Origin of the sequence: Cellulomonas sp. C5510 (assembly GCF_019797765.1) — a bacterium.
In the GTDB taxonomy this organism is placed as follows: domain Bacteria; phylum Actinomycetota; class Actinomycetes; order Actinomycetales; family Cellulomonadaceae; genus Cellulomonas.
This window is the reverse complement of sequence record NZ_CP081862.1, coordinates 1829531-1944635: the sequence shown is the minus strand read 5'-3', so window position 1 is coordinate 1944635 and position 115105 is coordinate 1829531. Positions and strand designations below refer to the sequence as shown.

The window sequence follows — 115105 nt, the reverse complement described above, 5'->3', positions numbered from 1 at the left end:
GCCCCCGTCACAGACCCGCCAGCAGGTCCGCCGCCAGGGCGCGCGCCCGGCCCAGCCGGTAGTCGTCGCCCTCGAGGCCCGCGCGGGCCATCGACCCCTCGAGCAGGAACGCGAGGTGCTCCGCGACGTCCGCGACGCGCGCCGGGTCGTCCGGGAGCAGCGCGGTCAGGTGCCCGGCGACGATGCCCTCGACCTCCTCCTTGTGCGCCCGCACGGCCGCGCGGCCCGGGTCGCCGACGGGCAGCTCGGCCGCAGCGTTGAGCAGGCCGCAGCCGCGGAACCCGTGGACGTAGCCCGCGTGCGCGTGGTCGGCGTAGGCGTCGAAGACCGCGAGCACGCCGGCGCGCGGGTCGTCACCGGCCTGCGCGAGCCGGGCGCGGTAGAGGTCGAGCCACTCCGCGTGCCGGGCGACGAGGTACGCCTCGACGAGCTCGGCCTTGGAGGCGAAGTTGTTGTAGAGGCTCATCTTGGCGACGCCCGCGTCGGCGGTGATCGCGTCGATGCCGGTGGCGGCGATGCCGTCGGCGTAGAACCGGCGCGCTGCTGCCGCCAGCAGCCGGTCGCGCGCGGGGCGTCGCCGGGCGGTCGCTGTCGGGCCGGCAGCGTCGACCGCCGCGTCCCTGGTCCCCGCCATCGCCCGCCTCCGCCCGCCGCGCCACAGGTGGGTAGACCGGTCTACCCACCTCCGCATCGTCACACGGCGTCCGCGTACGTGTCCACCACCGAAACGTCCAGGGCGAACTCGACCGGCGTCGGCCCGAACAGCAGCCGGCCCGCCTCCACCGCGGCCTCCCGGACGATCACGGCGACCTGCTCCGCCACGTCCACCGGTGCGTGCACCATCACCTCGTCGTGCAGGAAGAACACCAGGTGCGGCCGGCCGGGCAGCTCGCGCAGCCGGCGCCGCAGCTCCGCCATCCAGCACAGCGCCCACTCCGCCGCCGTGCCCTGCACGACGAAGTTCCGCGTGAAGCGGCCCCAGTCACGCGCGCGCCGGCGGACCTCACGCACGTCCTCCGGCGCCGCACCCTCCGCGGAGGCCGCCTGCCGCGCCGCCAGCCACGCGGCGGACGGCCGCGGGGAGGACCGCCCGAGCCACGTCGTCACCTGCTCGCCGCGCTCCCCCGCCCGCGCGGCCTCCTCGACCAGCGCGACGGCGCGCGGATAGGCACGCGCCAGCTGCGGCATGAGCACCGCGCTCGCCCCGGTCGTCGCACCGTAGATCGCCCCGAGCATCGCGTACTTGGCCTGCTGCCGGTCCGCGACGGTGCCCGCCTCCACCACCCCCGCGTACAGGTCCGCGTGCCGGCCGGCCGCCGCCATCGCCTCGTCGCCCGACATCGCGGCCAGCACCCGCGGCTCGAGCTGCGCGGCGTCGGCCACGACCAGTCGCCACCCCGGGTCGGCGCGCACGGCCGCCCGGATGCCCGCGGGCAGCTGCAGCGCGCCGCCGCCGCTGCTCGCCCACCGGCCGGTCACCACGCCGGCGGGCACGTAGTCGGGGCGGAACCGGCCGTCGCGCGCCCAGCGGTCCATCCACGCCCAGCCGTTCGCGGACAGCAGCCGGGCGAGCTTCTTGTACTCGAGCAGCGGCTCGCGCACCGGGTGGTCCTGCGCACGGATCTCGGAGGTCCGGGTCGACTCGACGTCCAGCCCGGCCGCGCGCAGCGCCCGCAGCAGCTCGGGCTGGGAGTCCGGGTTGAGCCCGGGCCGGTCCAGCGCCCTCGCGACCTCGCCGGCGAGCGCCGCCAGCCGTGCCGGGCGCTCGCCGTCGCGCGGCCGGGGTCCGAGCAGCCGCGTCAGCAGGGCGTCGTGCACGTCCGCGCGGAACGGGAGCCCGTCGTGCCGCATCTCCGCCGCGATCAGCGCACCGGCCGACTCGGCAGCGAGCAGCAGCCGGAGCCGGCCGTCGTCCCCGCACGCCTCCAGCACGCGCAGCTGCCGGCTCAGCTCGCCCGGCACGTCCGGCGCGTCCGCCGGCTCCGGGGCCGTCAGGTCGTCGAACAGGCTGGGCTCGGCGGCGTCGGGCTGCTCGACCGCCGGCGAGGCGCGGTCCCACGGTCCGTCCGGCTCGTCGGCGAACGCCGTCCCCGCGCACCGGGTGCTGCGCCGCAGCACGACGTGGCAGAGCCGCAGGTCGTGCGCCCGCTCCACACGCACACCCGCGGCGAGCAGGGCCGGGTACCAGTGCTCGGTGTCGTCCCAGACCCAGCGCGGGCGGCTCCGCTCCCGGTCCGCCACCGCGGCGGGCAGGTCCGGCCCCGCCACCCGTTCCGGGGGACCGGCCACGCCGGCGACGGCCTCGGCGGTCCCGGCGACGTCGCGCAGCACGGCACCGCCGGGCCGCTCGGGATCGGCAGCGACGAGGACGAACGGCACACCGTCCATTCTCCCTGCACGGTCCGACACCCGGGCCGTGCACGTCCTACGCTGGCACGATGACCGAGCAGGCGAGCGGCCCCGCGGGGCTCCCCGAGCAGGAGACGATCCTCCTGGCGGCCTTCGAGGGCTGGAACGACGCGGGTTCCGCCGCGAGCCAGGCCCTCGAGCACCTGCACGAGGTGTGGGGCGCGGAGCAGGTCGACGAGCTCGACCCGGAGGAGTACCACGACTTCCAGGTCAACCGACCCGTGATCGCCGCGGGCCCCGACGGTCGCCGGGAGATCACCTGGCCGAGCACCGCGGTCGCCGTCGCCACGGCCCCGCAGTCACGCCGGCGAATCGTGCTCGTCCACGGCATCGAGCCCTCGATGCGGTGGCGGCGCTACTGCGGCGAGCTGCTGGACATCGCGCAGGGCCTGCGCGCGACCACCGTCGTGACGCTCGGCGCGCTGCTGGCGGACGTGCCGCACACCCGGCCCATCCCGGTCACCGCCACGAGCGAGGACCCGGACGTCCGGGAGGCGCTCGGCCTCGACGCGAACTCGTACGAGGGCCCGACCGGCATCGTCGGCGTCCTGCAGCACGAAGCCGCCGCGCGCGGGCTGCGCACCGTGTCGCTGTGGGCGGCGGTGCCGCACTACGTCGCGCACCCGCCGTCGCCCAAGGCCACGCTCGCTCTGCTGCACCGCATCGAGGCCCTCACCGGCGAGACCGTGGCGCTCCGCGACCTGCCCGAGGACGCCGCCGCGTGGCAGGCCGGCGTCGACGAGCTCGCGGACGAGGACTCCGAGATCGCGGAGTACGTCCGCCAGCTGGAGGAGGCCAAGGACACCGCGGAGCTCCCCGAGGCGAGCGGCGAGGCGATCGCCCAGGAGTTCGAGCGCTACCTGCGCCGCCGCGACAAGGGCATCGGCGGCTGACGCCGGTCCCCGTCCGGACGGCGTCGGCGGCTACAGCCGCACGCCCAGCAGCGCGTTGACGGCGCGGGCGACGACGCCCGGCGCCCCCTGCTCGTCCTCGGCACCCGCGAGCGAGGCGTCCGCCCACGCGTCGACGGCCCGCAGCGCCCGCGGAGCGTCCAGGTCGTCCGCCACGGCCGCCCGCACGGCGGCGAGGGTGGCGTCCGCCGAGGGCCCGCCGTTCCCGGAGACCGCGGCGCGCCACCGCTCCAGGCGCGCCTGCGCGGAGACCAGCGCGTCCTCGGTCCACTCCCAGTCCGCGGCGTAGTGGTGGTCGAGGATCGCCAGCCGCACCGCCATGGCGTCCACGCCCCGGGCGCGCAGCTCCGACACCAGCACGAGGTTGCCGAGCGACTTGCTCATCTTCTCGCCGTCCAGGCCCACCATCCCGGTGTGCACGTGCGTCCGCGCCCCGTGGCCGGCGTCGATCAGCCGGGCGTGGGACGTGCTCATCTCGTGGTGCGGGAACCGCAGGTCCGACCCGCCGCCCTGCACGTCGAACGGCAGGCCCAGGCCGTCGCGCGCGATGACCGCGCACTCGATGTGCCAGCCGGGCCGCCCGCGACCCAGGTCGCCGCCGTCCCAGCACGGCTCGCCCGGGCGCGCCGCCCGCCACAGCAGCGGGTCGAGCGGGTCCCGCTTGCCGGGCCGGTCGGGGTCGCCGCCCCGCTCGCCGAACAGCGCGAGCATCGCGGCCCGGTCCAGCCGCGCGACCCGCCCGAACGCCGGGTCGACCGAGAGGTCCGCGTACACGTCGCCCGTGCCCTCGCCGTGGGCGTCCGGGACCCCGACGACGTAGGCGGCCCCGGCCGCCACGAGCGCGTCGACCGCGGCCACCACGTCGGGCACCGCCTCGACGGCTCCCGTGTACACGTCGGGCGGCACGACGCCCAGGGCGGTCATGTCCTCCAGGTACAGCGCGGTCTGGTCCGCCGCGAGCTCCCGCCAGTCGACCCCCGTGGCCTCGGCACGCTCCAGCAGCGGGTCGTCGACGTCCGTCACGTTCGACGCGTAGCGGACACGCTTGCCCTCGTCGAGCCACGCGCGGACCAGCAGGTCGAAGGCCACGTACGTCGCCGCGTGCCCGAGGTGCGTCGCGTCGTACGGCGTGATGCCGCACACGTACAGCGTCGCGTCCGTGCCCGGTGCGGCGACCACGAGCTCGCCGCTCGAGGTGTCGCGCACGCGCACGGGCCCTCCCTGGCCGGGGAGCTGCGGGATCTGCGGGGCGGGCCAGGTGAGCACGGCGTCGAGCGTAGTCGGCGGTCCGGGGTGCTGCCGCCCGCGTCCGTGCGGGCCCGGCCGGGTGACCGTGGCCCCGGGGCGGCGCGTCGCCGGGCGGACACGGGCGGCCCCCGGGACAATCCGCCGCATGGAGCATGCGTGGGTCCACGGCGACGACGGGTGGGCGGCGACACCGCCGGAGGGGCTGCTGGGGCTGCTGGCGGCCGCCGAGCCACCCAGCGCCTGGGTGCACGTCGACGCGGTGGCCGGTCTCGCGGACGCCGCGCGGCAGGCCGGCATCCCGGACTCGGTGGTCCGCCGGTCGGTCGACGGCGGCCAGGGCGACCCGCGCCACCCGCAGCTGCGGCGGCTGCCCGGCGGCGGCCGCTACCTCGTGAGCCCGACGCTCGCCTACGACGCCCGGACCCGTGACGTGCGGACCGGCACCTGGGCGGCCCTCGTCGTCGACGACGTGACCATCACCGCGGAGGAGGGACCGGGGGGCCTGCTCGCCGACGTGCTCGAGCACCTCGGCGATCCGGAGCGGCTCCCGCAGGACGTCCCCAGCCACGTGTTCGCGGCCGCGCTGATGTCGCTCGTGCGCCGCGCCGGGGACGTCGAGGTCGGCGTCGGGGAGGCCGTCGCCGACGTCGAGCAGATCGTCTTCACACCCGCCTCCGACGACCCGGCCGCGGTGGTGTACGACCTCAAGCGCGAGATCGCCGAGGCGCGTCGCGCCCTCGTCCCGCTGCTCGCCGCGTTCCCCGAGCTGGTCGCCGAGCAGGAGGACAGCCGGCGCGAGACGCGCACCATGCGGTGGATGCGCCGGCTCGACACCGCGCTCGGGAAGGTGGACCGCCACCTCGACAGCCACGACCGGCTGCTCGGCGACATGCTGAATGTGCACCTGTCCCAGGTCTCGGTCCGGCAGAACGAGGACATGCGCAAGATCTCCGCCTGGGCCGCGATCATCGCGGTCCCGACGCTGATCGCGGGCGTGTACGGCATGAACTTCGACCACATGCCGGAGCTGCACTGGCTCGCCGGCTACCCGCTCTCGGTGCTGCTCATGGCCGGCGCGGCGTTCGTGCTCTACCGGCTGTTCAAGCGGTCCGGCTGGCTGTGAACCGGGCCGCGGCTACGCTGGCACACCCTCACGCCCCCGCCGGAAGCGAGCCGACCGTGCCCCGACCCGTCCCCTGGCTGCTCGTCGTCGCCGCGGCGCTCGTGGTGCTGGCGCTGACCCCGCCCGGACGCGAGGTCGCGGCACCGCTGTGGGCCGGCGCGCTGGTGGCCCTGCTGGTCGCGCTGGTGCTCGAGGTGCGGGGCTGGCGCGCCGCGCGAGGGCGCCCACGACGGGGTGCGGGGCCGGACCGGCGCTGACCCGCAGGCGTCAGGCGCCCGCGAGCGGGTCGAGCACGCCCGTGACGAGCAGCAGCGCCACGACCACCGCGAGGCCGATCCGGTAGACCACGAACGGCCGGTAGGAGTACGTCGACACGATCTTCAGGAACCCGATGATCACCACGTACCCGACCACGAACGCCACCAGCGTCGCGACGAGCGTCACCCCCAGCCCGGGCGTCCCGGGCGTGCCGAAGTCCCCGACGCTGGACCCGAGCTGGTAGAGACCGGACCCGAGCACCGCGGGGATCGCGAGCAGGAACGAGTATCGGGCGGCGGCCTCGCGCGTGTAGCCGAGCAGCAGGCCGGCGGTGATGGTGCCGCCGGACCGGGACACGCCCGGCACCAGGGCCATCGCCTGCGCGAGCCCGAACCACACGGCGTGCCGCGGCGTCAGCCCGGTGAGCGGCCGGCTCCGGCGCCCGCGCCGGTCCGCCCAGTCCAGCACCAGGGCGAACCCGGCCAGCGTCAGGACGATGAGCCACAGGTTGCGGAACGGCTTCTCGATCGCGTCCTGGAACAGCAGGCCGAGCACGACGATCGGCACAGACCCCAGGGCGATGAACCAGGCCATGCGCGCGTCGGGGTCCGCCTCGCCGTCCGCCGGCGCCCCGAGCCGCGACCGCCAGTCCGACCCGAGGTCGCCGCGCACCGCCCGCCACCAGTGCGTGCAGATCCGGGCGATGTCGCGGCGGAAGTACAGCAGCACGGCCGTCTCGGTCCCGATCTGCGTGATCGCGGTGAACGCCGCACCCGGGTCGCCGGAGCCGATCAGCTCCCCCACGATGCGCAGGTGCGCGGACGACGACACGGGTAGGAACTCCGTGAGGCCCTGCACGAGGCCGAGGACCACCGCCTCGAACACGTTCATGCGACGGTCCCGTTCTCGATGCGCGCAGCCACGAGGCGCCACGATAGCGGCTGGCCCTGGGCACCCGGATACGCTCGGGCGCATGGAACAGCGCCAGCTCGGACGGACCGGCCTGCGGGTCTCCCACCTCGGCCTCGGGACGCTGACCTGGAGCCGGGACACCGACGCGCACGACGCGGCCGAGCAGCTCCGCGACTTCGCGGAGGCCGGCGGCACGCTCGTCGACACGTCCGCGTCCTACGCCGACGGCGGCGCGGAGGAGCTGCTGGGGTCGCTGCTCGGGGACGTCGTCGCGCGCGAGGACGTCGTCCTGTGCACCAAGGCGGGCGTGCGTCGCACCCCCGACGGCGGCGTCGTGGACGCGTCGCGGGGCGCCCTGCTCGACACGCTGGACGCGTCGCTCCGCCGCCTCGGGACGGACCACGTCGACCTGTGGCTGGTGCAGACGCCCGACCCCCGCACGCCCCTCGCGGAGACCGTGAGCGCCCTGCGCCGCGCGGTGGACTCGGGGCGCGCCCGCTACGTCGGGCTGTCGAACCACGCCGGCTGGCAGGTCGCCCGCGCGGCCACCCTGCTCGGCGACGACCCCGGGCTCGCCGCCGTGGAGGCCGAGTACTCGCTGCTCCAGCGCGGCATCGAGCGGGAGGTGCTGCCCGCCTGCGCCGACCTCGGCATCGGCGTCCTCGCGTGGTCGCCGCTCGGCCGCGGGGTGCTGACGGGCAAGTACCGGCGCACCGTCCCCGCCGACTCCCGCGCGGCGTCCCCGCACCTGGCGGGGTTCGTGGAGCCCTACCTGGGGTCGGTGGCCGCCGCGGTCGTCGAGGCGGTCGTCACGGCCGCCGACGGGCTCGGGCGCGCGCCGCTGGAGGTCGCGCTCGCCTGGCTGCGGGTGCGCGCGCAGGTCGCGTCCGCGGTGGTCGGCGCGCGGACGCCCGCGCAGCTGCGCGCCTCGCTCGCCGCCGAGGACGTCGAGCTGCCCCCGGAGATCCTGCGGGCGCTCGACGAGGTCAGCGCACCGGGCCTGGGGTACCCCGAGCGCCGTTGACGTCCGCGGGCCGGACCCGCCGCGTCAGGAGCCGGGACGGACCGCGTCGTCCTCGTCGTCGTACGCGTACTCGGGCAGGTCGTCGAGGTCGTCGTCGTCCGTGGCGTCGTCGTCCTCGTCGTCCTCGTCGTCCTCCTCCGCGAGGTAGAACGGCGTGGCCTCGCCGTGCACGGTGCCGAGCGCGTCGTCGTACACCTCGAAGGCGTCCGCCAGCACGTCGTACGCGTCGTCCACGGCGGGGTCGTCCTCGCCCCGACGGGTCGCCACGGCCGTGTAGTGCGCCTCCAGGGCAGCGATGAGCCGGTCCAGCGCCGCGCGCGGGTCGATAGCCATGCGATGACCGTAGCGCCGCACCAGGCACAATGGCACCCACGACGTCAGCGGAAGGCGGTGCGCATGGCACGCACGGACCAGGGCGCGAAGCGGCCCGACTCCCCCGAGGCGGCACGGCAGTACGAGTACCGCGTCCTCACGATCCCCCGGAGCACGAGCCGCAACGACGCCCGGCGGCTGCTCACCGACGAGGCGGAGTACGGCCGCTGGGAGCTCGCGCGGACGCTGCTCTACTCCGGCGGGGAGCGCAAGGTGTGGCTGCGGCGCCGGATCATCCGGGTCCGGTCGACGCTCGGGGCGTTCGGGGACTGACCCCTGCGGCCGGGCGCCGCGCGGGGCTCAGGCCTCCCGCAGCAGGCCGTCCAGCACCCGGACGCCGAACCGCAGCGAGTCGGAGGGCACCCGCTCGTCGACGCCGTGGAACAGCGCCGTGAAGTCGAGGTCCGCCGGCAGCCGCAGCGGCGCGAAGCCGTAGCCGGTGATGCCGAGCCGGGCCAGCGACTTGTTGTCGGTGCCCGCGGACAGCATGTAGGGCAGCACGACGGCCCCGGGGTCCTGGGCGCGCAGCACGTCGGTCATGGTGTCGACGAGTCCGCCCGTCGCGGGCACCTCCAGGCCGATGTCGATGTGCTCCGGCTCCACCCGCACGTGCGGGCCCGCGAGCTCGCGCACCGTGGCCAGCACGTCCTCGTGGTCGCCGGGCAGCGGGCGGACGTCGATCGTCGCCGTCGCGCGACCGGGGATGACGTTCGACTTGTAGCCGGCCTGCAGCTGCGTCGGGTTGGCGAGGGTGCGGATCGACGAGCCGACGAACCGACGGGCCGGACCGAGCGCCCCGATGAGCCGGTCGATCGCCAGCGGGTCGTCCACGTCGAGCGGCAGACCGGTCAGGTCGGCGACACCCTCGAGCAGTGCGAGCACCGTCGGCGTCAGGCGGGTGTCCCACTGGTAGGCGCCGATGCGGGCGACGGCGGCCGCGAGCTCCGTGACCGCGTTGTCGGGGTTGACCGCCGAGCCGTGGCCCGCGGTGCCGTCCGCGACCAGGCGCAGCCACGCGATGCCCTTCTCGGCGGTCTGCAGCAGGTACGCCCGCCGGCCCTGCACGTCCACGGAGAACCCGCCGACCTCCGACACGGCCTCCGTCGCGCCCTCGAACAGCTCGGGGCGGTGGTCGACGGCGTAGCGGGCGCCGAACCGGCCGCCGGCCTCCTCGTCGGCGAACATCGCGACGACCACGTCCCGCGCGGGGCGGCGGCCCTCGCGGGCCATCTGGCGGACGACCGCCAGGATCATCGCGTCCATGCCCTTCATGTCGACGGCGCCGCGGCCCCACACCATGCCGTCGAACTCCTCGCCGGCGAACGGGTCGACCTTCCAGTCCTTCGCCTCGGCCGGGACGACGTCGGTGTGGCCGTGCAGCACCAGTGCCGGCCGGGACCGGTCCTCGCCCTCCAGCCGCACCACGACGTTCGCCCGGCCGGGCGCCGACTCGAACAGCTCGGGTTCCAGGCCGACCTCGTGCAGCAGCGCCATGACGTGCTCGGCCGCCGCCCGCTCCCCCGGCCCGGAGCCGTCGCCGTAGTTCGACGAGTCGATCCGGATGAGGTCCTGGCACAGGCGCACGACCTCCCCCTCGGCCACCGAGGTGTCGTGCGGGTCCTGCGGCTGGGAGGCGGGTGCGGAGGCCATACCGCCCACCGTACCGGCGCCCCCACCCCCACCCGCACCCCTCACCCCAGCGCGCACCCCTTCCCGCGAGCTCGGCAGTCCGAGGCGAGTTCGGCACCTGGAGCTGCCGACGTCGTCGCGGAACTGCCGAGCTCGCGAGAAGGTCCGGCCGGGCGGGGGCGGGCGGGGGGTGGGGGTGGGTGGGTGGGTCAGGACGGGGTGAGGCCGCGGCGGGTGAGGAGGGGGGTGATGTCGGGGGTGCGGCCGCGGAGGTCGGCGAACGCCTGCATCGGGTCGACGGAGCCGCCGCGCGAGAGGAGCCGCGCCCGGAAGGTGTCGCCGTTCTCCCGGCGCAGGCCGCCGTTCTCCTCGAACCACGTCACCGTGTCGGCGTCCAGCACCTCGGACCAGATGTACGAGTAGTACCCGGCCGAGTACCCGCCGCCGAACACGTGGTTGAAGTACGTGGTCCGGTACCGCGGCGGAACCGGCGCGAACGCCACGCCCGCGGCCTCCAGCGCCGCCGCCTCGAACGCCTCGACCTGCTCGACGTCCGTCGGCACGTCCTGCGGCGCCAGGCGGTACCACGCCTGGTCCAGCAGGGCTGCGGCCAGGTACTCCGTCGTCGCGAAGCCCTCGCCGTCCTGCCGCGCCGCGATGAGCGTGTCGACCCACTCCTGCGGCATCGGCTCACCGGTCTCGTGGTGCACCGCGTACGCCCGCAGCACCGACGGCTCCCACGCCCACATCTCGTTGACCTGCGACGGGTACTCCACGAAGTCGCGCGGCACCTCCGTGCCCGACTGCGACGGGTACCGCACCGCCGAGAACAGCCCGTGCAGCGCGTGCCCGAACTCGTGGAACAGCGTGATGACCTCGTCCCAGGTGAGCAGCGTCGGCTGGCCGGCGGGCGGCTTCGGGATGTTGAGGTTGTTCACCACCACCGGCGCCTCGCCCAGCAGCGTCGACTGGTCGACGAGGTTGTTCATCCACGCCCCGCCGCGCTTGGAGTCGCGCGTCCAGTAGTCGCCGAGGAACAGGCCGAGGCCGGAGCCGTCGGCGTCCGTGACCTCGAACACCCGCACGTCCGGGTGGTAGCCGGTCAAGTCGGGGCGCTCGGTGAACGACAGGCCGTAGAGCTCGTGCGCCGCCCGGAACACGCCCTCGTGCAGCACGCGGTCGAGCTCCAGGTACGGGCGCAGCCGGGACTCGTCGAGCGAGCGGCGCTCCTGCCGGACCTGCTCGGCGTAGTACGCCCAGTCCCACGCCTCGAGGGTCGCGCCGGGCACGTCGCGCCGGAGGGCCTCGGTGAGGTCGGCCGCCTCGGCGCGGGCGTTGGCCACGGCGGCCGGCGCCAGGCGCGCGAGCATCTCCGCGACGGCCTCGGGGGTCTTCGCCGTGGCGTCCTCCGCCACGTACGCGGCGTGGTGCGGGTAGCCCAGGAGCAGCGCCCGCTCGGCGCGCAGCCGCGCGAGCGCCAGCAGGGTGGCGCGGGTGTCGTGCTCGCCGCCGCGACCGCCGCGGGACACCGACGCCGCGTGCAGCCGCTCGCGCAGGCCGCGGTCGCGGAGCTGGGCGAGCGCGGGCTGCTGCGTCGGCAGCACCAGGTCGATCAGCCAGGCGCCCTCGTGGCCCCGGCGGGCGGCGGCCTCGGCGGCGGCCGCGCGGGCGTCCTCCGGCAGGCCGTCCAGCTCCGCCTCGTCGGTGACGAGGACGGCCGAGGCGTTCGTGTCGGCGAGCAGCAGCCGCCCGAACACCGTCTCCAGGCGGGTGATCTCGGCGTTCAGCTCCCGCAGGCGCGCCTGCGCGGCGTCGTCGAGCCGCACGCCGGCGCGCACGAACGCGGTGTGCTGGCGGTGCAGCAGCCAGGCGGTGTCGGGCTCGAGGTCCAGCTCGCCGGACTCGTGCGCGGCGTGCAGCGCCTCCACCCGGGCGAAGAGGCGGCGGTCCAGGTGGATCGCGTCGCTGTGCGCGGCGAGCAGCGGGGCGACCTCCTCCTCCAGCTCCTCCAGCGCGGGCGTGGAGTCCGACGACGACTGGTTGAAGAACACCGTGGCGGCGCGGTGCAGCAGCCGCCCGGACCTCTCGAGGGCGTCGAGGGTGTTCTCCACCGTCGGAGGCTCCGACGAGGACGCGATCGCCTCGACCTCGGCCCGCTGCTCCGCCATGCCGGCGAGCAGTGCGGGGCGGTAGTGCTCCGCGCGGATGCGGGTGAAGTCGGGCAGGCCGTAGGGCAGGGAGGACGGGGCGGCGAACGGGTTGTCCGCGTCGAGCAGGGAGGTCATCCCCTCATCTTGGTGCGGATGACTGCCGGGCGGCGTGTCGGGGGCACCCGGACCGGCGTGTCGGACCGGGCCGGGTGCTGCCGGCGGACGGGCTCAGGCGGGGCGCGGGTCGTCCCGCAGCAGGGTGCCGAGCCACTCGTCGCGGCGCACGCCGCGCTGCACGCCGCCGCCGCGCAGCTCGCCCTCGACGCGGAACCCCGCGCGCTCGGCCACCCGCCGCGACGGCCCGTTGCCGACGAACGCCCGCCACGACAGGCGCACGAGGCCGAGCCGGCCGAACGCCGCCCCGACCACGAGGGCGACGGCGCGGGACATGACGCCCTGCCCCCGGCGGTCGGGCGCGAGCCAGTACCCGATCTCGGCGGAGCCCGCGCCCTCCATGACGAGCCCGACCATGCCGACCAGCGTGCCGTCGACGGCGTCGCGCACCGCCCAGGTGCACGCCGTGCCCTTCGCCCACCCGTCGCCCACGTACCCGCCGACGAAGCCCTCGGCGTCCTCGCGCCGGTACGGGCTCGGGACGGTCGTCCACTCCTGGACGTCGGGGTCCTGGCAGACCTCGGTGATGCGGTCGACGTCCTCGGGGCCGGGGGTGCGCAGCAGCACCACGCCGTCGGTCAGCTCGAACGGGTCCATCCGGCCACTCTGCCAGCGACGACGCGGTGCCCGCACCGGGTTTCGGCGTCGTCCCGGGCGGGCGGTCGGCCCGCGCGCCGGCCACGCCGGGGCCCGCGCGACCCCCTGGGCGTCGCGCGGGCCGCGGGTGTCAGCCGACGAGCGCCTGCCTCCGCACCGGCAGCCCGTGGGCCGCGCCGACGCCCGCGTGGTACAGCTCGCCGGCGTGCGTCGACAGGCCCCCGGCCAGCGCCGGGTCGGCCGCGAGGGCGTCGCGCCACCCGAGGTCGGCCAGTGCCGTCAGGTACGGCAGCGTGGCGTTGGTGAGGGCCCGCGTCGACGTCACGGGCACCGCGCCGGGCATGTTCGCGACGCAGTAGAACACCGCGTCGTGCACCGGGAACGTCGGGTCGTCGTGCGTGGTGGGCCGCGTCGAGGCGAAGCACCCGCCCTGGTCCACGGCGACGTCGACGAGCACGGACCCCGGCCGCATGCCGGCGACCATGTCGTCCGTGACGAGCTTCGGCGCCCGCGCCCCGGGGACGAGCACGGCGCCGACCACGAGGTCCGCGTCGGCGACGGCCTCCTGGACCGCGAGGGCCGAGGACGCGAGCGTGCGCACGCGCCCCCCGAACGCCACGTCGAGCTCGCGCAGCCGCGGCACGGACAGGTCCAGCACCGTGACGTCGGCGCGCATGCCGAGCGCGACCTCCGCGGCGTGCTGCCCGGCCACGCCACCGCCGATCACCACGACCTTCGCGGGGGCCACGCCCGGCACCCCGCCGAGCAGCCGGCCGGAGCCACCGCCGCTCCGCATGAGGTGGTACGCGCCGACCTGCGGGGCGAGCCGCCCGGCGACCTCGCTCATGGGGGCCAGCAGCGGCAGCGACCCGTCGGGCAGCTGGACCGTCTCGTAGGCGATGGACGTGACACCCGAGGCGAGCAGGGCGTCGGTCTGGGGGCGGTCCGCGGCCAGGTGCAGGTACGTGAACAGCACCAGGTCCGGGCGCAGGTAGCCGTACTCCGGGGCGATCGGCTCCTTGACCTTGCAGACCAGCTCCGACGACGCCCACAGCTCGGCCGCCGTGGGCACGATCCGGGCACCGACGGCGGCGTAGTCCGCGTCGGCGATCGCCGATCCGGTCCCGGCGCCGGCCTGCACCAGCACCTCGTGCCCGCGGGCGACGAGCTGGTGCACCCCGGCGGGGGTGATGGCGACGCGGTACTCGTGGTTCTTGATCTCGGCGGGGATACCGACCCTCATGACGACGCCTCCGGGGGCTCGTGCGGCTGCCGCAGGGCCGGGGAGGACCTGCGCGGGCACCAGACTGAACTTCGTGGTGTATCGGCTGGGTAACAGCGTGTGTCGGTTCGTTACGCTGCCCCCATGGCCGAACATCCTGCAACCCCGGGTGCGACGTCGGTCACACGGCCGAACGATCTTCGCCTCGACGCCGTGGACCGGCGGCTGATCCGCCTGCTGCAGCAGGACGGGCGGATGCCGAACAACGCGCTCGCCGCGGCGGCCGGGATCGCGCCCTCCACGTGCCTGGCCCGGGTGCGGGCCCTGCGGCAGGCCGGGGTGATCCGCGGCTTCCACGCCGACGTGGCCCCCGAGGCGCTGGGGCGCGGGCTGCGCGCCATGGTGGCGGTGCGGATGGCGGCCGGGTCGCGAGCGGCGCTCGAGCCGTTCGCCCGGTCGGTCGCGGCGCGTCCGGAGGTGCTCGACGTGTACTTCCTCGCCGGCGCCGACGACTTCCTCCTCCACGTCGCGGTGCGGGACACCGACGAGCTGCGGCGGTTCGTGGTCGAGCGGCTCAGCGACCGGCCGGACGTCGCGTCCACCGAGACGTCGCTGGTGTTCGAGCACCTGCGCGGCGCCGTCGGCGCCTGACACCGCCGGCCCGTCCCGTGCTCACCCGGTGAGCCGGTCCCGCACGGCGGCACGGACCCGCACCTGGTCCTGCATCCCGCGCACGCGGCGGACAGGGACACCGTGCGCCCAGTCCCACCACAGGCGGTCGGTGGCGCGGGCGAGCGCCCACCCGGCGACGGCGGCCGCGTCGAGCCCGGCACGGTCGGCGACCAGCCGCGTCCGCTCGGCGAGCTCGGCCCGCGGGTCCGCCGCACGCCACGGGTCCCCCACCTGCTCCAGGAGGGGTGCTGCGTCGTAGGCGGGGTCGCCGCGCAGCGCCTTCGGGTCGAGCGCCACCCAGCCGTGCGGGCCGCGCAGCAGGTTGCCGGGGTTGAGGTCGCCGTGCAGCTGGACCACCCGCCGCGGCTCCGGGCGGCGCATCTCCTCCACCCCGGCCCGCAGCAGGCCGACGTCGACACCGACGCCGCCCCGGGCGGCGTCGGCCGCCCGCTGCTCCGAGAGGCCGGCCGACCTGGCGGCGACGTCGCGTAGCGCGGGCAGCCCGTCGGGCACGGGTGCCGCGTGCAGCACCCGCAGGACGTCCGCTCCCGCGGCGAGCCGTGCGACCACGGGCGTGCGCACCGTGCGCATCGGCGTCCCGGGTCGGACGCGCTCCAGCAGCAGCGCCCAGTCGGCCTCGTGGTGCGCGACGAGTCGGACCGCCGCACCACCGGCCGCCGCGCCCGCCCGGCCGGTCGTCGCCTGCCACGCGCGCAGCACGGCCGCCTCGTGACGCGCCTCGTCGTGCGGGAACGCCACCTTGAGGACCAGGTCGGCCCCGTCCGGTCCCGTCACCGGCGCGCACCACGAGACCGAGCCGGACGGGAACGGGTCCCCGAGCGTCAGACCCCACCGGCGGACCGCGCGGTCCACCAGCTGCGGCAGCCGGGCGATCCACTCGGCGCCACCGGGACTCCGGCCCGCCCCGCCGCCCAGCGCCGCCGGCAACGCCAGCACGGCCGGACCGTCGCCGACCGGGCGCGTCACACCCGCAGCGGATGCGGCGACGGCGCCGGACGGGTCAGACTCGCGGGACACGGGCGACACGCTAGAGGTGGACGAGGGCCGGTCGCATGGAGACGTACCGCAAGCAGCGCGCCGGGGCGCCGGCGGGGTTCTTCGCGTGCGAGGCCGCGGGGCTGCGCTGGCTGGCCGTGCGCGGCGGGGCGCCCGTCGTCACCGTGCGCGGTGTGGGGGCCGACCACCTCGACCTGGAGCGCCTGCCCGAGGTCGCGCCCAGCCGCCGCGCGGCCCGGGAGCTCGGCGCGCGCCTCGCCGTCACGCACGACGCGGGCGCGCCCCGGTTCGGCGCTCCGCCACCGACGTGGGACGGCGACGGGTTCTTCGGTCCCCTCGACCAGCCGCTGCCGATGCCGGCGGGCGACCACGAGAGGTGGGGGGCGTTCCTGGCGGACTGCCGGATCGAACCCCTGGCGGGTCTCGCCCGGCAGCGGCGCGCGCTCGCGCCCGCGGACCTCGACGCGCTCGCGCGGCTGGCGGAGGTGCTGCGGCGCGGGGACCTCGACGACGACGAGCCTCCCGCGCGGCTGCACGGGGACCTGTGGTCGGGCAACGTCCTGTGGACGCCTGCGGGCGCCACCCTCATCGACCCGGCGGCCCACGGCGGCCACCGGGAGACCGACCTCGCGATGCTGGCGCTGTTCGGCTGCCCGTACCTCGACGAGGTGCTGGAGGCGTACCAGGAGGTGCACCCGCTGCGCCGCGGCTGGCAGCACCGGGTCGCGCTGCACCAGGTGTACCCGGTGGGCATGCACGCGGTGCTCTTCGGCGGCGGCTACGCCGCGCAGCTCCGGCGGCTCGTCGCGCCGTACGTCTGACGCGCGCCGCCCGCCCCCGGCCGGCGCCGTGGGCCCGGCACCACGGCGGCCCCGGGCGGCGACACCCCTGGGGGTGCACCGCTCCGGGGCCGCCGGCGCCAGGTGGCAGCATCCGTACGCCACCGTCCGTCGCGCCCGCTTGTCCTTCTCCCGCGCGACCTGAACCGTCCCGGCCTCGTTGAGGACCGTCGGTGACGAGCCACCCGTCCCGCGTCCGTCCGACCCTCGTGAGGGAAGCGTGCTCCGCGTCCGGGCCGGTCCCTCCCGCGGTGGGATGCTGCCACCACCGCGCGGACCGGGAGCCCGAGTCTCGCAGGGTAGAGCGCAGAGGCGCCACGGATTATTCCGGCCGCGGTCCGGCGGACCGGAAGCCCAGGTCAGCGGCCCAGCAGCCGCACGCCGTAGTGGTCGAACGTCGCCGGCAGCGGGTCGTGCGCCAGGTAGCGCGCCCGCGGGAACGCCAGGTCCAGCTCCGCGAGGCCGGCGAGCAGCCGTCCTGCCACCAGCAGCACGACGTTCCTCCCGGGGCAGGACACCGGGCCGCCGCTGAACGGCAGCAGGCCCCAGTCCGCGTCCGCGCGGCCGTCCAGCCACGCCTCCGGCTCGAACCCGTGCGCGAAGCCCAGCCGCTCGGGGTCGCGGTGCACGAACGCGCTCACCACCGCGAACCCCGTCCCGGCGGACAGCTCCCGGGAGCCCCACACGGTGGGCGCCGTGGCGTCGCGCAGCACGACGAACGTCGTCGGCCACAGCCGCACCGACTCCAGGACGCTTCCCCGGGCGTACGGCTGCATCGCGGCGCCCGAGGCCGCCTCCGAGCGGAGCCGCTCCCGCACGACGGGGCGCGAGGCCGCGACGGCCAGCGCGCGCAGCACGGCCGCGCCGGCGGCGTCGAAGGCGAAGAGCCACTGCGGCACCTGGCCCGCCGGGTCGGGAGCCGCGGACGACTGCGCCGCGCGCGCGATGAGGCTCCCGGGCTCGGCGCGGTCCGCGTAGGCGCGCAACCGCTCGGCCAGCTCGTGCCGCAGGCGGGACCGGCGGGGCTTGAGGAACGCCCAGTTCGCGTCCTGGCGCAGCGCCCAGATGACGTCGGTCACCCGTTCGTCGTCCCGTGCACCCGCGCCCAGCACGACGCTCCGCACGATCAGCCAGAACGCGGGGGCGAACGCCGGCCAGTCCAGGACCCCCGTCGTCCCGACCCGCGCCGTGAGCGCCTGCGTCTCCCGGTCGACCGCGGCGAGCAGCGCCTCGGCGTCACGGTGCACGGGCTCGGACGTGTCCAGGGCCTGCTCGTTCAGCAGGCGGCGCTCCGGGCGCCGGTCCGACGGCTGGATGAGGACGGCGTCGGGCTCGAAGTGCCGCAGCGCCGCGCGCTTCTCCCGCGACGCGGGGCTGAACGGCTCCGGGGACCCCGCGAGCAGGGCGCCGACGTCGTCGGCATGCAGCGGGAGGACCATCCGCCTCGGGCCGAGATCCAGCACGACGGGCGCACCGCCGTGCTCGTCGCGCAGCCCACGCAGCACCGCGGTCGCGGTGCGGTCCGTCTGCCGGCGCTCCGCCCAGGCCGTCACGCGGGGCCGGCGCACGATGGCACCCTGCGCGACCAGGGGCCCGAGCACCCGCCCGGCGACCGCGATGCTGCGGGCGACGCCCAGGTCGACGGGTGTGCGCGGGCTGACCGTCCCGGGTGCGGTCGGCGGGGCGGTGGCGCGGGCATCGGGCACGGGGAGCTCCTCGCGGTCGTGGTGGCGAGCACCCACCGGGGAGGGCGCCCGTCCAGGCGTAGCACGGCCCACCGGGCCCCGCACCGGGAGTGACGCGACGAGGGACCGCCGCGACGGCCCGGACCTGCGCGTCTAGGCTCAAGCCGATGTCAGAACCGAGCATCCCCGCCCCCGGGCCCGCCGACCGGTCCCCGGGCCCGCTGCCACCGGCACCCGCCACGCCCCGTGCGGCCGGCCCGGACCGCCGCGGCCCGTCGAGCCGACGCGCCCGCCGGTGGCTGCCCCGTGCCCTGCTCGCGCTGGTCGCGGTGCTGGTCGCACTGGGGTTCGGCGTGACGACAGCCACCGCCGACCTCAGCCTCGGCCCGCACGAGGCCCGGTACGAGGTCACCACGGACTCGACCATCACGTTCGACCTCGGGCCGCTCGGCACCCTGCGGATCGACTCGCCGCTGCCGCTCGGGCTCGGCACCCGGGTGGTCGTCGAGGAGATCCCGGCCGACGTGGACGCGCTGCAGGGCGTCGACACGCTGCAGGCGCTCACAGGCGACCTCAACGCGTACCTGCAGTTCTTCACCGGTCCGCAGGCCACCGTCGAGGACGCGGCTCGTGCCCTGGCGGCGGACGCCGGCCGGCGGGCCCTCGCCGCGCTCGCGGTCCTGCTCGCGGTGTGGTTCGGGGGCCGGGCGCTGCTGGGCGCCGCCCGGCGGCACGAGCTCGGCGCACGGATCGCGCCGCACCGGCGGCAGCTCGTCGGCGGCGCCACGGCCGTGGTGCTGGTCGGCGCCCTGCTGACGTCCAGCGACGAGGACCGCGCGCGGACCGAGGAGGACACCCAGGCCGCGTCCGCGGTGTTCGACGGCACCCCGCTCGAGGGCGCGCGCATCACCGGCCGGCTCGGCGGCATCGTCGACACCTACGGCGGGCTGGTCGTGCGGGCGCTGCGCGAGAACGACGAGTTCTACCAGGAGGCCGACGACTCCCTCGTCGCCGCGTGGGCCGACTGGGAGGACCGTGAGGCAGCCGCCGCGGCCCGGCCGTCACCGAGCGCCGGCCCGAGCGCGCGCCCGTCCGGGTCCCCCGGCCCGTCCGGGTCGCCCGTTGCGTCCGCGTCGCCCGCATCCCCCGCGCCGTCGCCGTCGGAGGACCCGGACGCCGAGCCGATCACGCTGCTCGTCGTGTCGGACCTGCACTGCAACGTCGGCATGGCCCCGCTCATCACGTCGATGGCGGAGATGTCCGGGGCGCAGATCGTGCTCGACGCCGGCGACACCACGATGAACGGCACCTCCGTCGAGCAGTACTGCGTCAGCACCTTCGCGCGGGCCATCCCCGACGGCGTCGACCTCATCACCGCTCCCGGCAACCACGACTCGGCCGAGACCACCGCGCAGTACGCCCGCGCCGGCGCCACCGTGCTCGACGGCGGCGTGATCGAGGCCCGCGGCCTGCGGATCCTCGGCGACCACGACCCGAAGGCGACCCGGCTGATCGTCGAGCAGACCCAGGACGAGTCGTACGCCGACGTCGGCGCCCGCCTGTCGCAGGTCGCGTGCGACGACGACGCCGGGGTCGACCTCGTGCTGTTCCACAACCCGCGCTCGGCGCCCGCGATGCTCGCCGACGGCTGCGTGCCCGCCCTGGTGTCCGGCCACATGCACACCCGCACGGACCCGGAGCAGGTCGGCGAGGGCATCCGCTACATCTCGTCGTCGACCGCCGGCGCGCAGGAGAACGAGCCCCGCATCGGCCCCCTCAAGGGCACGGCCGAGATGACGCTGCTGCGCTGGGACCCCGACTCGCGCCGGATCCTCGACTGGCAGCTCGTGGAGATCGGGACCGACGCGAGCGCGACCGTCCACGACCGGGAACGCTGGCCGGTCGTCGTGCCGGACCCGGACCCGGAGGCCGACGAGGACGAGGCACCCGCCGGTACGCCCACACAGGACCTCACGGAGCCTCCGGCCGGCTGACCGCACCAGCCCCGGCCCCGCCAGGAGACCTGCCGTCCCGCCCGCCGCGCGTCGCGCAGCGGGCGACCGCACCAGTGGCGGGAGCCGTGGGCCGGGGCGACGCTGGCGTCGGGCGCGGGACGAGTGCCCACACGACCGAGGCCCGGCGCGCGGCACCCGTCGCGCGCCGCACGCACCCGCAGGAGGACCTGTGTCGCAGGACGACGCCAGCAGCGAACGGACCGGCACGCCCGACCCGGACGACCCGCGCAAGCCCGACTCCCCCGACGACCTCACGCCGCGGTCGTGGCGCTACGTGCTGCGGACCACCGTCCGGGAGTTCCAGCACGACCAGTGCACCGACCTCGCCGCCGCGCTCACCTACTACGCCGTGCTGGCGCTGGCACCCGCCCTACTGGCCCTCGTCTCCGTGCTGGGCCTGGTCGGCGACGGCGAGCAGCTGGTGGACGACGTGCTGCGCACTGTCCGCGAGTCCGGGCCCGAGGGCGCCGCTGATGCACTCGACCCGATCCTCTCGGGGATCGCCGCGAGCCCCGGGGCCGGACTCGCGTTCGTGCTGTCGCTGGTGCTCGCCCTCTGGTCGGCGTCCGGGTACGTGACGGCCTTCAGCCGCGGCATGAACCGGGTGTACGAGATCGACGAGGGCCGGCCGATCTGGAAGCTGCGCCCGGTGCTGCTGCTCGTGACCGTGGTGCTGGTGCTGCTCGCTGTCGCCGTCGTCCTGGCTCTGGTGGTGTCGGGTGACGTCGCGCGGGCCGTCGGCGACGCGCTGGGAGTCAGCGACGTCACCGTCGCCGTCTGGAGCATCGCGAAGTGGCCGGTCGCCCTCGTCCTCGTGGTGCTCGCGGTCGCGATCCTCTACTACGCGACTCCCAACGTGCAGCAGCCGACGTTCCGGTGGATCAGCCCCGGTGCGGGGGTCGCTGTCGTCGTCTGGGTCCTCGCCTCGGCGGGGTTCGGGCTGTACGTGTCCACGTTCGCCTCGTACGACAGCACCTACGGCTCGCTGGCGGGGGTGATCATCCTGCTGCTCTGGCTGTGGCTGACGAACCTCGCGCTGCTGTTCGGCGCCGAGCTCGACGCCGAGGTGGAGCGGGGCCGCGAGCTGCAGGGCGGCATCGCGGCGGAGCGCACGATCCAGCTCCCGCCGCGCGACACCCGGGCGAGCGACAAGCGTCGCGCCAAGGCCGAGGAGGACGTCCGGCGGGGACGCGAGCTGCGGGAGTCGCGCGCGGGTCGCCGGCCCCGCTGAGGCCGCCGGCGGGGCCCGGCCCCGCGCCGCCGACCCCGCGCCCCCCTGCGCGGCGGGCCCCTCAGCCCTGCGGCTGCCGACGTACTCCCAGTGCCACGGCTCCTGCGGCCCGGCGCCGTCCGGGCCCATCTCCCGAGGGTGCACCCACCCGTGGTCCGGACCGTGCTCGGCCATCCACCGGTACAGCGGGGAGTCGAAGCGGCCGACGCCGCCGAACCCGCGGAAGTCGACCGCCACCCCCCAGCCGTGGTGCGACCGGCCCGGGGTGGCGGCGAGCGCACCCTTGGCCTGCCGGACGTCCACCTGCGCCGCGTAGGAGCGGTAGGTGTCCCCCACCGGCAGGTCGCCGCCGTGGTCCGCGCGGAACTCCGCGTTCAGCGCGACGAGCGCGTCGGCGGCGTCGCAGCGCAGGCGCGCGCCCTCGGCGAAGGGCACCGGGCACAGCAGCGCGGGGTCGAGGGTGCCGTCGGCGCGCAGCGGGCCGGACGCAGCCGCTGGGGTCCCGCCGTCGCCCGTCCTCCCCGCCGGGAGGTCCGCCCGCGCGAGCTGCTCCGCCAGCCGCCCGGCGTCCGCGACCGCGGACTCGAGGGCGGCGAGCCGCTGCGCGGGCGCGTCATCCCCCGGCACCGGCGCGGCACGCTCGACCGCCAGCGACAGCCGGAACACGTCGGCGGCGGCGGCGCGCACGTCCGCCGCGGCGGCGACCCGCTCGCCCGTGGTGGCGGCCGCGGCGACGCGCACGGCTGCATCCGGTGCGGCGGGCCCCGGGTCCGCGACGGAGGCGTCCGACGCCGTGCCCGCGGACGCCTGCACGGGGACCGGGCGGGCCACGGGGACGGCCCCGCCCAGGGCGGCGGAGGCGTCCCGGAGAGCGGCGACCGCCGCGTCGAGCTCCGCGAGACCGGCACGGGGCTGCGGTGCGGTCCGCAGCGGGTCGACACCGTCGGCGGCGTCCAGCGCGGCGCGGGCCAGCAGCAGCGACTCCGTCGTCACGCCGCGCTCCAGCGCCCGCGCCTGCGCGCCGAGCCGCCGACCGGACGCGTCGGCGCCGCCCTGGACCGCCCGGCCCGGGGTCGCGGTCGGCGGGCCGTCCGGTACGGCGGTCGCACGAGCGGGAGCCCGCGTGACCGCAGCGACGTGCGGCGGGTCCGCCGCCGCCTGCCGGGGTTCGGCCACCACCTGCGCCGGGCCCGCCCCGGCCCCGACGGCTGCCGCCACGCCGAGGACCACAGCACCGCGGGTCGCCCGGCGCAGTGCCACCGCGGTCCCGCCGAGGCTCGCCCGCCCGACCCGCCGGTGGCGGGCCGTCCGACCGGACCTCGCGACCATCGCGGCTCCCGGAGGTACGCGGGGCGGTGCGTCCCGCACGGACGCGGAGACCGGGAGCCCGGCCCCGTGACGGGCCTGCCCGGCGGCCCGCCCTGCCCACGCTAGGAAGGGCCCGCAGGGGTGTCAACGGGCAGGGCCCCCCGGCGCCGGCGCGCACCCGGTGCTCCCCCCGACCACCGGGTGGCTCTCCGACCACCGGGTGGCTCCCCGACCACCGGGGGCGCCGCCGGACAGCGCCTGCGGACAGCCGGCACACCCGGGGGGTCACGTCTCGTCGCGTGCCCGTTCCGCAGCCCGGAGCCGCGCCTCCGACCGCTCGAGCGCCCGCTGCGCCGCGGTGCGCGCCGACCGGGCGCGCCGCAGCTCGAGCCCGACGTCCCGCGCCTCACGCTCGGCTGCGGCGAGCACCTCGCGGAGGCGGGCGATCTCGGTACGAGTCGACTCCACCACGCCCGCGAGCTCGTGATCGCGGCGGTCTGCCGCGTCGACCCGCGCGTCCGCCGCATCGCGCGCCTCCCGGTCGGCGGTGACGGCCGCGCGCGCCAGCGTCGCGTCCTCCTCGGCGGCCCGGCGGGCGACCTCACGGCGCCGGCCGGCCTCACGCTCACGCTGCGCGCGCCCCGGGCCCGGGGGACGCTCCGCCTGACGCTCCCGCTCCCGCCGGGCCCGGCGCCCGCCCCCCGACACCCGTGCCACGTCGCGCCCGACCGTCCGCTCCGCGCGTCCGTCCACCGGCGCGCGGCCCGCCCGGGACTCGCGTCCGCTCTCCACCGGCCCGGCGCCGCCCCGCCCGGCCCCGGCGTGACCGGCCCCGGCGTGACCGCGGGCCGGCTGCACCTCGCCGGCGACCGACCGCTCGGGCTCCTCCGCGGCGATCAGCCGACCGCGGCGCCGCCGCGGCGGGTCCCCGGCGGGCTCCGCGGTCGGCGCCTCGGGTGCGACGACCTCGCGCAGCGGCGTGCGTCGCACCGGTGCCCCCGCCAGCGGGGGTGCTCCCGGCACCGCCGTCGCGCCGGCCACGTCGACCGGCTCGAACCCGGAGGAGAACAGGTCGCGCACGAGCAGCCCGGTCGCGACCGCGCCCGCGGCGTCCGGGTCGCCCATCGCGGCGCGCAGCGTCGCCTCGACCTGTGCGCGGGCGGCCGCCGCGGGGCGCCCGGACCCGCCGTCCGCCGCGAGGGCGAGCGCCGTGGGCACGACCGTGGCGAGGACGCCCTGCTGGTCCGCGTGCAGCGCCCGCAGGTCGGCGCCCGCGAGGGCGGACTGCGCCTCCCGCAGGCGCACGCCGAGCTCGAGCAGCCGCGCGACGTCCTCGGGGTGGTGGCGCAGCAGCAGGTTCACCGCCGAGGCCGCCGCGGACGGCTTGCGGAGCGCCCCGACGGCGCGGGCCAGGTCGCGGTCGCCCGCCGCTCGGGCTGCCCGCACGGCTGCGGTCCGCTGCGCGGTGAACCGCGCCGGCGGCACGCCGTACAGGTCGACGGCCACGCGCACCAGCTCGGGGTCCGCCTGCGACGCGTCTGCCACGGGTCCTCCTCCGTCCCGGCGTCCACGATGCCGGACCGCGGCCGACCCGGCCACACCCGCGGGCCCGGACCGGTCCGTCCCGCGGCGCGGACGGCGACCCTGCCGGCGCGCACCGACGATAGCCTCGGCCCGCACACACGGGAGGGCGGTGGCACGGTGCCGGACGGCTTCGAGATCGGCCGCGACGGACCCACGGCCGTCGTGGTCGGCGTGGACGGCTCGGACCCGTCCCTGCGCGCCGTGGCCTACGCGGCGGGGGTGTCCCGCCGCCAGCGCAGCCGGCTCGTCCTGGTGTACGCACGCGAGCCCGCCGGCGGCCTGGCGTCGCTGATGGACAGCACGGGGGCGGGGACCGCGGCGGCGGTGCTGCACCAGGACGACGTGCAGCGACAGCTCGAGGGCCTGGTCGCGCTGGGCGCGGCGGAGGGCGTCCCCGCGGAGCTCGTCGTCCGGTCCGGTGACCCCTACCAGGTGCTGTCGGCCGTGGCGCACGAGGTCCGGGCGGACAGCGTGGTCGTGGGCTCGTCCTCGAGCATCGGCCACCGGATCGCCGGGTCCCTGGCAGTGCGGCTCGTCCGCAGGGCGCGCTGGCCCGTCACGGTCGTGCCGTGACCGCGGGGCCCGCCGTCCCGGTGACCGGCGACGCCCGTCGCGGACGCACGTCAGCCCCGAGCGCGCAGCAGTCCCGACTCCCACGCCACCGCGGTGTCGAGCGTCACGTAGCCGCGGCCGGCGAAGAACACCGTGACGCGGTCCTCCTCGACCACCGACACCTGCCCGGGCCCGAACTCCGTGTGCTCGACCGCCTGACCCGGGTGCACCGGCGCGTCCTCGACCACCACGGACGTGCCCGCGTCGCAGGAGTCGCACGCGCCGCACGGCCGGGGGTGCGGCTCGCCGAGCAGCTCCAGCAGCAGCCGGCGGCGGCAGTCGGTGGTGTCCGCGTACGCGCGCACCACCTCGACCCGGGAGCGTTCGACGGCGCGCCGCTCCTGGTGCCGCGCCGCGGCCTCCTCGGCGACCCGGGCGGCCGGGACGCCGGTCGACCGGAGCCTGCCGCGCGCGTCCCGGTCGAGCGCGCCGGCGTCGAGCAGGACCCCGATCGCCCGTGAGGCGGTGCGGGCCGACAACCCGGACCCCGCGACGACCGTCCGCTGGTCGACGGCACCGTCCGCGACGGCGTCGAGCACGGCCGCGAGCGTGGCACGGCGCGGGACGCCACCCGAGCGCAGGTACTGGTTGAGGCCGAAGTCCTCGGGCCGGACGACGAGCACCGCGCACGCCGGTTCCCCGTCGCGGCCTGCTCGACCCACCTCCTGGTAGTAGGCGTCGAGCGACGTCGGCGGACCCGCGTGCACGACGAACCGCACGTCGGCCCGGTCGACGCCCATGCCGAACGCGCTCGTCGCGACGACCAGGTCGTGCTCACCACGGAGGAACGCGCGCTCGACGGCCGCGCGCCCGGCCGCCGGGAGCCCGGCGTGGTAGCCGAGCGCGGGCCGGCCCGCGGCCCCGAGGCGCGACACCAGGTCCTCGACGTGCGCGCGTGTGCGCCCGTAGACCAGGCCGGCTCCCTCCAGCCCGAGGACGGCCTCCACGACGCGGTCGTCGCGCTCCCCCGGTGCGGCGGCGTGACGAGCGCCGAGCCAGATGTTGGGCCGGTCCGCGTCGTGCGCCAGCACCCGCGGCTCCGTCATCCCCAGCCGGTCGACGATCTCCTGGCGCACCTGGGGTGACGCCGTGGCGGTGAGCGCGAGCACGCGGGGGCCGCCGAGCCGCCGGACGGTGGCGGCGACGTGCACGTAGTCGGGCCGGAAGTCGTGCCCCCACTCGCTCACGCAGTGCGCCTCGTCCACCACGACCAACCCGACCGGTGCGCGGTCGAGCGCCTCCGCAACCGGCGCGCGCACCAGCTGCTCCGGCCCGAGCACCAGCACGTCGAGCTCCCCGGCGGCTGCGCGGCCGAGCGCGTCCCGGACGGCTGCCGCTCCCCGGGCCGAGCTCACCGCCTCCGCCCGCAGCCCGGTCTCCCGCAACGCGTCGACCTGGTCCCGCTGGAGCGCGAGCAGCGGCGAGACGACGACCGTCAGGCGACCGCCGCTGAGCATCGTCGCGATGGCGTAGACGGCCGTCTTCCCGGCCCCCGACCGCGCGACCAGGAGGGTGTCCCGGTCACGCAACCCGTCCAGGGCATCACGCTGCGCCTCCCGGAGGCGGTTGCCCTCGCCGAGGACCCGCCGGACCGCGTCCTCGAGCGCCGGCGGTCGCACGCCGGTCGCGCCCGGAGCCACGCGCTCAGCGCCGGGGGCGGTGCAGGGCCAGGAAGAACCCGAGCCCGCTCGTGGCGATGCCCCCCGTGAACACCGTGATCGACGCGTGGTCGACGGCGAATCCCATGAGCCAGAAGCCGCCCAGCATGAGGGCGAAGCAGAACAGGAACAGCAGCACACGGGCAGCCGCCGGCGGCGGGGGCTGCTCTTCGGTGACGCGAGCGCGCTCGAGCTCGTCGGCCTGCGAGGCGGACATGCGGTGACCTCCGGGGTGGGCGCTCAGCCGCGGGGCTGGGCGGGGTTGGTGGGCACGCCGTGCGACGGCGGGTTCTGGGCCGGTCCCGCGGTCTGCGGCGAGACCGCGCTCCCGGCGGCCGGCGGCGGCGCCTGCTCGGCGGCCGGCGCTGTGGGGTCCCCGCCGGACGGGCGCTGGCCCTCGGCCAGGTCGAGCAGGCGGTGGTCGAGGATCTGCAGCACCGCGGGCCGGTTCGCGTGCGCCTCCTCGTAGCGACGCAGCACGTCGAGGTCCTCGGCTTCGAGGCTGCGGATCCGGTGCCCGAGCGACCCGACCGGCAGGTGGTCGTAGTCGGGCACGGGCAGGTCGGTGCGGGTGGGCTCGTCAGGCATGGCATGTCCTCCCGGTCGGTCGCGCGTCGGGCTCGGTCGGGCCGGGACCGCCCCGGCCCTCCGCGGCGGTCCCGCCGCTCGTCCTCCCGACGCTAGGCGCGGGCGATGCGGCCTGCCACCGGACGGGCTCAGGCGTCGTCGTCGCGACCGCCCCCGGCGTGCCGGGTGAACGCGGCGTGCACAGCGGCCTTCGCCCGGTCCGGGAGCACAGCCGCCGCGGCGGTCTGCATCCGGGCCGTGAGCGAGCGCACGGTGACCTCCGCCTTGCCGGCCACGAGGCCCTCGAACGCCTGGTCGGCGACGTCGGCAGGGTCGTCCTGCGGCCCACGGCCCACGGGGGTGTCCTCCATGCCCGCGCGCTCGAAGAACCGGGTGTCGGTGGGACCCGGCAGCAGCGAGGTGACGGTGACGCCCGTGCCGGCCAGCTCGTGCCGCAGCGCCTGGGCGAACGAGTGCACGAACGCCTTCGAGGCCGCGTACGTGGCATACCCCGGTCCGGGCATGAGCGAGGCGGTCGACGCGGTCACCAGCACACGGCCGGACCCGCGCTCGACCATGGCGGGAACCAGCGCCTTCGCCAGCCGCACGGTGCCCACCACGTCGAGCGCGATGACGGCGAGGTCGTCCTCGAGCGGCGTCTCGACGAACGCGCCGCCGCGACCGGTGCCGGCGTTCAGGGCCAGTGCGTCGACCGGGCGGCCCGTCGCGCGCACCTCCCCCGCGAGGGCGCCCACCCCCTCGGCCGTGGTGAGGTCCACCCGGACGGGGCGCACAGCCGCGCCCAAGGCGGCGAGGGCGTCGGCGGCGACGGCCAGCTCGGCCTCGTCCGCCGCGACGACGAGGTCGAAGCCCTCCTCGGCGAACCGGCGCGCGAGCTCGAGACCGATCCCGCTGGAGGCGCCCGTGACAACGGCGAGCGGCCGGACCGCGGTCGGGTCGGCGGTGGCCCGAGCCGACCCGACGGGGACGGAGGAGCCCCCCGGACCGGCGGGCGTGCTGGGCGTGCTGCTCTCGGACATCGCTGCTCCCGCGTGCTGTCGTCCGGGGGCCACGACCCGACCCGCCCCCGCGACGCTAGGCGCGTCCGCGGCGGACTGCCACCGGGCCCGGGCCCGGCAGGGGCTAGCATCACGCCCTTGTGAGCCGCCTCGTCGACACCGTCGCGCCCCCGCGGCTCGGCGTGCCGTTCCGGTGGCTGCTCGCGTCGTCGTGGGTCAGCAACGTGGGCGACGGCATCGCGCTCGCCGCCGGGCCGCTGCTCGTGGCCTCCCTGACCTCGGACGCGCGGCTCGTGGCGCTGGGGGCGACCCTGCAGTGGCTGCCTCCGCTGCTGTTCGGTCTGCTCGCCGGTGCGCTCGCCGACCGGTGGGACCGCCGCCGGATCGTGCTGGTCGTCAACGTGGCCCGCGCGGTCGTGCTCGCCACGCTCGCCGTCGCGGTCGCCGGCGGCCACGCCACGGTCGGGCTCGTCCTGGGGCTGCTGCTCCTGCTGGGGACCGCCGAGGTGTTCGCCGACAACGCCGCGCAGACGTTCCTGCCGATGCTCGTGGCGCGGGACGACCTGGCCGTGGCGAACGCCCGCCTGCAGACCGGCTTCATCACGCTCAACCAGCTCGCGGGCCCGCCCGTCGGCGCTGCGCTGTTCGCCGCCGGGGCCGCGTGGCCGGCCGCGGGCCAGGCGCTCATCGTGTCCGCGGCGGCCGTGCTGGTCGCGCGGATCGTCCTGCCGCCGCACCGGCCCGACCCGGCGGTCCGGCAGCACCTCGGCCGGGACATCGTCGAGGGCGTGCGCTGGGTGCGGCACCACGCGGCCGTGCGCACGCTCGTGCTGACGATCTTCACGTTCAACATCACCTTCGGGGCCGCCTGGTCCGTGCTGGTGCTGTACGCCACGCAGCGCCTGGGGCTCGGGGCCGTGGGTTTCGGCCTGCTCACCACGGTCAGCGCCGTCGGCGGGCTCGCCGGCACCGCGGCGTACGGCTGGATCACGCGCCGGGTGTCCCTGGGGAACCTGATGCGCATCGGGCTGGTGGTGGAGACGCTCACCCACCTCGGGCTGGCGCTGACCCGGCAGCCGGCCGTCGCGCTCGGCATCTTCTTCGTCTTCGGCGCCCACGCCTTCGTCTGGGGCACGACCTCGGTCACCGTGCGGCAGCGGGCCGTCCCGCGGGCGCTCCAGGGTCGGGTGGGTGCGGTCAACACGGTGGGTGTGTTCGGCGGCCTCGTCCTCGGGTCCGGCCTGGGCGGGGTGCTCGCGGAGCAGCACGGCGTGACGGCGCCGTTCTGGTTCGCGTTCGCGGGTTCGGCACTGTTCGTCGTGCTGATCTGGCGCCAGCTCCGCCACGTCGCGCACGCCGACGAGCGCGAGGCGCCCCTGCCGGAGGGCTGACCCGCCCGCCGGGAGGGCCCGCGCGCATCAGCACGGTGGCGAGCGGCCGGCACCCGGGCCGTCACGTCCGCGCCGCACCCCGGGAGGTGGCCTCTCGCGGGCAGCCGGGCGGCCGGGCGGCCGGGCGAGAGGCCAGGCGGGCGGGGGCCGCCCGTCAGGCGGGCGTCGGCGCGTCCGGGAGCCCCGCGATCGGCTTGGTGCGCGAGCGTCCCGCGGCGTCCTTCAGCACCACGTACTTCAGGTCGACGTGGGGCTCCAGGGCGCTGAACTTGTCGTTCGGCGCGCCGATCACCAGCTGGAACCCGAGGCCCCGCCAGGCACCGACCGCCCGCCCGGTGAACCGCGCGTCGGCCTTGATGAGGGCCTCGTCCAGGAAGACCGGCGCGTAGCGCGGGCGCTCGGCCCCGGCGTCACCGAGCTGGTACCGCAGGGCGGCACCCACGATGAACGCCACGAGCTCCTGCGACTCGCCGCCGGACTTCTCCCCGATGTGGTCGTAGAGCGCGACGTGGTTCCCGTCCAGGTCGGTCTTCTCGGCGCTAAGGCGCACGTGGCGGCGCACGTCCACGAGGTCCGCGAAGTCCGGGGCGGTGCGGCGGATCCGGTCGATGACCTTGGCCATGCGCAGGTAGCGGCGCTCGCGCTCCGCGTCCGTCGCCTCGGTCGACAGCTCCTCGCGCAGGTCGCGCAGCTCCTTGCGGAACCGGGCGACGACGGTGGACTGCGTGTCGCGGGCGTCGATGCGCAGGCGGTGGTCGTCGTCGGAGAACGGCAGGTCCGCGAGGATGTCGTTCACCGGGCGGATGCGCTCCTTGATCTCCCGCACGGACCGGGCGAGCGCGTTGTGCAGATCGGTCAGGTCGTTGCCGGACAACCGCAGCAGGCTGCGGCGCCACTCCGCCTCGAGCTCGTGCAGGGCGCTGGTCTCCAGCTCGGTGAGGATGCGCTCGAAGTCCCGGTACGACTCCTCCGGGTCGGTGCCGAGGTTCGGGTCGGGCCAGCGCTCGACGAACGTCTCGAACGTGCGGCGCAGGGCGTCACGGGACGCCGTCACGACGCCCTGCGCCGCCTGGCGGTCCGCCCGGAGCAGCTCGGCGGCGTGCGTGACGGTGCCGTCGAAGGCCGCGAGCGCCTGGAGGGGCGCGGCGTCGGCGGGGACGTCGGCCCCGGCGCCGCCGAGCAGCTGCTCGAGGTACGCGCGTTGCTCGGGCTCGGCCGTCGTGCCCGCGTCCTGCGCGTCGTCGAGGGCCTGCTGGGCCCGGTCGACCTCGTCCGTGGTGTCCGACCAGGACGCCGTGAGCCGTTCGGCGTCGCCCTTGGCGCGGCCGAGCTTCTCGGTGAGCGTGGCCACGGTCACGTCGAGCTCGTCGGCGCGGCGCTGCAGGCGCACGACCTCGGGGTTGCCGGAGGTGACGTCCTCGATGACCTGGGTCCAGCGGGCGCGCTCGGCGTCGACCGCGGCGACGTCCACCTGCTCCCAGGTGACAGCGACGACCGCCTCGTGGGCACGGCGGCGGGCGTCCTGCTCGTCCAGCCGGGCGGACGCGGCCTCGACGTCGCGCTCCGCGAGCTCCACGCGCCGCTCGGCCAGCTCGATCTCGCGGTCGAGCTGGGCGAGGCGCCGGGCGTTCGTGAACCCCAGGACGTTCGCGCGGCCCTGGCCGCCGTGGGCGCCGCGCAGGCCCTCGGAGACCTGGCCGGCGCGGGTGAGCGCCTTCGTGTGCTGCGCGAGCTCGCCGGGCGTGTCGACGCAGACGTAGGCGTGCCGGTCGGCGAGCTCGTTGCGCAGCCAGCCCGCGAACGGCCCGGACCGCAGCTCCAGGCGTCCCGGGAGCGTCCGGGGGTCCAGCGCCACGTCGGAGCGCTGCCCCGTCGGGACGCCCTGGTAGCGCAGTCGCCGGCCGAGCCGCACGCCGTCGATGGCCCGGCGGAAGGCCCCGAGACGCGCGGCGTCCACCAGCAGCGTCGTGGCGAACCCGCCGAGCGCGAGGTTGAACGCCTCCCGCCACGGCTCGTGCTCGGTGCGCACCTCGACCAGCTCCCCGACGAACGGCAGCTCGTCGACCGTCAGCCCGGCGGCCTCCGCCAGCGCGGCGCGCGCCCGCAGCAGCTCCCCCGGGATGCTGCCCTGCTGCCGCTCGGCCTCGGCCCGGTCGGCGCGCAGGCCGGCCAGCTCGCCGCGGGCGTCCTTGCGCTCGGCCATGGCCGCGCCGAGGCGCTCACGAGCGTCCTGCTTCGCGCCGTCGTCGGCCAGGGCGGTGCGGGCCTGCTCGGCGAGCTCCTCGAAGTCGGCCGCCGTGGGCACGCCGACGCCGAGCACGTCGGCGAGCACCTCCTCGAGGCGGGCGCGGGCGACGGAGACGCGGGCGTGCCGGTCGTCGGTGGCGCGCAGCTCGCGCTGGGCGCGGGCCAACCGGTCGCCGCCGGACACCCACAGCGTCTCCTTGACGCCCTCCAGCTCTGCCCGGGCGGCGGCGATGCGCGCGGCGAGCTCGTCGGCCTCCCGGCGCGCGCCGTCGTGCCGGTGCTGCAGGTCGGACTCGACGGCGCGCAGCAGGCCGAGGCGGCGGTCGTGGCGCCACAGCGCGGCCGGGGACGCGTCGTCGTCGAACGACCCGACGGACGCGATGACGCGCAGCCGCTCCGCGGCCTCCTCGGCGGCCGCACGGTGGGCGCGGATCGGCTCGAGCGCCTTGACCTGCTGCCGCGCGGTGATCATCTGCTCGCGGGTGCCGGAGAGCTTGTCGAACTGCTCGACGACGGCGTCCGCGGTCGCGAACGTGCTGGGCTCCTCGAGCACCATCGCCTTGTAGAGCGCGTCGACGGTGGTGATCTGCTGACCGGCCTGGATGCGTCCGAGCAGCCCGACGGCCTTGCCGCCGTCACCGGTCGCGCCGATGCCGAGCGTCGAGTGCAGCCGGGCGGTGAACTCGCGGTCGGTGTCGAACGCCGCGAGACCCGCCGCCGTGACGGCGCCCCGGCCGAACCGGTCGGCCGCCGCCGGCTCGAGGTCGCGCAGGTCGAACCCGCCCTCGCGGGTGGCCCGCACGGCGGTCACGTCCTCCAGCGTCCGGGCGGCCGCGGGGACGTACCACGCGCGGACGGCGGTGAACTCGCGCCCCGACTGGTCCGCCCACGTCATCGCGATCGCCGACCACGTGTCCTGGCCGTCGCCGCGCAGCACGCGCTGCCGGGTGCCGTCCTCGGTGCGGGACTCGTCGAGCTTGCCGCGGGCGTAGGACAGGATGTTGCGCTGGTCCTTGCCGCGCGGCCGCCCGACGACGCCGCCGTTCGACGCCCCGTTGAACGGCGTGGTGTGGGGCATGAGCAGCGCGATGTACGCGTCCATCAGCGTGGACTTGCCGGAGCCCGACCCACCGGACAGCAGCGTCGCGGTCGGCGCCAGGCGCACCCGGTGGTGTCCGTCGTAGCCGCCCCAGTTCACCAGCTGCAGGTCCCGGGCGAGCCACTGCTGGCCCGTCGAGGCGGCCGGGATCAGGCCGAAGAGCGTGTCGACCATGGTCATCGGGCTGGCTCCTCGTCCTGCGGCGCGGCGTCGTGCACCGCGTCGTCCTGCTCTGCGTCCTCGTCGTCCGGCGCCTCCGGCGTCCCGTCCTCCGGGGCCGACGAGGCGGGGCTGCGGAGCCACGCCCGCAGCTCCGTCAGCCGCTCGTTGCTCAGCACGATCTCCACCAGCGCGGTCACGCGGTAGCGCCCCTCGGACTCCTCCTCGATGACGCCCTCCTTGGCGAGCCGCGCGATCGCCCCGCGGATCTCGCGCTGGCGGGAGGCGACGTTGGTGTCGTCGGGGTCGTAGTACGTCAGGGCGGTCTGCTCGAGCTCCTCCACGTCGACGCGCGCCGAGCTCTCCCCGGCGCCGCGCTCGCGCTGGAAGACCGTGCGCAGGTGCACCAGCACGAGCGTCTCGGCGCGGCTGTACGGCTCGTCGCGCAGCAGCACGGGCACGTCGAGCTCCGCGGAGCGCACCTGCCGCTTGTACGCGATGCCGCGGTCGTGGTCGACGACCAGGTGCACGAACAGGTCGTGCAGGCGCGACTCGATCACCTGCTGGTGGGCGAGCAGGGTCCGCCACTGCGCGGGGTTCCGCTCGGCGAGGAGGAACCGGCGCTGCAGCAGCCGCACGAGGACGCGGCGGACCTCGGCGTCCAGGGTGCCGGAGTCGCCCGCGAACAGCTCGGCCGGGTCGTCCTCCATCGCGACCGGCGGGATGAAGCCGCCGGGCCCGCCGTGCTCGTCGTCGGCGTCCGCGACGCGGGCCTCCGGGGACGCGCTCGTGTCAGTGCCGGTCATCGCTGCCGTCCTCCATCCGTGTGGTCACGCCCTCGAACGCGAAGCGCCGGCGGCTGCCGTCGGGCCGCAGCGCCTCGACGTACGCGAGCGCGCCCGTCTCCGTCATGCCGACCGCGTCGGCGATCTCGAGCAGGCCGAGCAGGTCGACGGGCCGGCGCAGGTCCGGCGGTGCGCCGCCGAAGGCCTCGGCCAGGTCCACGTCGGCCCCGGTCCCCGCCGCGCCGTCCCGCGCGGACCACGCCGCGAGGTGGGCGCGCAGCTCGGCGTAGTGCGGGCCGCCCCACGCGCGGGCCAGCGTCGCGGAGGCGTCGTCCTCGTCGTCGTCCTCCCAGGCGTGCAGCGGCGCGGGCGGCTCCGGGGGGCGCAGGTCGCCGGCGGACTGCCGCAGGTGCTCGACCTCGGCGACGGGCAGCCGGCGCAGCGGCTCGACGCTCTGGCCGCGGCGGGACCCCGGGACCCAGTGCTGCAGCCCGGTCATGACGTCCCGGAGCAGCTCGTCGACCTGCCGGTCCCGCAGCGGGTCGTGGTGCCGCACCTGCGTGGTGATGACGGCCGACGCCTCGCGCTGCGCCGCGAACACCTGCTCGAGCCCCCGCTCGATGCGCCGCCCGAGGTCGCGCAGCTCGGCTCGCTGCGGCGCGGGCAGCATCCGGGTGAACGGGTGCCGCAGCACCACGTCCAGCTGCGCGGACAGCGCGTCGAGCCGCTCCGGGTCGCCGATGAGCCGCAGCGCGCCCGAGAACGCGCGCCCCTCGACGGTGGACTCCATGACGTGCTCGCCGCGCTCGAGGTACTCCCGCAGGACGGCACCCGTCGGCCGCTCGTCCTGGCGCAGCGCCGTGACGACGTCGCGCTGCATCGCCTTGATCGACTCGGCGACGCGTGCGAAGTCCGCCGGCAGCTCCCGCACCAGGTGCAGGACGTTCTCGGCCTCCTCGAGCAGCTGCTCGTCGTCGGCCCGCTCGACCTCGCCGGTGCGCTCGATGCGCTCGGCCTCGGCGCGCAGCCGCGCGATCTCCGCCTCGAGGCGCGACAGCCGCACGAGGACGTCGGGGTCGGCCTCCTGGGCGAGGTGCTCGACGGCGTCCAGCAGCGTCCGGACGCGGGACTGGGACACCCGGGCCCGCGCGCCGCCCGCCCGGCCGGCGACCTCGAGCGCGCCGACGGCGTGCGCGGACAGCCGGTAGGTCTCCACGTCGTCGTCCAGCACCTGGCGCACCAGCCAGCCCGCGTCGGCCCACTGCCGGCACAGGTCGCGCGCGGTGCCGGCGGGCAGGTCGTCCCCGTACCCCGCGGCGCGGAGCTGGTCGAGCGCGTCGGCGACCTCGGTGTGGGCGTCCGCGACGGGCACCTGCGGGCGCTCCGGCGTGAACACGAGCGACAGCAGCGAGACCACGAGCGGGGCGTGACGCTTGTGCAGCAGGTCGAGCATCGGGTTCTGGAAGGCCCGGACGGCGCCCTGGTACGCCCCTTCGGCTCGCGTGATCATCGCCGGACAGCGTAGGTGAGGCGGAGGGCGCGCCGTGACACCCGCCTGCCGTCCGGCTCCCGGACTCCCGGTGCGGCACGGCGAGCCGCCGTCTAGGCTGAACTCTCGGTGTGCCGGGAAGTCTGGTCGGCTCCCCGCGCGGCGACCCTCCACGCGGGGACGCGACGCGCCCCGAGGAGCACCATGCCCCACCCGACGCACCCGCCCGTCCCCACCGGTCTGCGCCGCTGGGCGTCCGCCGAGACGACCGGCGGTGCCCTGCTCATCGCCGCCGCCGTCCTCGCCCTGGTCTGGGCGAACTCACCGTGGCGCGACGCCTACCACGAGGTGTCCTCCCTGGTCGTCGGCGTCGAGGCGTGGCACCTCGACCTGGACCTCGCCCACTGGGCGTCGGACGGCCTGCTCGCGGTGTTCTTCTTCGTGGTGGGACTGGAGCTGAAGCACGAGATCGTCACCGGGAGCCTGCGCGACCCGCGGCGGGCCGCGGTGCCGGTCGTCGCGGCGGTCGGCGGCATGCTCGTGCCGGCCGCGGTGTACCTCGCGGTGGTCGGCGTCGCCGGGGACGCCCCGTCGCGCGCGGGCTGGGCGGTGCCGACCGCGACCGACATCGCCTTCGCGCTCGCCGTCCTCGCGATCTTCGGCCGCGGCCTGCCCGTGGCGATCCGGACGTTCCTGCTGACCCTCGCGGTGGTGGACGACCTGCTCGCGATCGTCGTGATCGCGGTGTTCTACTCCGACGGCGTGGCAGCAGGCCCGCTGGCGGCCTCCGTCGGCGCCGTGGTGCTGTTCGCGCTCGTCGCCCGGTCCCCGTACGTGCACCCGTGGCTGCTCTGGGCCCTCGGCCTGGTGGCGTGGGCCTGCATGCACGCCTCCGGGGTGCACGCGACGATCGCCGGCGTGCTGCTGGGCCTGACCGTCCCGGCGCGCCCGGTGAACGCCGAGCACGTCAGCCGGGTGCACCGGTACGAGCACGCGATGCGGCCCTGGTCGGCCGTCGTGGCGCTCCCGCTGTTCGCGTTCTTCGCCGCCGGCGTCACCCTCGTGGACGGCGCGGGTCTCGCGGGCGTCCTGGGCGACCCGGTGGTGCCCGCAGTCGTGCTGGGCCTGGTGCTGGGCAAGGTGGTGGGCATCGTGGGCGCCGTCGCGGTGGTCACCCGGACCACGCCGTTGCGGCTGCCGGACGGCGTGGGCCTGCGCGACCTGCTGCCCGTCGGGCTGCTCGCCGGCATCGGGTTCACCGTCTCGCTCCTGATCGCCGAGCTCGCGTTCGCGGGTGACGACGGGCGGGCCGGGGCTGCGAAGATCGCGGTGCTCGCGGGCACGGCGCTGTCGGCCACGGTCGCCGCGGTGCTGCTGCGCCGGGACGCGCGGCGGGCACGGGCCCGGGACGAGAACGCCGACGGCGTGGTCGACGCGGTGCAGCCCGCGGTGGGTGGCGGGACGACCGGCCCGGGTGTGCGGCCGGCCGGGTCGCACGGGGGCTCGGGCACGGCCCGTCCACCGCACGGGTGAACTGCCGGGCATATACACACAACTCGGACATCCTGGGCATAACGTGACGCAGCGTGAGGGATCCCGGGGGCACGGACGGCATCACGGGTGCGCGGCGGCCGCTGCTCGACGCGCTGCGCGGCGTGGCGATCGCGCTCGTCATGCTCACCCACGCCGACTCGGCGACCTTCGGGTCCGCCGGCATGGTGGGCGTGACGCTGTTCTTCACGCTCTCGGGTTACCTCATCACCGGCCTGCTGGTGCGCGACCTGGAGCGGTACGGACGGATCCGGTACGGCCGGTTCTTCGGCGCACGGGCGCTGCGGCTGCTGCCGCCGCTGCTGCTGGTGCTCGCGGGCTACCTCGTCATCGAGGGCGCGGTCGGGCTGCTCGGGCGCCGGGAGCTGCTCGGGCAGACGGTCCTGGCGGCCCTCACCTACACGAGCAACCTGCCCCTGCTGCCCCACGGCAGCGGCTCGTTCTTCCACCTGTGGACGCTCGCCACGGAGGAGCAGTTCTACCTGCTGTGGCCCCTCGTGCTCGCCCTCGCGTGGCGGCACCGGGCCGCTCGCGCGGTCGTGCTGGTCGGGGTGCTCGGCTCGCTCGCCGCGTGCGCGGCCACGATCGGGTACGAGTGGCCGGACGTGGCGCGCGTGTACGCGCTGCCCACGTCCTGGTCCGTGGCGCTGCTCGCCGGCTGCGGGCTGCGCCTGGGCCGCGAGCGCGCCGCCCGGCTGCTGCCCGGCACCGGCGGGTCGCGCCGGGCGCTGGGCGTCGCGCTGCTCGCCGTGCTGGCCGCGCTGGCGCTGCTGCCCGGGCTGAGCGCCACCGCGGCGATGTACCTGCTCGTCATCCCGCTGACGGCCGCCGTGTCGGCCGCGCTGGTGCTGCTCGCGTCCGGTCCCACCGCCCTGCCGTCCGGCCCGGCGCGTGCGCCGCTGCGGCTGCTGGTGGCGCTCGGCACCGTGTCGTACGCGGCGTACCTGTGGAACCTGCCGATCCAGCAGTGGCTCGGCGACCCGGGCACGCCCGGCGCCGGCCTGCTCGGCGCCGCGCTCACCCTGCTGGCCGCGACGGTCAGCTGGTGGGCGGTCGAGCGCCCCGCCGCCGCGCTCCGGCGCCGGTGGGAGACGCCGGAGCCGGCCCGGGCGCACGCGGTCGTCCCCGCGGCGCCCGAACCTGCCGCGTGAGCCGGCCGGGCCGGCCCCGTCACGCCGCCTCGCGCGCCCCCGGGTGCACCGTCCACTCGCCGGTCGTGTGGTCGTAGCACCGCGAGTTGTCGATCCGGCTGCGGTCGAACCCGAGCTCGGACGCCACGACCTTGCCGACGCGCTCCGGGTCGGGCGCCGCCTGGGCGAGCAGCCGGGTGTAGTCGTGGTGCGGGTCGAGGATCACGGCGTCGGACGGCCCCCGCTCCACGACACGGCCCCGGTACAGCACGAGGATCTCGTCGGAGAAGTGCCGTGCGGTCGCCAGGTCGTGCGTGATGTACAGGACCGCGAGGTTGTCCTCCCGCTGGAGCCGGGCCAGCAGGTTGAGCACGCCCAGCCGGATCGACACGTCGAGCATCGACACGGGCTCGTCGGCGATCAGCACCTGCGCCCCCGGGGCCAGCGCCCGGGCGATCGCGACGCGCTGCCGCTGGCCGCCGGACAGCTCGTGGGGACGGCGCTGCGCGAACGCGTGGGCGGGCGTGAGGTTCACGCGCTCGAGCATCTGCGCCACGCGCTCCCGGGTCTGCTCGGCGCCCCGCGTCCGGTGGTGCAGCAGCAGCGGGCGGGCGACGTGGTGCTCGATGGTGTGGAACGGGTTGAGCGACGCGAACGGGTCCTGGAACACCATCTGCACGTGCCGGCGGTACACGGAGCCGACGACCGGCGTCCGGTCGTCCAGCGTCACCCGGATCTGGCCCGACGTCGGCTTCTCGAGCCGGGTGAGCAGCTTCGCGATCGTGGACTTGCCCGACCCCGACTCCCCCACCAGCGCGACCGTGCGGCGCGGCACGAGGTCGAAGCTCACCCCGTCGACCGCCCGCAGCGTGGAGCGCCGCAGCCCCTCGCGGATCGTGTAGTCCTTGGTCAGGTCGACCACCTCGACGCTGGTCATGCGCTGGCTCCGTCCTGCTCGTCGTCGAGCACGCCTGTGCGGATGAAGTCGCCGCGCTCCCCCGACAGGCTCGGGAACGAGCCGAGGAGCCGGCGGGTGTACGGGTGCTGCGCGTGGGTGTAGAGCCGGTCGGCGCTGTCGAGCTCGACGATCTCCCCGCGCAGCATCACGGCGATGCGGTCGCTGATCTCCAGCAGCAGCGGCAGGTCGTGCGTGATGAACACGACCGCGAAGTCGAGCTCGTCGCGCAGGCGGACGATCTCCCGCAGGATGTCGCGCTGCACCACGACGTCCAGCGCGGTCGTCGGCTCGTCCATGATCATGATCTGCGGTTCGAGCAGCATCGCCATGGCGATCATGACGCGCTGCCGCATGCCACCGGACAGCTCGTGCGGGTAGGACGACAGCCGGCGCGGGTCGACGCCGACGCGCTCGAGCACCTCCACCGAGCGCGCCTCGACCTCCGTGCGGCCGATGCCGGGCCGGTGCGCCCGCATGGTGTCCGCGAGCTGCGCCCGGACGGACGTCACCGGGTTGAGCGCGTTCATCGCCCCCTGGAAGACCATCGACAGCGTCTCCCAGCGGAACCGGCGCAGCGCCTCGTCGGACAGCCCCAGGACGTCGACGTCGGTGCCGTCCCGGTCGTGGAACGTCACCTCGCCCGCCGCGATCCGGGCCGGCGGCTGGTGCAGCCGGTTGATCGCGTAGGCCAGCGTCGTCTTGCCGCAGCCGGACTCCCCGGCGAGCCCGAGGATCTCCCCCGCGTGCAGCTCCAGGTCGGCGTGCTTCACGGCGTGCACGGGCGGCGTGACCTCGTAGACCACGTCGAGGTCGCGCACGGTCAGCACGGTGCGGCGGCCCGTGGCCCCGTCGGTGTGGCGGCCGGTGGTCGGCGTCGGCAGGCTCATGCCCGGCCCTCCTTCTCCGTGCGGGCGATGCGGCGCATCTGCTTGCGGTGCAGCCGGACGGTCCTGAGCTTGGGGTTGATGACCTCGTCGATCGAGAAGTTGATGAGCGACAGGCCCATGCCGAACAGCGCGATCATCAGGCCCGGCGGCACGAACCACCACCACGCGCCGAGCGACAGCGCGAAGCCGTTCTGGGCGTAGAACAGCATCGTCCCGAGGGTCTGCGACCCGGACGACCCGAGCCCGATGAACGACAGACCGGCCTCGGCGAGGATGCCGGCGATCACCGCGAACACGAACTGCGACGCGATGACCGGCAGCAGGTTCGGCAGGATCTCGACGGTGATGACCCGCCAGGACCGCTCGCCGGACACCCGGGAGGCTGCGACGTAGTCGCGGCTGCGCACCGACAGCGTCTGCGCCCGCAGCACCCGGGCCGAGCCGGCCCAGCTCGTGAGCGCCAGGACGATGCCGATCGTCCACCAGCCGCGGGCCTCGCGCGGGACGAACGCCGCGATGACGATCACCAGCGGCAGGCCGGGGATCACGAGGAACACGTTCGACAGCAGGGAGAACGCCTCGTCCGCGACGCCGCCGAGGTAGGCGCCGTAGATGCCGACCAGGGTGGACAGCAGCGTCGCGAGCACGCCCACCAGCAGGCCGATCTGCAGCGACCCGCGGGTGGACCACGCGAGCTGGGACAGCACGTCCTGGCCGGTCTGCGTGGTGCCCAGGGGGTGCTCGCCGGACGGGCCCGTCAGGCCGATGTCGCGGATGGTGCTCGGGTCGCCGACGAGTGACGGCCCGATGATGCCGAAGACGGCGATGCCGAGGACCAGCACGATGCCGACGGCGAGCCACGGCGTCATCGTCGGGAGCATCAGCCGCCACGACGACTGGCGGCGGTGACCTCCGGCGGCTTCCGCCTCGGCGCGCTGCTCGGTGGCCTCCAGGATGTCCGGCTCGGTGGCCGGGGTCAGGTTCGTCACGCGCGTCTCCTAGCCCTTGGCCCGCGTGCGGGGGTCGATGAGTCCGTACAGGAGGTCCACCAGCAGGTTCGCGCCGAGCACGGCCAGCGTGATGAACAGGAACACGCCCTGCATCAGCGCGTAGTCGTTGTTGGTGACGGCGTTGAGCAGCCGGGACCCGATGCCGGGGTACGAGAAGATCTGCTCGGTGATCACCGAGCCCGACACCACGAAGCCCAGGGAGATCGCGAAGCCGGCGATGGACGGCAGCACCGCGTTGCGCGCGGCGTAGTGCCGCTGGATGCGGCCGTCGGTCAGGCCCTTGGCCCGCGCGGTGAGGATGTAGTCCTCCGACAGGGTCGAGACCATCATGTTGCGCATCCCGAGCAGCCAGCCCCCGAGCGACGCGATGACGATCGTCAGCGCCGGCAGCGTGCCGTGGTAGATCGCCGAGCCGATGAACTCGGCGTTCCACCCGGGGTCCAGCACCACGTCGTAGCCACCCTGCCCCGGGAGCAGGCCCCAGGTCCGGGACAGCAGGTACACGAGGATCAGGGCGAGCCAGAAGTACGGCACGGCGGCCAGCAGGGTGGTGCCCGGCACGAGCGAGTCCAGCCACGTGCCGGGCCGCCAGCCCGCGAACATCCCGAGCAGCACGCCGATGACCGCGGCGATCACGGTCGCGATCCCGACCAGCGTGATCGTCCACGGCATGGAGGTCGAGATCACGTCGGTGACGGACGCCGGGTAGTACGACACGGAGACTCCGAGGTCGCCGCGCAGGAGGTTGCGCAGGTACAGCCCGTACTGCTGGACGAGCGGGATGGAGTCGTCGCCCCCGAGCAGGAGCGCGTACGCCTCGCGGGTCTCCGGGGTGACCGTGCCGCCACGCTGCTGGAGCTTGGCCAGCAGGATGTCGACCGGGTTGCCCGGCAGCAACCGCGGGATGAGGAAGTTCAGGGTCAGGGCGGCCCACAGGGCCACGGCGTAGAAGCCCAGCTTGCGCAGGACGTACCTCACGACACTGCCTCCCTCGGGGTGGTCCGGCTCGGGGACGACGACGGCATCGCTGCTACTCCCCCGTGGGTGTGAGGGCCTTGAAGATCTGCGCGGCGTCGAGGGCCGACCAGACCGCCGGGAAGGCGTACATGTCGTCCTCGGTGGGCCAGCCGCTGAACTTCCGGACGTTCCACTCGCTGGTCGTGCCGCCCGTCATGATCGGGATGTACGGCATGTCCTCGACCACCGCGTCCTGGATCGTCGCGAACTCGTCCATGCGGGCGGGGTCGTCGAAGTCGAGCGTCTGGAGCTTCTCGATCGCGGCGTCCACCGCCGGGTCGCTGAACCGCGCGTAGGCGTTGCCGGCGGACTCCCCGACGGGCGTCGGGTTCGTGAAGAAGTACTGGTAGACGTAGTACGGGTCGGGCGCGGGTCCCTGCCACAGCGAGTCGATCGCGAGCTGGAAGCTGCCCTTGAGCCGCTTGTCCGTCCACTCGTTCCAGGACGACTGCGTGGACACGACCTCGATGCCGGCCTCCTTGGCCTGGGCGGAGATGGCGTCCACCGCGGTGATGTAGTCGGTCCAGCCGGTGACGACCTCGACGTTCAGGCTGACGCGCTGGCCGTCCTTGGCGTAGACGCCGTCGTCGCCGCGCACGTAGCCGGCGTCCTCGAGCACGGCGGCGGCCGCGGCGGCGTCGGCACCGCCGGCGGAGACGGGCTCCTCGACGGAGTCGGCGATCCACTGCTCCTGGCTGGGCACCAGGGCGAACGTCGGCGAGATCTCGGCCGCCGTGCCCTGGAACGCGAGGTTGTTGAGCTGGTCCCGGTTCATGGCCAGGTACAGCGCGTGGCGCACGGCCGGGTCGGTCTGCGGGCCGGTGCAGCCCAGCTCGGCGTTCGAGCAGGTCGCCAGCACCATCTGGTTCTGGTGGGCCGTCAGCGCGTCGTAGCCCGGGTAGTTCTCGGCGACGTTCTGGATGTCGGGCACGGGGCCGGTCTGCCAGTCGATCTCGCCCGCGGCGAGCGCGTCGGCACCGGCCTGGTTGCCGGACAGCGAGAGCCAGCGGATCTGCTTGAGCGCGGGCGCGCCGTCCCAGTAGTCCTCGTTGGCGACCAGCGTGAACGCCTGCGGCTTGAAGTCGCCCAGCAGGTAGGCGCCGGTGCCGACCGGGTTCTCGATGACGTCCTCGGTGGGGTTGACGTCGGCCCACAGGTGCTCCGGGACGATGTACTGCCCGAGGATGTCCGGGGCCTTGACGAACGCGGGCTCGTCGAACGTGAACGTGACGTGGGTGTCGTCGACGGCCTCGGTGACGCCGTCGTAGCCGACGTTGTTGATGGCCGGCGTGTCGACGAGCATGTCGAAGGTGAACACGACGTCGTCGGCGGTGAACGGCTCGCCGTCCGACCAGCTCACGCCGTCGCGCAGCGTCACGGACAGCACGGTGCCGTCGTCGTTCCAGGAGTACTCGGTGCCGAGCAGCGGCACCGGGTCCTGCACCTGCGCCTTGTTGATGAAGTAGAGCGGCTCGTAGATCGTGCCGCGCCCGCCGATGTTGGACGGCGAGTACGGGTTGAAGTTGATCTGGTAGTCGCCCGCCTGGCCGGTGTAGGCCACCAGGGTGTCGGAGGCTCCGACGCCCGCGGTGGAGCCCTGGGAGTCCGGGCCGTCGCCGCCGCTGCAGGCGGAGACGAGGAGGGCCAGCGCAGCCGCTCCGGCGAGGCCGACGCCGAGCCGGCGCCGGGGTCGTGCGGTGGTGCGGATCATCGGGTGTTCCTTCCGTCGACGGTGACGGTCGCGGACCGCGACTGTGGGCATTCTTACCCTGCCTTAATTACGCGAGTCAACCAACTCGTGCCAGGATGCGTGTCATCAGCGAGGACGCGCAGATCCCTGCGGGACCATGTCGTCACGTCCTCGCCGGTCCCGCGCACCGGCGGGACCCGCAACGGCCGTGACGAGAGGACGGGCACCATGGCGCAGGCGACGACCGAGGCGGTCTCCCCCCGCACGCCGGACGGGTGGCCGGTGCTCAACCAGGCCGAGCGCGCCGCCCTGCGCGAGGTGCTGATCCGCGGCCCCCAGTCGCGCACGGAGATCGCCCAGCGCCTCGGGCTGTCCCGTGCCAGCCTCACCCGCGTCACCCGCACCCTGGTCGCGCACGGGCTGGTGGGTGAGGTCGGCGTCGAGCTCCGCGGCCGCACCGGACGCCCCAGCGAGCTGCTCCAGGCCCGCACCGACACCTACCGGCTGCTCGGCGTGAAGCTCACCGCCGACGTGCTGTACGCGGCCGTCACCGACCTCACCGCCCGCGTGGTCGCCACGTCCGAGGAGCCGATCGCGTCGCGGGCGTTCGAGGACGTCGTCGACCAGCTCGCGGCCCTCGTCGCGCGGGAGCGGGCGACGCACCCCGGCCTGCGGGCGGTCGGCGTGTGCCTCGCCGGCGACCTGCTCGGGTCCGGGCGGGACCAGGTCGTCGTGTCCTCGCCGTACCTCGGGTGGACCGACGTGCGCATGAGCGCCGCCCTCGCGGACCGCACCGGGCTGCCGGTGACCACCGAGAACGACGTGCGCGCCCTCACGGCGGCCGAGCACTGGTTCGGCGCCGGCGCCGGGTGCCGCTCGCTGGCACTGCTCACCGTCGGTACCGGCCTCGGGTTCGGGCTCGTGGTCGACGACCGCATGATCCAGGGCGCCACGGGCCGGGCGGGGCGGCTGGACCACCTGCGCATCGACCCCTCGGGGCCCATCTGCGGGCTCGGCCACCGCGGCTGCGCGAGCGTCTACCTGGTGAGCAGCGCGATCGCCGCGGCACTCGGCAGCCCCGGGACGACGTACGAGGAGGCCGTCGCCCTCGCCGAGCGCGGCAACCCCGCCGCGGTGCTCGCGTTCCGGGAGGCCGGGCGCGCGCTCGGCGTCCTCATCGCCACGGTCGCGAACACCCTGGACCCCGAGAAGATCGTGCTCACCGGCGACGGCCTCGCCGTGATGCGCCTGGCACCGGACGCGGTGTGGGCGGCCGTCGCCCAGCACCGGGACCCGCAGGACGCGGTGACCCCCCTGGACGTGCAGCCGTTCGACTTCACGGAGTGGGCGCGCGCCGGCGCCGTCACGGCCGTGCGGGCGTACCTCGAGTCCGCGTCCTGACGCCGACAGGGCCCCCGCACCGCTCTCCGCCCGCGCCGGTGGCGTGCACGCGCGCCCGGCTTAGTTTCGTTGCTTGACAAACCAAGCCTGCGCCTTGGAGTCTGGCCGTCCACCGACATCGAGGGAGATGCTGTGACCGCGTCCTCGCCCGCCGCGCCCGCTGCGCCCACCACGGGCGGCCACGCCCGGCCAGTCCGCCCCGTCCTGAGCGCGGGACTCGCGTTCGGGGGCGACTACAACCCCGAGCAGTGGACGCCCGACGTCTGGCGCGAGGACGTCCGCCTCATGCAGGAGGCCGGCGTCACGATCGTCACCGTCGGCGTCTTCTCGTGGGGGCTGCTGGAGCCGCGCGAGGGCGAGTACGACTGGGCCTGGCTCGACGAGGTGCTCGGCCTGCTGCACGACGCCGGGATCGCGGTCGACCTGGCGACGCCCACCGCCGCTCCCCCGAGCTGGCTCCTGCGCCGGCACCCCGAGCTCCTGCCGGTCGACGCGCACCTCGTCCCGCTGCACCCCGGCGGCCGCCTCGGCTGGTGCCCGAGCAACCGGGTGTTCCGGGAGTACGCGCTGCGGATGACCACCGCGCTGGCGGACCGCTACGGCTCGCACCCCGCGGTGCGGCTCTGGCACGTCAGCAACGAGCTGGGCGGCGGCAACGCGCGCTGCTGGTGCGACGTCTCCGCGGCGGCGTTCCGCCGCTGGCTGCAGCGGCGCCACGGCAGCCTCGACGCGCTGAACGCCGCCTGGGGCACGGCGTTCTGGGGCCACCGGTTCGGCGACTGGGAGGAGATCGAGCCGCCGCGCGGCCACCGCGACGTGCCGAACCCCGGGCTGTTCCTCGACTACGAGCGGTTCTCCTCCGACGAGCTGCTCGACCACTACCGGGCCGAGGCCGCGGTGCTGCGGGAGCGCAGCGAGGCGCCCGTCACCACCAACTTCATGGTCGGCGTCGGGCCGCACGTCGTCGACTACGCCGCGTGGGCCCGGGAGGTCGACGTCGTCGCCACCGACCACTACACGCTCGTGGCCGACCCCCGGCGCGCGCAGGAGCTGGCGTTCGCGGGCGACCGCGTCCGCGGCATGTCGCGCGACCGCGCCCCGTGGCTGCTCATGGAGCACTCCACCGGCGCGCCCAGCTGGCAGGAGCGCAACCGGGCCAAGGCCCCCGGGGAGATCCTGCGCAACGCGCTCGCGCACGTCGCCCGCGGCTCCGACGGTGCCCTGTTCTTCCAGTGGCGCGCGTCGACCGCCGGGACCGAGCAGTTCCACTCGGCGATGCTGCCGCACGCCGGCACGGGCACCCGCGTCTGGCGGGAGGTCGTCGAGCTCGGTCAGGTGCTGCGGCGCATCGGCCACGTCGCCGGCTCCCCGGTCGAGCCCGCGCGCGTCGCCCTGCTGGTCGACGACGAGTCGGGCTGGGCGCTGCAGCAGGGTCTCAAGCCGCACCGCGCCCTGCGCTACTCCCGCGAGCCCCGCCTGTGGCACGGCCTGCTGTGGGACCGCCAGGTGCTCGTGGACGTGCTGCCCGCCGACGCGGAGCTCGACGGGTACGCCCTGGTGATCGTGCCGAACCTCTTCGTCACCGACGCGGAGCGCGCCGCCCGCCTGGAGCGGTACGTCGCCGACGGCGGCACGGCGCTGATCACGTACCTCTCGGGGATCGTCGACCGGGACTCCCGCGTCATCCCCGGCGGGTACCCGGGCGCGTACCGCGACTGGCTCGGCGTCTGGACCGAGGAGCTCCGGCCGCTGCAGCGCGACGAGGTCGTGCACCTGGACGACGGCAGCGCCGTGCACGAGTGGACCGAGGACACCGTGCTGGACGGCGCCGAGGCGGTCCTGCGGTACGCCGACGGCGACGGCGCCGGTCGCGCCGCCGTCACCCGGCACCGGCACGGCGCGGGCACCGTCTGGTACGTCGGCGCCCGGCTCCCCGAGGCCACCGCCGGCGCGGTGCTCGACCAGGTCGTCGCCGGGCTCGACCTGCGGCCGGCCGCCGAGGCGCCGCCCGGGGTCGAGGCGGTCCGCCGCGTCACGCCGGAGGGCGGAGTCCTGTTCCTCGTCAACCACACCGACGCGGACGCCGAGGTCGTCACCACCGGGACGGACCTGGTCACAGGACGCGCGGTCGGCCCGGTGCTGACACTCGCCGCAGGCGCCTGTGCCGTGGTCGAGGAGTCCGGCGCGACGCCCGGCACCGCGGCGGCCGCGACCGTCGCGACGCACGACGACACGAGAGGCAACCGGTGACCACGCTGACCCGCCCCGACGCGGCGCAGGACGACGGGCACGACGCGCAGCCCCCCGCGCCACGCCTGCACCGGCTGCGGCGCGCAGGCGTCGACGTCGTCCTGTCGGTGCCCGCCACGGGGCTGCCGGAGGTGCTGCACTGGGGCCCCGACCTCGGCGACCTCGGGGACGGCGCGGAGCTCCGGTCGGCTCTCGGTCGCACCGTCTCCTCGAGCGCGCTCGACGCCCCGTGGCCCCTGACCCTCCTGCCCGGCGAGCACGACGGGTGGGCCGGACGGCCGGGGTTCGCCGGGTCGCGCGAGGGGCAGCTCCTCCTCCCGGCGTGGGGCGCGACGCAGGTCGAGACCGGCGACGGGGTGCTCGACCTGACCGCCACCGCCGACGGCCTGCTGCTGCGCACCCGGCTGCACCTGGACCACGCGGGCGTCCTGCGGGTCCGCCACGAGCTGGAGAACACGGGTGCCACGCCCGTCGACGTCGCGGCGCTCGAGGCGTCCGTGCCCGTGGGTGACGCGGCCGCCGAGCTGCTGGACCTCACGGGCCGCTGGACCCGCGAGCGCAGCCCGCAGCGCCGCCCGCTCACGCAGGGCAGCCACGCGCGCGAGACCCGGCGCGGCCGCACGGGGCACGACGCCCCCACCCTGCTGGTGGCCGGCACCCCGGGCTTCGGCTCGGGCCGCGGGGAGGTGTGGGCGGTGCACCTGGCGTGGAGCGCCGACGCCGTGTACCGGGTGGACGCGCTGCCCGAGGCGCCGACGGTCCTGGGCGCCGGCGTGCTGCTGCGCCCGGGCGAGGTGCAGCTCGCCGCCGGCGAGCGGCTGCGCACGCCGGACGCCGTGTTCGTCTGGTCGGACGCCGGGCTGGACGGGCTCGGTGACCGGCTGCACGCGTCGCTGCGCGCCCGGCCCGGCCACCCCCGCGGCGCGCGGCCGGTCACGCTGAACACCTGGGAGGCCGTCTACTTCCGGCACGACCTGCCGGCGCTGACGCGGCTCGCGGAGGTGGCCGCGGACGTGGGCGTCGAGCGGTTCGTGCTGGACGACGGCTGGTTCCACGGTCGGCGCGACGACCGCCGGGGGCTGGGTGACTGGTGGACGGACGCCGGGGTGTGGCCCGACGGTCTCGCCCCGCTCGCGGGCGTGGTGCACGGGCTCGGCATGGAGCTGGGGCTGTGGGTCGAGCCGGAGATGGTCAACCCGGACTCCGAGCTGGCGCGCGCGCACCCCGAGTGGCTGCTGCACCCGGCAGGCGCCCCCGGCCGGACCTGGCGGCACCAGCACGTCCTGGACGTGGCGCGGCCCGAGGTCGCCGCGTACCTGCTGAAGGCGATCTCCGCGGTGGTCACGGCCTCCGGGGTCGGCTACCTGAAGTGGGACCAGAACCGCGACCTGCTGGAGGCGGTCCACGACGGGCAGGCGGGCGTCGTCCGGCACACCGAGGCGGTGTACGCGCTGATCGACGCCGTGCGGGAGCGCCACCCCGGCCTGGAGGTGGAGTCGTGCGCGTCGGGCGGTGCGCGCGTCGACCTGGGGATCCTCGAGCGCACCGACCGGGTGTGGGCGTCCGACACCAACGACCCCCTGGAGCGCCTGGAGATCCAGCGCTGGACCGAGCTGCTGGTCCCCCCGGAGCTCATCGGGTCGCACGTCGGGCCGGAGCGCGCGCACACCACGCGCCGCGTGTCCGACCTGGGGCTGCGGATCGCCGTCGCGCTCGTCGGGTCCGCCGGCGTCGAGTGGGACATCACCGGGTGCACGCCTGCGGAGCTGGACCAGCTCCGGTCCGGCATCGCGGCGTACCGGCGGCTGCGCGGGCTGCTCCACACCGGGTCCGTCCGGCACCCCGAGCAGCCCGACCCGGGCCTGCAGGTCACGCAGGTGGTCGCGCCGGACCGCTCGGCGGCGGTGGTGCGGGTGGCGCGCACCACCACGGGACCGCGCGCGCTGCCCACGGTGCTGCGGGTGCCCGGCCTCGACGCCGCCGGCCGCTACCGGGTGCGCCCCGTGCCCGAGCTGGTGCTCCCGGCGACGCTGGACGTGCAGCCGCCGCCGTGGCTCGCCCGCGGCGAGGTGCAGCTCGGTGGTGCCGCGCTGGCCGGTGCCGGGGTGCGCCTGCCGCTGCTCGCGCCCGGTCAGGCGCTCGTGCTGGAGGTGACGCGCGAGGGCTGACCGGGCCGGCCCGGCTGACCGGGCTGCCCGGTCGGGGCGGGCGGGGCCGTCGACCCGCGGGGCACGACGACCACCCCCCGGGCCTGGACGACCCGCACCGGCTCCGGCGCCAGGAGCACCTCGGCGGACCGGAGCCCGAGCCCGCGGATGTCACGCGCCACGACGGACAGCGGCGGGTGCGCCAGCCGGCACTCGGGCGAGTCGTCCCAGGCGAGCAGGGACAGATCCTGCGGCACGCGCCGGCCGAGCGCCGCAGCGGCGTCGAGCGCGGCCACCGCCATGACGTCGTTGTCGAACATCACGGCGGTGACGCCGGGGTCGGCGGCCAGCAGCTCCCGCAACGCGGCCGCACCGGAGTCGGCGCTGTAGTCGCCCTCGACGGCCGTCCCGTGCACGCCCGCGGCGGCGACGTGCCGCGTGAAGGCCCGGGTGCGGATCTGGGTGTGGAACAGCTCCGGCGGCCCGGAGACCCGGCCGATGCGGGTGTGCCCGAGGCGGACCAGGAAGTCCACGGCCGCGCCCATCGCGGCGTCGTTGTCGACGTCGATGCGGGTCACGTCCGTGCGGTCGTGCTCACCCAGCAGCACCACGGCCAGGCCGAGGTCCCGGCACAGCCCGATGCGGGGGTCGTCCGTCACCAGGTCGCTGACCAGCACCGCCGAGACCGTCCCGGCCGCCGCCCACCGCTCGTAGGTGGCGGTCTCCTCCTCGGCCGTCGCGACCAGGTGGACCAGCAGGTGGCCGCCGTGCTCGCCGAGCACGTGCTCCATGCCGTCGAACAGCGCCGTGTGGAACGGGGCGAGGCCGCGGTGCCCGCGGGTCCGCCGGACCACGGCGCCGACGACGACGCCGGCGGGCGGCGTCCGGGTGGGCTGCATGACGGCAGTATGGCCGGTCGCCCGTCCGGGCGGCGGCGCTGTGCGATCATCGCCTGCGTCAGCGGCGCCGCGCGTCGCGTCCGCCGCGAGGGAGCCGAGGAGCCCATGAGCCAGGTCCGGGGGCACCCCGCGAGCAGGGGGGCCGTCCTCGACGCGCTGCGGCTGCGCGGGTCGGCCAGCCGGGCGGAGCTCGCCGGGCTCACCGGGCTGACGCAGGCGACGATCTCGCACGTCGTGCGCTCGCTGCTGGACGACGGGCTGCTGCGGGAGACCGGCGAGCGCGAGTTCACGGGCGGCAAGCCGCGCGTGCTGCTCACCCTGGAGGTCCGGGCGATCTGCGCCCTGGGCGTCCAGCTCGCGGCCGACTGGGTCGTCGTGACCGTCGTCGACGCGGTGGGCGCCATGATCGGCCGCGCGCGGGTGCGCGGCGCCCGGGACCGCGAGCCGGTCGAGGTGCTGGAGCAGGTCGCCCGCGTGGTCGGGGAGCTGCTCGTGACCACCGGCGTCGACGCCGCCCGCATCGTCGGGGTCGGCCTGGCGACGCCCGGGCTGCTCGACGTCGACCGCGGCCTCATCCTGCGGTCCCGCTCGCTGCCGGGTTGGGGCGGCTACCCGCTGCGCGTCGAGCTGGAGCGGCTCACCGGCCTGCCGGTCGTGGTCGACAACGACGCCAGCGCCGCCGCGCTCGGGCAGTTCTGGGGCGGGACGAGCGCCGACTCGCGCGCGCACTGCACCATCCACATGGGCGCCAGCGTCGGCGCCGGCATCGTGCTCGACGGCGCCGTGCTGCGGGGCGCGAGCTCCAACACCGGGGCGATCGGGCACCTGAGCGTGCGGCGCGGCAGCGTGTGGCGGGGGCGTGCCGTCGAGGACGTCGTCGTGCCACGGTCGGTCGCGGAGCGGGCGCGGGCGCTGGTCGCGACCGGCACCGCGACGCGCATCCGGCTGGACCCGGGCGGCGACTGGGACAACGACTTCGACGCCGTGGCGACGGCCGCCGTGCAGGGCGACGAGGTCGCGCTCGAGCTCATCGAGGAGTCCGCCGAGCACCTCGGCGACGCCGTGCTCGCGCTCACCGACCTGCTGGACCTCGACTCGGTGGTCCTCGCCGGGCCGGCGTTCGCGGTCGCCGGGACGGTGTACCTGCGCCACCTGGAGCAGCGGCTCTCCCGGGAGGCGTTCGCGGCCGACCGGCACCCCGTGCGGGTGGCGCTCTCGCAGCAGGTCGCGGACGCCGCGGCCGTCGGGGCGGCGTCCCTCGTGCTGCAGCAGGCGCTCTCGCCGCGCTGAGCCCCGCACCGACCGGCCCTGGCCCCGCCGACCGACCCCCACCCGCTCCGGGGCGCGCCGACGCGTCGACCGGCCTTACTTGACTCGCCTAACAAAGTCCGGCGATAGTGGGTGGCGGCCGCAGCGACGCGGCTCCCCGCTCAGCGAAAGAGGACCCCGCATGCCCTCCCTCAGCCTCGACGGCCCCTGGACGGTCACGGCCCTGTCGGGAGAGGTCCCGCCGCACCTGCTCGGGCGGGACGTCCCCGCCGCGGTCCCCGGGTGCGTCCACCTCGACCTGCTCGCGGCCGGCCTGATCGACGAGCCGTTCGACGCCGACAACGAGGCCGCCCAGCAGTGGATCGGCTCCACCGTCTGGCGCTACGCCCGCACGTTCACCTGGGCGCCCGACGGCGAGGACCGGCACGACCTCGTCGCCCTCGGCCTCGACACCCTGGCCACCGTGGTCCTCAACGGCACCGTCGTCGGGCAGACCGCGAACCAGAACCGCTCCTACCGCTGGAGCGTCGACCACCTGCTCGTCGAGGGCGGGAACCGCCTCGAGATCACCTTCGACGCCCCCGTCCCCGCCGCCGAGCGCCGCGAGCGCGAGAACGGCGGCCCGCTGTTCCACGTCAACCACCACCCGTACAACGCGCTGCGCAAGACGGCGTCGAACTTCGGCTGGGACTGGGGCATCGACGTCGCGACGTCGGGCATCTGGCAGTCGATCGCCGTCGAGGGCTGGAGCGACGTCCGCATCGACGCGGTGCGCCCGCTCGTGGACGTGGCCGGCGACGCCGGGCTGCTCACCGCGCACGTCGACCTCGTGGACGACGGCGTCCCCCGCACGCGCCCCGTGCGGGTCACCGTCTCCCGCGACGGCCGGGTCCGCGCGACCGCCACGGCCGGCGTCCGGGGGTCCGGTGCCGTGACCGTGGCCGTGCCCGACGTCGAGCTGTGGTGGCCCCGCGGGCACGGCGCCCAGCCGCTGTACGACGTCGAGGTCGCCGTCCTGGACGGGGCCGCCGGCGAGCCCGGGCCGCGGTGGACCCACGCGCTCGGGTTCCGCACCGTCCGGCTGCGCACCGAGGCCGACGCCCACGGCCACCCCTTCGAGATCCTCGTCAACGACCGGCCCGTGCACGTGCGCGGCGCCAACTGGATCCCGGACGACGCGTTCGTCACCCGCGTGGACCGCGACCGCCTGGAGCGCCGCGTCGCCGACGCCGTCGAGGCGAACATGAACCTGCTGCGCATCTGGGGCGGCGGCATGTACGAGGCGGACGACCTGTACGAGATCTGCACCCGCGAGGGCGTGCTCGTCTGGCAGGACTTCCTGCTGGCCTGCGCCGCCTACGGCGAGGAGCCCTGGCTCGCCGAGGAGATCGAGGCCGAGGCCCGCGAGGCCGTCACGCGCCTGAGCCGGCACACCAGCCTCGTGCTGTGGAACGGCAACAACGAGAACCTCGTCGGGTACGCCGAGTGGGGCTGGCGCGGGACGCTCCAGGGCCGCACCTGGGGCGACGACTACTACCGTCGGATGTTCCCCGAGATCCTGGCCGAGCTCGACCCGACCCGGCCGTACATCCCCGGCAGCCCCTACTCCTCCGACGCGCACCTGTCCCCCAACCTGCCGACCGACGGCACCGTGCACGTCTGGGACGTCTGGAACGAGAAGGACTACCGCGCGTACACCGAGTGGCTGCCGCGCTTCGTCGCCGAGTTCGGGTTCCAGGGGCCGGCCGCGTGGACGACGCTGTTCGACGTCGTCCACGACACGCCGCTCGACCCCGACGGCGCCGAGCTGCTGGTCCACCAGAAGGCGAACAACGGCAACCTCAAGCTCGCCCGCGGGCTGCGCGGGCACCTGCCCGAGCCGCGCACCATCGACGACTGGCACTTCGCGACGCAGCTCAACCAGGCGCACGCCCTGCGGTTCGGCATCGCGCACTTCCGGTCCCTCGCGCCGTACTGCACCGGGACGGTGGTGTGGCAGCTCAACGACGACTGGCCCGTGGTGTCCTGGGCGGCGGTCGACCACGGCGAGCGCCGCAAGCCGCTCTGGTACGCCCTGCGCGACGTGTACGCCCCGCGGTTCGCGACCCTCCAGCCGGCGGACCCGCTCGCCGCGCCGCTCGTGGGGTCGCTCGCCGCGGGCCCGGCCGACCGGTACGAGGCCTCGGGCGGCGGCGAGGTCACGCACGCGCTGGTGCTCCACAACGACACGGACGAGCCTGTCGACGGTGAGGCCGTCCTGCGGCGGGTGCGGCTGGACGGCGACGTCGTCGCGCAGGCCACGGTGCCGGTGGCGGTGCCCGCGCGCGGCGTGACGCGGGTCCCCGTGCCGGCCGACGTCCTGGCGTCCGACGACCCGGCGCGGGAGATCGTGACCGTGGACGTCCCCGGCGTCCCGCGGGTCGTGCACGACCTGGCGGAGGTCGTCGACCAGGCGCTCGACCCGGACGCGCTCGAGGCCGAGGTCCGCACCACGCCGGACGGGGCCGTCGTCACCGTCCGCGCCCGCTCCTACGTGCGCGACGTGACCGTGCTCGCCGACCGGGCGCACCCCGACGCCCGCGTCGACGACTCGCTGGTCAGCCTGCTGCCCGGGGAGTCGGCCGTGTTCACGCTCACGGCCGGGGTACCGCTGGAGGCTGCCGCGGTGCTCGACCCGCGCGTGCTGCGGCACGCGGGGCAGCTGCTGGGCGCGCCGGTGGGTGAGCCGCTGGCCGGCGCGGCGGCGGTCGCGACGGGAGCGGGCGCGTGACCGGGGCCGCCGCGGCCGGCGCCGGCGCCGCTACCGCCCTGCCGCCGTCGCCGTGGCCCGCGCCGGACCCGCTCGGCCCGCGCCGGTTCCCCGACGGCTTCGCGTGGGGCGTCGCCACCGCGGCGTACCAGATCGAGGGCGCCGCCCACTCCGACGGGCGCACCGACTCCATCTGGGACGCGTTCGCCCGGGTTCCCGGTGCCGTCGAGAACGGCGACGACGGCGAGGTCGCGTGCGACCACTACCACCGCAGCGCGGAGGACGTGCGGCTCATGCAGGACCTCGGCGTGCGGACCTACCGGTTCTCGACGTCCTGGGCGCGCGTCCGCCCCGACGGCGGCCCGGTCAACCCGCAGGGCGTCGCGTTCTACGACCGCCTCGTCGACCAGCTGCTCGCCGCCGGCATCGAGCCGTGGCCGACCCTGTACCACTGGGACCTGCCGCAGGCGCTCCAGGAGCGCGGCGGGTGGGCGGCGCGGTCCACCGCCGAGCTGTTCGCGGAGTACGCGCTGGACCTGCACGCCGCGCTCGGCGACCGGGTCCGCACCTGGACCACCCTCAACGAGCCGTGGTGCTCCGCGTTCCTCGGGTACGCCGGGGGTCAGCACGCGCCCGGGCTCCAGGACGACGTGGCCGCGCTGCGGGCCGTGCACCACCTCAACCTCGCGCACGGCCTCGCCACCCGGGCCCTGCGGGACGCCGACCCCGGCGCCCGCCTCGGCCTCACGCTCAACTTCTCCCGGTACCAGCCGCTCGACCCGTCCGACCCCGCCGACGTCGACACCGCCCGCCGCGTCGCCGACGCCCAGCACGGGGTCTTCACCGGCCCGGTCTTCCGCGGCGCCTACCCGGAGGGGTTCCTGTCCGACGTCGAGGGCCTGTGGCCGGACGACCTGGTGCACGACGGCGACCTCGCGACCATCTCCGCGCCCGTCGACGTGCTCGGCGTCAACTACTACAACTCCTGGGTCGTCGGCGCGCCCGACGGCTCCGGCGCCGTCTCCCCCTCCGGGGCGTCCGCCCGCACCGTGGTGTCCCCGTGGCTCACCGCGCGCGGCGCCCGCTGGGTCCGCACCCGGGCCGACCGCACCGCCATGGACTGGGAGAACCACCCCGGCGCGTTCCGGGACCTCCTGGTCGCCCTGCACCGCGACGTCACCGGACCCGCCGGGGCGCACCTCGTCATCACCGAGAACGGCGCCGCGTACGACGACACCGACGTGGTCGACGGCGTCGTCCAGGACCCCGACCGGATCGCGTACCTGCGCTCCCACCTCGCCGCCGTGCACCAGGCCGTCGAGCAGGGCGCCGACGTGCGCGGGTACCTGCTGTGGACGCTGCTCGACAACTACGAGTGGGCGTACGGGTACAGCAAGAAGTTCGGCATCGTGCACGTCGACCGCTCGACCCTCGCGCGGACGCCCAAGGCGAGCGCGGGCTGGTACGCGGAGGTGATGCGCAGCGGCGTGCTGCGGTGAGGAGGTGACCCCACGGCCCCGGTCGCGCCAGCCGGGCGGACCGGGGCCGTGGGGTCACGAGCCGACGGCCGCGCGCACCCTCGCGGCGTCCCGCCGGTACATCGCCGCGTGCCCGGCCGGCGTCGCGTCGCCGGTCACCTCGGCGCGGGCCCCGGTCCACTCCGCCAGCGCGTCCAGCCGGGCGGCGACCGCGGCGAGCACGTCCGCCCGCGGGAAGGGCACGCCGTACGCCGCGACCAGCCGGTCGAGCCGGGTCATCCGCGCCGTCGCGCCGACCGGCGCACCCGGGCCGGAGTCCTCCGCCAGCGGCGCGACCCGGTACGCGAGGTAGGCGAGGTCCCAGAGGCGGGGCCCCGGCGCCGCCGTGTCGAAGTCGAACAACCCGCGCAGCTCGCCGTCGACGAACGCCATGTTGTGCGGGGCGACGTCGTTGTGGCAGATCACCTCGGCCGGTTCCCTGGCGTCCCCGCCCCACGGCAGGCCCGCTCCGACGAGCGGCACGCTCGCGTCGTGCACACGCCGCAGCAGCGCCCCGGCCTGGTCGAGCACCGCCGGTTCCCACAGCCAGCCCGGCAGCGGGTGGTGCGCGACCACGCCCTCGACGTAGCCCAGCACCTCGCGCCCCTGCTCGTCGAACCCGTGCGGCTCCGGCACCTCCGTGATCCCGGCCGCGCGCAGCTCGCGCAGCAGCGCGTGCACGGCCGGCGCCCACGGCCCCGCCGGGCGGCGCACCGTCGCACCCACCCGGGACACCGCGTTCACGCCGCCGCCGGTCAGCACCGTCTCGTCCACGACGTCATCCTCGCCGACCCGCACGACGAAGGCCCCGATCTGGCGGGATCGGGGCCTTCGTCGTCGCTGTCTCAACGAGTGTCCGGAGGGGGACTTGAACCCCCACGCCCTATACGGGCACTAGCACCTCAAGCTAGCGCGTCTGCCATTCCGCCACCCGGACAGGGTGTCTCCCGAGGGTCGGACCGGTGCGCACGTCGGCGCCCCGACGACCCGTCAGGTGCGGCAGAAAACATAGCACGGAGTGGCGGCCGGGCACGCATCCGCAGGTGGGGGCACACTGGCGGTGGCGCCCGGGCCGGTCGGACGGCGGACGCGGGGCCACGACGGCCGGAAGAGGTGCGCGCACGATGGCGGAGCAGAGCAACGCCCGGACCGGCACCTCCGCGAGCGCCGGCGCCCGGCGCGTGGCCGGGCAGCGCCGCATCAGCGTCGGGCAGCAGGCCGGGGACGGCGTGCCGCGGTGGCTGCGGACGTCCGCCGGGGTGACGTGGCGGCTGCTGGTCCTCCTCGCGGGGATCGGCATCGTGTTCTACGCCACGGCGCAGGTGCAGCTGCTGTTCGTGGCGGTCTTCATCGCGTTCGTCCTCACCGCTGTACTCCGGCCGCTCGTGGACTTCTACGGCCGCGTCATGCCGAGGCCGCTGGCGACGGCGCTCGGGCTGCTCTCGGGGTTCCTCGTGCTCGCGGGGATGGTGTTCTACGTCGGCTACTCCGTGGCGAACCAGTGGCAGGACCTGTCCCGGCAGTTCGGCGACGGCATCGACCAGATCGTCGACTTCCTGGAGAACGGGCCGCTGCCGGTCTCGATCACCAACGAGCAGATCGCCGAGTGGATCGACACCGGCCGCGAGTGGATCCAGCAGCACGCCGGCGACCTCGCCGGCCAGGCGGCGGCGTCCGCCGGGTCGGTCGTCGAGGTGTTCACCGCGATGGCGCTGGCCGTGTTCTGCGCGATCTTCTTCCTGGCGCGCGGCCAGGACATGTGGACGTGGTTCGTCAACCAGCTGCCCGCGACGGTGCGGGAGTCGTGGAAGACCGCGGGCGGCGCCGGCTGGTACACGTTCTCCGGCTACACGCGCGGGACCGTGATCATCGCGGTCACCGACGGCGTGCTGGCGTTCGTGCTGCTGTCGATCATCGGGGTGCCGCTCGCCGCGCCGCTCGCCGTGCTGGTGCTCATCGGCGCGTTCATCCCGCTCGTCGGGGCGCCCGCGGCGATGGTCGTGGCGATGATCGTCGCGCTCGCGGCGAACGGCGCCCTCCAGGCGGCGGTCGTCGGCATCGGCATCGCGCTGATCGGGCAGTTCGAGGGGCACGTCCTGCAGCCGCTCGTCATGGGCAAGCAGGTGTCGCTGCACCCGGTGGTCGTGGCGCTGGCGGTCACCGGCGGGACGCTCACCGCGGGGATCCTCGGTGCGGTGATCGCCGTGCCGCTGGTGTCGGTGGTGTGGGCGATCTACTCGAAGTTCCACCAGCTCGACCCGCCGATGGACGCGGAGGACGCCACCGAGGACGTGCAGCCCGTCGGCGACGACGCCCAGGACGGGCCGGCGACGGACTGAAGCGCGCGCAGGTCCCGAGCGCCGGTCCCGAGCGCCGGTCGCGGCGCGTCGCGGGCTGGTCGACCCCGGCTCCTGCGGCGGGGTCGTCCTACGCGTCCTGCGACGACGTGCGAGGCGGCTCCCCGAGGGACTCGAGCGCCCGGTCGAGGGCGGCGACCCCGGCGCGGTCGACGGGGCGCAGCGGCGCCGGCAGCTCGCCGGTGTCGACGCCCCGCAGGGTCGCCAGGGCGTGCACGGCGCGCGCCCCGCCGAGGCCGAGCACCAGCTCCACCACCGGTGCGAGCCGGGACATCAGCGCCCGGGCCTCGTCCTCCCGGCCGTCCGCCGCGGCACCGGCGACCGCGACGTACCACTCGGGCAGCACGCCCGCGAGGCCCGAGTGCCAGGTGCGGGCACCGGCCAGCAGCCCCTCGAACCCGAGCAGGTCGCCGCTGCACCCGAGCTCGACGTGCGCCGGCACGGCGGAGCGGAGCGCCCGCACGCGGTCGCGCAGCTCGGCGGCGTCGCTCCCCCGGTCCTTGACGCCGCCGACGCCCGGCACCTGCGCGGCGCGGGCCAGCAGCTCGACGGAGTACCGGAAGCTCGTGCTCACGGGGTTGTGGTACAGCCAGACGGGCACGCGCGCGGCCTCGGCGACGTCCTCGACGAGCCCGAGCACCTCGGCCTCGGTCAGCGGCAGGTACGCCAGCGTGGGCAGCAGCACGGCGTCGACGCCGGCGCGCTCGGCGACGATCGTGTGCATGACGACCTCGTCGGTGGTGAACGCCCCGACACCCGCGACGACCGGCACCTGGCCGTCCGCAGCCGCGACTCCCGCCTCGACGACCATCCGCCGCTCGCCGGCGGTGAGGTACGGCCAGCCGCCGGTGCTGCCGAGCACCACGACGCCCGAAACGCCGGCGCGGACCGCGCGGTCGACGAGGTCCTCCAGCGGGTCGGTGCGCACCTCGCCCTCGGGTCCGCGCGGGGTGGGCAGGTACGCGACGAGCGGGCCGAGGAGGGGCATCGCCGCAGTGTAGGCACGTCGGCACGCCGGGCCGGGGGCCACCGGGTCGCGGGGTCACTGGAAGTCCCGGGAGGTCGTGGCGACCTGCAGCGACAGCGGCGACAGGTGCTCGGCGACGAGGTTCGTGGCGCCGTCGGCGCGCTCCAGCCTGCCCCGGACCACCAGCGCCCGCGAGGTGCGGGCCACCTTCCGGAACCGCTGCCACAGCCCGGTGCTGCAGACGACGTTCAGCAGGCCGGTCTCGTCCTCCAGGGACAGAAACGTGACACCGCCCGCCGTCCCGGGGCGCTGCCGGTGGGTGACGACGCCGGCGACGGCGACCCGCCGGCCCGGGTCGTGGTGGTAGGTCTGCTCGACGCGCAGCACACCCGCCGCGTCGAGGCCGTCGCGGACGTACTGCGTGGGGTAGGAGTCCACGGTGACCCCGGTGGCCCACACGTCCGCGACCGCGAGCTCGACGGGGCTCATGCCCGGCAGGGTCGGCGCCTGCACGCCGACGGAGACGCCCGGCAGCGTGTCGGGCCCCTCCTGCGCGAGGGCGCCCGCCGCCCACAGGGCCTCCCGCCGGGTGACGCCCAGCGGCTCGAGCGCGCCGCCGGTGGCGAGGGCCTCGAGCTGCGCGGTGCTGAGCTCGACCCGGCGCACGAGGTCCCGCAGGTCGGCGAACGGCCCGTGGGCGTCGCGCTCGGCCACGATCCGCTCGGCGACCTTCTCCCCCACGGAGCGGACCGAGGCGAGCCCGACCCGCACCGCGAGCGACCGGACGGACTCCCCCGCCGCCGCACCCGGCGCACCCGGCGCACGCGGCACGGGCGCGGTCCCGGACTGCCGGGGGGTCAGCAGGGGCTCACCGCCGGGCGGCTCGGGCCGGACCCGCTCGACGACGGCCTGCACCCCGGAGCGCTGGACGTCCGGGCGCAGCACCTCGATGCCGTGCCGCCGGGCGTCCGCGACGAGCGTCTGCGGGGAGTAGAACCCCATGGGCTGCGCGGCGAGCAGCCCCGCGTAGAACGCGGCCGGGTGGTGCACCTTGAGCCACGCGCTGGCGTAGACGAGGAACGCGAAGGAGTACGCGTGCGACTCGGGGAACCCGAAGTCGGCGAACGCCTTGAGCTTCTCGTAGACCTCCTCGCGGACGTCCTCGGGCAGGCCGTTGCGCTCCATGCCGGACATCAGCCGGGCGCGCAGGGCCTCCATCTTCTCGATGCTGCGCTTGGAGCCCATCGCGCGCCGGAGCTGGTCGGCCTCGGCGGGCGTGAAGTCGGCGACGTCGATCGCCATCTGCATGAGCTGCTCCTGGAACAGCGGGACGCCGAGGGTGCGCTCCAGGGACTTCACGAGCTTCGGGTGCGCGTACGTGATGGGCTGGCGCCCCTGGTAGCGCTCGATGTACGGGTGCACGGAACCGCCCTGGATCGGCCCGGGGCGGATGAGCGCGACCTCGACGACGATCCCGTAGAAGCTCCGCGGCTGGAGACGCGGCAGCGTCCCCATCTGGGCGCGGGACTCGACCTGGAACACCCCGACCGTGTCCGCCGCGCAGAGCAGGTCGTAGACCAGCGGGTCCTCGTCCGGCAGGGCGTGCAGGTCGAGGGTCGGGCCGCCCTGCCTGCGCACCTCGTCGAACGCGAGCCGCAGCGCGGTGAGCATCCCCAGGCCCAGCAGGTCGAACTTCACCAGCCCGGCGTCCGCGCAGTCGTCCTTGTCCCACTGCAGGACCGTGCGCCCCTCCATCCGCGCCCACTCGACGGGGCACACCTCGATGACCGGGCGGTCGCACATCACCATGCCGCCGGAGTGGATGCCGAGGTGCCGCGGCAGGCGCAGGAAACGGTCGGCCAGGTCGACGACCTGGTCGGGGATCTCGTCCAGGTCCGCGGCGGGCGGTGGCCGGTGCGCCGGGACGACGTCGTGGCCGTCGGCGGTGGGCTGCCCCGGGCGGCCGTCGGTGTCGTCGCGCCCCGCCGGACGCCGGGGCGCGGGCGCGGGGCCGGGCTCGTGGTTCCAGCCCCACACCACGCCGTCGGGGTCGCGCTGCTGCGCGGCGTAGTCGGCGTCCTGCGCGGCGGCCGCCGACGTCCGGGGAGGGGTGCCGGGGGGCACGGTGCCGGGCGTCGCGCCGGCGGGCACGGCGTCGGCGGGCACGGTGTCGGCAGGCACCCGGTTCTCCCCGGACCACCACGGGTGCACCGGCTGGGGCCCGCGCAGCGTGCCCCAGCGCTCGATCGACTTGCTCCACGCGTCCTGCTGCCCGACGTCGTAGCCGAGCGCCCGGGCGGCGTCCCGGACCGCGGACCGGGCACGGTACGAGATGACGTTCGCGACCTGGGCGGCGTGCGTGCGGCCGTGCTTCGCGTAGACGTACTGGATGACCTCCTCGCGGCGGCCCGACTCGATGTCCACGTCGATGTCGGGCGGCCCGTCGCGCTCGGGCGCGAGGAACCGCTCGAAGAGCAGACCGTGCTGCACGGCATCGACGGCGGTGACCTTCAGGGCGTAGCAGACGGCGGAGTTCGCGGCGGACCCACGGCCCTGGGCGAGGATGCCGTTGCGGTGGCAGAAGTCGACCAGGTCGTAGACCACCAGGAAGTAGCCGGGGAAGCCGAGGTCCTCGATGACGCGCAGCTCGTGCTCGAGCTGTGCGTAGGCGCCGGGGACCCGCTCGGCCTCGGGCGGGCCGTACCGCTCCAGGGCGCCGCGGCGGACGAGCTCGCGCAGCCAGGTGGCCTCGGTGTGGCCGGGCGGTACCGGGTACGGCGGGAGCTGCGGGGCGACGAGGTGCAGGTCGAACGCGCACTCGTCGCCCAGGGCGGCGGCGGTCGCGACGGCCTGCGGGTGCCGCCGGTGCCGGTGCCGCATCTCCGTCGCGGAGGCGAGGTGCGCGGTGGGCGCCCCGGGCAGCCAGCCGTCGAGGTCCTCCATCGAGGAGCGGGCCCGCACGGCCGCGAGCGCCATCGCCAGGTCGGCGTCCCGCGGGGTGGCGTAGTGCACGTTGCCGGTGGCGACGAGCGGCAGCCCGGCGTCCCGGGCGAGCGAGGCGAGGGCGTCGGCCGTCTCGGAGTCGAACGGCCCGCCGGACTGCGTGACCTCGACCGCGACGTTGTCCCGCCCGAAGAGGGCGGCGAGCCGGTCGAGCTCCGAGCGGGCCCGCTCGACGCCACCGGGCGCGACACCAGGGGTACGGCCGCCGTCGGTGAGGGCGTGCCGCACAGGTCCCTTGCGGCACCCGGTGAGCACGAGCCAGCGGCCGTCCGCCTGCTCGGCGAGGGACTCCAGCCGGTACTCCGCGGCGCCCTTGGTCCCGGTGGCGAGGTGCCCCTCGGCGATGGCGCGGGACAGCGCCCGGTAGCCGTCGGGGCCCCGGGCGAGGACCGGGAGGTGCAGGGCGCGGGGGTCGGGCACGCCCGTGGGAGGGTCGAGCACGTCCGGGCCGGTGAGCCCGGGGACCGGCAGGTGCAGCTCGGCGCCGAAGACGGTGGGCAGCCCGACGCGCCGGGCGGCCTCGGAGAACCGCACGACGCCGTACAGCCCGTCGTGGTCGGTGAGCGCGAGGGCGCTGAGCCCGAGCCGGTGCGCCTCGGCGGCGAGCTCCTCCGGCTGGCTCGCGCCGTCGAGGAAGCTGAACGCCGAGTGCGCGTGCAGCTCCGCGTAGCGGGGGGCGTCAGTCATAGACGGCCTCGCAGGTCCAGCCGTCGGGGCGCCAGGCGAGCAGCAGGGCGCGCCCGTCGGTGAGGGTGGCCTGCACGTGCACGCGCAGCTCCGCCCGGTCGGGTGCCCACCAGCGTTCGGCCAGCGGCCACGGACCCGCCCAGCCGGCGACCTCGTGCTCCGCGGCGGGACGGCGGTCGGTGCCGGGGGTCCGCACCCGGGCGGGCGGCGCGGTCATCACGAGCCGCCCGTCGAACGACACCGGCCGCCCCCGCGCGTCGAGCACCTCCACGGGCGCGGGTCGGACGGGCACGGTGGCCGGCGCCGGCTCGGGGAGGCGGCCCGGCCACGGCCGGTCGGCGGGCCGGGGTGCCGCGGCCTGCGCCCCCCAGGGCTGCAGGTACACCCGGTCGCGGACGTCCCGGCCACCCTGCAGGGCCGCGGTGAGCACGCCGTCCCCGCCGAGCAGGCCCTGCACGCGGTCGAGCGCGCGGTGCGCCCGCAGGTCACCGCCGGACGGCCCGCCCCACAGCCGGCCCTGCTCGGCGCCGGCGGCGGCGACGTCCTCGGCGGTGATGGCGAGGGCGACGAGCCCGACCGGCTCGGCCCCCTCGTCGTGCTCGGACTCCGCCCGGCCGCCCCGCCCGCCGCCGCGCTCGACCGCCGCCGCGGTGAGCCAGCCCTCGAGCTGCCAGCGCACCCGGTCGGTGATCCGCGCCGCGGACAGCCCGCCGAGCCCCCCGAGGTCCGTCCGCCAGGTGCGGGTGAGCTCCTCGCCGGCGTCCGTCCGGGCCGCGATGCGCAGCCGCCCGCAGGTCAGCGACTGCTCCGTGAGCAGGGCGTGCAGCTCCTCCGCCAGGCGCCGGCCGGCGAACGTCGCGACGTCCACCCGGTGCGCGGGCGGGTCGAGGGCGGTGGCGACCTCGAGGTCGGTCTCGGGGCGGCGGCGGGCGGGCGGACGCAGGTCGTCCCCGCGCGCCAAGGTCCAGGCCCACGTGCCCCAGCTGCCGAACCGCGCGTGCACGTCCCCCGCCGCGAGCGCCGCCAGGTCCCCGAGGGTCCGCAGCCCGAGCCGGCGCAGCAGGTCGACGAGGTCGGTCACGGCCCGGAGGGCGTCGTCCTGCATCGCGGCCGTGGCGACCTCCTCGACGTGGCGCGGCGCCAGGAGCTCCCGGGAGCGTCCCGGCGGGACGACCTCGTCGGTGCGGGCCGCGAGGATCGCCGCGAGCAACCCGTCGGCGGTGCCGACCTGGCACTCGTGGCCGGTGCGTTCGGCGACGGCGGACACCAGGCGCTCGGCGAGCACCTCCTCCGTCCCGTGGAACCGGGCGGCGCCGTCGGCGGGGAGCAGCAGCAGGCCGGGGCGGGCGACCTCGACGCCGGCGACGACCGACTCGGTAGCCGCGGCGACCGGCTCGAACAGCCGGGCGTCGCGGTCGTCGTCGGCGGGCAGCAGGACGACCTCCGGGCAGACGCCCTGCGCCTGCCGGCGCCGCATCCCCCGGCGCACGCCCTGCGCCCGGGCGAGCGCGGACACGGCGGTCAGCCGCGCGCCGGACTGCACGGCGGCGGGCAGGTGCGGCGGTACGTCGGCGGCCCGCACCGCGGCGACGACCGGCCAGTCCGGCACCCAGACGACGGTGGTGCGGGTGCTCATCCGACCAGCCTCAGGCCGGGGTGGTCCGTCTCGCCGGTCGCGGACGCGGAGGGGGCCGCCGGTGGGGCGTACGGGTCGATCCCCGCCTCGAGCGGCAGGACCACGCGCAGGTCCTGGGCGCGGCCGGCACCACCGCGGCCCGTGCGGGTGATCCGGAGCTCGTGCGCCCGCAGCCGGCCGTCGCCGTCGCCCACCCCGGTCCACCGGCCGCCCTCGACGGTCAGGACGCAGCCCGCCCCGGGCCACGGCGAGGTGGCCAGCAGCACGGACCCGCGGTCGCGGGCGCGCGCCATGAGCCGGCGGCGGTCGGCGTCGGTGAGGGTCGCCCCCGGGCCGACCACGACGACGTCGATCCCGTCGAGCAGCGCGGCGACGACGGTCGGGGAGTCCACCCCGGGGCGCGGCACGACCGCGAGCCGCGCCAGGGCGACACCGGACTGGGCCGCGGCCAGCAGGCCGAGGCTGGGCTGCCCGACCACCGCCGCCCACGCCTCGCGCGCCGTGCAGGCCGCGGCGATCATCGCGAGCACCAGCGAGGTGGAGCCGAGGACCGCGGTGGTGCTGCCCCGGCGCAGGCCGTCGGGCAGCAGCGGGGTCAGCGCGGGCGGCACGGCGAGCGGCGGCCGATCGGTCAGCAGCACCGGGCCGCGTGCGACGGGCCGGGCCGGCGACGGGACGCGGCCGGGCAGGTCGGGGACGGCCACGGGACCGGCCGACGGCACCGCGTCGGGGGGCCCGTCAGGGCGGACCGCGACCGCGAGCGCCGCGGCGCCGTGGACGACGGGACGGTCGGAGCCCTCCGCACCGCGCCCCGGAGCCGGAGACCCCGCCCGGTGGCCCGTGCCCCCGTCCGCCCGCTGGCCGGCGCCCCCGTCCGCCCGGTGGTCGGTGCCGCGTGCCAGGCTGCGTGCCCCGGTCCGCAGCTCGGCGTGCGCGAGGGCGGCCCGGGCGCGGGCGATCCGCTCCTGCTGGGTCACCGCGTCCGCCGCGCTCACCGCCCCACCTCCGTCCCGCCCACCGTGCGGCGGGACGGCCGACACCGTCCCCACCGCCCCCGTCGTTCGAACACGTGTTCGATTGTGCCAGTAGACGCTGACACGACGGCACCCGTCAATCCGGCGCCGGCCCGCCTGAGGACCACGCCCGGCGCGCCCTCGCGGACACGCCGGAGCCCCTGCGCGGACCGGCGCGCGGGGGCAGGATGAGGCGGGCAGGCACACCCGTCGCGGCACCGTCCGCGACCGCCCCGGAGGAGGACCATGGCCGTCTCGCTGACCCGTCCCGTCGCCCCCGAGCCGTACGCCCTGCTGCCGTCCGTCGCCGCCTTCGACGTGGCGAGCGCGGACGTCGTGCACGGCGAGCCGCTCGCCCCCGCGTTCACCGCCGACGCCGAGGGGCTCTCACCCGCGCTGGAGTGGTCGGGGTTCCCCGAGGGGACGCGGTCCTTCGTCGTGAGCTGCTTCGACCCGGACGCGCCGACGCCCGCCGGGTACTGGCACTGGACGGTCGTGGACGTCCCGGTGAGCACGACCTCGCTCCCCCGCGGCGCGGGGTCGCCGGACGGCGCGCTGCTGCCCTCCGGGGCGTTCCACGTCCGCGCCGACGGCGGCACGCCCGGCTACGAGGGGGCCGCACCACCGCCCGGGGACCGCCCGCACCGGTACGTGTTCGCGGTCCACGCCCTCGACGTCGAGCACCTCGACGTCCCGCGCGACGCGACACCCACGGCGGTGGCGTTCACCGCCCTGTTCCACACGCTGGGACGCGCGACGATCAGCCCGACGTACTCCCGCTGACCTCGCCGAGCTCGAGCACCATGCCGGTGGCCCCGGGGGCGACGTCGCGGAAGCCCAGCGACTCGTAGAGCCGCCGGCCCGGCGGGTCCGCCACCAGCGTCACGTAGGCACCCCGGGGCGCCCGCGCGCGCAGGTCCTCGAGCAGGCGCGTGAGCACGCGCCGGCCCAGACCGCGCCGCTGGTGCCCGGGGTCGACCGCCATGTCCGCGACCAGGAAGTACCAGCCGCCGTCGCCGACCACCCGCCCCATCGCGACGACCCGCCCCTGCGCCGTCCGCACGTGGCACCACGACCAGCTCCCCGCGAGGGCCCCGTCGGCCTGGTCGGCCCGCTTGGGCGACAGCCCGGCGTCCCGGCGCAGCCGCAGGTAGTCGTCCCGGGGCGGTGCCGCGGGCACCAGCACGTACGGGTCGGCGGCGAACGGGTCGGGCGGCGGGGGCGGGCGCACGTCCCCATCTTGACCGGGAGGCGGACCACCCGGTGGCACCGACGGCCGTGCTGGTTACGCTGCGGCCATGCCGCTGACGCTCGGGAACCTGACCTGGCTGCGCGCCGTCGACCACCTGCACCTGCTCGCGGAGCCCACCGCCGCCGCGGTCACCGGCTGGGCCGCCGTGGAGCCCGCGGTGGCGGACCAGGTGCTCGTCACGGAGATCGACCCGGAGCTCGCGGACACCGCCGCGATGACCGAGGCGTACGACCTGCCGCTGGCGGTGTCGGCGAACTGCGTCCTGGTGGCGGGGCGGCGCGGCGGCGAGGAGCGGGTCGCGGCCGCCGTCGTCCGCGCGACGGGCCGCGCGGACGTGAACAACGCCGTGAAGCGGCTGCTCGACGTCCGCAAGGCGTCGTTCCTGCCGGTGGACCGCGCCGTCGAGGAGTCCGGCATGGAGTACGGCGGGATCACGCCGCTCGGCCTCCCGACGGGCTACCGGGTGCTGGTGGACGCCGCCGTCGCGACGGAGGCCGAGGGCGCGGGCGGCACGGTGATCATCGGCTCGGGGCTGCGGCGGTCCAAGATCGCCCTGCCCGGCACCCTGCTGGCGCAGGCGCCGGGCGCGGAGCTCGTCGACGGCCTCGCCCTGGCCTGACCCGGGCACCGGCACGGCACCGGCTCGGCACCGGCACGGCACCGGCACGGCACCGGCGTCGACCCGCCCCCGGAACCGCCCTCGCGCGCGGCGTGCGCGCAGCAGACTGGGGCCGACCCCGCACGTCCACCGGCCCCGGGAGGCCCCCGTGCCCGTCCTCGTCGTCGGCGCCGGCACCGTCGGCTCCGCCCTGGCCACCCTGCTCGCCGGGCGCGGCGACACCGTGACCCTGGTGAGCCGCTCGGGCCGCGGCCCCGCCACGCCGGGCGTCCGGTGCGTCCCGGCCGACGCGGCCGACGCCGACGCGCTCGCCGGCCACGCCCGCGGCGTCTCGGCGGTCGTCAGCTGCGTGAACCCGGGCCCGTACCAGGACTGGGAGGCGCGGTGGCCACCGGTCGCCGCCGCGCTGCTCGCGGTGGCGGAACGCAGCGGCGCGGTGCTGGTGACGCTGAGCAACCTGTACGGGTACGGCCCCGTGGACGGACCGCTGCACCGCGATCTCCCGCCTGCGGCGACCGGGAACAAGGGCCGGCTGCGCGCCCGCCTGTGGCAGGAGGCGCTCGCCGCGCACGAGGCGGGCCGGGTCCGGGTGACGGAGGTGCGGGCGTCGGACTTCATCGGGCCGACCGTCCCGCGCGCCGGCGGGCTGCTGCGACGCTACGCCGACGCCGCCCTGCGGGGACGCACGGTCTGGGCGTTCGGGGACCCGGACGTGCCGCACGCCTTCTCGTACGTGCCGGACGTGGCCCGCACGCTCGCCGCCGTGGCGGGGGACGGACGGGCGTGGGGGCTCCCGTGGCACGTCCCGAGCCCGCCGGAGCGCTCGGTGCGGCAGACGCTCACCGACCTCGTGGCCGCGGCACCGGCGTCCCTGCCCGCGCCGCGCGTGCGTCGGGTGCCGCGCCCCCTGCTGACCGCCGGGGCCGCGGTCGTCCCGGTGCTGCGCGAGCTGGGCGAGGTCCTGTGGCAGACCGAGCGGCCGTTCCTGCTCGACGCGAGCGCCACCACCAGCACGTTCGGCCTCCGTCCGACCCCGTGGGAGGAGGTCGTGGCGACCACGGCGCGCGGCTGGGCCGGCGCCCCCATGACGGCCGCGGACGGGGACGGCGGCTCGGCGCGCGCGGCGGACGACCCGCGGCTACGGTGACGTCGGCACCCGCCCGCGCGGACGCGGGCGCAGCCTCTGGCAGCGGGGCACCCGACCCGACGCGCTCCAGGAGGACCCGACGATGCGAGCACCCGCCCCCCGTGGACCGTTCAGCCGGAGCGTGCTGACCGCGCTGGCGTCGGGTGAGGTCGGCCCGGAGCTCGCCGAGCAGGCCGCGAGCGCCGTCGACGCCTCGCAGGACGTGCTGGCGGACGAGGACGTCCAGCTGGCGCTCACGGTGATGTACGAGCTGCACCACCAGGGCGTCGACGGCGTGGACGACCGGCTGGAGTGGGACCCGCACCTGCTGCGCGCCCGGGCCGTCGTCGAGGAGCGGTTCGAGGCGCGGCTGCGTGCCGAGGTCCGCGTGCCGGAGGACCTCGTCGAGCAGCTCGAGGCTGACACCGCGCGCGAGGGGCTCGGTCCCGCGGTCGCGCGCGCACTGTTCGACCTGACGGGCCGCGACTCCGGACCGGGCCTGTCGGCGTACGTGGCCCGCAAGGCCACCGACGAGCAACTGCACGAGCTCCTGGTGCACCGCTCGGTCTACCAGCTGAAGGAGGCCGACCCGCACACGTGGGCGATCCCCCGGCTGCGGGGCGCCCCGAAGGCCGCGCTCGTGGAGATCCAGGCCGACGAGTACGGCGGCGGCCGGCCGGAGCGCATGCACGCGGCACTGTTCGCCCGGACGATGCGCGGGCTCGGGCTGGACGACACCTACGGCCGCTACGTCGACGACGTGCCCGCGGTGACGCTGGCGTCGGTGAACACGATGTCGCTGTTCGGGCTGCACCGGCGGCTGCGCGGCTGCATCGTCGGGCACCTGGCGGCGTTCGAGATGACGTCCTCGCAGCCGAACCGGCTGTACGGCAACGGGTTCCGGCGGCACGGCTACGACGCCGACGTGACCTGGTACTTCGACGAGCACGTCGAGGCCGACGCGGTGCACGAGCAGATCGCCGGCCGTGACCTCGCGGGCGCTCTCGTGGCGCAGCAGCCGCACCTGCGGGACGACGTGCTGTTCGGCGCCGCCGCGTGCCTGGAGGTCGACGGCCGGGTGGGCGCGCACCTGGTGGACCGCTGGTCGGCGGGCGAGACCTCGCTGCTGCGGCCCTGGGCGGTGGGGAGCGCGGCGTGACCGACCCGGCCGGGCCGCTGCTGCCGGACGCGGAGTACGTGCTCCCGCTGCGGTGGTCCGACGACGCCGGCCTGGAGGAGCTGGCCGCGTACCTGCAGGGGCTCGCCGGCTGGCTGCCGGTCACGGTCGTCGACGGCTCGGACCCCGGGCGGTTCGCCGCGCACGCACGGGCGTTCGGCGGAGCGGTGCGGCACGTGCGGCCCGACGCGCACCCCGGGCGGAACGGGAAGGTCGCGGGGGTGCTGACGGGGCTGCGCCTGGCGCGGGCCCCGCGGGTGGTGCTGGCCGACGACGACGTGCGCTACGACCGGGCGACGCTGGCGGTGGTGCTGGCCCGCCTGGCGGACGCCGACGTCGTCCGGCCCCAGAACGTCTTCGACCCGATGCCGTGGCACGCGCGCTGGGACACGGCGCGGACGCTGCTGAACCGGGCGCTCGGCTCCGACTACCCCGGCACGCTGGCCGTGCGCCGCGACGCCCTGGGGCCCGGCGGCTACGACGGGGACGTGCTGTTCGAGAACCTCGAGCTGCTGCGCACGGTGCGCGCCCGCGGCGGCACCGAGCACCGGGCCGACGACGTGTTCGTGACGCGGCGACCGCCGACCGTCCGCCACTTCCTGCGCCAGCGGCCGCGGCAGGCCTACGACAGCCTCGCCCAGCCGGTCCGGTTCGCCGCGGAGCTGGCGGTGCTGCCGGTCGTCGTCGTCGTGGCGGCGCGCGACGTGCGGGCGCTGACGGCGCTGGCGCTCGTCGTCGTCGCGGTCGCGGAGACGGGCCGGCGGCGCGCCGGCGGTGCCTCCCGGCTGCCGGCCTCGGCCGTGCCCCTGGCCCCGGCGTGGTTGCTGGAGCGCGGGGCGTGCGCCTGGCTGGCGCTCGCGCTGCGTGCCTGCGGCGGCGTGCCGTACGCGGGAGGACGCCTCGTGCGCGCCGCGACGCCGCTGCGTGACCTGCGCGCCGCGCACCGCCCCGTCCGCCACCGGTCCCTGGAGGTCGCCGCATGAACCCCGACAGCCGCGACGGCGCCTCCGCCGTCGTCCTCACCCCCTGCCCCGACGGCCCGATCCTCGTGCGCGGGGACGTCGAGATCCGCGACGCCGCCGGGCAGGTCGTCCCGCGCCGACGGGCGACCGTGGCCCTGTGCCGGTGCGGGGCCTCGGCCCTCAAGCCGTTCTGCGACGGGTCGCACAAGGCGATCGGGTTCCGGACCGACGACGAGGCCCCCCGCCCGCCGGAGCCTGTCTGAGGGGACCCGACCTGCGGAGCCGCCCACGGGGCTGCGCGGTCACCGCGCTGGGCTGCGTCATCCCCGCGACCGGCCTAGCGTCGTGTCGATGAGCCCGGACCCCACGCCGCCCCGTCACGGCCGCCCCCGTCGCGCCCCCGGTGCCGGCGGACCTGGTCGCCGCGGTCTCGGCGCGACCGGTGGCGCGCGCCCGTCGCGCCCCGTCCCGCGCCCGCCCGCCGCCCGCGGCGACCTGGACGCCGTCGTGGTCGGCTCGGGCCCCAACGGGCTCGCGGCCGCGGTGACGCTGGCCCGTGCCGGGTTGTCGGTGGTGGTGCTGGAGGCGCAGGGCACGGTCGGCGGCGGGTCCCGGACCCTCGACCTCGGCCTGGCGCCGGGGATCGTGCACGACATCTGCTCGGCCGTGCACCCGATGGCGTGGGCGTCGCCGTTCTTCCGGGAGCTGCGCCTGCACGAGCGTCTCGACCTGCTCACCCCGGAGGCGTCGTTCGCGCAGCCCCTCGACGGCGGCCGGGCGGCCGTGGCCTACCGCGACCTGGCCCGCACCGCCGACGGCCTGGGCGCGGACGGCGATGCGTGGCGCCGGCTGTTCGGCCCGCTGTCCGAGCACTGGCAGGACGTGGTGGCCCTCGCCCTCGGCGACCACCGCAGCATCCCGGCGGGCGCGACGCCCCGCACGGTCGTCACCGCGACCCGGTTCGCGCTCGGCGTGCTCCGCAACGGCTCCGCGCTCGTGCCGTCCGCCCTGCGCACCGAGGAGGGCGCCGCTCTCCTGACGGGCGTGGCGGGACACGCCATCACACCGCTGCCCTCGCTGGCGGCGGCGGGGACGGCCGTGCTCCTGACCACCCTCGCGCACGCGGGGCACGGCTGGCCCGTCGTGCGCGGCGGGTCGCAGGCGATCGTCGACGCGCTGCACGCCGACCTGGTGCGCCTCGGCGGCCGCGTCCTGACGAACCACCCCGTCGCGCGCCGCGCCGACCTGCCGCCCGCGCGCGCCTACCTGTTCGACACCGCTCCGCGCCTGATCGCCCAGGTGTTCGGGGACGCGATGCCGGCGCGGCTGCAGCGGGCGTACGCGGGCTTCCGGTACGGCAACGCCGCCGCGAAGGTGGACCTGGTGGTCGACGGCCCGATCCCCTGGGCGCACCCGGAGGTGCACCGCGCGGGCACGGTCCACCTGGGCGGCACCCGGGACCAGGTGGTGGAGGCGGAGGCGGCCGTCGGTCGCGGCCGGCACGCCGAGCGGCCGCTCACGCTGCTGTCCGACCCCGCCGCGCTGGACCCGGGACGCGCAGCGGGCGGCCTGCGGCCCGTCTGGGCGTACGCGCACGTGCCGTCCGGCTCCGACGTCGACCCCACCGAGGCCGTGCTCGGCCAGGTCGAGCGGTTCGCCCCCGGGTTCCGGGACACCGTCGTCGCCTCGCACGCGGTGCCCGCCGCACGGCTCGCCGAGCACGACGCGAACCTGGTCGGCGGCGACATCTCCGGCGGCGCGGTGTCGCTGTGGAGCATGGCCACCCGCCCGGTCCCCCGGCTCGACCCGTACGCCTCGGGGGCACCCGGCGTCTACCTGTGCTCGGCGTCCGCCCCTCCGGGGCCGGGGGTGCACGGGCTGTCCGGCTGGTACGCGGCGCGGCGCGCGCTGCGGGACCTCGGGGACGCCCCCGCGCGCGGGCTCCCGGGAACCCTGGCGGAGGCTTAGGGTCGCGGGGTGACCCCGCCGCGTCCCGTCCTCGTCCTCACGCACGTCGCGCACGAGGGCCCGGGCCTCGTCGCCCGCGCGCTGGACGGCCTGCCGCTCACCACGCGGACGGTCGTCGACGACGCCTCGCCGCGTCTGCCCGCGGTCGGCGACCTCGCCGGGCTCGTCGTCATGGGCGGACCGCAGGACGCCGACGACGACCTCGGCCACCCGGGTCTGGCCGCCGAGCGCCGGCTGCTCGCCGAGGCGGTCGACGCCGGCGTCCCGACCCTGGGCGTGTGCCTGGGCATGCAGCTGCTCGCCCTGGCCCTCGGCGCCCGCCTGCACCGGCGGCACGGCACGGAGGTGGGCTTCGCCCCCGTGGGCGTGGTGGCACCGGACCCGCTGCTCGCCGCGACGGGTGCGCGCCCGACGGTCCTGCACTGGCACGACGACGCCGTGGACCTGCCGGAGGGCGCGACGCTGCTCGCCCGGACCGACGTCACCCCGGTGCAGGCCTTCCGGGCGGGCAGCGCGGTCGGTCTGCAGTTCCACCTGGAGGTCGAGCCGACCCTGCTCGACGTCTGGCTCGCGACGCCGTCCATGACGGCCGGCCTCGAGCCCGGCGAGGCGGACGCGATCCGGCTCGGCTCGCGCCAGCACCTGGCGGCGTTGCGCCCGGGCGCCGACCTCGGCCTGGCCGCCTTCGCCGCGGCGGTGCGGGAGCACGCGTGAGCCCGGGCGCGGGCGCCTCGGCGGCGCTGGACGACCTGCTGCACCTGTGCGACCGCCGTCCGGTCTGGGCGCCCGACCCCGAGCGGGCGTTCGCCGCGTCGGACGTCCCCGTCCGGAGCTCGGCGGTGCTGGTGCTGTTCGGGATCCTCGACCACGTCGCCGCCCGGACCGACCACCCTGCGGTGGCCGCCGACCTCGACGTGCTGCTGACCCGCCGCTCCCCGACCCTCGGCCACCACCCGGGCCAGGTGTCCTTCCCCGGCGGCGGCATCGATCCCGGCGACGCCGGCCCTCAGGGAGCGGCCCTCCGGGAGGCGCAGGAGGAGACCGGCCTCGACCCCGGAGGCGTGCGGGTGCTCGGCACGCTGCCGCCCCTGCCGCTGCCGGTGAGCAGCAACCTCGTCACACCGGTGGTCGCCTGGTGGCAGCAGCCGTCCGCCGTCGCCGCCACGGATCCGGCCGAGACGGTCGACGTCTTCCGCGTGCCGGTCGCGGACCTCGTCGACCCGGCGAACCGCGCCACCACCACGCTGCGCCGACACGGCGGCGAGTACCGGGGGCCGGCCTTCCTGGTCGGCGGCGTGGTGGTCTGGGGCTTCACCGCGTTCGTCCTGGACCGGCTGCTGGACGAGGTGGGCTGGGCGCAGCCCTGGGACGCCGCGCGCACGGTGCCCGCGCCCGTCTGACCGGCACGGCGCGCCCCGGCACGGATCACCCGGCCCGGACGGGAAAAGGGCTCGTCACGACGTCATCGAAACGATACGATCGTCGACGGCGCCGCCGCCCGCCGCGACCGGGACGCCGCGCCGCCCTCCCCCGCCGTCCCGATCCCCAGCCGCCCCCGTCCTGCCCCGGAGCCCTCCCCCTCATGGCCAAGGTCCTGACCGCCGGCCGCCCCTGGCGCGTCATCCTCGTGTTCGCCGTCCCGCTGCTCGTGGGCAACGTCGTCCAGCAGCTCTACCAGTTCGCCGACGCCGTCGTCGTCGGCCGCCACCTCGGCGTCGACGCCCTCGCCGCGGTCGGCGCGACCGGCAGCCTGCTGTTCCTGCTCCTCGGGTTCGTCTGGGGCATGACGTCCGGCTTCGCCATCCCCACCGCGCAGGCGTTCGGTGCGCGGGACGACGCCGCCGTGCGCCGCTCCGTGGCCACCGGCGCCCTGCTGACCGGCGCCGGCAGCGTCGCGCTGACCGTGGCCGCGCCCCTGCTCGCCGGGCCCGCGCTGGCGCTGCTGCGCACGCCGGACGTGCTGATGGCGCAGGCCACGACGTTCGCGCAGGTCAGCTTCCTGGGTACCGGCGCGCTGATGTTCTTCAACTACCTGTCCGCGGTCATCCGTGCGATCGGCGACTCCCGGACGCCGCTGGTCTTCCTCACCGTGGCGTGCGTGCTCAACGTGGCGCTCGTCGTGCTCTTCGTCGGCGGCCTCGGGCTCGGCGTCGGCGGTGCGGCGCTCGCCACCGTCGTGTCGCAGGCGGTGTCGGTCGTGCTGTGCCTGGAATTCGTGCGCCGCCGCGTGCCCGTGCTGCACCTGCGCCGGGCGGACTGGCGCGTGACGCGCACCGACCTGACCGACCACCTGCGACTCGGCCTGCCGATGGGGTTCCAGGCGTCGATCATCGCGATCGGCACGCTGGCGGTGCAGGTCCGCCTCAACGAGCTCGGGGCGGACGCCGTCGCCGCGTACACGACGGCGGCGCGCGTCGACGGGCTCGCGATCGCCCTGCTCCAGTCCCTCGGCCTCGCGGTGTCGATGTTCGTCGCGCAGAACCTCGGGGGCGGACGGCCGGACCGCATCCGGCAGGGCGTCGTGCAGGCCACCGGCCTCGCGGTCGCGGGCTCGGTGGCGCTCGGCGTCGTGCTGGTCACGTCCGGGGCATGGCTGGTCCGGCTGTTCGTCGGCGACGGGGAGGACCGGGTGGTCCACCTGGCGACCCAGTTCCTCCACATCAACGCCGCGCTCTACGCGGTGCTCGGCGTGCTGTTCGTGCTGCGCGGGGCTCTCCAGGGGCTGGGTCGCACGGGCGTGCCGACGCTCACCGGGGTGATCGAGCTCGTGATGCGGGTCGGCGCCGCCGTGGTGCTCGGCGCGGCGTTCGGGTTCGTCGGCGTGGTGTGGGGCAACCCGCTGGCCTGGGTCGGCGCGGTCGTCCTGCTGGTGCCCGCCTACCTGCGGGCGCACCGGCACCTGGCGACCCTGCCGATCGCCCCGCTCTCCCAGGTCGAGACGACCCCCGAGCCCGTGCCGGTCGAGGGACCCTCCGACGGCTCGATGGTCGTGGACGCGGTCGTGCCGCAGCCCCGCGTCGGCGAGAGCGCCCACCCGGCGCCGCTCACCCCCGCCCCGCTCGCCACCGAGCCGGCCGAGGTCTCCCCCCTGGAGTGCCGCCCTCCCGGTCGCTGACCCCCGTTCCCGTCGCGTGGGCGCGCCGGCCCGGCGCCCCGGCAGGGGTGCCGTCCGGGCGTCGGGTAGCCTGGCGCGCCCGCCCGCCCCCGGAGGTCTCCCGTGCCCGCCAGACCCGCCGCCGAGCTCGCGCTCACCGCCGACCTCGTCCGCGCGCTGCTCGCCGAGCAGCACCCGGACCTGGCGACGCGGCCGGTCCGGCTGGTCGCGCACGGCTGGGACAACGCGACGTTCCGGCTGGGCGACGACCTCGCGGTCCGCCTGCCGCGCCGCGAGGCCGCAGCGCACCTCGTCGAGCACGAGCAGCGGTGGCTCGGCGAGCTCGCGCTGCGCTGCCCGGTCCCCGTGCCCGCCGCGGTGCGCGCGGGTCGGCCGGGCGCGGGGTTCCCCTGGGCATGGAGCGTCGTCCCGTGGTTCCCCGGCGTCCACGCGGCGGACGAGCCCGTGGCCGCCCGCACCGCCTGGGCGCCGGCGCTGGCGGAGGCCCTCGCCGCGCTGCACACCCCCGCACCGCCCGACGCGCCCGTCAACCCGGTGCGCGGCGGGGCGCTCGCGGGCCGGTCGGGCGCCCTGCGGGGCCGGCTCGAGCACCTCGAGGCGCACGTCCCCGGTGTGACGCCACGTGCCGAGGCGCTGTGGGAGGACGCGCTCGCCGCCCCCCGCTGGGCCGGTGTCCCGCTGTGGCTGCACGGCGACCCGCACCCGGCGAACCTCGTCGTGCGCGACGGCCGGCTCGCGGCGCTCCTGGACTTCGGGGACCTGACCGCCGGGGACCCCGCGTGCGACCTCGCGACCGCGTGGCTGACCTTCGACGACGCGGGCCGCGCGGCGTTCCGGGAGCGCTCGGACGTCCTCGCGGACGCCGCCGGACCGCCCGACCCGGGCCGCTGGCGCCGCGCGGCCGGGTGGGCCCTGGTGATGGCCTCCGCGATGGTCGCGCACGGCGACGACGACCCGCCGATCGCCGCGACCGGCGCGCACGCGGTCCGGGCGCTGCTCGGCTGACCGGGTCGCACCCTGCCGCCTCACGGCCCGGGAGGCATGATGACCGCATGGCCGACGCACCGAGGACCGTCCCCACCGACGCGGACGTGCCCGCCTTCCTCGCCGCGGTGACGCCGGAGCGCCGTCGCCGCGACGCGCGGCGGCTGCTCGAGCTCGTCGCGCGCGTCACCGGCGAGCCGCCCGTGCTCTGGGGCCCGTCGATCATCGGCTTCGGGTCGGCGCGCTACACCTACGCCTCCGGACGCAGCGGTGACTGGCCCCCCGTGGCGTTCTCGCCGCGCAAGGCCGCGCTGACCCTGTACCTGACCGACGGCGTCGAGGCCCACGCCGACCGGCTCGCCGCGCTCGGGCCGCACCGCACCGGGCGGGGGTGCGTGTACCTGACAGACCTCGACCGCGTGGACCTCGGCGTGCTGGAGCAGGTCGTCCGGGACGCGTGGGACGCCCGCGGGAGCAACCCGCGCGACGCCTGAGGCCCGTGCGGCGCGGCCGGACGGCCGACGCCCCCGCACCGCCAGGGCACGGGGGCGTCGGAGCGCGTCAGGCGCTCGCGAGGCTCCGCAGCACGTACTGCAGGATGCCGCCGTTGCGGTAGTAGTCGGCCTCGCCGGGGGTGTCGATGCGGACCACGGCGTCGAACGCGACGACCGCGCCGTCGGCCTTGGTCGCGGTGACGCGGACCGTGCGCGGGGCCGGCCCGTCGTCGAGCGCGGCGATGCCGGCGATGTCGAACGTCTCGGTGCCGTCCAGGCCGAGCGAGTCCGCCGACTCCCCCGCCGGGAACTGCAGCGGCAGCACGCCCATGCCGATGAGGTTCGACCGGTGGATCCGCTCGAACGACTCGGTGATGACCGCCTTCACCCCGAGCAGCGCCGTGCCCTTGGCCGCCCAGTCGCGCGACGAGCCCGAGCCGTACTCCTTGCCGCCCAGGATCACGAGCGGCACGCCGGCCTCGGCGTACGCCTGCGCGGCGTCGTAGATCGACGTCTGCTCGCCCGTCAGGTGGTTCACCGTGAAGCCGCCCTCGACGCCCGGGACGAGCTGGTTGCGGAGCCGGATGTTCGCGAACGTGCCGCGGATCATCACCTCGTGGTTGCCGCGGCGGGAGCCGTAGGAGTTGAAGTCGCGGCGCTCGACGCCGTGCTCCGCGAGGTACCGCCCGGCGGGGCTGTCGGCCTTGATCGAGCCCGCGGGGCTGATGTGGTCCGTGGTAACCGAGTCGCCGAGCTTGGCGAGCACCCGCGCGCCGGACACGTCCACGACGGGCGCCGGCTCGGCGGCCATGCCCTCGAAGTACGGGGGCTTGCGCACGTAGGTCGACTCCGCGTCCCAGGCGAACGTGTCGCCCTCCGGCGTGTCGAGCGCGCGCCACCGGTCGTCTCCGGCGAACACGTCGGCGTAGTCGGCCTCGAACATCGAGCGGTCGATGCTCGCGTCGATCGTCGCCTGGACCTCCTCCGGCGTGGGCCAGATGTCCGCGAGGAACACCGGCGCGCCGCTCTCGTCCGTGCCGAGCGGCTCGTGGTCGAAGTCGAAGTCCATCGTCCCGGCCAGCGCGTACGCGATGACCAGCGGCGGGGACGCGAGGTAGTTCATCTTCACGTCGGGGTTGATGCGGCCCTCGAAGTTGCGGTTGCCGGACAGCACCGAGACGACCGACAGGTCGTGCTCGTTGACGGCCGCCGAGACCTCCTCGGGCAGCGGGCCGGAGTTGCCGATGCAGGTCGCGCACCCGTAGCCGACCAGGTGGAACCCGAGCTTCTCGAGGTACGGCCACAGACCGGCCTTCTCGTAGTAGTTCGTGACGACCTGGGAACCCGGCGCCATGGACGTCTTCACCCACGGCTTGGAGTCCAGTCCGCGCTCCACGGCCTTGCGGGCCAGCAGCGCCGCGGCGAGCATGACCGACGGGTTGGAGGTGTTGGTGCAGGACGTGATCGAGGCGATCACGACGGCGCCGTGGTCGAGCTCCGTGGTGGTCCCGTCCGCGAGCGTCACCGGCACGCGGCGGTGCGGGCGCCGGGCCGCGTCGCCCGCGGCGACGTGGGCGGGCGCGTCGGAGGCGTCCGCGTGCTCCCCCGCCGCGATCGGGTCGGAGGCCGGGAACGTCTCGTCGACGGACTCGTCGAGCCCCGTGAACGTCCGGTCCGCCCCGGTGAACGGCGCCGCCTCGTCCGCGGACACGTAGTCGAGGATCGACGTGGCGAACGACTCCTTCGCCGCGGACAGCTCGATGCGGTCCTGCGGGCGCTTCGGCCCGGCGATGGACGGCACGACGGTGCCGAGGTCGAGCTCCAGGTACTCGGAGTACGCCGGCTCCCGCGACGGGTCGTGCCAGAGGCCCTGCTCCTTGGCGTACGCCTCGACGAGCGCGAGCTGCTGCTCGGAGCGGCCGGTGAGGCGCAGGTAGTCGAGCGTCACGTCGTCGACCGGGAAGATCGCGCAGGTCGAGCCGAACTCGGGCGACATGTTGCCGATCGTCGCGCGGTTCGCGAGCGGCACCTGGGCGACGCCCTCGCCGTAGAACTCGACGAACTTGCCGACCACGCCGTGCTGGCGCAGCTGCTGGGTGATGGTGAGCACGACGTCGGTGGCGGTGACGCCGGACGGGATGGACCCGGTGAGCCTGAAGCCGACGACACGCGGGATGAGCATCGACACCGGCTGCCCCAGCATGGCGGCCTCGGCCTCGATGCCGCCGACGCCCCAGCCGAGCACGCCGAGGCCGTTGACCATCGTGGTGTGCGAGTCGGTGCCCACGCAGGTGTCCGGGTACGCGCGGACGACGCCGTCCACCTCGCGCGTCATGACGCCCCGCGCCAGGTACTCGATGTTGACCTGGTGCACGATGCCCGTGCCCGGCGGGACGACCTTGAAGTCGTCGAACGCGGTCTGGCCCCACCGCAGGAACTGGTAGCGCTCGTGGTTGCGCTGGTACTCGATCTCGACGTTGCGCCGGAACGCGTCCTCGCGCCCGAACACGTCGATCTGGACCGAGTGGTCGATGACGAGCTCGGCGGGGGCGAGCGGGTTGATGCGGGTCGGGTCACCGCCGAGGTCGGCCATCGCCTCGCGCATCGTGGCGAGGTCGACCACGCAGGGCACGCCGGTGAAGTCCTGCATGATCACGCGGGCGGGCGTGAACTGGATCTCCGTGTCCGGCTCGGCGGACGGGTCCCAGGCCGCCAGCGCCCGCACGTGGTCGGCGGTGATGTTCGCGCCGTCCTCCGTGCGCAGCAGGTTCTCCGCCAGCACCTTGAGGCTGTACGGCAGCTTCTCGGTCCCGGGGACGGCGTCCAGCCGGAAGATCTCGTAGGTGTCGTCACCGACGCTCAGCCGGGACTTCGACCCGAAGCTGTCGACGCTGCTCACAGGGGGGCTCCTTCGTGGTGCGGGTGCGGCCGCCCCGGCCCGTCCGCGGGTCCGGCGGGGACCCGCGGGGCGGGCCGCGGCGCGTGGTCGTCTGCGATCACCGCGCGGACCGGGGGCGGTCCGGCGATTTATCTTGACGTCAAGATACATCCTACCGCGCCCGGCCGGGGCGGGCGACGTGCACCACGCCGTCGGCGCGCGGCACCGCCCGCCGCGGCCGCACGGGGATCGCCCGCCCGGGAGCGGGACGCGGCGTCCGCCCGGTCAGTCGCCGGACGAGGCCTCCTCCGCCGCGCGCCGCTCGCGCTCGACGGCCTTCTGGTGCTGACGCGGGTCGTAGTCCGGGGTGCCCTGCTTGTGCAGCTCCTCGGTGGCCCGCCGGCTCGCCTCCGCGACGCGGTGGGCCGCCTCGGCGGCCGACTCGCGGACGCCGCCGTCGTGGGCTGTGGTCATCGTCGACTCCTTCCGTCCCCGGGCGTCCGGACGCGGGCGCCCGCTCTCACGCTAGGCCGCCCGTCGCCCGCGCGCGACCGCCCTGCGCCCCCGCACCCGGGCCACCGGTCCCGGTCAGCGGGTCAGGACCGCGACAGCCTCCACGTGGTGCGTCATCGGGAACAGGTCGTACCCCGTGACGCCCTCCAGGGCGTAGCCCTCCTCGGCCAGGTAGGCCACGTCGCGCGCCAGCGCCGCCGGGTCGCACGCCACGTACACGACGCGCCGCGGCGCGAGTCCCGCGACGGCGTGCACGACGTCCCCTCCGGCACCGACCCGCGGCGGGTCGAGCACCACCACGTCGGCGCGCGGACCCGCCCCGCCCGAGGCCAGCACGGCGGCGACGTCACCGCCGTGCAGCGCGACCTGCGGCCGGTCGTGCAGGTTGCGGCGGGCGTCCTTCACGGCGCGGGCATCGCCCTCGACGGCCACGACGGTGCCCGCGTCGCCCACGGCGTCCGTCAGCGGGAGCGTGAACAGGCCCGCCCCGGAGTACAGGTCCAGCACCCGTGCGCCGGAGACGTCGCCGACCGCGTCCAGCACAGCGCCGGTGAGCGCCGCCGGCGCCTCGCGGTGCACCTGCCAGAACCCGGCCGCCGCCACCCGGTACGTCCACGCCCGGTCACCGACGGTCACGCGCTCCCGCACGGCGGTGCGGGCGTTCGGCCGCGGATCGGCCTTGCCGCGCCGCAGGTCGAACGGCTCGCCGTCGACGAGCACGACCGGCTGGTCGCCGCCCGCCGGGGCCACGGCCTCGATCCGCGCCCCCGGACGCCAGCGGCGCCCGAGCAGGTCGAGGTCGGCCAGCGCGTCGCTCATCAACGGCATCGTCGTCACCGGCACCACGTCGTGGGACCGGAACCGCCGCATGCCCGCGCGCCCCTCCCGGTCGGCCAGGAACCCGACGCGCGTGCGCCAGCCGAGCCCGCCCCGCTCCGCGTCGCCGGGGAGCTCCCGGACGGGGACGTCCCGCTCCACGCGCGCCAGCCGCTGCAGCTGCTCACCGAGCACCGCGGCCTTCCACGCTCGCTGCGCCGCGGGCGCCACGTGCGCGAGCTCGCCGCCGCCAACGCCGCCCGGTCCGGCCTCCGGCCACGCGGACGCGACGCGGTCCGCGGACGCCTCGAGCACCTCCACGGCGTCGGCCCGCCAGAACCGGGCCTTCGCGCCGGTCTCCGTCAGGCGGGCGCGCACCCGCTCGCCGGGCAGCGCGTGCCGGACGAAGACCACCCGGCCCGGGCCGTCCTCACCCGCGGCCCGCAGCCGCGCGACGCAGTGACCGCCGTGCGCGACCGGCCCGACCTCCAGCTCGACGAGGTCGCCCGGCGCGTCGCCCTCAGAGGCCACGGGAGATCGTCCTGCGCACGTGCTCCTCCATACCGGTCTGACCTTCCGTCGACGCGAGCTGCCACGGCACGGACGCCACGACGACGCCCGGGGTGAACAGCAGCCGGCCCTTGAGCCGCAGGGCGCTCTGGTTGTGCAGCAGCTGCTCCCACCAGTGGCCCACGACGTACTCGGGGATGTACACGACCACGAGGTCCCGCGGGCTGTCCCGCCGGATCGAGCGGACGTACGTGATGATCGGGCGGGTGATCTCGCGGAACGGCGAGTCCAGGATGCGCAGCGGGACCGGCAGCTCCATCGCCTCCCACTGGGCCCGCAGGGCCTGCGCGTCCTCGGGATCGACCCCCACCGTCACGGCCTCGATCGTGTGCGGGCGCGACGCCCGGGCGTAGGAGAGCGCGCGCATCGTGGGACGGTGCAGGTGCGAGACCAGCACGATCGCGTGCACCCGGCTCGGCAGCGCGCGCGCCGACGTGGGGTCCTCGCCCAGCGCCAGCTCCTGGCGCACCGCGTCGTAGTGCCGCCGGATGCCCTGCATGCCGACGAACACGACGATCATCGCGAGGATCGCGATCCAGGCGCCGTGCGTGAACTTCGTGACCAGCACGATCATCAGGACGGTCGCGGTCATCCCGAAGCCGGTCGCGTTGATCACCCGCGACCGCGTCATCTGCCGGCGCCGCGCCGGGTCGGGCTCCGTGCGCAGCTCACGCGTCCAGTGCTTGATCATGCCGAGCTGGGACAGCGTGAACGACACGAAGACGCCCACGATGTAGAGCTGGATCAGCCGGGTGACCTGCGCGTCGAACGCCACGATCAGCGCGATCGCCCCGAGCGCCAGCGCGACGATGCCGTTCGAGAACGCGAGCCGGTCGCCGCGGGTGTGCAGCTGCCGCGGCAGGAACCCGTCCTTCGCGAGGATCGAGCCCAGCACCGGGAAGCCGTTGAACGCGGTGTTGGCGGCGAGCACGAGGATCAGCCCGGTGACCACGGCCACCAGGTAGAACGCCGGCGGGAACGAGTGGAAGATCGTCTGCGCGAGCTGCCCGATCACCGGGTCCTGCACGTAGTCCTCGCCGACCGGGCGGCCGTCGCGCAGCAGCTGTGTCGCCGGGTCCTCCACGTAGTGCACGCCCGTGATCCGGGCGAGCGTGAGGATCGACATGATGAGGAACACGGACAGGCTGCCGAGCAGCAGCAGGGTGGTCGCGGCGTTCTTCGACTTCGGCTTGCGGAACGACGGCACGCCGTTGCTGATCGCCTCCACGCCGGTGAGGGCCGCGGACCCGGACGCGAACGCCCGCAGCACCAGGAACGCCCCCGCGGCGCCGGACAGCCCCTCGTCGAAGCCCTGGACGGGCACGATCGTGAGGTCGTGCGAGGCCGCCTGCTGGAGGTCGCCCGACAGGTACTGGACAAAGCCGAAGACCGCGGTGGACCCGACCGCGACCATGAACAGGTACACCGGGATCGCGAACGCGCGGCCGGACTCCTTCACGCCGCGCAGGTTCGCCAGCGTCAGGAGCACCACGACGCCGACCGCCACGAGCGTCTCGTGGCCGCGGAGGGCGGGCAGGGCGGACGCGGCGTACTGCGTGCCCGACGACACGGACACCGCCACGGTCAGCACGTAGTCGACCAGGAGCGCGCTGGCCACCGAGACGCCGGCCCTCGGGCCGAGGTTCACGGTCGCGACCTCGTAGTCGCCGCCCCCGGACGGGTACGCGTGCACGTTCTGCCGGTACGAGGCGATGACGGTCGCCATGACGACCACCACCGCGAGGCCGACCCACGGCGAGATGACGGTCGCGCTGACCCCGGCGAGCGCCAGCGTCAGCAGCACCTCGTCGGGGGCGTAGGCCACGGACGAGAGCGCGTCCGAGGCGAAGATCGGCAGGGCGATCCGCTTGGGCAGCAGGGTGTGCCCCAGGTTCTCGCTGCGGACCGGTCGGCCCAGCAGCAAGCGTTTGGCGGCATCCGCGAGATCCGGCACGAGGGACCATGCTAGGCGCAGTCGCGTGCCGTCGCGCCACCCGGGTGCGACGCGCCACCGCGGGGACCTCCGGCGGTGCAGGTCCGCGCGTGGCGGGTATAGCGTTCCGCGTTGTGCACTTCGTCATCATGGGCTGCGGGCGCGCCGGCGCCACCCTCGCGCAGACGCTGGAGAGCCACGGCCACTCCGTCGCCGTGATCGACCAGAACCCCGACTCGTTCCGTCGTCTCGACGCCGAGTTCGCCGGCTCCAAGGTCACCGGGCTCGGCTTCGACCGGGACGTGCTGCGGCAGGCCGGCATCGACGACGCGTTCGGGTTCGCCGCGGTGTCCGACGGCGACAACTCCAACATCCTCGCCGCGCGCGTCGTGCGCGAGACGTTCGGCGTCGAGAACGTGGTCGCCCGCATCTACGACCCGCACCGCGCGGAGATCTACCAGCGGCTCGGCATCCCCACGGTCGCGACCGTCCGGTGGACCGCCGACCAGGTGCTGCGCCGGCTGCTCCCGATGGGCGCGACCAACCAGTACACCGACGCCTCGGGCCGCATCGTGCTGTCGGAGGTCGACGTCCACGAGGCCTGGCGCGGCAAGCCGCTGCGGGCCCTCGAGGAGGCCACCGGCGCCCGCGTGGCGTACCTGACCCGCTACGGCGACGGCTTCCTGCCCGACGCCCAGACCGTCCTCCAGGAGAACGACATCGTGCACCTGCTGATGCGCGCCGACGACACGGCCGCCGTCGAGCGCGTCGTCACCGCCGCCCCGGAGGTCCAGGCATGAGGGTCGTCATCGCCGGCGCCGGCTCCGTCGGCCGCTCGATCGCCCTGGAGCTGCTCGCCAACGGGCACGAGGTCACGCTGATCGACCGCCAGCCGTCCGCGATGCGGGTGGCCCAGGTGGCCGACGCGGACTGGCTGCTCGCCGACGCGTGCGAGCTCCCGACGCTGACGCAGGCCCGCACGGACGAGTGCGACGTCGTCGTGGCCGCCACCGGCGACGACAAGGCCAACCTCGTCATCTCGCTGCTCGCCAAGACGGAGTACGGCGTGCCGCGCACGGTCGCCCGGGTGAACAACCCGAAGAACGAGTGGATGTTCGACGAGGCGTGGGGCGTCGACGTCGCCGTGTCCACGCCGCGGATCATGACCGCGATGATCGAGGAGGCCGTGTCCGTCGGCGACCTCGTGCGGATCTTCACCTTCCACCAGTCCGGCGCCGACATCCTCGAGCTCACGCTCCCGGACGACTCGCCGCTGGCGGGCCGCCTGGTGGGTCAGGTCGACTGGCCGTCCGACACCGTGCTGGCCTGCATCGTCCGCGACGACCGGCCGTTCTCCCCGAGCACCGACGACACCCTCGAGGGCGGCGACGAGCTGCTGTTCGTCACGGGGCGGGACGGCTCGGAGCAGGAGCTGGCGGAGCTGCTGTCGACCCGCGCACCAGGAGCCAGCTCGCCCACAGCACCAACGCCGTGAGCGGCAGGCCCATCACGAGCTTCGCGGTGCCGAGCCAGGCCACCTCGTCCGCCCGGTAGAGCGGGACCTGCACGAGCAGCCGCGCGGCGAACATGCCCGCCCACAGCCACGTGGCCACGGCGTAGCGGCGGCGCAGCTCCGCGTCGGCCCGCCACGCGACCGCCGCGCCCCACGACCCGGACGACGACATCGGCCCGTCCGGCCGGAACAGGCCCACCACCAGGCCGACCAGCGGCCAGCGGACCAGCGCGGAGACGGCGAACCCGAGCAGGCAGGCCAGGTTCACGACCAGGCCCCACGCGTAGTAGTCGGCCGCCTGCCCGGAGCGCCACGCCCAGATGACGCCGATGCCGACGCCGAGGACGCCCGACAGCGCCTGCGTCACCGGCGTGCGCTGCACGAGACGCAGCAGCGTGGCGACGAGCGCCGTCGCGGCGGACGCCACCAGGGCCGGTGCCAGGCGCTGGCCCGACACGACGAAGACGACCACGAAGACCAGGCCCGGGGCGACGGACTCGACGGCCCCGCGGACGCCGCCGACCGCGTCGGTCAGCGAGAAGTGCTCCTCGCCGAGCGCGCGGATGCCGCGGCCGGTCCCGCCCTGCGGCGCACCGGTCGGGGACGCGTCGTCGTGCACCGCGCCGCCGGGCGTGTCCGGCTCACTCACCGGGCCGGGGCCGCAGCTCGTAGCGCGGGTTGAACATCGACCGCCGGCCCTCGCGCGAGCACACCAGGCCCTCGACCTTCAGTCGGCGACCCGGCTCGATGCCGGCGATCTCGCGGCGGCCCAGCCACACCAGGTCGACCGTGCCGCTGCCGTCGTACAGCTCGGCCTCCAGCGCCGGCACGCCCTCCCGGGGCCTCAGGACGACCGAGCGCAGCACGCCCGACATCTTCACGCGGTGGCGCTCGGGGGCCTGCGAGACCGGCGTGCAGCCGGTCGCGCGGACCGCGTCCTCGCGCTCCTCGTCGGCCTCGATCTCCTCCTGCGAGGCGACCGCCTTGCGCAGCTGCTCGCGCAGCGACACCGGGGACATGTCAGCGGATCTCCGTGATCTCCGGCCCGCGCGTCAGCGGGTCGAACGTGGGTGCCGGCGCGGCGCCCTTCGGGACGGCGCCGTCCTCCTGGCCCGGCAGCCGCAGCGCGAGCAGGTCGCGCGGCGGGCGGGCCTGGCCGTCGCGGACGACGACGGTGCGGCGGAAGACGTCCTCCAGCCGCTTGGCGGCGTCCTCGTCGACCGCGGCGCGGCCGGTGACGACACCGCGCAGGAACCAGCGCGGACCGTCGACGCCGATGAACCGTGCGGGCCGGTGGCCGGTGCGGCCCTCGGGCGTCCGGACGGGCAGCCGCGCGAGCAGCTCACGCCCGAACGGGCCGGGGACGTCGTCGACAGCGCCGCCCTGCTTGCGCACGGACTCGCCGATCTCCTCGCGGATCTCGTCCCAGATGCCCTCGGAGCGCGGAGCGGCGAACGCCTGCATCTGCAGCGTCGAGCCGTCCAGCGTCACACCGACGGCCGTCACGACGTCGCTCTTCTTGTCGATCTCCATGCGCAGCTCCATGCCCTGCACACCGGGCAGACGGAGCGCGCCGAGGTCGATGCGCGGGCCGGGCGGGACCTCCTCGGTGGCGTCCCAGGGGCCGCGGGACCGGTCGGCCGGGAGCGCGGGGACGTCGGCCGCCGGCTCGTCGGGCGCGGTGCCCGCCGGCTCGTCCGCCGCCGGGGCGGCTGCCCCGGCCCCGGTCGCGTCCGCGGCGTCGTCGCGGTCGGCCGTCGGCTCGGCGGCCGCGGTCTCGTCCTGGGCGGTGCGGTCCTTCGCACCGCGCCGGAATAGCGCCACCCTCAGTCCCTTCCCCGGGTCGCCCGCGTCGCGGGCACGTACGCGTCCACAGTAGTCCGCCCGGTGCGGCGCACCTAGCGGGCTCCGCCCGAGGCGGAACCGGGGCCGGCGTCCGGGGCGTCCGCCGGCGTGCCGGCGATGACCGGCGCCCCACCCGCGGCCGCGCGCCAGCCGCCGGAGGACCCGAAGCCGCCCGCGCCCCGGACGGACTCCGGCAGGGCCTCCACCTCCACGAAGGCCGCCCGCTCCACGCGCTGCACGACGAGCTGGGCGATGCGGTCCCCGCGGTGCAGCACGACGGGCTCCCGCGGGTCGGTGTTGAGCAACGTCACGGCGATCTCGCCGCGGTACCCCGCGTCGACCGTGCCCGGCGCGTTCACCACGGTCAGCCCGTGCCGCGCGGCGAGGCCCGAGCGCGGGTGGACGAAGGCCGCGAAGCCCTCGGGCAGCGCGATCGAGATGCCCGTCGGGACGGTCGCGCGCTCCCCCGGCGCCAGCGTCACGTCGACGCGGGTGACCAGGTCGGCGCCGGCGTCGCCCGGGTGGGCGTACCCCGGGACGGGCACGGCCTCGTCGAGCCGCCGCAGCAGCACGGTGGTCGTCGCGCCGTGGGCGCTGGTCCCGTCGGCGGGCGTGCCGTCGGCGGGCGTGTCGTGGTCGGGGCCGGGTCCGGTGCTCGTCACGGGCCCCGACCCTACCGGCGCGGATGGGATGCTGGGTCCGTGCAGACCACGACCCCGCCCTCGTTCGACGAGCGCCTGTGGCCCTCACCCGCCGGGTGGCTCACCGTGCCCGCGGCCGCCGTCATGTGCGGCATCGTCCTGTGGCCGGTCAGCCGGACGGCGGGGCTGGTGGCCGGCGTCGTGGGGCTGCTCGCGGCCGGTGCCGCCGCCGTGGCGGCGTCGTCCCGCGTCCGCGTGGCCGGCGGCGAGCTGCACGCCGGCCCGGCGCACGTGCCCGTCGCGCTGCTGCGCGACCCCCGCCCGCTCGACCGCGAGGCGACCCGCGAGGCCCTCGGCCCCGGGCTCGACGCGCGCGCCTACGTCTGCCTGCGCGGGTGGGTGCGCACCGCGGTGCGGGTCGAGGTCGCGGACCCCGCCGACCCGACGCCGTACTGGCTCGTCTCGACGCGCCACCCGGAGGCCCTCGTGGCCGCCCTGGCCGCGGACGACGACGCCGGCCGCGCCCAGGAGGCCCGGCCGGCGTCGTGACGGCTGGTCCGGGCGCTCACGCGCCCGGGTCGTGGAGGCAGATCAGGCCGCGCACTCCGAGCAGACGGGCATGCCGTCCTTCTCGTACGCGAGCTGGCTGCGGTGGTGCACCAGGAAGCACTTGGAGCACGTGAACTCGTCGGCCTGACGCGGCAGCACCCGGACGGAGAGCTCCTCGCCGGACAGGTCCGCGCCCGGGAGCTCGAACCCTTCGGCTGCTTCGGTCTCGTCCTCGTCCACCACGCCCGAGTTCTTGTCGGAGCGCCGGGCCTGGAGCTCCTGGAGCGAGTCCTCGCTCAGGTCCTCCTCGGTCTTGCGCGGGGCGTCGTAGTCGGTTGCCATGAGGTGTGGTCACGCTCCGTTGGGGTCGATGATCGGCGTACGCGGGATCAAGTCGTCGCGCGACAGGTTTGTTCCCGGCGGGCGCCCCGGATTGTGCCCTATTTCTGCCCGCTGTGCACACCCGCCTGCCGACGTCACCCAGGGTGCTCTCAGGCGTCCGCGTCGGCGCCCAGCCCGGCCAGCAGCGCGGCGAGCTCCGCGACCGTCTCGCGCGGGCCCACGACGGTCATGTCACGGCTCGCACGACGGCCCCGCAGGCCGCTCACCTGCGCACCCGCCTCCCGGGCGATCACCTCGCCGGCGGCGACGTCCCACGGGTTCAGTCCCCGCTCGTACATCGCGTCGAGCGTCCCCTCCGCCACGCGGCACAGGTCGAGCGACGCCGCGCCGATGCGTCGGATGTCCCGCACCTGCGGCAGCAGCTCGGCCAGCACGCGGCCCTGGACCCGGCGACGCTCCGCCCGGTAGCCGAAGCCTGTGCCGACGAGCGACGTCGCGAGCGGACGCGGCGCGTTCACGGCCAGACGTGCGCCGTCCCGGTAGGCACCCGCGCCCAGGCCGCCGGTGTACGTCACGCCGTCCACCACCGAGTGCACGCACCCCGCCACGGCCGTCCACCGCTCCGGGTCCGGCTCACCGGCGACCACCCCGACGGAGACCGCGTAGGCCGGCACGCCGTACAGGTAGTTCACGGTGCCGTCGACCGGGTCCAGCACCCAGGTGAGCCCGGTGGTGCCAGGCTGCCAGCCGTCCTCCTCCCCCAGCACGCCGTCGTCCGGCCGGTGCTCGGCGATCAGCGCGCGCAGGTGGGCCTCGGACGCCAGGTCCATCGCGGTGACGGGGTCGACGTCGCTGGACTTGGTGGCGGCCACGGACACCCGCGCCGGCCGGGTCGAGCGGATCAGGTCGCCGGCGGAGCGGGCGAAGCGCTCGGCGAGGTCGACGAGCGCCCGGACCTCGGCGGGGCCGGGCAGGGCGGACGACCCGGCAGGGCCGGGCAGGGCGGACGACCCGGCAGGGCCGGGCAGGGCGGACGACCCGGCCGGGCCGGGCAGGGCGGACGGCTGGTCGGCGGGCAGGGCGGGGTCCGGTGCGCTGGTCACGCCGCCCATCCTGCCGGACGGCCACGCCGGACGGGCGGCCACGCCGGACGGGCGGCCACGCCGGTCCCGTCAGGTCCCGGGGCGTCGGCGCAGGCGCGCGATCCAGCGGACCAGCGGTGCGGGTTCGAGGCGACCGGAGCCGGGCCCCGGCGCGCGCACGCCCCGGCCCGGCTCGCCCGCCCGCGACGCGCGGGCGGCCCGAGCGGCGCGTTCGGTGCGGCCGGCGCGGCCGAGCCCGGGGCGGCCCCGCCCGGTGCGCCCCGCCCGCGCGTCCCGCAGCGCGGCGGGGTCCCACGGCCCCGGCGCCTGCAGGCGGAACCGCAGCGCGACCAGCCGGGTGCCGAGCACGACGAGGACGGCGACGACCTCGGTGCCGACGGACAGCGCGTCCTGGTGCCACAGCACCGCCACCAGCAGCGCACCGAGCACCGACGGGATCGCGTAGAGCTGACGCTGGTGCAGCACCACCGGCACCTCGCCCGTCAGCAGGTCGCGCAGCACGCCCCCGCCGACTCCCGTGATCACGCCCGCGCACACGGCCGCGGTCGCACCGGTGCCGTACTCCAGGGCCTTGATCGTCCCGACGACGGTGAACAGCGCGAGCGCCCCCGCGTCGAGGACCAGCACGAACCGGCGCAGCCGGCCCAGGCCCGGGTGCGCCGCCCAGGTCACCAGCCCCGCGACGCACGCGCACACGACGAACTCCCACTGCGCGATCCCGACGGGCGGCACGGCGCCGATCAGCACGTCGCGCATGATGCCGCCGCCCAGCCCGGCCGCCCACGCCAGGACCACGATGCCGAAGATGTCGAAGCCCTTGCGGACCGCCGCGAGGCCGCCGGACAGTGCACCCACGAAGACGCCGAGCAGCTCGAGCACGGGTTGCAGCGGGAGGTCCACGGACACAGGGGTGATCATGGCAGCCGGGGAGTTGGACGGCGCACCGCCCAGCCTCCGCTGGATCGGGGCCGGGCGGTGGCAGGCTCGGCGCGGACGATGGGAGAGGTGATGGCTGAGCTGGAGCTGATCGGGCTGCACGAGGACGGGGAACACCTCGTGCTCGCCGCGGCCGACGGGCAGCGCTACCGCCTGCGCATCGACGAGCCGCTGCGTGCCGCCGTGCGGCGCGACCGCCCGCAGCTGGAGCAGATCCGCGCGGAGCAGTCGGGGGTGCCGAGCCCCCGCGAGATCCAGGCGCGCGTGCGCGCCGGGCAGTCCGCCGAGCAGATCGCGGAGGAGTCGGGGCTGGCGGTGGAGCACGTGCGCCGGTTCGAGGGCCCCGTGCTCGCCGAGCGCGAGTTCGTGGCCGAGCAGGCGCGGGCGACGCGCGTCGGACGGGACGTGGGCGCGCCGGTCCTCGGCGAGCTCGTCGTCGACCGGCTCGCGGCGCGGGGTGTCGACCCCGAGGGCGTCGAGTGGGACGCGTACCGCGAGCCCGGCGCGGGCTGGACGGTCGTCGCCCGGTTCCGTGTCGAGGACGACGCCCGTGAGGCGCGGTGGGGCTACGACGCGTCGACGCGGGCCGTGCACGCGGAGGAGGACGAGGCCCGCTGGCTGTCCGAGACGGAGATCGCCGACGGCCCGGTGCCGCGGCGCCACCTGTCGGCCGTGCGCGACCTCGTGTACGACGTCGACGCCGACGTGCGGCCCGTCCTCGCGGCCGTGGACGGGCCGGCGCCCGCCGAGCAGGCCGAGGACCCGGTCGACGACCTGCGCGCGACGAGCGAGCTGCTCGACGACCTGCGCGCGCGCCGCGGCGTGCGGCAGGCGCTGGAGCTCGACGAGGACGAGGACGACCCCTTCGGCGGCTTCGGTCCGCAGCACGCGTTCGACTTCGGCCAGCTCGGCGACGAGCCCGAGGGGGACGCGCCCGGCGCGCACCCGGTGGACGTCCCGCCCGCGGCCGAGGCCCGCATCTACCCGGCACCGTCCCGCGCGCTGGACGCCGAGGAGCCCGCGACGCCCGTCGCGCTGGAGCCCGGCGAGCTCCCGCCGGGCGACCGGGCCGCCGGCGCCGGGCCCGCGGACGAGCCGGCACAGCGCCCCGAAGAGCGCGAGGCCCGTCCGCGCGGCAGCAGCCGCCGCAGCCGGCCGAAGGTGCCGAGCTGGGACGAGATCGTGTTCGGGGCCAAGCCGGAGTGAGCCGCGCGCGGCGCTCAGTCGCCCGCGAGCAGGTCCAGCGTCTGGGGTGACATCGTGCCCGCCCGCGAGCTCCGGGCGGTCATGCGCATGCGGTGGTGCTTCCGGCAGAGCACCTCGTAGCCGACGGCGTCCTCGTCGTCCGGCACCGCGACGTCGCCGACCACCACCTGGGCGCCCTCGACGACCATGATCCCGTGCTCCGTGCGGGCGTTGTGGGTGGCCCGGTCGCCGCACCAGCACAGGGCCTGCACCTGGAGCGTCTCCACGCGGTCGGCGAGCTCCAGGAGCCGCGCCGAGCCCGCGAACAGCCGGGTGCGGAAGTCGGTCGTGATGCCGAACGCGAACACGTCCGCGCCGAGCTCGTCCACCACGCGTCCGAGCTGGTCGACCTGCTCGGCCGAGTAGAACTGCGCCTCGTCGCAGATGAGGAAGTCGACGGCCCGTCCGCCGGTGCGACGGGCGACGACCTCCGCCCAGAAGTCGGTGGTGTCCGCGACCTCGTGCGCGGGCACCGACAGGCCCAGGCGGGAGGACAGCCTGTGCTCCCCCGCCCGGTCGTCGCGCGTGAACAGCACGCCGTCGCGGCCGCGGGCCTGGTGGTTGTGGTGCATCTGCAGCGCCAGGGTGGACTTGCCGCAGTCCATCGTGCCGCAGAAGAAGACCAGCTCTGCCACGCTCTCCTCGTTCCGTTCCTGTGCGTCGCGGGTCAGGTGTGCACGGCCAGCAGCGGCACCCGGACCTCGGCCGGGGTGAGCGAGCCGTGGACGCCGACGAGCTGCAGCGACGCCGGCGTCTGCGTCCGGGAGTCCACGACGGTCGCCCGGCCGGTGGTCGCGACGACGAGGTCGCCGATCAGCGGCCGCACGTGGTCGGAGACCGCCCCGAACAGGCCGGCGCCCACCGCGACGTCCCCGGTGAGCACCACCGCGGCGTCGCCCAGCACGTCCGCCCAGCGCTCCGCGGCCGCCTCCGGGTCCGCACCGGGCCGCAGGTGGACGTGGAGCGCGCGCGGCTCCCCCGCGACCAGCTCGACGTCCTGCGCGAGCCCCGGCGTGCCGGCGACGTCCCAGCGCCGGGCAGGGTCGACGTCCACCATTCCGTGGTCGGCGGTCACGACGACGGACGCGCCGCGCGGCAGCGACCGCACGAGACGCCGGAGCTCGCCGTCGAGCGCCCCGAGCTCGTCGCCCCACTGCCAGGAGCCGCAGCCCTCGTGGTGCCCGGTCTTGTCCACGTCGCCCCAGTACAGGTACACGAGGCCGGGCTCGCGCAGCAGCCGCAGCGCGGCGTCGACCCGGGCGGCGAGCGGCTCGGCGGCCCGGTACCCGCCGCCGCGCAGCGCCGCCTCCGTCAGCCCTGACCCCATGAACTTCCCCGGCCCGACGGTCGTGACGGTGACGCCGTGCGCGACGAGGCGCTCGAAGACCGTGGGCTCTCGCTGCCACTCGCGTGCCGGCCCCAGGCCCTCCCACGACACCATGTTCGCCAGCCGCCCGTCGCGGGGGTTGCGGACCGTGTAGCCGACGAGGCCGGTGCGGCCGGGTGCGGTGCCGGTGCCGAAGCTGCCCATCGACGCGGCGGTGGTGGACGGGTAGCCGGCGGACAGCGACGAGGCGCCGTCGAGCAGCGACCGCAGGAACGGCGCGTGGCCGGCGCGCTCGGCGAGGTTCTCGTACCCGAGGCCGTCGACGAGCACGACGCACACGCGGTGCGTCGGCTCCAGGCCGAGCTGGGCGCGGCGCTCGGGGCCCTCCGGCACGGGGGCGCCGAGCGCGTCGGCGACGGCGGGCAGCAGCCCCGACAGCGACGGCCCCGCGTAGTCGGGCAGCACCAGCCCCGCGTCCGCGAGCCGGACCGGAACGGTGGACGACGTCGCGGTCGTCATGTCAGCGCGCGCTCGCCGCGGACAGGCGCCGCGCGAACGCCACGGCGTCCCGCACGGCGCCGGCGCCCTCGGCCACCGCGCTCACGCGGACGACGACGTCGTCGGGGGTGAGCGTCCCGGTCAGGCCGTGGTCGGCGTCGCACTGCGGGTCGCCGCACTGCGCCGGCTCGAGGTCCACGCGCGACACCGCGCCCCACCCGATCGCCAGCGTCAGCTCGGTCGCCGGGTCGCCGGGCCGGTGCTGCTCGGGCGAGCCGAGCACGTGGGTCAGCGCCACCGACCGCAGCTCCGACAGCGGGACGGCCTCCGTGGTGGCGGCGGCGCTCGCCGAGGGGTGCTCGCTGTCCGCCGGGTGGTCGTCGACGTGGGCGACGACGAGGCGGGTGGGCGTCAGCGCGAGGACGGTCACGTGCCGGCGCACCTCGGAGGCGTCGAACGTCGTCTCCGGGTGCACGAGGTGCGCCTCGACGGGTTCGTCCGCGAGAGCCACCTCGAGCACGTCGGCCACGAGGTCGGGGTAGTACCCCGCGCGGTGCAGGTCACGGAGCAGGTCGGTCGACGGAGCGGGCACCTCAGCATCCTCCCACCGACCGGGGCGGCCCGTCACACCTGACGCCCCGCCTGGGGACGACGCCCCGCTCGCTCTCCCGTCATCCCGGCAGCGCCCGGCGCGGCCCGTCGGCGCGCGCGGCCGTCCCGACCCGTGCCGTGGCGCCGAGCACGTACGCCCCGCGCTCCGCGACGACGACCGGGTTGAGCTCGAGCGCGAGCAGCTCCGGCAGGTTGTCCGCGAGCACGGAGACCCGCGCGAGCACGTCCTCCACGGCGGCGACGTCGAGAGGCGGGACGCCCCGGTAGCCGAAGAGCCGGGGCGAGGAGCGCGGGGCACGCACCATCTCGGAGACGTCGACGTCGGTCAGCGGCGTCACGGCGTACGCGAGGTCACCCAGCAGGTCGGTGGTGTCGCCGCCGAGGCCGAACCCGAGCACCGGGCCGAACAGCGGGTCCTCCGACGAGCGGATGACGGTCGCGACGCCGTGCGGCGCCATCGCCTGGACCTCCAGGGGTGCCCGGCCCTCCGCGGGTGCGTGCGGGGCGGCGAGCGCGAGCACCTGGGCGACGTCGGCGCGCAGCTCCGCGGCGTCGTGCACGTCGAGCCGCACGCCGCCGAGGTCGGAGCGGTGCCGCAGGGCCGGCACGGTCGACTTCAGGGCGACCGGCCAGCCGAGGCGCTCGGCGGCGGCGACCGCCTCGTCGGCGTCGTGGACCGGCACGGACGGGAGGACGTGGACGCCGGCGAGCGCCAGCAGCTCCGCGGCACGGTCCGCCCCCAGGTCGAGCGAGGCGGGCCGTCCCGCCTCGTCGAGCCAGGAGTCGATCAGCCGCCGCGCTGTGCGCGCGTGCACGCCCTCGGGGTGCACCAGGGCGCCGCGGTCCCCGGACCGCCACGCGGCGTACCGGACCGCCTGCCCGAGGGCGAGCACGGCGTCCTCCGGGGTGGTGTACGCGGGCACGGTGCGCAGCCGGCCGTCGGGGTCGGGGGCCGTGAGCTGGGGCGTCGCGCCGTGCAGGCCGAGCAGGCACGCCACCGAGGTGCGGCCCGACCCAGCGGCGGCGCGGGCGAGCGCCTGGGCGACACGGTCGTCGCGCGGCCCGGCGGTGGGCACGTGCACGGTGACCACGACGTCGACCCCGGGGTCGGCGTACACGTCGGCGAACGCGCGGGTGACGCGGTCCTCGTCGGCGTCCTCGGCCAGGATCACCGCCTCGCCCGCGACGGTCAGGCCGGCGGTGACGACCGCCTCCTGCACGAGCGCCGCCATCGACGGCGACGACGCCACCACGGCGGCGCGACGGCCCGGCGGCAGGGGCTGCAGCGCGAACAGCTGGGCGGCCTCCAGCATCTGGTGCGTGTTGTCGACGAGCACCACGCCGGAGCGGCGCATCACCTCGTCGAGCGTCCGGCGCGGGGCCTGGGTGGGCCGTACGGCGTGGCCGGGCGGCACGACGTGCCCGGAGCGCCCCGCGGTGACCACCACGACGGGCTTCACCCGGGCCAGCCGGCGGGCCACCCGGGAGAACTTGCGCGGGTTGCCGATCGACTCCAGGTACAGCGCGACGACGTCGGTGCCGTCGTCGTCCTGCCAGAACTGCATGAGGTCGTTCCCGGAGACGTCGGCACGGTTGCCCGCCGACACCAGGTGGGCCAGGCCGAGGTGCCGCCGGCGCACGGACCCCAGCAGCGACACGGCCGCGGGGGCGGACTGGCAGAACAGGCCGATCCGGCCCGCGGGCGGCGGGTCCTCCGTCAGGGAGGCGTTCAGCAGGCCGCCGGCGGCGTGCGTGAGCAGGCCGTACGAGACGGGCCCGACGACGCGCATGCCGGCGGCGTGGGCGGTGCGCAGCAGCGCGCGCTGCAGCGCCAGGCCGGTCGGTCCGGTCTCCGCGAAGCCCGCGGAGAGCACCACGACGCCCCGTACCCCCAGGCGCCCGAGCGAGCGCACGGCGACGACGGCGTCCGCTGCGGGCAGCGCGAGCACGGCCAGGTCCACCGGCCCGGGCACCGCGTCCAGGTCCGGCCACGTCCGCACCGCCACCGGCGTGCCGGGGCCGGGTGCGCGTCCGACGACGTGCACCTGCACCGGTTCCGCCGGGCCCGCGGGATCCACGACCGCGCCGGTGCGGTGCTCCGGCTCGCCCGCCCCGTGCACCCCGCCCGCCGCGAGGTCCGCGAGCACCCGGGACGCCAGCAGGTCCGGCAGCGACCCGGGCTCCGCGTCCGGCGACGTCAGCAGCAGCACCGAGCGTGCGGCGAGCAGCCCCTGCACGCTGCGCGACTCCGCGGTGTGCTCGCGCGCCGCGGTCACGGCCAGCGACCGGTCCGTCGGGTGGATGTCGAACGACACGGTGACCACGCCGTCCTCGAGCCGCTGGTGCAGCGTGTAGCCCGCCTCGCGGAACACGGCGATCATCCGGCCGTTCTGCGGCAGCACGTCGGCGGTGAAGCGGCGCACCCCGCGCTCGCGCGCCGCGGCGGCCAGGTGCTCCAGCAGCACGGAGCCCAGCCCCCGGCCGTGGTGCGCGTCGGCGATGTTGAAGGCGACCTCCGCCTCGTCCGGACCGACGCGGTCGTAGCGGGCGACCCCGATGATCGCCTCGTCCCCCGTCACCGCCACCAGCGCCACCCGGTCGTGGTGGTCGACCTGGGTGAACCGGGCCAGGTCGCGGTCCGGGAGGCGCTCCAGCGGCGCGAAGAACCGCAGGAAGGTCGACGCCTCGGACTGCGCGACGTGGAACGCCTGGAGCGCGGCGGCGTCCTCCGCCCGGATCGGGCGGACGTGGGTGGTGCTGCCGTCCCGCAGCACGACGTCGGCCTCCCAGCTCTCCGGGTAGCCGGCCGGCGCGGCGGCGTCCCGCGCCTGGTCGGCGCGCGCGTCCCCGGTGACCTCCGCCATGCGCACGAGCCTAACGGGGCCGGGCCCGCGCGTCGTGGTCGTCCCCAGACCCGCCGGGCGGGGACAATGAGCCGTCACCCACCGCCGATCCCGGGAGCCGCATCCGCATGGCGCGCCGCAGCAGCACCCCCGACGTCCCGCCGGAGGACGTCGTCGAGCGCATCGTCGACATCGACGTCGCGACCGAGATGGAGGGCTCGTTCCTCGAGTACGCCTACTCCGTCATCTACTCCCGCGCGCTCCCGGACGCCCGCGACGGCCTCAAGCCCGTGCAGCGGCGGATCCTGTTCCAGATGCACGACATGGGCCTGCGGCCCGACCGCGCCCACGTGAAGTCGGCCCGCGTGGTCGGCGAGGTGATGGGCAAGCTCCACCCGCACGGCGACGCGGCGATCTACGACGCGATGGTGCGCATGGCGCAGCCGTTCTCGCTGCGGCTGCCCCTGGTCGACGGGCACGGCAACTTCGGCTCGCTCGACGACGGCCCTGCCGCGCCCCGGTACACCGAGGCGCGCATGGCGCCGGCCGCGCTGGCCATGACGGCCGGCCTGGACGAGGACGTCGTCGACTTCGTCCCCAACTACGACAACAAGCTCACGCAGCCGGGCGTCCTGCCGTCCGCCATCCCGAACCTCCTCGTCAACGGCGCGTCCGGCATCGCGGTCGGCATGGCGACCAACATGGCCCCCCACAACCTGGTCGAGGTCGTCGCGGCCGCCCGGCACCTGGTGCTCCACCCGGAGGCGACGCTCGAGGAGCTCATGCGGTTCGTCCCCGGGCCCGATCTGCCCTCGGGCGGCAAGGTCGTGGGGCTCGACGGGGTGCGCGACGCGTACCGCACGGGACGCGGGGCGTTCCGCACCCGCGCGACCGCCCGCATCGAGAACGTCACGCCGCGCCGCAAGGGCATCATCGTCACCGAGCTGCCGTACACCGTCGGCCCGGAGAAGGTCATCGAGAAGATCAAGGAGGGCGTGCAGTCCAAGAAGCTCTCCGGCATCTCGGACGCGCTCGACCTCACGGACCGGCAGCACGGGCTGCGCCTGGTGATCGAGGTGAAGACGGGTTTCAACCCCGAGGCCGTGCTGGAGCAGCTCTACCGGTACACGCCGCTCGAGGACTCGTTCTCGATCAACAACGTGGCGCTCGTCGACGGGCAGCCGCGCACGCTCGGCCTGCGCGACCTGCTGCAGGTCTGGGTCGACCACCGCATCTCCGTCGTGCGCCGGCGCAGCCAGTTCCGGCTCACCCGCAAGCGGGAGCGCCTGCACCTGGTCGAGGGCCTGCTCGTCGCGATCCTCGACATCGACGAGGTCATCCAGGTCATCCGGTCGTCCGACGACGCGGAGACCGCCCGCACCCGCCTGCGCGACGTCTTCGACCTGTCCGAGCCGCAGGCCGAGTACATCCTGGAGCTGCGCCTGCGCCGGCTCACCCGGTTCTCCCGCATCGAGCTGGAGAAGGAGCGCGACGAGCTCGCCGAGCAGATCGCGGCCCTCGAGGCGCTCCTGGCGGACGAGGACCTGCTGCGCGGCACCGTGTCCGACGAGATGGCCGAGGTCGCCGCCACGTACGGCACACCCCGGCGCACCATCCTGCTCGAGTCCGCCGGCGGGTCCGTGACCGCCGCGGAAGGCGCCCCGGCGCCGCGCTCGACGCGGGGTGCGGCACCGGCCCTCTCGCTGGAGATCGAGGACGCCCCGTGCCTCGCGCTGCTCTCCGGGACCGGGCTGGTGGCCCGCACGGCGGGGACCGACGTCGCGCTGCGGCCCGCGCCGGACTCCGGGCGCTCCCGGCACGACGTCCTCGCGGGCGCCGTCCCGACGACCGTGCGCGGGGAGGTCGGTGTGCTCACGTCCCGCGGCGTGGTGCGCCGCGTGTCCGTGCTCGACCTGCCGGCGCTGCCGCCGACCGACGGTGCGCCGAACCTGTCCGGCGGGCTGCCGCTGCCGGAGCTGCTGGCGCTCGAGGCGGGTGAGCGGGTCGTCGGGCTGGTCCCGGTGACCGCGGACGCCCCGACCCTCGCGCTCGGGACCGCCCAGGGCGTCGTCAAGCGGGTCACGCCCGGCGAGGCGCCCGCCAACCGCGACGCCTGGGAGGTCGTGGCGCTCAAGGACGGCGACGAGGTGGTCGGCTGCGCGTCCGTGAGCGACGAGGACGAGCTCGTCTTCATCGCGTCGGACGCCGCTCTCCTGCACTTCCCCGCCGGCTCGGTCCGACCCCAGGGACGCCCCGCCGGCGGCATGGCGGGCATCAAGCTGGCGCCCGGCGCGCGGGTCGTGCACTTCGGCGCCCTGCCCGCGGGCAGCGACCCCGACGGCACCGTCGTGGTCACGGTGGCCGGGACGTCCGGCGCGCTCCCCGGCACCCAGGCCGGCACGGCGAAGGTGACGCCGTTCGGCCGGTTCCCCGGGAAGGGCCGCGCGACGGGCGGCGTGCGGGCGCACCGCTTCCTCAAGGGCGAGGACGCGCTGTTCCTCGCCTGGGCGGGGCCGGCACCGGCACGCGCGACCGGGTCCGCCGGCCAGCCCGTCGACCTGCCGGAGCCGGACGACCGGCGCGACGGCTCGGGTCAGCCGCTCGCCGCGCCACCGGTCGCGATCGGCTGAGCCGCGCGGGACCGGGCGACCCGGGACCCCGCGGCGTCAGCGACCGAGGCCGGCCGCCGCCACCCGGGCGCGCACGAGCGCCGCGATCTCCTCGAGCGAGCGCACCTGCGCGGCGTCGAGCGGTCCGAGCAGCAGATCGCCGACCAGCACCCGCCGGGTCGACCGGGCCGCGCGGGCCGCGACCACGCCGGGTTCGGTCAGCGTGACGACGGTCCCGCGGGCGTCCTGCCGGTCACGGCTGCGGGTGACGAGCCCGCGCAGCTCCATGCGGCGCAGCTGGTGCGACACGCGGCTGTCCTGCCACTCGGCCGCGGCGGCCAGGTCCTTGGCGCGCAGGCCCGTCTCGCCCGCCGCGAGCAGGGGCTCCAGCAGCTCCAGGTCCGCGACCGACACGCCCGCCTCGGCACCCAGCCGGCGTTCGAGCGCGGTGAAGAACTCCCGGGACAGACCGAGGTACGCCCGCCAGGTCGCGTCCTGCGGGACCTGCTCCTCCGCCGCGTGAGCCGCCGCCATGCGGCACAGCGTAGAGCCCCCGGGCCCCGCGCGGGGCCCGGACGGCGGGCGGTCCGCTAGAGCTCGATCGTCAGGAGCTGCGAGCCGTGCGTGACCTCGTACCCGAGGGCGGCGTACAGGCCGTGCGCCCCCGACGGGTTCGCGGTGTCGACGTCGAGCTCGGCGTACTGCATGCCGTCCTCCCGGTACGCCTCCATCACCGCGGTGAGCAGCGCGACCGCCAGCCCACGACCACGCCACGCGCGCCGCACGCCCAGCAGCTCGGTGTAGCCCGAGGTGTAGCCCGCGACCGGCCAGTCCTGCTCGTAGCGGCCCGACATCGCGTAGCCGGCGACCTCGCCGGTGGCGTCGTCCACGGCGACGCGGCTCCAGTCCGGGGCGAACATCGAGCGGCCGTGCTGCCACGCCTCCCGCGTCCGGGGCTCGCTCCCCCAGTGGTCGGCGAACGCCTCGTTGTGGGCGAGCCGCACCGCCTCGTCGAGCTCCGGGGTCCACGGGACCACCCGGACGCCCTCCGCGCGGCGCACCTCCGGCAGCGGGACGGCGAGGTCGCGGCGCATGTCCGTGTAGTAGCGCACCGGCGTGTAGCCCGCCGCGGCGTACAGCGCCAGCGCGTCGCTGCGGTGGTCCTCCACGTAGGCGCCGATCCGCCCCGGCACCTCCTTGCCGGACGCCGCGAGCATCTGCCGTGCCCGGCCGGTGCCCCAGGCGACGAGCGCGCGGCCGACGCCCCGCCCCCGGTGGGCCGGGTCCACGCCCCCGGACAGGTGCACGCGGACCACGCGCAGGTCACCGGGGTGGGACTCCACGACCATCCACGCGCGCGGCTCGCCGTCGGCGTCCAGGCCGACGCGGGTGTCCGCCTCGATGTCCTTCCAGTCGCCGTCGAACCACTCGTCCACCTCGGCCTCGGCGGTGCGCGCCGGCGCTGCGTCCGCCTCCTCCGTCCGCGCGACCAGGGCGAAGACGGCGGGCACGTCGTCGCGGCGCAGCGCCCGCCACGAGAGCCCGGTGGCGGCCGGGTCGGGCTCCGGCAGCACCGCGGGCGCTGCGGCGCGCTCCGCGATGGGTGCCAGGGCGGGCTCGGTCGTCGGTCGCGTCGTGGTCATGCGTCCACGGTGCCTGACGGCGCCGCGGATGTCATCCGAGAACTCGGGCCCCGGTGGAGGTCAGGCGTCGATCTGGGAGGCGTCCAGCGTCGCCGCACCGGCCACGATGAAGTCCTTCCGGGGCGCGACGTCCGACCCCATGAGCAGCTCGAAGGTCTCCTCCGCGCGCCGGACCATCGCGTCCGCGCTCTCGGCCGCCGGGAGCGTCACGCGGCGCAAGGTGCGGTGCCGGGGGTCCATCGTCGTCTCCGAGAGCTGGTCGGCGTCCATCTCGCCGAGGCCCTTGTAGCGCTGGATGTCCTCCTTGTAGCGCTTGCCGGCCCTGTCGAGCTTCTTGAGCGTCGCCGCGAGCTCGGCCTCCGAGTACGTGTAGATGTACTCGTTCTTCCGGCTGCCGGCCCCGACCACCTCGATGCGGTGCAGCGGCGGGACGGCGGCGAACACCCGGCCGGCCTCGACCAGCGGCCGCATGTAGCGGAAGAACAGCGTGAGCAGCAGCGTGCGGATGTGCGCGCCGTCGACGTCGGCGTCGGTCATCAGCACGACCTTGCCGTACCGGGCGGCGTCCAGGTCGAACGTGCGACCGGACCCGGCCCCGATGACCTGGATGATCGCCGCGCACTCCGCGTTGCGCAGCATGTCGGAGATCGACGCCTTCTGGACGTTGAGGATCTTGCCGCGGATCGGCAGCAGCGCCTGGAAGTCGGACGACCGCGCGAGCTTCGCGGTACCGAGCGCGCTGTCGCCCTCGACGATGAACAGCTCGCTGCGGCCGACGTCGTCGCTGCGGCAGTCGGCCAGCTTGGCGGGCAGCGACGAGGACTCCAGGGCGGTCTTGCGGCGGGAGATCTCCTTCTGCTTGCGGGCCGACACACGAGCCCGCATCTCCCCCACGACCTTGTCGAGCAGCGCCGCGGACTGGGCCTTGTGCTCCCGCTTGCCCGACGTGAGGATCGCGGCGAGCTCGGTGTCGACGACCTTCGCGACGATGCCCCGCACCGGGGCGGTTCCCAGGACCTCCTTCGTCTGGCCCTCGAACTGCGGCTCCGCGAGCCGGACGGTCACGACGGCCGTCAGACCGGCGAGCACGTCGTCCTTCTCGATGCGGTCGCTGCCGTCCTTCGCGGAGATCTTGAGCCGGCGGGCGTTCGCGTCCACCTGCTTGCGCAGCGTCCGCAGGAGCGCCGCCTCGAAGCCCGCCAGGTGCGAACCGCCCTTCGGCGTCGCGATGATGTTGACGAACGTGCGGACCTCGGTCTCGTAGCCCGTGCCCCAGCGCAGCGCGATGTCGACCTCGCAGTCCCGCTGCACCTCCTGGGGCGTCATGTGGCCGCGCGCGTCCAGGACCGGGACGGTCTCCGTGAACGTCCCCGCCCCGGTGAGCTGCCAGGTGTCCGTGACCGGGGCGTCGGGCGCGAGGAAGTCCGCGAAGTCGACGGTGCCACCGTCGTGGCGGAACACCTCCTCGTGCGGCCCGTCCGCGCCCGGCGTCCCGGCGAGACCGCGCTCGTCGCGGACCGTGATGGTCAGGCCCGGCACCAGGAAGCTGGTCTGCCGCGCGCGGGTCACGAGCTCGTCGTACGAGAAGACCGCGGTCGTCGGGAAGATGTTGCGGTCCGCCCAGTAGCGGATGCGGGTGCCGGTGCGGCCCTTGGCGACCTTGCCGACCACGTCGAGCTGCGACCGGGCGACGAACGGCTCGAACGGCGACTCCGGGGAGCGGCCCGCGCGGTCGTCGAACACGCCGGGCTCGCCGCGGTGGAACGTCATGCGGTGCGTCTTGCCGCCGCGGTCGACCTCGACGTCGAGGCGCTCCGACAGGGCGTTCACCACCGAGGCGCCGACGCCGTGCAGGCCACCGGACGCGCCGTAGGAGCCGCCGCCGAACTTGCCGCCGGCGTGCAGCTTGGTCAGGACGACCTCGACGCCCGTCAGGCCGGTCTTCGGCTCGACGTCGACGGGGATCCCGCGGCCCTCGTCCCGGACCTCGACCGACGAGTCCGCGTGCAGGACGATGTCGATCCTGTCGCCGTGCCCGGCGAGCGCCTCGTCGACGGAGTTGTCGATGATCTCCCAGAGGCAGTGCATGAGGCCCCGGGAGTCCGTCGACCCGATGTACATGCCCGGGCGCTTGCGGACGGCCTCGAGGCCCTCGAGCACGGAGAGGTGGCGGGCGGTGTAGCTGGACTCGGCGGATGCGGTCGACACGGTGCCCGAGCCTAATCGCTCCCCCGGCCGGTCCCGCGGCGCCGTGCCGCGCCGCCGTGTGCCGGTCGTGTTGCCGGTGTGTGAGCACCGGGTGACTTCTGCTTCGCCCGGAGCGAACCACCCGCTCCCGACGGGAAGGATCCCGGGCCGGGATGGTTGTATGACAACGTGACTGGGACTCTTGAGACCACGACTCCGCTGACCGCAGCCGACCGCTGCGACCGCTGCGGCGCTCAGGCCTACGTCCGCGTGCTGCTGCCCGTGGGCGAGCTGCTGTTCTGCGCGCACCACGCGCGCGAGCACGCGCCGAAGTACTCGCAGGTCGCGACGCACGTCCAGGACGAGACCGACAAGCTCCTCGCCGAGCACGGCGCCGGCGCCGGAGCGCGCTGACCGCAGCACTCCCCTCGCGGCGCGCCGGGACCGCGCGACGCCGCCACCACAGCACCACGACGGGCCCGCCCGGCCGAGAGCCGGGCGGGCCCGTCGGCGTCTGTGCCGCCGTTGCCGGCCGTGCCGCGCGCCGGGGCGGACGCACCGGGAGGCGCGCGGAACCGTCCGCCACGCGGCACGCAGCGCCCCGGAACGCCGGACGGCCCCAGCCCGACCGCGTGGTCAGGCAGGGGCCGTCCGGGTGCCCGGGGGCTCAGTCGAGGTAGTCGCGCAGCACCTGCGAGCGGCTCGGGTGCCGGAGCTTCGACATGGTCTTGGACTCGATCTGGCGGATCCGCTCGCGGGTCACGCCGTACACCTTGCCGATCTCGTCGAGCGTCTTCGGCTGGCCGTCGGTCAGGCCGAACCGCATCGAGACGACGCCGGCCTCCCGCTCGGACAGCGTGTCGAGCACCTGGTGCAGCTGCTCCTGCAGCAGCGTGAAGCTCACCGCGTCCGCGGGCACGACGGCCTCGGAGTCCTCGATGAGGTCACCGAACTCGCTGTCGCCGTCCTCGCCGAGCGGGGTGTGCAGCGAGATGGGCTCGCGGCCGTACTTCTGGACCTCGACGACCTTCTCGGGCGTCATGTCGAGCTCCTTGGCGAGCTCCTCCGGCGTCGGCTCGCGCCCGAGGTCCTGGAGCATCTGCCGCTGGACGCGGGCGAGCTTGTTGATGACCTCGACCATGTGCACCGGGATGCGGATGGTGCGCGCCTGGTCGGCCATCGCGCGGGTGATCGCCTGACGGATCCACCACGTGGCGTACGTGGAGAACTTGTAGCCCTTGGTGTAGTCGAACTTCTCGACCGCGCGGATCAGACCGAGGTTGCCCTCCTGGATCAGGTCCAGGAACAGCATGCCGCGGCCGGTGTAGCGCTTGGCGAGCGACACGACCAGGCGGAGGTTCGCCTCGAGCAGGTGGTTCTTGGCGCGACGACCGTCCTGCGCGATCCACTGCAGCTCGCGGCGGGCCTTCGGCTCCAGCTCGTCACCGACCGCGGCGAGGCGCTCCTCGGCGAACAGGCCGGCCTCGATGCGCTTGGCGAGCTCGACCTCCTGCTCGGCGTTCAGCAGAGCGACCTTGCCGATCTGCTTGAGGTAGTCCTTGACCGGGTCGGCGGTCGCACCGGCGGTCACGACCTGCTGCGCCGGGGCGTCGTCCTCGTCGCGGTCGGACACGACGAAGCCGACGTCCTCGGTCTCCTCCTCCGCCTTCGGCGCGGCGGCGGGCGTCGCCGGCGTGTCGGAGTCGCCGTCCTCGGCGGTGTCGTCGTCACCGTCGGCGGCCACGTCGGCCGGGTCGATCTCGACGTCCTCGATCTCGACCTCGTCCGGCTCGACGTCCTCGGCCTCGACGTCGTCCTCGGCCTTGCCGGCGCCCTTGACGGGCTTCGCGGCCGCGGCCTTGCCGGTGGTGGTCTTCTTCGCCGCGGGCTTCGCCGCGGCGCGCTGACGGGGGGCGGGCTCGGCGCCGTCGCCGTCGCCGTCCTCCGCCACGACCGCCTTGGCCGACGGCCGGGCCTTCGCGGTGGTGGCGGCCGCGACGCGCGTCGTGGCCGCAGCAGGCTCGGAGACCGAGATCCCGGCGTTGGCCAGACCGCGCACGACGGCCTTCAGCCGCTTGGCGTCCTCCACCTGCGCGGCCTCGCAGGCCGAGCGCAGCGCGGCGGCGTCGACGCTCCCGGCGGTGCGCCCGCGGCGGACGAGGTCCTGCAGGGCGGGGTGCTCGAACTCGCGCGGGAGGGTGGGGGTGGAAGTCTGGGGCGTCACGAATGACCTTTCGGCAGCAAAGGGACCCGGATCGGCGCTTCGGGTACCTCGATATTGTACCGGCCGCGCCCACGGCGGAGCATCGCCCGGGGGTGGCGAGACCCTGGCCGGCACGGCAGGTGACCCTGTCGTGAGTGGTCAACGCGCGACCCGCCCGGAGGATTCCCACGGACCCGCCCCGGGCGTGTCACGGGAGGTGTCCGGCCGCACTCCCGGCGGGTCCGGTGGGGTCGCGAGTCCCGGCGCCGGGGCGGGCCCACGACGGTCCGCCACCGGCAGACGCGGGGGGCGCCTCCCCGGGCGCGCCCGGCGTCGGGGTCAGCGCCTGACGCGGCCCCGCACTCCTGGAGCAGGGCGCCCGGCGGGGCCGCTCGCGACGGAGGTGCCCGCCCCGGCGTCGCGCGGGGTCAGCTCGGGTCGGGCTTCACCGCGAGGACGGGGCAGGGCGAGTCGAGGAGGATCCGCTGGGCGTTGGCGCCGAGGATGAGCTTGCCCACCGGGCTGCGACGGCGCAGGCCGATGACGATGAGCGTGGCGCCGGTCTCCTCGGCGGTGCCGATGAGGTCCTCGGCGACGTCGCGACCGCCCGCGATGACGCGGACGTCGTGCGGGATGCCCCGGGACTCCAGGGAGCTGCGCACGTCGTCCAGCGAGGCCGACAGCTCGGAACGCTGCTCCTCGCTCTCGTCCCCGCGCTCGCTGACGACCACGACGAGCGGCTCCGACCGTCGCACGGCCTCGCCCGTCGCGGCGGCCAGGGCGGCGCGCCCCTCGACCGTCGCCAGGTACCCGACCACGATGCTCATGGGTGCTCCTCGCACGTGTTGCTCGGCGTCCACCGCCGGCAACGCGAGAGATCGCTCGGGTGCGGCTGCGGACCGTGATCCGACGGTACCGGAACGCGCCGCGCCCGCACGACAGCGCCCGGACCGCTCAGCAGCGACGACGCATCCACCCGGGCGCGAGGCCGACACCGAGCGCCCGGTCGAGCAGCTCGGCCAGCCGGTGGGACGGGTCCTCCGCGAGCGCCCGGTCGACGAGGAGCCGCGCCCGGATCGCATCGCCCGCCCACCAGGCGAGCAGCGCCAGCAGGGTGCACGCGGGTGCCTGCCGGCCCGCGCGTCCGTGGGCCACGACGGCCTCGAGCACGGCGCGCACGGCGGATGCGACCTCGGGGCGAGGCCTCTCGGCGCGCTCGGGCTCGAGGAGCACGTCCAGCGTGCGCCGCACGGCTGCGGACACGGACCCGGCTGCCGACTCGTCGACGCCTGCCTCGACGGCATCGCCTGCCTGGAGGCCTCCCGAGTCCGGGAGGTGCCGCAGCAGCGCGTCCGGGAGGGTCGTCTCGGGCCGGATCAGGGCGATCACGACGGCGTCCCGCAGCGTCGTGTCGTCGAGCGCGGCCTCGATGCGGCCGAGCTGGGCGGGACGCAGGTCGACCTCCCCGCCCGGAGAGCGGCTGGCGTCGGCGACGACCGCGCGCCAGGTCTGGAGCGAACGCTGCCGCCAGCCGAGCAGGGCGGCCGGCTCGGAGGCGCGGAGCCGGGCGTCCGCCCACCGGGACCTCGCGGCGGCGGCCGACCGGCGGCGGCCCGCCGGCGCCACGGGGACGGCGGCGAGGTCCGCGCGACGGGGCAGGGGCCGGCCGCGGGCTGCCGCAGGTCCCGTACCCGCGCCGGGCTCCAGCTCCGCGAGCGGTCGGCCCCCGGGCGGGCAGCACGTCGTGTCACGGCAGGTCAGCGCCAGGTAGCGGCCGTGCGCGACGATGCAGGTCGTGACGGGTCCGAGCGGCTCCAGCGCCTCCCGGGCCACCTCGGCCGCCCGCTGCGACACCGTGTCCGCTGCCGGGCGTGTCCGGGGTGCGAGGTCGCGCGGGTCGTCCTCGTCGCGGTAGACGACGACCACGACCTCCGCCGCGTCGTCGGCCGCGAGGTGCCCCGCGACGTCGTCGAGCAGATCCGGGCCCGCCGGGCTCAGGACGTCGTCCAGGTCGATCCGTGCCACGAGACCCACGTCGCGTCCCCGCCCGCGGAGGCCGACGGCGACCAGGCACTCCTCGGGTCGGAAGCCGAGCTGGTACGGGAGCGCGGCGAGCAGATCCGGGGTGCGGTGGGGACGCTGCGACGCGCGCGAGCGGTGGGCCGACCACGGGCGCGGAGCACCGGTCCCGGGCGGCGGGACCGCCGACGCGGTCGGGGCCGTCCGACCGGTGTGCGCAGCGGGGCCCTCGGGACGGGAGACCCCGTCCGGCTCGTCGGGGTGCTCGGGCCCGGGGGACGCTCCGGTCGCGGCGTCGGGGATCAGGACGGTCGGACGGTCGGTCGTGGTGGTCATGGCGCCACCCCACCGCGACACCGCCCCCAGGCGCCCCGCCGACGCCCGCCTTCTGGGGACGCGGCACCCGCTGCGACCCTGTGGAGGAGTCGGCCCCCGCGCGGCGGGCGGCGCTACTGTGACCGCGTGCTCGCCCGACCTGCCACCGCCCTGCTGGTGCTCGCGGTCCTGTCGACGGCGGCCTGCGCGGACGACGACCCGGCACCGGACCCCACCGCCCTCGTCAGCCCGGATCCCGCTCCGGCACCGACGGAGTCCCTCCTGCCCAGCCCGACGGCCACCGGCTCGCAGGTCGGCGGGCTGGCCCCCGGCTTCCCGACGGACCTGGTGTCACCGCCGGAGGGCAGCGAGATCCTCGTCTCGAGCGCCGAGCCGGACGCCGCGACGGGTCTGACGACGATCAGCCTGAACCTCCGCAGCGCGCTGCGGACCGACGAGCTGGTGCAGCACGTGCGCGACCAGCTCACCGCGGCAGGCTTCGCCGAGACGGTCGTCGACCCGGGCACCTCGGGCCTGGCGGCGTCGTCCACGTTCGTGCGCGGGGACCAGGGCGACGAGATCCTGACGCTCGGCGTGATGGACCGCGGCGGCGTGCGCACGCTCACCCTGGGCGGGTCCGTGCGCCTGTGAGGCCCTAGGCTCGCCGCGTGAGCCCCACCACCGCACTGGTCGACGTCGAGGATCTTCGCCCCCGGGTGGACGCCCTGCTCACGGAGCACGTCGCGGGGCTGGTCCCCGAGCTGGCGGCCGCCGGCGCGGGCGCCGTCCCGCTCGCGGAGGCGCTCGGGCAGATGCTCGCCGGCGGCAAGCGGCTGCGGGCGGCCTTCTGCTACTGGTCCTGGCGCGCCCACGGCGGCGAGGCGGGCTCGGCCGACGCGGAGGTCGTCCTGCGGGTCGGCGCGGCGCTCGAGCTGTTCCAGGCGGCTGCCCTGTTCCACGACGACGTCATGGACGACTCGGACACCCGCCGCGGCCGGCCGTCAGCACACCGGCGGTTCGCCGCCCGGCACGTCGAGCAGGGTTGGTCGGGCGACGCGGCGCGGTTCGGGGAGTCCGCGGCGATCCTGCTGGGCGACCTCGCGCTCGTGGCGAGCGAGCGGGAGCTCGTCCGGGCCGTCGAGCGGTGCCCGGCGGACCGGCGGACGGGGGCGCACGCCGTCTTCGAGCGCATGCGCACGGAGGTCACGGTCGGGCAGTACCTGGACCTGCTCGCGCAGGTGCTGCCGTGGGGCGAGGACCCGGGGTCGGACGAGACGCGCGCGCGGGAGGTGATCGTGTCGAAGTCGGCGCGCTACAGCGTGGAGCACCCCCTGCGGCTCGGCGCGGTGCTGGCGGGCGCGGACGACGCCGCTCTGGCAGCCACCGCTCGTTACGGCCTCCCCCTCGGCGAGGCGTTCCAGCTCCGCGACGACCTGCTCGGCGTGTTCGGCGACCCCGCGGCCACCGGCAAGCCCGCCGGCGACGACCTGCGGGAGGGGAAGCGCACGGTGCTGGTCGCCCGGGCGATGGCCCGCGCGCAGGAGTCGGGCGACGTGGCGCTCGTCGAGGCGCTGCGCACCGGCCTCGGCGACCGCGACCTGGACGACGCCGCGTGCGGCGCGCTCGCCTCGCTGATCGACGCGAGCGGTGCGGTCGCCGACGTGGAGGAGCTGATCACCGGCCTCAGCGACCGGGCGTTCGCCGAGCTGACCACCGCACCCCTGGGCGACGACGGCCGGGCGATGCTGCTCGAGCTGGCGCACGCCGCGGTGGACCGCCGGGCCTGAGAGCGGCGGTCGCAGGAGCGGGCGCCGTCCCGGCTCCGGCGGACGGCCACGGCTCGCGCCCCGCGGTTCGGGGGCCGCGTGCCTCACCAGGCGCGGCGTGCGCGCGCCCGGAGCACCGGCCGGGTACTGCTCAGAGCATCGCCTGGGCGCGCCGACGCACCTCGGTCTTGTGCCCCGCGCGCAGGGCGTCGACGGGTCGACCCGGCAGGGAGTCGTCCGCGGTGAACAGCCACACGAGCGCCTCCTCGTCGGAGAAGCCGGCGTCGCCGAGCACCGTGAGGGTGCCCTGCAACGACGCGAGCACCGCCGCGCGGGGCACCGGCACCTCGTCGTCGGCGGCGTGCGGGTCGGCGCTCGGGTTGGCCGCGTCGACCGGGACGAGGAACGCCGCGGGGATGCTCAGCACCGGCGGCTGCCCGCGCCGGACGGCCGCCAGCCGCCGTTCCTTGAGCAGGCGGCGGACCTTGCCGGCGTCGACGCCGAGCTCGTCGGCCGCATCGGGCACGGTCAGCCAGGTGTCGACCAGGTCATCGGGCGTGGGCTGCGCAGTCACGCGGGCCAGCGTACTGAGCCCCGGCGACATCCGGCGCCTCGCGCCCCGGCGTCGTCGCCACCGGCCCGGACGCGCGGTGCGTCCACCCAGCGGGTGACGTCGTCACGGATCACCCCAGGTCAACCGGACAAATGCGACGACCGGCTTCCCAGGCCCCGCCGCCTGCACTACCGTCGCTCTAGTCACATCAGTCACAGCAGTCACACACGTCACTCGCGCACCGCCAGCGGCGACGTCCTCAGCACAGGGGTCCCCACCATGACGCAGCCCGCCCTCGCCCTCACGGACCAGGCCGCCCGCGCCCAGGCGCCTGGCGCCGCTGCCCGCGCCCGGGGACGCCGCTTCGCGACCGGCACCGGTGCCATCGCGATCGCAGCCGTCGCCGCCACCGCGTCCGCGGGCGCCGCGCACGCGGACGAGCAGTACACGGTGCGCGCCGGTGACACGGTCAGCCACATCGCCGCCCGGCACGGCACCACCGTCGGGGCGGTCCGCTCGGCGAACGGGCTCGACGCGCGCGCGTTCATCCGCGAGGGCCAGCGGCTCACCATCCCGACGCAGCGCACCACGACGACGGCCCCGACCACCGCGCCGCAGGCCACGGGCGGAGCCCACACGGTCACCTCCGGCGAGACCGTCTCCGCCATCGCCAAGCGGTACGGCACCACCGTCGCCGCCGTCGTGTCCGCCAACGGCCTGGACCCGCGCGCGTTCATCCGCGTCGGCCAGACCCTCACCATCCCCGGCACCGGCGCCACCGCGACCACCGCGACCACCGCCGCGCCGCAGGCCACCGGCGGCACCCACACCGTCACCTCCGGCGAGACCGTCTCCGCCATCGCCAAGCGGTACGGCACCACCGTCGCCGCCGTCGTGTCCGCCAACGGCCTCGACTCGCGCGCGTTCATCCGCGTCGGCCAGACCCTCACCATCCCCGGCACCAGCACCAGCACCGGCGCCACCGCGACCACCACCGCACCGCAGGCCACCGGCGGCACCGCGCTGGTCGGCAGCACGTTCCTCGGCCGCACCTACGCACCGAGCGTGGTCGCCTCCGCCAACGCGAACAAGGCCTCCTTGCTCGCGATGGGCGTGCCGTCCCGCGACCAGATGCAGGCGAAGGTCGCCTCGACCGCCCGGGCGATGGGCGTCGACGCGTCCCTGGCCCAGGCGATCGCGTTCCAGGAGTCCGGGTTCGACCACACGTCGGTCTCCCCCGCGAACGCGATCGGCACCATGCAGGTCATCCCGACGTCGGGCGACTGGGCGTCGGACCTGGTCGGTCGCGACCTCAACCTGCTGGACCCCGACGACAACGTCGTGGCGGGCGTCGCGATCCTGCGCCAGCTGGTGAAGACCTCGCCGGACCTGCCGACGGCCATCGCGTCCTACTACCAGGGCGCCGGCTCGGTGAAGCGCAACGGGATGTTCAGCGACACCCGGCGCTACGTCGCGAACGTCCAGACGCTCATGGCGCGCTTCTGACGGTCCGCCTGCCGGGTCTGCCGACCCTGCCGCCGTAGACTTCGCGCCGTGGGAGCCACCGTCACCGATCCGCTCGTCGGCCGTCTGGTCGACGGGCGGTACCAGGTCGTCTCGCGGATCGCGCGCGGCGGCATGGCCACCGTGTACCTCGCGGTGGACCGCCGGCTCGACCGCGACGTCGCGCTGAAGGTGATGCACCCGCACCTCGCGGAGGGCTCGGCGGGGGCGAACTTCGTGGCCCGGTTCCGACGCGAGGCACGCGCCGCCGCCCGCCTGACCCACCCCGGGCTCGTCGGGGTCTACGACCAGGGCCTCGACGGAGAGACGTCGTACCTGACCATGGAGTACGTCGACGGCGTCAACCTCCGGCGGCACCTCGCGGAGCGCGGGTCCCTGACCGTCGGCGAGGCGCTCGGCGTGGTGGAGCAGGTGCTCGACGCCCTGGCTGCGGCGCACCGCGCGGGTCTCGTGCACCGCGACGTGAAGCCCGAGAACGTCCTGCTCGCCTCGGACGGCCGGGTGAAGGTCACGGACTTCGGGCTCGCGCGCGCCGTCACCGAGGTCACCTCCACCACCACCGGCACGGTCTTCGGCACGGTCGCCTACCTCGCCCCCGAGCTCGTGGTGCACGGCGGCAGCGACGCCCGCACCGACGTGTACGCCGCCGGCGTGCTGCTGTACGAGATGATCACCGGCTCGCAGCCCTTCACCGGCGAGACGCCGATCCAGATCGCGTTCCAGCACGTGAACTCCGACGTGCCCGCGCCGTCCGACACGGCCTCGTGGCTGCCGGTCGAGGTGGACGAGCTGGTCGGCGCGCTGTCGGCCCGCGCGCCCGACGACCGTCCGGCCGACGCCGGGGCCGCGCTCGCGCTGCTGCGGCGCACGCGTGCGGCGCTCGACACCGCCACGCTCGACCGCCGGGTGGACGTCGAGCCGGCCGTCACGCTCCCCCACGCCACCGACCCGGAGACCGGCGACCCGGGCGACGCCCAGGCCGACGACCCCTCCGACGACGCCGGCCGCCCCTCGGACGCCACGACGCGCATCGACGCGCCCGGTCGCACCGTCGCGCTGCCGATCGGCGTCGTCACCGCGGGCGGGCCCGAGCCCGCCGTCGACTCCCCCGCACCGCCGCAGCGGCGCCGCTGGTGGCGCTGGGCGCTCGCGGCGGTGCTGGTCCTCGCCGCGGCCGGCGGCGGGACGTGGTGGTACCTCGAGGAGGGCCCGGGCGCCTACACCACCGTCCCCGAGGTGACGTCGCTGCCCGTCGACGAGGCGGTGGCGGAGCTCCAGGAGGCGGGGCTCGGAGCCGATCCCGTCGAGGAGTTCCACGACTCGGCGCCGAAGGGCACCGTCTTCGCCGCGGAGCCCGCCGAGGGCGACCCCGTGCGCAAGGACGGCAGCGTGACGCTGTCCGTCTCCCGCGGCCCCGACCTCGTCACCGTGCCCGCCGACCTCGTCGGCCAGCAGCAGGCCGACGTCGAGGCCGCGATCACCGGGGCGGACCTCGTCGTCGACTACAACGACAACGTCTACTCCGACACCGCCGGGTTCGGCGTCGTCACCGCGGTCACCGACGCCGACGGGACCGCCGTCGAGCCGAACGCCTCCATCCGGCGCGGGTCGACCCTGTACCTCACCGTGTCCAAGGGTCCCGAGCCCGTCACCGTGGTGTCCGTCGTCGGCGCGACCCTCGACCAGGCGCGGACGCAGCTCGAGGCCATCGGCCTGAAGGTCGAGGCGCAGGAGGCCTTCAGCGACACCGTCGAGGCCGGCCGCGTGATCTCCCAGTCCCCCGAGGGCGGCACCGAGGGGCACCGCACGGACACCGTGACGCTGCAGGTGTCGAAGGGGCCGGAGATGGTCGAGGTGCCGAACCTGCGCGGCAAGCAGTACGACGAGGCTGCGGCGGCGCTGGAGAAGCTGGGCCTGAAGGCCGAGCGGCAGAACGTGCTCGGCGGGATCTTCGGCACGGTTCGCGACCAGAGCACGGCCGGGGGCGAGTCCGTGCCGAAGGGCAGCACCATCACGCTCACCGTCGTCTGACGCCCCGCGCCACCGCACGACGACGCCCCGCGTCCGTCCCCTCGCAGGGACCGGTGCGGGGCGTCGTCGTGCGCGCGGGTCTCAGCTCCGGCGGAGCAGCTCCACCACCTGGAACGCCAGCTCCAGCGACTGCTGGTGGTTCAGCCGCGGGTCGACGAGCGTCTCGTACCGGCGGGCCAGCCCGGCGTCGTCGATCTCCTCCGCGCCGCCGAGCACCTCGGTCACGTCGTCGCCGGTGAGCTCGATGTGCAGCCCGCCGGGCACGGTCCCGAGCGAGCGGTGGACCTCGAAGAACCCGGCGACCTCGTCCATGACGTCGGAGAACCGCCGCGTCTTGTACCCGGAGGCCGACGTGATGCCGTTGCCGTGCATCGGGTCGCACACCCACGTGACGGGCCGGCCGTCGGCGGTGACCTTCTCGACGAGCGACGGCAGCAGGTCGCGGATCTTGCCCGCACCCATGCGCGTGATGAACGTGATGCGCCCGGGCTCGGCGCTCGGGTTCAGCTTGTCGATCAGGCGCAGGGCGTCGTCCGCGGTGGAGGTCGGGCCGAGCTTGATGCCGATCGGGTTGTGCACGCGGGAGAAGTAGTCCACGTGCGCCCCGTCGAGCTGCCGGGTGCGCTCACCGATCCACAGGAAGTGCGCCGAGCAGTCGTACGGCAGGCCGGTCCGCGAGTCGATCCGGGTCAGCGGGCGCTCGTAGTCGAGCAGCAGCCCCTCGTGGCTCGAGTAGAAGTCCACGGTCCGCAGCGCGTCGAAGTCCGCGCCGCACGCCGCCATGAACCGGATCGCGCGGTCGATCTCCGCGGCGATCTCCTCGTACCGCGCGTACGCCGGGTTCGCGGTG

General features: G+C 76.0%; 97 protein-coding genes, 1 tRNA gene and 1 pseudogene (2 of these 99 cut by a window edge). 42 read left to right on the top strand and 57 right to left on the bottom strand.

What is annotated here, in order from left to right; translation table 11 throughout:
• The 3 genes in view from K5O09_RS09050 to K5O09_RS09040 are tightly spaced (at most 59 nt apart) and all read right to left on the bottom strand, a layout consistent with a single transcriptional unit that may run on beyond the window.
• A protein-coding gene (locus K5O09_RS09050; protein WP_222172413.1) for a DMT family transporter crosses the window boundary here: on the bottom strand, positions 1–11 show its beginning. It extends 964 nt beyond the left edge of the window; 11 of the gene's 975 nt are visible here — the first part of the coding sequence; it begins with the start codon at positions 9–11; the stop codon falls past the left edge of the window.
• A complete protein-coding gene (locus K5O09_RS09045) occupies positions 8–634 on the bottom strand; it encodes a TetR/AcrR family transcriptional regulator (RefSeq protein ID WP_222172412.1) in 627 nt (208 codons plus the stop codon). The genes K5O09_RS09050 and K5O09_RS09045 overlap by 4 nt, the downstream gene beginning before the upstream one ends.
• Positions 635–693: 59 nt before the next feature.
• On the bottom strand, positions 694–2388 hold the full coding sequence (locus K5O09_RS09040) for a bifunctional 3'-5' exonuclease/DNA polymerase (RefSeq protein ID WP_222172411.1): 1695 nt from the start codon (positions 2386–2388) through the stop codon (positions 694–696).
• A gap of 50 nt (positions 2389–2438) precedes the next feature.
• On the opposite strand from K5O09_RS09040, the gene K5O09_RS09035 reads away from it, so the two are divergent.
• Positions 2439–3302 (top strand): PAC2 family protein, encoded by an 864-nt coding sequence (locus tag K5O09_RS09035; RefSeq protein ID WP_222172410.1) that lies wholly within the window; start codon positions 2439–2441, stop codon positions 3300–3302.
• Positions 3303–3332: 30 nt separating this feature from the next.
• Here the strand turns inward: K5O09_RS09035 and mshC are convergent, their stop codons facing one another.
• Positions 3333–4586, bottom strand: a complete 1254-nt coding sequence (gene mshC / locus K5O09_RS09030) for a cysteine--1-D-myo-inosityl 2-amino-2-deoxy-alpha-D-glucopyranoside ligase (RefSeq protein ID WP_222172409.1) — start codon at positions 4584–4586, stop codon at positions 3333–3335.
• A gap of 127 nt (positions 4587–4713) precedes the next feature.
• Between mshC and K5O09_RS09025 the strand changes: the two genes are divergently transcribed.
• Both K5O09_RS09025 and K5O09_RS09020 read left to right on the top strand, forming a co-directional pair.
• Complete coding sequence (locus K5O09_RS09025; protein WP_222172408.1) at positions 4714–5691, top strand: CorA family divalent cation transporter; 978 nt, start codon at positions 4714–4716, stop codon at positions 5689–5691.
• A gap of 56 nt (positions 5692–5747) precedes the next feature.
• Positions 5748–5948 (top strand): hypothetical protein, encoded by a 201-nt coding sequence (locus tag K5O09_RS09020; protein ID WP_222172407.1) that lies wholly within the window; start codon positions 5748–5750, stop codon positions 5946–5948.
• Positions 5949–5958: 10 nt separating this feature from the next.
• Here the strand turns inward: K5O09_RS09020 and K5O09_RS09015 are convergent, their stop codons facing one another.
• Entirely contained in the window at positions 5959–6840 is an 882-nt protein-coding gene (locus K5O09_RS09015) for an undecaprenyl-diphosphate phosphatase (RefSeq protein WP_222172406.1), read from the bottom strand.
• An 82-nt stretch (positions 6841–6922) separates the two neighbouring features.
• On the opposite strand from K5O09_RS09015, the gene K5O09_RS09010 reads away from it, so the two are divergent.
• Positions 6923–7885: an aldo/keto reductase gene (locus K5O09_RS09010; RefSeq protein WP_222172405.1), complete on the top strand. Its 963-nt coding sequence runs from the start codon at positions 6923–6925 to the stop codon at positions 7883–7885.
• A gap of 24 nt (positions 7886–7909) precedes the next feature.
• Here K5O09_RS09010 and K5O09_RS09005 read toward each other — a convergent pair whose 3' ends face one another.
• Positions 7910–8218: a primosomal protein gene (locus tag K5O09_RS09005; RefSeq protein ID WP_222172404.1), complete on the bottom strand. Its 309-nt coding sequence runs from the start codon at positions 8216–8218 to the stop codon at positions 7910–7912.
• A 63-nt stretch (positions 8219–8281) separates the two neighbouring features.
• On the opposite strand from K5O09_RS09005, the gene K5O09_RS09000 reads away from it, so the two are divergent.
• Positions 8282–8530: a DUF5703 family protein gene (locus K5O09_RS09000; RefSeq protein ID WP_222172403.1), complete on the top strand. Its 249-nt coding sequence runs from the start codon at positions 8282–8284 to the stop codon at positions 8528–8530.
• A 27-nt stretch (positions 8531–8557) separates the two neighbouring features.
• Here K5O09_RS09000 and K5O09_RS08995 read toward each other — a convergent pair whose 3' ends face one another.
• The 4 genes from K5O09_RS08995 to ald form a co-directional block, all read right to left on the bottom strand.
• Complete coding sequence (locus K5O09_RS08995) at positions 8558–9907, bottom strand: M20/M25/M40 family metallo-hydrolase (RefSeq protein WP_222172402.1); 1350 nt, start codon at positions 9905–9907, stop codon at positions 8558–8560.
• A 188-nt stretch (positions 9908–10095) separates the two neighbouring features.
• On the bottom strand, positions 10096–12171 hold the full coding sequence (locus K5O09_RS08990; protein ID WP_222172401.1) for a M3 family metallopeptidase: 2076 nt from the start codon (positions 12169–12171) through the stop codon (positions 10096–10098).
• A 93-nt stretch (positions 12172–12264) separates the two neighbouring features.
• Entirely contained in the window at positions 12265–12807 is a 543-nt protein-coding gene (locus K5O09_RS08985; RefSeq protein WP_222172400.1) for a GNAT family N-acetyltransferase, read from the bottom strand.
• A gap of 130 nt (positions 12808–12937) precedes the next feature.
• A complete protein-coding gene (gene ald / locus K5O09_RS08980; protein WP_222172399.1) occupies positions 12938–14050 on the bottom strand; it encodes an alanine dehydrogenase in 1113 nt (370 codons plus the stop codon).
• Between the two features lie 123 nt (positions 14051–14173).
• Here ald and K5O09_RS08975 point away from each other — a divergent pair, with 123 nt between their 5' ends.
• Positions 14174–14680 (top strand): Lrp/AsnC family transcriptional regulator, encoded by a 507-nt coding sequence (locus tag K5O09_RS08975; protein ID WP_222172398.1) that lies wholly within the window; start codon positions 14174–14176, stop codon positions 14678–14680.
• Between the two features lie 21 nt (positions 14681–14701).
• Here the strand turns inward: K5O09_RS08975 and K5O09_RS08970 are convergent, their stop codons facing one another.
• A complete protein-coding gene (locus tag K5O09_RS08970) occupies positions 14702–15739 on the bottom strand; it encodes an aminoglycoside phosphotransferase family protein (RefSeq protein WP_222172397.1) in 1038 nt (345 codons plus the stop codon).
• Positions 15740–15774: 35 nt separating this feature from the next.
• Between K5O09_RS08970 and K5O09_RS08965 the strand changes: the two genes are divergently transcribed.
• Positions 15775–16539, top strand: a complete 765-nt coding sequence (locus K5O09_RS08965; RefSeq protein WP_222172396.1) for a fructosamine kinase family protein — start codon at positions 15775–15777, stop codon at positions 16537–16539.
• Between the two features lie 377 nt (positions 16540–16916).
• Here K5O09_RS08965 and K5O09_RS08960 read toward each other — a convergent pair whose 3' ends face one another.
• Positions 16917–18263 (bottom strand): cytochrome P450, encoded by a 1347-nt coding sequence (locus K5O09_RS08960; protein ID WP_222172395.1) that lies wholly within the window; start codon positions 18261–18263, stop codon positions 16917–16919.
• A 146-nt stretch (positions 18264–18409) separates the two neighbouring features.
• Here K5O09_RS08960 and K5O09_RS08955 point away from each other — a divergent pair, with 146 nt between their 5' ends.
• On the top strand, positions 18410–20236 hold the full coding sequence (locus K5O09_RS08955) for a metallophosphoesterase (protein WP_222172394.1): 1827 nt from the start codon (positions 18410–18412) through the stop codon (positions 20234–20236).
• 190 nt (positions 20237–20426) lie between these two features.
• Entirely contained in the window at positions 20427–21488 is a 1062-nt protein-coding gene (locus tag K5O09_RS08950; RefSeq protein WP_222172393.1) for a YihY/virulence factor BrkB family protein, read from the top strand.
• Positions 21489–21575: 87 nt separating this feature from the next.
• Here the strand turns inward: K5O09_RS08950 and K5O09_RS19545 are convergent.
• A pseudogene (locus tag K5O09_RS19545) lies at positions 21576–22817 on the bottom strand (D-alanyl-D-alanine carboxypeptidase family protein); the annotation flags it as partial.
• Between the two features lie 264 nt (positions 22818–23081).
• The gene (locus K5O09_RS08940) at positions 23082–24341 is read right to left on the bottom strand and encodes a hypothetical protein (protein WP_222172392.1); all 1260 of its coding nucleotides are present in this window, start codon (positions 24339–24341) and stop codon (positions 23082–23084) included.
• A 156-nt stretch (positions 24342–24497) separates the two neighbouring features.
• Between K5O09_RS08940 and K5O09_RS08935 the strand changes: the two genes are divergently transcribed.
• Entirely contained in the window at positions 24498–24953 is a 456-nt protein-coding gene (locus K5O09_RS08935; protein ID WP_222172391.1) for a universal stress protein, read from the top strand.
• 50 nt (positions 24954–25003) lie between these two features.
• Here the strand turns inward: K5O09_RS08935 and K5O09_RS08930 are convergent, their stop codons facing one another.
• The 4 genes from K5O09_RS08930 to K5O09_RS08915 form a co-directional block, all read right to left on the bottom strand.
• Positions 25004–26632 (bottom strand): RecQ family ATP-dependent DNA helicase, encoded by a 1629-nt coding sequence (locus K5O09_RS08930; protein WP_255596260.1) that lies wholly within the window; start codon positions 26630–26632, stop codon positions 25004–25006.
• Positions 26633–26636: 4 nt separating this feature from the next.
• A complete protein-coding gene (locus K5O09_RS08925; RefSeq protein WP_222172390.1) occupies positions 26637–26867 on the bottom strand; it encodes a hypothetical protein in 231 nt (76 codons plus the stop codon).
• Positions 26868–26890: 23 nt separating this feature from the next.
• Complete coding sequence (locus tag K5O09_RS08920) at positions 26891–27238, bottom strand: hypothetical protein (RefSeq protein WP_222172389.1); 348 nt, start codon at positions 27236–27238, stop codon at positions 26891–26893.
• 128 nt (positions 27239–27366) lie between these two features.
• Entirely contained in the window at positions 27367–28257 is an 891-nt protein-coding gene (locus K5O09_RS08915) for an SDR family oxidoreductase (protein ID WP_222172388.1), read from the bottom strand.
• 119 nt (positions 28258–28376) lie between these two features.
• Here K5O09_RS08915 and K5O09_RS08910 point away from each other — a divergent pair, with 119 nt between their 5' ends.
• Positions 28377–29627, top strand: coding sequence for an MFS transporter (locus K5O09_RS08910; RefSeq protein ID WP_222172387.1), 1251 nt, complete (start codon positions 28377–28379; stop codon positions 29625–29627).
• Positions 29628–29781: 154 nt separating this feature from the next.
• Here K5O09_RS08910 and K5O09_RS08905 read toward each other — a convergent pair whose 3' ends face one another.
• From K5O09_RS08905 to K5O09_RS08895, 3 genes are read right to left on the bottom strand one after another with little or no spacing between them, the layout of a single operon-like run.
• Positions 29782–33153: an ATP-binding protein gene (locus tag K5O09_RS08905; protein WP_222172386.1), complete on the bottom strand. Its 3372-nt coding sequence runs from the start codon at positions 33151–33153 to the stop codon at positions 29782–29784.
• Positions 33150–33938: a DUF4194 domain-containing protein gene (locus K5O09_RS08900; RefSeq protein ID WP_222172385.1), complete on the bottom strand. Its 789-nt coding sequence runs from the start codon at positions 33936–33938 to the stop codon at positions 33150–33152. Before K5O09_RS08900 ends, K5O09_RS08905 begins: the two co-directional genes overlap by 4 nt.
• Positions 33925–35427 carry a DUF3375 domain-containing protein gene (locus K5O09_RS08895; RefSeq protein ID WP_222172384.1) on the bottom strand — a complete coding sequence of 501 codons (1503 nt, stop codon included), beginning with the start codon at positions 35425–35427 and terminating at the stop codon, positions 33925–33927. The genes K5O09_RS08900 and K5O09_RS08895 overlap by 14 nt, the downstream gene beginning before the upstream one ends.
• Before the next feature lie 183 nt (positions 35428–35610).
• Between K5O09_RS08895 and nhaA the strand changes: the two genes are divergently transcribed.
• On the top strand, positions 35611–36939 hold the full coding sequence (gene nhaA, locus K5O09_RS08890; protein WP_222172383.1) for a Na+/H+ antiporter NhaA: 1329 nt from the start codon (positions 35611–35613) through the stop codon (positions 36937–36939).
• A 53-nt stretch (positions 36940–36992) separates the two neighbouring features.
• Positions 36993–38108, top strand: coding sequence for an acyltransferase (locus K5O09_RS08885; protein WP_222172382.1), 1116 nt, complete (start codon positions 36993–36995; stop codon positions 38106–38108).
• 19 nt (positions 38109–38127) lie between these two features.
• On the opposite strand, the gene K5O09_RS08880 is transcribed toward K5O09_RS08885, so the two are convergent.
• From K5O09_RS08880 to K5O09_RS08860, 5 genes are read right to left on the bottom strand one after another with little or no spacing between them, the layout of a single operon-like run.
• The gene (locus tag K5O09_RS08880; RefSeq protein WP_222172381.1) at positions 38128–39024 is read right to left on the bottom strand and encodes an ABC transporter ATP-binding protein; all 897 of its coding nucleotides are present in this window, start codon (positions 39022–39024) and stop codon (positions 38128–38130) included.
• Complete coding sequence (locus K5O09_RS08875; RefSeq protein WP_222172380.1) at positions 39021–39932, bottom strand: ABC transporter ATP-binding protein; 912 nt, start codon at positions 39930–39932, stop codon at positions 39021–39023. The genes K5O09_RS08880 and K5O09_RS08875 overlap by 4 nt, the downstream gene beginning before the upstream one ends.
• Positions 39929–40921, bottom strand: coding sequence for an ABC transporter permease (locus K5O09_RS08870; protein WP_222172379.1), 993 nt, complete (start codon positions 40919–40921; stop codon positions 39929–39931). The genes K5O09_RS08875 and K5O09_RS08870 overlap by 4 nt, the downstream gene beginning before the upstream one ends.
• Before the next feature lie 9 nt (positions 40922–40930).
• Positions 40931–41920, bottom strand: a complete 990-nt coding sequence (locus K5O09_RS08865; RefSeq protein WP_222172378.1) for an ABC transporter permease — start codon at positions 41918–41920, stop codon at positions 40931–40933.
• 52 nt (positions 41921–41972) lie between these two features.
• The gene (locus K5O09_RS08860) at positions 41973–43670 is read right to left on the bottom strand and encodes an ABC transporter substrate-binding protein (protein ID WP_222172377.1); all 1698 of its coding nucleotides are present in this window, start codon (positions 43668–43670) and stop codon (positions 41973–41975) included.
• 207 nt (positions 43671–43877) lie between these two features.
• Here K5O09_RS08860 and K5O09_RS08855 point away from each other — a divergent pair, with 207 nt between their 5' ends.
• The 3 genes from K5O09_RS08855 (at position 43878) to K5O09_RS08845 (ending at position 49468) form a co-directional block, all read left to right on the top strand.
• Positions 43878–45050, top strand: coding sequence for an ROK family transcriptional regulator (locus tag K5O09_RS08855; RefSeq protein WP_222172376.1), 1173 nt, complete (start codon positions 43878–43880; stop codon positions 45048–45050).
• Between the two features lie 132 nt (positions 45051–45182).
• The gene (locus tag K5O09_RS08850; protein WP_255596255.1) at positions 45183–47300 is read left to right on the top strand and encodes a beta-galactosidase; all 2118 of its coding nucleotides are present in this window, start codon (positions 45183–45185) and stop codon (positions 47298–47300) included.
• Positions 47297–49468, top strand: coding sequence for an alpha-galactosidase (locus K5O09_RS08845; protein WP_370635561.1), 2172 nt, complete (start codon positions 47297–47299; stop codon positions 49466–49468). Before K5O09_RS08850 ends, K5O09_RS08845 begins: the two co-directional genes overlap by 4 nt.
• On the opposite strand, the gene K5O09_RS08840 is transcribed toward K5O09_RS08845, so the two are convergent.
• On the bottom strand, positions 49432–50346 hold the full coding sequence (locus tag K5O09_RS08840) for a LacI family DNA-binding transcriptional regulator (protein WP_222172375.1): 915 nt from the start codon (positions 50344–50346) through the stop codon (positions 49432–49434). The genes K5O09_RS08845 and K5O09_RS08840 overlap by 37 nt on opposite strands.
• A 105-nt stretch (positions 50347–50451) precedes the next feature.
• Here K5O09_RS08840 and K5O09_RS08835 point away from each other — a divergent pair, with 105 nt between their 5' ends.
• From K5O09_RS08835 to K5O09_RS08825, 3 genes are all read left to right on the top strand, one after another.
• Entirely contained in the window at positions 50452–51636 is a 1185-nt protein-coding gene (locus K5O09_RS08835) for an ROK family transcriptional regulator (RefSeq protein ID WP_222172374.1), read from the top strand.
• 160 nt (positions 51637–51796) lie between these two features.
• Positions 51797–54385, top strand: coding sequence for a glycoside hydrolase family 2 protein (locus K5O09_RS08830; RefSeq protein ID WP_222172373.1), 2589 nt, complete (start codon positions 51797–51799; stop codon positions 54383–54385).
• Entirely contained in the window at positions 54382–55863 is a 1482-nt protein-coding gene (locus tag K5O09_RS08825; RefSeq protein WP_255596253.1) for a GH1 family beta-glucosidase, read from the top strand. The genes K5O09_RS08830 and K5O09_RS08825 overlap by 4 nt, the downstream gene beginning before the upstream one ends.
• A 54-nt stretch (positions 55864–55917) precedes the next feature.
• Here K5O09_RS08825 and K5O09_RS08820 read toward each other — a convergent pair whose 3' ends face one another.
• The gene (locus tag K5O09_RS08820) at positions 55918–56655 is read right to left on the bottom strand and encodes a phosphotransferase (RefSeq protein WP_222172372.1); all 738 of its coding nucleotides are present in this window, start codon (positions 56653–56655) and stop codon (positions 55918–55920) included.
• Between the two features lie 79 nt (positions 56656–56734).
• Positions 56735–56818: transfer RNA gene (locus K5O09_RS08815), tRNA-Leu, on the bottom strand.
• A gap of 187 nt (positions 56819–57005) precedes the next feature.
• Between K5O09_RS08815 and K5O09_RS08810 the strand changes: the two genes are divergently transcribed.
• On the top strand, positions 57006–58220 hold the full coding sequence (locus tag K5O09_RS08810; protein ID WP_222172371.1) for an AI-2E family transporter: 1215 nt from the start codon (positions 57006–57008) through the stop codon (positions 58218–58220).
• Between the two features lie 88 nt (positions 58221–58308).
• On the opposite strand, the gene K5O09_RS08805 is transcribed toward K5O09_RS08810, so the two are convergent.
• Genes K5O09_RS08805 through K5O09_RS08790 form a run of 4 tightly spaced genes read right to left on the bottom strand, consistent with a single transcriptional unit; the run spans position 58309 to position 65526 of the window.
• The gene (locus K5O09_RS08805; protein WP_222172370.1) at positions 58309–59226 is read right to left on the bottom strand and encodes a dihydrodipicolinate synthase family protein; all 918 of its coding nucleotides are present in this window, start codon (positions 59224–59226) and stop codon (positions 58309–58311) included.
• Positions 59227–59280: 54 nt separating this feature from the next.
• Positions 59281–62895 carry an error-prone DNA polymerase gene (locus K5O09_RS08800; protein WP_222172369.1) on the bottom strand — a complete coding sequence of 1205 codons (3615 nt, stop codon included), beginning with the start codon at positions 62893–62895 and terminating at the stop codon, positions 59281–59283.
• Positions 62888–64531, bottom strand: coding sequence for a DNA polymerase Y family protein (locus tag K5O09_RS08795; protein WP_222172368.1), 1644 nt, complete (start codon positions 64529–64531; stop codon positions 62888–62890). Before K5O09_RS08795 ends, K5O09_RS08800 begins: the two co-directional genes overlap by 8 nt.
• Positions 64528–65526 carry a hypothetical protein gene (locus tag K5O09_RS08790; RefSeq protein ID WP_222172367.1) on the bottom strand — a complete coding sequence of 333 codons (999 nt, stop codon included), beginning with the start codon at positions 65524–65526 and terminating at the stop codon, positions 64528–64530. The genes K5O09_RS08795 and K5O09_RS08790 overlap by 4 nt, the downstream gene beginning before the upstream one ends.
• Positions 65527–65790: 264 nt before the next feature.
• On the opposite strand from K5O09_RS08790, the gene K5O09_RS08785 reads away from it, so the two are divergent.
• Positions 65791–66327: a YbhB/YbcL family Raf kinase inhibitor-like protein gene (locus tag K5O09_RS08785; protein WP_222172366.1), complete on the top strand. Its 537-nt coding sequence runs from the start codon at positions 65791–65793 to the stop codon at positions 66325–66327.
• Here the strand turns inward: K5O09_RS08785 and K5O09_RS08780 are convergent.
• A complete protein-coding gene (locus tag K5O09_RS08780) occupies positions 66305–66775 on the bottom strand; it encodes a GNAT family N-acetyltransferase (RefSeq protein WP_222172365.1) in 471 nt (156 codons plus the stop codon). The two genes, K5O09_RS08785 and K5O09_RS08780, sit on opposite strands and share 23 nt — an antisense overlap.
• 67 nt (positions 66776–66842) lie before the next feature.
• On the opposite strand from K5O09_RS08780, the gene K5O09_RS08775 reads away from it, so the two are divergent.
• The 11 genes from K5O09_RS08775 to K5O09_RS08725 all read left to right on the top strand — a co-directional run bounded on the left by K5O09_RS08775 (position 66843) and on the right by K5O09_RS08725 (position 77241).
• On the top strand, positions 66843–67415 hold the full coding sequence (locus K5O09_RS08775; protein ID WP_222172364.1) for a YbaK/EbsC family protein: 573 nt from the start codon (positions 66843–66845) through the stop codon (positions 67413–67415).
• 148 nt (positions 67416–67563) lie between these two features.
• Positions 67564–68562 carry an NAD-dependent epimerase/dehydratase family protein gene (locus K5O09_RS08770; RefSeq protein WP_222172363.1) on the top strand — a complete coding sequence of 333 codons (999 nt, stop codon included), beginning with the start codon at positions 67564–67566 and terminating at the stop codon, positions 68560–68562.
• Between the two features lie 82 nt (positions 68563–68644).
• On the top strand, positions 68645–69700 hold the full coding sequence (locus tag K5O09_RS08765) for an iron-containing redox enzyme family protein (RefSeq protein ID WP_222172362.1): 1056 nt from the start codon (positions 68645–68647) through the stop codon (positions 69698–69700).
• Entirely contained in the window at positions 69697–70701 is a 1005-nt protein-coding gene (locus tag K5O09_RS08760) for a glycosyltransferase family 2 protein (protein WP_255596252.1), read from the top strand. Before K5O09_RS08765 ends, K5O09_RS08760 begins: the two co-directional genes overlap by 4 nt.
• Complete coding sequence (locus K5O09_RS08755) at positions 70698–70943, top strand: CDGSH iron-sulfur domain-containing protein (protein WP_222172361.1); 246 nt, start codon at positions 70698–70700, stop codon at positions 70941–70943. The genes K5O09_RS08760 and K5O09_RS08755 overlap by 4 nt, the downstream gene beginning before the upstream one ends.
• An 88-nt stretch (positions 70944–71031) precedes the next feature.
• Entirely contained in the window at positions 71032–72648 is a 1617-nt protein-coding gene (locus tag K5O09_RS08750; protein WP_222172360.1) for an NAD(P)/FAD-dependent oxidoreductase, read from the top strand.
• A gap of 9 nt (positions 72649–72657) precedes the next feature.
• Entirely contained in the window at positions 72658–73362 is a 705-nt protein-coding gene (locus K5O09_RS08745) for a type 1 glutamine amidotransferase (RefSeq protein ID WP_222172359.1), read from the top strand.
• The gene (locus tag K5O09_RS08740; RefSeq protein WP_370635558.1) at positions 73359–74048 is read left to right on the top strand and encodes a CoA pyrophosphatase; all 690 of its coding nucleotides are present in this window, start codon (positions 73359–73361) and stop codon (positions 74046–74048) included. Before K5O09_RS08745 ends, K5O09_RS08740 begins: the two co-directional genes overlap by 4 nt.
• A gap of 182 nt (positions 74049–74230) precedes the next feature.
• A complete protein-coding gene (locus K5O09_RS08735) occupies positions 74231–75763 on the top strand; it encodes an MATE family efflux transporter (protein ID WP_222172358.1) in 1533 nt (510 codons plus the stop codon).
• Positions 75764–75865: 102 nt separating this feature from the next.
• The gene (locus tag K5O09_RS08730; RefSeq protein ID WP_222172357.1) at positions 75866–76768 is read left to right on the top strand and encodes an aminoglycoside phosphotransferase family protein; all 903 of its coding nucleotides are present in this window, start codon (positions 75866–75868) and stop codon (positions 76766–76768) included.
• Between the two features lie 47 nt (positions 76769–76815).
• The gene (locus tag K5O09_RS08725) at positions 76816–77241 is read left to right on the top strand and encodes a DUF1801 domain-containing protein (RefSeq protein ID WP_222172356.1); all 426 of its coding nucleotides are present in this window, start codon (positions 76816–76818) and stop codon (positions 77239–77241) included.
• A gap of 67 nt (positions 77242–77308) precedes the next feature.
• Here K5O09_RS08725 and K5O09_RS08720 read toward each other — a convergent pair whose 3' ends face one another.
• The 4 genes from K5O09_RS08720 to K5O09_RS19180 form a co-directional block, all read right to left on the bottom strand.
• The gene (locus K5O09_RS08720) at positions 77309–80140 is read right to left on the bottom strand and encodes an aconitate hydratase (RefSeq protein WP_255596251.1); all 2832 of its coding nucleotides are present in this window, start codon (positions 80138–80140) and stop codon (positions 77309–77311) included.
• Positions 80141–80404: 264 nt separating this feature from the next.
• On the bottom strand, positions 80405–80593 hold the full coding sequence (locus K5O09_RS08715; RefSeq protein ID WP_222172354.1) for a translation initiation factor 2: 189 nt from the start codon (positions 80591–80593) through the stop codon (positions 80405–80407).
• Positions 80594–80707: 114 nt separating this feature from the next.
• Positions 80708–81979: a class I SAM-dependent RNA methyltransferase gene (locus tag K5O09_RS08710; RefSeq protein WP_255596250.1), complete on the bottom strand. Its 1272-nt coding sequence runs from the start codon at positions 81977–81979 to the stop codon at positions 80708–80710.
• Entirely contained in the window at positions 81969–83972 is a 2004-nt protein-coding gene (locus K5O09_RS19180) for an APC family permease (protein ID WP_255596249.1), read from the bottom strand. The genes K5O09_RS08710 and K5O09_RS19180 overlap by 11 nt, the downstream gene beginning before the upstream one ends.
• A gap of 128 nt (positions 83973–84100) precedes the next feature.
• Between K5O09_RS19180 and K5O09_RS08705 the strand changes: the two genes are divergently transcribed.
• Both K5O09_RS08705 and K5O09_RS08700 read left to right on the top strand, forming a co-directional pair.
• Positions 84101–84751, top strand: coding sequence for a TrkA family potassium uptake protein (locus tag K5O09_RS08705; RefSeq protein WP_222172677.1), 651 nt, complete (start codon positions 84101–84103; stop codon positions 84749–84751).
• On the top strand, positions 84748–85446 hold the full coding sequence (locus K5O09_RS08700) for a TrkA family potassium uptake protein (protein WP_222172353.1): 699 nt from the start codon (positions 84748–84750) through the stop codon (positions 85444–85446). The genes K5O09_RS08705 and K5O09_RS08700 overlap by 4 nt, the downstream gene beginning before the upstream one ends.
• Here the strand turns inward: K5O09_RS08700 and K5O09_RS08695 are convergent.
• The 4 genes from K5O09_RS08695 to dut form a co-directional block, all read right to left on the bottom strand.
• Positions 85355–86113, bottom strand: coding sequence for a DUF3159 domain-containing protein (locus tag K5O09_RS08695; RefSeq protein ID WP_255596247.1), 759 nt, complete (start codon positions 86111–86113; stop codon positions 85355–85357). The two genes, K5O09_RS08700 and K5O09_RS08695, sit on opposite strands and share 92 nt — an antisense overlap.
• Complete coding sequence (locus tag K5O09_RS08690) at positions 86106–86483, bottom strand: OB-fold nucleic acid binding domain-containing protein (protein WP_370635557.1); 378 nt, start codon at positions 86481–86483, stop codon at positions 86106–86108. The genes K5O09_RS08695 and K5O09_RS08690 overlap by 8 nt, the downstream gene beginning before the upstream one ends.
• A gap of 1 nt (position 86484) precedes the next feature.
• Complete coding sequence (locus tag K5O09_RS08685; RefSeq protein WP_222172352.1) at positions 86485–87288, bottom strand: DUF3710 domain-containing protein; 804 nt, start codon at positions 87286–87288, stop codon at positions 86485–86487.
• 74 nt (positions 87289–87362) lie between these two features.
• Positions 87363–87881: a dUTP diphosphatase gene (dut, locus tag K5O09_RS08680; protein ID WP_255596327.1), complete on the bottom strand. Its 519-nt coding sequence runs from the start codon at positions 87879–87881 to the stop codon at positions 87363–87365.
• A gap of 129 nt (positions 87882–88010) precedes the next feature.
• Between dut and K5O09_RS08675 the strand changes: the two genes are divergently transcribed.
• Positions 88011–88499, top strand: coding sequence for a DUF3093 domain-containing protein (locus K5O09_RS08675; protein ID WP_222172350.1), 489 nt, complete (start codon positions 88011–88013; stop codon positions 88497–88499).
• Between the two features lie 42 nt (positions 88500–88541).
• On the opposite strand, the gene K5O09_RS08670 is transcribed toward K5O09_RS08675, so the two are convergent.
• From K5O09_RS08670 to K5O09_RS08660, 3 genes are all read right to left on the bottom strand, one after another.
• Positions 88542–88841, bottom strand: a complete 300-nt coding sequence (locus K5O09_RS08670) for a DUF4193 domain-containing protein (protein ID WP_146835284.1) — start codon at positions 88839–88841, stop codon at positions 88542–88544.
• A gap of 149 nt (positions 88842–88990) precedes the next feature.
• Positions 88991–89815 (bottom strand): inositol monophosphatase family protein, encoded by an 825-nt coding sequence (locus K5O09_RS08665; RefSeq protein ID WP_255596325.1) that lies wholly within the window; start codon positions 89813–89815, stop codon positions 88991–88993.
• Positions 89816–90013: 198 nt separating this feature from the next.
• Positions 90014–90850, bottom strand: a complete 837-nt coding sequence (locus K5O09_RS08660; RefSeq protein ID WP_255596246.1) for a trimeric intracellular cation channel family protein — start codon at positions 90848–90850, stop codon at positions 90014–90016.
• 102 nt (positions 90851–90952) lie between these two features.
• Between K5O09_RS08660 and sepH the strand changes: the two genes are divergently transcribed.
• Complete coding sequence (gene sepH / locus K5O09_RS08655) at positions 90953–92086, top strand: septation protein SepH (protein ID WP_222172348.1); 1134 nt, start codon at positions 90953–90955, stop codon at positions 92084–92086.
• Positions 92087–92100: 14 nt separating this feature from the next.
• On the opposite strand, the gene K5O09_RS08650 is transcribed toward sepH, so the two are convergent.
• From K5O09_RS08650 to K5O09_RS08635, 4 genes are all read right to left on the bottom strand, one after another.
• Positions 92101–92760, bottom strand: a complete 660-nt coding sequence (locus K5O09_RS08650; RefSeq protein ID WP_222172347.1) for a thymidine kinase — start codon at positions 92758–92760, stop codon at positions 92101–92103.
• A 32-nt stretch (positions 92761–92792) separates the two neighbouring features.
• Complete coding sequence (locus K5O09_RS08645; protein WP_222172346.1) at positions 92793–93971, bottom strand: alkaline phosphatase family protein; 1179 nt, start codon at positions 93969–93971, stop codon at positions 92793–92795.
• Between the two features lies 1 nt (position 93972).
• The gene (locus K5O09_RS08640; protein WP_222172345.1) at positions 93973–94542 is read right to left on the bottom strand and encodes a DUF5998 family protein; all 570 of its coding nucleotides are present in this window, start codon (positions 94540–94542) and stop codon (positions 93973–93975) included.
• 79 nt (positions 94543–94621) lie between these two features.
• Positions 94622–97426, bottom strand: coding sequence for a GNAT family N-acetyltransferase (locus tag K5O09_RS08635; RefSeq protein WP_222172344.1), 2805 nt, complete (start codon positions 97424–97426; stop codon positions 94622–94624).
• A gap of 107 nt (positions 97427–97533) precedes the next feature.
• Between K5O09_RS08635 and K5O09_RS08630 the strand changes: the two genes are divergently transcribed.
• Positions 97534–100035, top strand: a complete 2502-nt coding sequence (locus K5O09_RS08630; RefSeq protein WP_222172343.1) for a DNA topoisomerase (ATP-hydrolyzing) subunit A — start codon at positions 97534–97536, stop codon at positions 100033–100035.
• Between the two features lie 36 nt (positions 100036–100071).
• Here the strand turns inward: K5O09_RS08630 and K5O09_RS08625 are convergent, their stop codons facing one another.
• The 3 genes from K5O09_RS08625 to K5O09_RS08615 are packed head-to-tail and all read right to left on the bottom strand — an operon-like array spanning position 100072 to position 103865.
• Entirely contained in the window at positions 100072–100548 is a 477-nt protein-coding gene (locus K5O09_RS08625; RefSeq protein WP_222172342.1) for a MarR family winged helix-turn-helix transcriptional regulator, read from the bottom strand.
• A 56-nt stretch (positions 100549–100604) separates the two neighbouring features.
• Complete coding sequence (locus K5O09_RS08620) at positions 100605–101657, bottom strand: GNAT family N-acetyltransferase (protein WP_222172341.1); 1053 nt, start codon at positions 101655–101657, stop codon at positions 100605–100607.
• 60 nt (positions 101658–101717) lie between these two features.
• Positions 101718–103865 carry a type IIA DNA topoisomerase subunit B gene (locus K5O09_RS08615; protein ID WP_222172340.1) on the bottom strand — a complete coding sequence of 716 codons (2148 nt, stop codon included), beginning with the start codon at positions 103863–103865 and terminating at the stop codon, positions 101718–101720.
• A 168-nt stretch (positions 103866–104033) separates the two neighbouring features.
• Here K5O09_RS08615 and K5O09_RS08610 point away from each other — a divergent pair, with 168 nt between their 5' ends.
• Positions 104034–104258 (top strand): hypothetical protein, encoded by a 225-nt coding sequence (locus K5O09_RS08610; RefSeq protein ID WP_255596244.1) that lies wholly within the window; start codon positions 104034–104036, stop codon positions 104256–104258.
• Positions 104259–104511: 253 nt separating this feature from the next.
• On the opposite strand, the gene K5O09_RS08605 is transcribed toward K5O09_RS08610, so the two are convergent.
• The 3 genes from K5O09_RS08605 to K5O09_RS08595 form a co-directional block, all read right to left on the bottom strand.
• Positions 104512–106068 carry an RNA polymerase sigma factor gene (locus K5O09_RS08605; RefSeq protein ID WP_255596243.1) on the bottom strand — a complete coding sequence of 519 codons (1557 nt, stop codon included), beginning with the start codon at positions 106066–106068 and terminating at the stop codon, positions 104512–104514.
• A 407-nt stretch (positions 106069–106475) separates the two neighbouring features.
• Complete coding sequence (locus K5O09_RS08600; RefSeq protein WP_222172338.1) at positions 106476–106874, bottom strand: universal stress protein; 399 nt, start codon at positions 106872–106874, stop codon at positions 106476–106478.
• Between the two features lie 127 nt (positions 106875–107001).
• On the bottom strand, positions 107002–108402 hold the full coding sequence (locus K5O09_RS08595) for a DUF4192 domain-containing protein (RefSeq protein ID WP_222172337.1): 1401 nt from the start codon (positions 108400–108402) through the stop codon (positions 107002–107004).
• Between the two features lie 126 nt (positions 108403–108528).
• On the opposite strand from K5O09_RS08595, the gene K5O09_RS08590 reads away from it, so the two are divergent.
• Positions 108529–109032 (top strand): hypothetical protein, encoded by a 504-nt coding sequence (locus K5O09_RS08590; protein WP_222172336.1) that lies wholly within the window; start codon positions 108529–108531, stop codon positions 109030–109032.
• Between the two features lie 17 nt (positions 109033–109049).
• On the top strand, positions 109050–110168 hold the full coding sequence (locus tag K5O09_RS08585; RefSeq protein ID WP_222172335.1) for a polyprenyl synthetase family protein: 1119 nt from the start codon (positions 109050–109052) through the stop codon (positions 110166–110168).
• A gap of 130 nt (positions 110169–110298) precedes the next feature.
• Here K5O09_RS08585 and K5O09_RS08580 read toward each other — a convergent pair whose 3' ends face one another.
• Positions 110299–110751: an Rv2175c family DNA-binding protein gene (locus K5O09_RS08580; protein WP_222172334.1), complete on the bottom strand. Its 453-nt coding sequence runs from the start codon at positions 110749–110751 to the stop codon at positions 110299–110301.
• Between the two features lie 228 nt (positions 110752–110979).
• Between K5O09_RS08580 and K5O09_RS19425 the strand changes: the two genes are divergently transcribed.
• Both K5O09_RS19425 and pknB read left to right on the top strand, forming a co-directional pair.
• Entirely contained in the window at positions 110980–112206 is a 1227-nt protein-coding gene (locus K5O09_RS19425) for a LysM peptidoglycan-binding domain-containing protein (RefSeq protein WP_222172333.1), read from the top strand.
• A gap of 48 nt (positions 112207–112254) precedes the next feature.
• Positions 112255–114255 (top strand): Stk1 family PASTA domain-containing Ser/Thr kinase, encoded by a 2001-nt coding sequence (gene pknB / locus K5O09_RS08570; protein ID WP_222172332.1) that lies wholly within the window; start codon positions 112255–112257, stop codon positions 114253–114255.
• Positions 114256–114336: 81 nt separating this feature from the next.
• Here the strand turns inward: pknB and K5O09_RS08565 are convergent, their stop codons facing one another.
• A protein-coding gene (locus K5O09_RS08565) for a class II 3-deoxy-7-phosphoheptulonate synthase (RefSeq protein WP_222172331.1) crosses the window boundary here: on the bottom strand, positions 114337–115105 show its 3' portion. Its footprint extends 584 nt past the window's final position; only the last 769 of its 1353 coding nucleotides appear in the window; its start codon lies beyond the right edge, outside the window — the gene reads right to left on this strand; it ends in the stop codon at positions 114337–114339.

Coding starts and splice junctions, on each gene's coding strand:
- ald (WP_222172399.1), bottom strand. CDS start 14,050: ATGAGGGTCGGTATCCCCGCCGAGATCAAGAACCACGAGTACCGCGTC.
- K5O09_RS08905 (WP_222172386.1), bottom strand. CDS start 33,153: ATGACCATGGTCGACACGCTCTTCGGCCTGATCCCGGCCGCCTCGACG.
- K5O09_RS08635 (WP_222172344.1), bottom strand. CDS start 97,426: ATGGCGGAGGTCACCGGGGACGCGCGCGCCGACCAGGCGCGGGACGCC.
- sepH (WP_222172348.1), top strand. CDS start 90,953: ATGGCTGAGCTGGAGCTGATCGGGCTGCACGAGGACGGGGAACACCTC.
- K5O09_RS08795 (WP_222172368.1), bottom strand. CDS start 64,531: ATGAGCACCCGCACCACCGTCGTCTGGGTGCCGGACTGGCCGGTCGTC.
- K5O09_RS08880 (WP_222172381.1), bottom strand. CDS start 39,024: ATGACCAGCGTCGAGGTGGTCGACCTGACCAAGGACTACACGATCCGC.
- K5O09_RS08875 (WP_222172380.1), bottom strand. CDS start 39,932: ATGAGCCTGCCGACGCCGACCACCGGCCGCCACACCGACGGGGCCACG.
- K5O09_RS08955 (WP_222172394.1), top strand. CDS start 18,410: ATGTCAGAACCGAGCATCCCCGCCCCCGGGCCCGCCGACCGGTCCCCG.
- K5O09_RS08895 (WP_222172384.1), bottom strand. CDS start 35,427: ATGATCACGCGAGCCGAAGGGGCGTACCAGGGCGCCGTCCGGGCCTTC.
- K5O09_RS08645 (WP_222172346.1), bottom strand. CDS start 93,971: ATGACGACCGCGACGTCGTCCACCGTTCCGGTCCGGCTCGCGGACGCG.
- nhaA (WP_222172383.1), top strand. CDS start 35,611: ATGCCCCACCCGACGCACCCGCCCGTCCCCACCGGTCTGCGCCGCTGG.
- K5O09_RS09025 (WP_222172408.1), top strand. CDS start 4,714: ATGGAGCATGCGTGGGTCCACGGCGACGACGGGTGGGCGGCGACACCG.
- K5O09_RS08920 (WP_222172389.1), bottom strand. CDS start 27,238: ATGCCTGACGAGCCCACCCGCACCGACCTGCCCGTGCCCGACTACGAC.
- K5O09_RS08735 (WP_222172358.1), top strand. CDS start 74,231: ATGGCCAAGGTCCTGACCGCCGGCCGCCCCTGGCGCGTCATCCTCGTG.
- K5O09_RS08830 (WP_222172373.1), top strand. CDS start 51,797: ATGCCCTCCCTCAGCCTCGACGGCCCCTGGACGGTCACGGCCCTGTCG.
- K5O09_RS08840 (WP_222172375.1), bottom strand. CDS start 50,346: ATGCAGCCCACCCGGACGCCGCCCGCCGGCGTCGTCGTCGGCGCCGTG.
- K5O09_RS08620 (WP_222172341.1), bottom strand. CDS start 101,657: ATGACCACGACGCGACCGACGACCGAGCCCGCCCTGGCACCCATCGCG.
- K5O09_RS09035 (WP_222172410.1), top strand. CDS start 2,439: ATGACCGAGCAGGCGAGCGGCCCCGCGGGGCTCCCCGAGCAGGAGACG.
- K5O09_RS09005 (WP_222172404.1), bottom strand. CDS start 8,218: ATGGCTATCGACCCGCGCGCGGCGCTGGACCGGCTCATCGCTGCCCTG.
- K5O09_RS08580 (WP_222172334.1), bottom strand. CDS start 110,751: ATGTCGCCGGGGCTCAGTACGCTGGCCCGCGTGACTGCGCAGCCCACG.
- K5O09_RS08805 (WP_222172370.1), bottom strand. CDS start 59,226: ATGCCCCTCCTCGGCCCGCTCGTCGCGTACCTGCCCACCCCGCGCGGA.
- K5O09_RS08860 (WP_222172377.1), bottom strand. CDS start 43,670: ATGATCCGCACCACCGCACGACCCCGGCGCCGGCTCGGCGTCGGCCTC.
- K5O09_RS08925 (WP_222172390.1), bottom strand. CDS start 26,867: ATGTCCGCCTCGCAGGCCGACGAGCTCGAGCGCGCTCGCGTCACCGAA.
- K5O09_RS08630 (WP_222172343.1), top strand. CDS start 97,534: ATGGCGCGCCGCAGCAGCACCCCCGACGTCCCGCCGGAGGACGTCGTC.
- K5O09_RS09010 (WP_222172405.1), top strand. CDS start 6,923: ATGGAACAGCGCCAGCTCGGACGGACCGGCCTGCGGGTCTCCCACCTC.
- K5O09_RS19425 (WP_222172333.1), top strand. CDS start 110,980: ATGACGCAGCCCGCCCTCGCCCTCACGGACCAGGCCGCCCGCGCCCAG.
- K5O09_RS09015 (WP_222172406.1), bottom strand. CDS start 6,840: ATGAACGTGTTCGAGGCGGTGGTCCTCGGCCTCGTGCAGGGCCTCACG.
- K5O09_RS08810 (WP_222172371.1), top strand. CDS start 57,006: ATGGCGGAGCAGAGCAACGCCCGGACCGGCACCTCCGCGAGCGCCGGC.
- K5O09_RS08785 (WP_222172366.1), top strand. CDS start 65,791: ATGGCCGTCTCGCTGACCCGTCCCGTCGCCCCCGAGCCGTACGCCCTG.
- K5O09_RS09045 (WP_222172412.1), bottom strand. CDS start 634: ATGGCGGGGACCAGGGACGCGGCGGTCGACGCTGCCGGCCCGACAGCG.
- K5O09_RS09000 (WP_222172403.1), top strand. CDS start 8,282: ATGGCACGCACGGACCAGGGCGCGAAGCGGCCCGACTCCCCCGAGGCG.
- K5O09_RS08690 (WP_370635557.1), bottom strand. CDS start 86,483: ATGTCCCCGGTGTCGCTGCGCGAGCAGCTGCGCAAGGCGGTCGCCTCG.
- K5O09_RS08985 (WP_222172400.1), bottom strand. CDS start 12,807: ATGGACCCGTTCGAGCTGACCGACGGCGTGGTGCTGCTGCGCACCCCC.
- K5O09_RS08715 (WP_222172354.1), bottom strand. CDS start 80,593: ATGACCACAGCCCACGACGGCGGCGTCCGCGAGTCGGCCGCCGAGGCG.
- K5O09_RS08965 (WP_222172396.1), top strand. CDS start 15,775: ATGGAGACGTACCGCAAGCAGCGCGCCGGGGCGCCGGCGGGGTTCTTC.
- K5O09_RS08600 (WP_222172338.1), bottom strand. CDS start 106,874: ATGAGCATCGTGGTCGGGTACCTGGCGACGGTCGAGGGGCGCGCCGCC.
- K5O09_RS08705 (WP_222172677.1), top strand. CDS start 84,101: ATGGGCTGCGGGCGCGCCGGCGCCACCCTCGCGCAGACGCTGGAGAGC.
- K5O09_RS08750 (WP_222172360.1), top strand. CDS start 71,032: ATGAGCCCGGACCCCACGCCGCCCCGTCACGGCCGCCCCCGTCGCGCC.
- K5O09_RS08725 (WP_222172356.1), top strand. CDS start 76,816: ATGGCCGACGCACCGAGGACCGTCCCCACCGACGCGGACGTGCCCGCC.
- K5O09_RS08595 (WP_222172337.1), bottom strand. CDS start 108,402: ATGACCACCACGACCGACCGTCCGACCGTCCTGATCCCCGACGCCGCG.
- K5O09_RS08995 (WP_222172402.1), bottom strand. CDS start 9,907: ATGGCCTCCGCACCCGCCTCCCAGCCGCAGGACCCGCACGACACCTCG.
- K5O09_RS08800 (WP_222172369.1), bottom strand. CDS start 62,895: ATGACTGACGCCCCCCGCTACGCGGAGCTGCACGCGCACTCGGCGTTC.
- K5O09_RS08975 (WP_222172398.1), top strand. CDS start 14,174: ATGGCCGAACATCCTGCAACCCCGGGTGCGACGTCGGTCACACGGCCG.
- K5O09_RS08835 (WP_222172374.1), top strand. CDS start 50,452: ATGAGCCAGGTCCGGGGGCACCCCGCGAGCAGGGGGGCCGTCCTCGAC.
- K5O09_RS08700 (WP_222172353.1), top strand. CDS start 84,748: ATGAGGGTCGTCATCGCCGGCGCCGGCTCCGTCGGCCGCTCGATCGCC.
- K5O09_RS08855 (WP_222172376.1), top strand. CDS start 43,878: ATGGCGCAGGCGACGACCGAGGCGGTCTCCCCCCGCACGCCGGACGGG.
- K5O09_RS08775 (WP_222172364.1), top strand. CDS start 66,843: ATGCCGCTGACGCTCGGGAACCTGACCTGGCTGCGCGCCGTCGACCAC.
- K5O09_RS08625 (WP_222172342.1), bottom strand. CDS start 100,548: ATGGCGGCGGCTCACGCGGCGGAGGAGCAGGTCCCGCAGGACGCGACC.
- K5O09_RS08990 (WP_222172401.1), bottom strand. CDS start 12,171: ATGACCTCCCTGCTCGACGCGGACAACCCGTTCGCCGCCCCGTCCTCC.
- K5O09_RS08900 (WP_222172385.1), bottom strand. CDS start 33,938: ATGACCGGCACTGACACGAGCGCGTCCCCGGAGGCCCGCGTCGCGGAC.
- K5O09_RS08765 (WP_222172362.1), top strand. CDS start 68,645: ATGCGAGCACCCGCCCCCCGTGGACCGTTCAGCCGGAGCGTGCTGACC.
- K5O09_RS08755 (WP_222172361.1), top strand. CDS start 70,698: ATGAACCCCGACAGCCGCGACGGCGCCTCCGCCGTCGTCCTCACCCCC.
- K5O09_RS08670 (WP_146835284.1), bottom strand. CDS start 88,841: ATGGCAACCGACTACGACGCCCCGCGCAAGACCGAGGAGGACCTGAGC.
- K5O09_RS09040 (WP_222172411.1), bottom strand. CDS start 2,388: ATGGACGGTGTGCCGTTCGTCCTCGTCGCTGCCGATCCCGAGCGGCCC.
- K5O09_RS08915 (WP_222172388.1), bottom strand. CDS start 28,257: ATGTCCGAGAGCAGCACGCCCAGCACGCCCGCCGGTCCGGGGGGCTCC.